Origin of the sequence: Streptomyces sp. NPDC021019 (assembly GCF_044333295.1) — a bacterium.
Taxonomy (GTDB): Bacteria; Actinomycetota; Actinomycetes; order Streptomycetales; family Streptomycetaceae; genus Streptomyces.
On record NZ_JBIRQR010000001.1, the window covers coordinates 1,294,430 to 1,409,017 of the forward strand.

The window sequence follows — 114,588 nt, forward strand, 5'->3', positions numbered from 1 at the left end:
GAGCCGACCATCCTCGACGGGGTGGAGGCCCCGATGGCCGTCTGCACCGAGGAGACCTTCGGACCGGTCGTCTCGATCTACCGCTTCAGCGACGAGGACGAGGTGATCGCGCTGGCCAACGCCACCCCGTACGGCCTCAACTCCAGCGTCTGGACCACCGACTCCCGCCGCGGTCACCAGGTCGCGGCCCGGCTGCGCACCGGCACCGTCAACATCAACGAGGGGTTCGCCCCCGCCTACGGCAGCGTCCAGGCCCCGATGGGCGGCATGAAGGATTCCGGCCTCGGCCGACGGCACGGCTCCGAGGGCATCCTCAAGTACACCGAGGCTCAGACCGTCGCCCAGCAGCGGCTGATGCCGCTCGCGCCCGCCTTCGGGATGGACGACGAGAAGTATGCCGCGCTCATGACCAGCAGCCTCAAGGCGATGAAGGCCTTCCGGCTGCGCTGACGCCCCGGGAGCCGTAGCGGCTTCCGCCCTTTTCGTACCGATTCCGTTCCGAGGAGTGCCATGTCCCAGGACAGCCCTGCCCAGAAACAGGCCATGAGCCCCGCGCCGACGGTCCCTGTTCAGGCGAGCCCTGTTCCGGCGAGCCCTGTGCCGGCCGAGGACGACGCCGCGTACGACTACGACGTCCTGGTCGTCGGATCGGGCTTCGGGGGCGCGGTGTCGGCGCTCCGGCTGACCGAGAAGGGGTACCGGGTCGGGATCCTGGAGGCGGGCCGCCGCTTCACTCCCGGCACCCTCCCCAAGACCTCCTGGGACCTGAGGAACTACCTCTGGGCCCCCGCGCTGGGTCTCTTCGGCATCCAGCGCGTCCACCTCCTCGGCAAGGTCATGGTGCTCGCCGGGGCCGGGGTCGGCGGCGGGTCCCTCAACTACGCCAACACCCTGTACGTCCCACCCGCCCCGTTCTTCGAGGACCGGCAGTGGGCCTCGATCACCGACTGGCAGGACGAGCTGAAGCCGTACTACGACCAGGCCCGTCGCATGCTCGGGGTCCGCCTCAACCCGACGACGACCCCCTCCGACGTCCATCTCAAGGCCGCCGCCGAGGCCATGGGCGTCGGAGACACCTTCCACCTGGCCCCGGTCGGCGTCTTCTTCGGCGACGGCAAGGACGCCGACGGCACCGCGAGGGCCAGGCCCGGCGCCACCGTCCCCGACCCGTACTTCGGCGGCGCGGGCCCCGCCCGCAAGGCCTGCACCGAGTGCGGCGAGTGCATGACGGGCTGCCGCCACGGCGCCAAGAACACCCTCAACGAGAACTACCTCCATCTCGCCGAGAAGGCCGGGGCGGTCATTCACCCGATGACCTCCGTCGTCGCGGTCACCGACGACCCCGAGGGCGGCTACCGGGTCCTCACCGTCCCCACCGACCGCCGCCGCAGGGCGAAGCCCACGAAGCTCCGCGCCCGCAAGGTCGTCGTCGCCGCGGGCACGTACGGCACCCAGACGCTGCTGCACACGATGAAGGACCGGGGTCTGCTGCCCCGGCTCTCCGCGCGGCTCGGCGAACTGACCCGCACCAACTCCGAGGCGCTGGTCGGCTCCCAGACCAGCGACCGCCGCTACCGCAAGAAGCACGGCATCGCGAAGGCCGACTTCTCGCAGGGCGTCGCGATCACCTCCTCGATCCACCCGGACGACAACACCCACATCGAGCCCGTCCGCTACGGCAAGGGCTCCAACGCCATGGGCGCGATGTCGATACTCCAGGTCCCCTACGGCGCCCACCGGGTGCGCGGCTGGCTTGCCCACATGGTCAAGCACCCCACTCTCGCGGCCCGTTCGCTCTCCAACCACCACTGGTCCGAGCGCACCATCATCGGCCTGGTCATGCAGTCGCTGGACAACTCCCTGACGACGTACCGCAAATCGGGCGGCATCGGCAAGGGCCTGCTCACCGCCCGCCAGGGCCACGGCGCGCCCAACCCGACCCAGATACCGGAGGCCACCCGCAGCGCCACCCTGCTCGCCGAGGAGATCAACGGCTTCGCCGGCTCCAACGTCGGCGAACTGATGGGGACCCCGCTCACCGCCCACTTCCTCGGCGGCTGCCCGATCGGCGCGAACGCCGACGAGGGCGTCATCGACCCGTACCACCGCCTCTACGGCCACCCCGGCATCAGCGTCGTCGACGGTTCCGCGGTCTCCGCCAACCTCGGCGTCAACCCCTCGCTGACCATCACCGCCCAGGCCGAGCGCGCGATGTCCTTCTGGCCCAACAAGGGCGAGGCGGACCCGCGCCCGGAACAGGGCGAGGCCTACGAGCGGCTCACCCCCGTCGAGCCGCACGCGCCGACGGTGCCGAAGGAGGCGTTCGGCGCGCTGCGGCTGCCGTTCCTGGGCATCCCGGCGGTGCCGCCGAAGGGGACGGTGGAGGCCGGGGCGGGCATCGAGGGCGTCGGGAACACCCCCGTACCCAATCCGTGATCATTTCCTGGGCAACCGTTCGCAGGGCTGCGCGGTCGAACCCGTACTGCCTCACAGCAGTCCCACAGCTCCTGCCGAGTCCCAGAGGTCCCCGATGACACGCATTTCCCCGAGAACCGTGCTGCACCGCGCAGCGGGTTCTCTCGCCGCCGCAGGCCTGCTGGCCTCGGCCGCGCTCGCCGGGGCGGCCGTTCCGGCACAGGCCGCCGATGCCCCGGTGTTCACCCTCGGCGGCCCCGCCGAGACGGGTCTGCACCCCTACCCGGAGAGTGGCGCACCGAAGGGGGCCACGGTCGGGATCACCGTCAACAACCCGTCCCAGGACGAGGAGAACGACGGCTACGGAGGTCACTTCACGCTCACCTTCGACCTCAGCGGTGTCGACGGTGTCGCCGACGTGGCGTTCGACGGCGAGTCCAACAGCGCGGACTGCGAGGTCACCGGTACGAAGGCGGTCTGCGAGGACTGGGGCATCTGGCCGGGCCTCCAGGGCGCCGCCGATCTCCTGGTCACCGCCGCCGAGGGCAGCAAGAACGGCGACACCGGCACGATCACGGTGACCGGCGAGGCGGAGGGCGTGACCTTCGCCCCGTTCACCACCCGGCTCACGGTCGGCGGCCCCGACCTGGTCATGGAGCGGCTCCCCTTCGACCAGGAGCTGAACCCGGGCGACCAGCAGCAGGCTCCGATCACCTTCACCAACCGGGGCAGCCGGGACGCCGACGGCGTGCTGCTCACCCTCATGTACTCCCGCGGTCTCGACATTCCCCAGCGCTACACCAACTGCGAGTACACCGTGGACGCCCCGGATGTCCCGGGCATCGGCTGGACCACGGCCCTCTGTTCCGTCGAGGGCTCCTTCGAGGCGGGTGCGACGTACACCCTGGCGACCCCGCTGACCATCGAGGCCACGACCCGCGCCTTCTACGACACCTTCGTCTACCGCATCCACGAGGACGGTGCCGCCCAGCGCACCGCCCAGCGTGCGGGCGCCCCCTTCGCGCGGGGCGCGGGCCCCGTGCTGAAGGCGGTCCCGGCGAAGGCCTCCCAGCAGGGCGCGACCGCCCGGGGCAGCGACCTCAACCCGGGGGACAACCAGCAGGAGGCCGACTTCCGTACGAAGAACACGGCCGACTTCGTGGCGTACGGCGACGAGGCGTCCGGGGCCGCCGGGACCACGGTGAAGGCCGACCTCGGCTTCCGTAACGAGGGCCCGGCGTGGATCGGCTACCTCCGCTCCGGCGAGGACGTCGCCACCGTCGACTTCACCGTCCCGCAGGGCGCGTCGGTCACCGCGAAGCCGGACCGCTGCCGTGCGGTGACCGCCGACGGGAAGTACCGCGAGGACCAGAAGAGCCCCGCGCCGCGCTACGTCTGCGACACCTCGATGACCGTGCGGGACGGCGAGGGCCTCGACCTGCCCTTCGAGCTGCGGATCGACGAGGCCCTGATCGGAGCGAGTGGTGAGGTGACCGTACGCAACACCTGGTTGCAGAACCCGGCCCTGCCGTTCGACCCGAAGCCGGCCAACAACACCGCGTTTCTGGTCCTGAACGGCGAGGGCGGCGGCTCGGACTCCGGCGGCACGACGGACGGCGGCTCCGGCGAACCGTCCACCCCGCCGACCTCGGCCCCGGACCCGGAGGAGAGCCCGTCCGGCACCCCCGGGCCCTCGGCGTCCACGACCTCCGACGGAGGGTCGGCGGGTACGACCGGCGGCTCCGGCGGCGGGGGCGGCCTGGCCTCGACGGGTTCGACCGCCCTGATCGCCTCGGGCACGGCGGCCGGGGCGCTGGCGGTGGGCCTGCTGCTGTTCATGGCGGCACGGCGACGGGCTGCCGCGCAGCACGTCTGACGCTGACCGGCGGCGGAGGAACGGCGGAGGAGGCGCGGAGGAGGAGAGCCGGCCTCCGCGGGGACACGTTCCGATACGGCCGACCCGGGCGTCCCCGGGTACGGCCGCATATGGGGTGACCGGGCTGCTGTCCCCTGCGGACCGGTCACTTACGCCGGGATGTGGTCCCACGACGCACCTGCGGTACGTCACACGTCCCGGCGGAGCCACGCGTGGTTTCCTACCGGTGCCGCCCCTGGTTGGCACGGACATCAGGCTCAACGAAGGCACCGCGCCCCCGGTCACGCGCCGTACGGGTGAGACGGGTCCCGAACGCAGATACGGCCCCTGCCCGGCATGCGGAGAACCGTTCCGTCCGGGCTCCGCCCGCCGGCCTCACACCCGGCCGCGGCACAGCTCCAGCAGCGTCATCGCCAGCGCGGTGCCCGGCTTGCCCAGCGCGTCCCTGTAATGGCCGAGCACGGCCGTCTCCCGGGAGAGGTTGACCCGTCGGCCGCCCGAGGCGATGCGGGCCTGCTGGATCACCGCGGAGACGGCCATCCGTTCCTGGACGAGGCCGATGATCCGGTCGTCGAGGGCGTCGATGCGCTCCCGGGCGCCGCCGATCAGGACGGCGGCCTCGTCGGTGCGGGCGCCGGTCAGCTCGGCGGGGGTGACGGCGGTGGTGCCGGCAGGGGGTGCGGTGGTGGTCCCGGTGGTGCTGCTCATGGTGGTGACTCCCGGTGGGGTGACGGCCCCCGGGGCGAGAAGGCCCGGACACGCGAGACGCCCCGGGCCTGCTGGCCCGGGGCGCCTGGAACGTTGCTTGTCAGTAGCTCAAGCAGCACGACCATGGCAGCCGGCAGGGCCGGATGCCATAGGTAAAGACGAAGGTCGTGTGCTGACGCATGGGGGACAGTATGGCCCCGGCCCGGCGGCCCCCACAAAACGTGGCCCGGATCCTGAGACGCGACGGGCACCGGCCCCCGTGCACCGGCCCCGTTCTGCGGCCCGGCGGAGGGTCCGCGGACGGCCGGTAGAATCGGAAGAACCGACCCCCTTCACCACCGCCGGAAGGCCGCCCCCGTGCCAGCAGCACCCCCCGCCGCCCCCGACGCCACGGCCGACGTGGTCCTCGTCGTCGACTTCGGCGCGCAGTACGCCCAGCTCATCGCCCGCCGTGTCCGTGAGGCCCGGGTCTACAGCGAGATCGTCCCGTCCACCATGCCGGTGGCCGAGATGCTGGCGAAGAACCCGCGCGCGATCATCCTCTCCGGCGGCCCCTCGTCGGTGTACGCGGAGGGCGCGCCGTCCCTGGACCGCGCGCTCTTCGAGGCCGGGGTGCCCGTCTTCGGCATGTGCTACGGCTTCCAGCTGATGGCCACCACGCTCGGCGGCACGGTCGACGACAACGGGGCCCGTGAGTACGGCCGTACCCCGCTGCACGTCTCCAAGGCGGGCTCGACGCTCTTCGAGGGCACGCCCACCGAGCAGCCGGTGTGGATGTCGCACGGCGACGCCTGCTCGGCGGCCCCCGAGGGCTTCACCGTCACCGCGTCCACCGACGTCGTACCGGTCGCCGCCTTCGAGAACGACGAGAAGAAGCTCTACGGCGTCCAGTACCACCCGGAGGTCATGCACTCGACCCACGGCCAGCAGGTCCTGGAGCACTTCCTCTACCGCGGCGCGGGCATCGAGCCGAACTGGACCACGACCAACGTGGTCGAGGAGCAGATCGCGCTCATCCGCGAGCAGGTCGGCGACAAGCGCGCCATCTGCGGCCTCTCCGGCGGCGTGGACTCCGCGGTCGCCGCGGCCCTCGTCCAGAAGGCCATCGGCTCCCAGCTCACCTGCGTGTACGTCGACCACGGCCTGATGCGCAAGGGCGAGACCGAGCAGGTCGAGAAGGACTTCGTGGCCGCGACCGGCGCGAAGCTCAAGGTGGTCGACGCGCAGAAGCGCTTCCTCGACGCGCTGGCCGGGGTCTCCGACCCCGAGCAGAAGCGGAAGATCATCGGCCGCGAGTTCATCCGCGTCTTCGAGCAGGCCCAGCTGGAGATCCTCCAGGAGGACGGCCCTGAGGTCGCCTTCCTCGTCCAGGGCACGCTCTACCCGGACGTCGTCGAGTCCGGCGGCGGCACCGGCACCGCCAACATCAAGTCCCACCACAACGTCGGGGGACTCCCCGACGACATCGAGTTCCAGCTCGTCGAGCCGCTGCGCCAGCTGTTCAAGGACGAGGTCCGCATGGTCGGCCAGGAGCTGGGCCTCCCCGAGGAGATCGTCCAGCGCCAGCCGTTCCCCGGCCCCGGCCTCGGCATCCGCATCGTCGGCGAGGTCACCAAGGAGCGCCTTGACCTGCTCCGCGACGCCGACGCCATCGCCCGCGAGGAACTGACGGCGGCGGGCCTGGACCGCGACATCTGGCAGTGCCCGGTGGTCCTCCTCGCCGACGTCCGCTCGGTCGGCGTCCAGGGCGACGGCCGCACCTACGGCCACCCGATCGTGCTGCGCCCGGTCTCCTCCGAGGACGCCATGACGGCCGACTGGTCGCGCCTGCCGTACGAGACGCTGGCGAAGATCTCCACCCGCATCACCAACGAGGTCGCCGACGTCAACCGCGTCGTCCTCGACGTGACGAGCAAGCCGCCGGGGACGATCGAGTGGGAGTGATCCCTCCCGCCTCCTGAGAGTCCTCAGGTCAACGTCGATGCCGTCGCTCATTCGCTTGGGCGGCGGCATTGTCGTACCGGGTGGGTACGCTGAGTGAAGAGACGAGCCTTCGGCGTAGGGGAGCAACCCTGGATGAACCTCGACGTCCCGTTCCCCATCGACGTCGACCTCACGGAGATCTACCGTCGAGGACGCCCCTGGAAACCACTGGCACGGGCCCACATCCCGTGCCAGGCTCCCTCCCCATGTCCGCCGAAGAAGTCCGCGCCATCGTGTCCGCCGCCGGTAACGACCGCCTCACCTGGAACACCCCGCTCTCCGAGGAACACGCGGCCCGGCTGATCGCCGCCTGCGACCCCGCTCCCGGATCACGGATCACCGACCTCGGCTCCGGCTGGGGCGAGTTGCTGATGCGGCTCGTCGAGGCCGCGCCCGGCTCCACCGGGGACGGCGTCGAAACCGATCCGGCCGCCGTGGCGCGAGGGCGGAGCCTCGCAGAGGCGCGAGGGCTCGCGGACCGGGTGCGGTTCCACGAGGTACCCGCCGCCGAGTGGACCGAGAAGGGGTACGACCTCGCCGTCTCCATCGGCTCCTCGCACGCCTGGCCCGGCACGACCCGCGAGGCCCTCACCGCCCTCGCCGCCACCGTGCGCCCCGGCGGACGGGTCCTGTTCGGTGAGGGGATCTGGCTGAGGGAACCGACCCCCGCCGCACTGGAAGGCATCGGAGCCGAGCCCGGCGACTTCGGGTCGCTGTTGGAGTTGATCCGGCTGGCGGAGTCCGTCGGGCTGCGCGCGCTCCAGGTCACCGTCGCCGACGAGCGCGAATGGGACCTCTTCGAGTCCGAGGGGCCGATCGGCCGCGGGCAGCGCTGGGCACTGGAACACCCGGACCATCCGCTGCACGCCGAGGTGACGGCCGAGATCGACGCCCGCCGCACCGGCTACTACGGCGGCTACCGCTCGTATCTCACGCTCGCCTATCTGGTGCTCAGCGCCTGACCTTGCGCGACGGCACCTGCGCCCGGTGCCTCCGACGATCGCTCCAGGTTTGGGACCTAGAGATGGTCTGCGAGGCGGTGCCGGGCGCTTTCGATGAAAGCAGTGCGCAGCGCGGTGTACTGAGCCCAGACACCTACCGGTTCGTCGTCGGCGATGTGCATGCCCCGGATGCATTCCACGAGAGCGCGGGCTTCCTCGACCGGGGGCGTGCCGTCGAGGTCGATCATGTTGAACTGGGCCTGCGTGTTCGTGTAGGCGGTGTCAGTGTGGGCGAGCGCATTCGCCTTGTCCGGGTACTCGCCGTGCCACCGGTGCCAGGCCACACGCGCCTCGGCATCCGTGGCTGTCAGGAAGGCCGCGTACGTTTGCCGATGCGCGAGGTAGATCCGCGTCCGATCCTGCATCATGGGCAACTCCACCCTGCCGAAAGCCAGAACCACCTGACGGTGGCTCAGTAAACGATGGCACGGGTGGGATTCAGGGTGAAGCCCTGCGCTGAGGATGGTGGCAGAGGCCGGTCGGAGCCGTGGAAGCGCGGAGGCTCCGGGATCGTGACGGGCCCGTCAGGAACTGCTCCGAGGCGAAGGTGGCGCCCCCTCGGCGGACCAGAACTCGGAGGTGATGTAGGGGAGGCCCTCTGCTGCTGGATCGTCAGGGTCCAAAGGCTCCAGGGGCGGGTCCGTGACTTCTGATTCCGTTACACAGGGAGACCAGGCTTCGATGAATGCCTGCCCCTTGTAGCCAATCTCCAGGCTCACCTTGAAGCCCTCAGGGGAATCGGCGAACATGGCCGGATTCTGCTTGTGGTCGCGCACGGATGTGATCGTGTATCCAGCAGCCTTCCAGTGTCGCTCCGTCATTCCCAGGAAGCTTCCGAGGCGCTCGGGCGAGATGATGGTCAGCACATAGCGTCGCTGCGTCACCTTTCCCCTGCCTGTCGAGTCGCCTGGGACGTCGGTGCATGAGGACCTGCTCGACGGACCGCGATCCCACTTTACGCTCGGCTTGATCGCATCGAGTGTCTCATCCAGAATCTTGTCAGCGTTGTCTGCTGCCTCTTGCATGTTCATAGAGGGGGCCTCGCTCTTCTCCGTCTTTTTCACGGAACTCTCGAATGCTCCGCAACCGGCCAGGACGACAATCGAGAGCATCACGGTCACGAGCGGTCGAAATTTCATCGGTGTTGCTCCGTGGTCAGGAGGTCGGAGCGGCCGGCGATCACGGCGGCGATATTCGCTGCCGACTTCGGGTCGCCGCCTTCCTCGACACTCTTGGGGTTGAAGTAGTTGGAATGAGCGGGTGTCGGGCCTTTTCCGTCGACGACGGGAAGCGGTCCGTCATCCACGACGAAACGTGTGGCTCCGAACGCCGCGCTGGCCGGGTCCTTGCCGAACCAGATGTCGTCGTCGCCCTGGTCAGCGATGTCCCCGGCCGCGTACGACCCGCCAATGACGACAGCTGCAGCGCCGGCGACGACTTCCGGCTTCGAGGGAAGTGTGGTGACGGGGTCGTTCTCCGCCGCTCCGACGTAGACATGGTCCTTGCCGACGCCCAATTCCTCGGCCCTGTCCACGCCGACCCCGGGGCTGCCCAGGAGAATGATGTCATCGGCTGCCGGGATGCCGCCTTCCGCCTGGGTAGCCGCACCCACCAGGCGTGAGCCGTAGGAGTGTCCGATCGCGGTGACGTGCGGATCCTCGTTCCCGTTGGTCGCGGAGAGGCCTGCCATGAAGCTGTTGAAGGCCGGTGCTCCCGCGTCGGCGCTGGCGGTCGACATGACGTCCAGATTTCCGAGGAGGGTTTCGGCGTCCGGGGCAATCTGCGGCGCATCGTAGCCGAGCCAGACAATAGACGAGCTCGAAGGGTGTAGCTTCTGGGCGTTGATGGCCGTGTCACGCGCGCGCTGGACGTCATTCGTCGCAAATTTCTCGTCGAGTGCGGTACCCAGGCCTGGGACATATGCGGAGACGTGCTTCGTGCTATCGGGGTTGCCGAAGGCGACGACTGCTCGACCTCTTCCCGTCGCCGACACCGAGGAGGAGCATCGGCGGCTCCTTTGGCCTCCGGCTTGATTGTTCTTCCGTATTCGCAGCCAGTTGGCCCTCGATCGATCTCAGGCCTGCCAGTTGACTCTTGGCCTTCTCGCTGTCGTCACCTTCCAGCTTTCCGATCAGAAGCGTCAGGTTGTCCCGGTTCGCCTCATCGCGCACCGCTGCCGGGATGCCGTCCAGGTTGCCCACCACATTCGGGTACACCGCCAGATACTCCTCGCGCTGCTCCTCAGTGAGGCTGTGCCACCAAGTGTTTCGTTCGACAGGCGAAGCATCTATCGGGACGTTGTCCTTGAGATACCCACCCGCCACCCCGCGCACCGCAGCGGCATCGCCGGCGGTATCTGTCCAAGCGGCTTTGTCGACCCTGAGTCCGGGCTTGGCCTTGAGCCTATTCAGTGCCTGACTGAACCGTCGGTCGATCTGCTGTGCCTCCAACACGGCATGGGCGATCGCGTCAGCGATCGCCTCCGCCTTGGCGTGGTTGGGGTTGGCGTTGAGGAGAGGGGAAGGTCCGCCGGCGGGCAGCCTTCCGTCGAGGGAAGGGCGGGCGGCGAGGGGTGAACTGCGTCCGGCAACCGTCCCACCCGGTGCCTTCGAGCCGTCGATCAGGCTCTCGCCCCCTGCCGGATAACTGACGGAGCCGTCGGCGCCCACGGCGAACTTCATGGCAGCCGCGTCCTCGAGCGCCTGCCCAAGCCGTCGTCGAGGGGAGCGGAGTTCAAAGGCAAGACTGTTCAAGGACGTCCGGACCAGGCCGCATTCAATGTACGCATAATCGAAGTTCTCGTTCAGGCGCCGTAGTCGCCTCACTGCCGCCTTGGCGCCCTCTCCCTCCTGAGACTTCTCGAGCGCGTTGGTCATTTCGGCGCTCACCCGATCGCGGGCGGCGTCGGCGGCGTTGCTCACCGCGCCCCACCCGTCGGCCGCGTCGTTCAGCCGGCCCCAGTCGAGATCCCGTAACTGCTGCCATGTCGGCATGACGTCACCCGCCCTTGGCGCTTTTGGGGAGCTTGACCGAGTCCACTGTCGACTTGACCTTGGAGTCGGTTCCGCTCAGTTCGTTCGCTGCCTGGCGCAGCTTCGGCCCGAGCGAAGCACATTCACCCCGTATGGCCTCCAGCCTCTCCTCCCAGGACGTCAGGACACCTTGCAGCGCGTCAAAGCTGTCGAAACCGTTGGTTCCCGTTGCCAGGCCGTAGTGCTCAAGCACGTGTTTGTTCGCGATGCCCTCGTGCGCGCCTGTCAGCTTTGCCTTGACCTGCTTCGTGCTCGTCTGCAGATCATCGGCGACGCCCGCGGCATCGCTCCACGGCTTGGCGCTGTGCTGGAGTCGGTCCGTGTCGGACGCCCCACCACTGCGGCCGCCGACAGCTTCGGGGGCCTGGTTCAGACGTGTACGTGGTGAATGCCGCGCAGCAACCTCACCCTTGAGTTGTTCCCACTCGTCCCATGCCATCCCCGGAGCCCTTTCATTACCGACTGTGACCACAACGGCAGCCGAGCATAGAAACGGGTGTGACTGCGACGCATGAGTACATGTACTCAAGGCATCTGTTTCGGACAACTGTGGACCCCCTGTGGCAGCGGATCGCTCGAACGTATCGACGACACGGCCCCCGGCCCGCCCCGATGCGCCACCCGGCCGCCCGGTACGGCACAATTCGCGGATATCGCAAGTGGGTTGGCAGTACCGGGGCGGGAAAGGGCGTAATCCTCCGTGGCGTTGGACGAATCCAGGACGAGCGGCACGCACAGCGGCGGCTGTACATGCGGCGACTGCCCGCACGGAGCCCGTCGTGGACACCGGCGCGCCGTCGCCGCGTTCCTGGCCAAACGGGACGAACTGGCGGCGGGCAAGGGGCTTCCCGCCGGGGTCGCCCAGTCACCGTCCGCGTCCCGGCAGTGGGTGTCCGACGAGCTGACCGGGTCCGCCCGCACGGTTGCCGAGCGGGCCCGGGAAGCCGGTGACGCCTGGCTCCACCAGGTGTGGCGGGGGACGTTGTTCGCCGTCTGGGGTGCGGCCGGGGCCCTCCTCGTCGGCGCGAGCCTCACCGCGATCGGCGCCGGCTGGTCCACCGCCCGAACCGCCGGGCTGATCGCCGCCGTCCTCACGGCCGGGCTGCTCACCGCCGCCGCCCGCTTCCACCGCGCCCGTGGCGGCCTCCTCGCCCCGCTGATCGGGGAGGACAACCGGCTCTCGACCTCCCGGACGGTCGCCGGGGTCTGGGTGCTGCTGGCCGTCTTCGCCGTTCTCGTCCTCGCGCTGCAACTGGCCGGGGCCTCCGACCCGGAGGAGCGGGACGCGCTGATCGAGGGGCTCGACCTCGTGCGCTCCGCCGGGGTGGTGGCCGTGCTGGCGCTCGTGTGCGCGGTCGCCGTCGTCGTGCGCCGCGTGGTGACCGTACGGGTGCTGGGCCAGCGGCTCCAGAAGCTGCGCGCCGACCGGCCGCGCGCCGCCGACCTGCTCACCGACGACTCGGGGCGCGGCTCCTTCACCGATGTGCAGTACGTGCTGGTCAGCGCCGTCGCCGTACTGTTCGCCGCGGTGCGACTGGCCCGCCGCCCCGAGCAGCTGCCCGACCTGCCCTGGGGGCTCGCGCTGTTGGTCGCGGTCTCGGCGGCGACCTACTTCGCCGGGAAGTACGCGGAGGGCGGCCGCCCCGTCGTGCTGTCCGTCGTGCGGGCCCGGGAGGCCGGGGACCTGGACGCCCCCATCCGGACCGGCGACGACATCGAGATCCGGGGCGCGGGCTTCGTACCGCCCGGCGCGGGCGGCCCCGACCGGCTGGCCCGGCTCGTCGTACGGATCGGCACCGTCTATGTCCACGTACCCCTGATCCCGGTCGCCGGAGGCTTCGCCAACCCGACCGACACCGTCCTGACCGTGCCCGTCCCGGTCGAGGTCGAGCCGGGGACCGTGGACGTCCAGGTCGTCACCGCCGCCGGGGTGGAGACCAACCGCTGCCCGATCGACGTCACGGACTGACCGTCACCCGCCCCCGGGCGTTTCCGCCACCGATCACGTCCCAGCCCTGGTGGGCAGCGCGCACAGGGCGTACGTATGGTCGAGGTGACGGGACTTCGGGAAGCAGGGCAGCGGTGATGAACGGTTACGGCGGCGGATCGTACGGTCTGGGCGAGCGCAGGACCCTGAGGGAGCAGGCGGGCACCTACGCCCTGCTGCCGCTGCGCGTCTTCCTCGGCGTCACCTTCGTGTACGCGGGCCTCGACAAACTCATGGACAGCGCGTTCCTGTCCGCGACCGGCACCGGCTCCATCGGCGAGATGATGCGCGGGGTCCGCGACTCCTCCGCGATCCCCGCCCTCGTCGACCTGGCGCTGAAGAGCCCCGAGGGCTTCGGTTACGCCATCGCGATCGGGGAACTCCTCGTCGGCCTCGGCACCCTCGTCGGGCTCTGGGCCCGGCTCGCGGCGCTGGGTGGCGCGCTGATCTCGCTGAGCCTCTGGCTGACCGTGAGCTGGCAGGCCACCCCCTACTACTACGGCAACGACCTGCCCTATCTGATGGCCTGGCTGCCGCTGGTGCTCGCGGGCGCCACCGTGTTCTCCGCCGACGCCTTCCTCGCCTCGCGCCGCCGCAGCATGTAGGCGGCCCACGTCACCGTCGCGGCCAGCCACAGCCCGCCGAGGAACAGCGGCAGGAAGAACGTCCACGGGACCTCCCAGGCCCCGGCGGCGTCGGCCGCGTATCCGCCGGCCAGGCCCAGCATCGCCAGGCCCGCCACCGCACGGCCGGGGCGGAATTCATGACGCAGCACGGGTGACCTCCACCTGTCCGATGCCGACTTCCAGCACCAGTTCGATCGTTCCGGCGGGCTTCGTGCCCGCGGGCGGCGGCAGCGTCCGCCGCTTCGCCTCGTCGCTGTTGATACGGACCTGGACCCGCTGCCCCTCCTCCAGCCGGATCTCCCCGAGACCCGCCTCGGCGCGCACCTTCACCGTCACGTCCGCCGGGACGACGACGGCTGCTCGCCCCGCCGCCACATCGAGCCCCGTGCGCACGGTCTCGCCCCTGGCCACCTTCAGTCCGGACAGGTCCAGCCGGGCGTCGCCCGTACGCAGCTCGTAGTGCGGCGCGACGGCGGACACCGAGGCCGGCCGCCACTCCTGGCGCGCCCACGAGGTGTCGATGTCCTTCGGGAGAACCGCCGCGCCCGCCAGCAGGCCCGCCGTGATCATCGCCATCAGGACCGTGCCGAAACCGGTCCGCCCCAGCAACGAGGCGATCAGCAGGCCGAGCCCGAAGACGGCGAGAGCGGCGACCAGGCCGATCTGGAGGGCGGTGCCCAGAGGCTGCTGCTCCCAGCTCAGCCCGGTGCCCAGGCCGCCCGCCACCAGCGCCGTCAGGAAGACCGGACCGCCGATGGAGCGCGGCCCACGCTCCACGGGCGACGGCTGCGGCTTCAGGAACGGCGCGTCCGGAGTGGGCCGCCCGGCGCTCGCCCCGGCGCGCGCCGTGCCGACGTCCGTGTCCGGCGGACCCCACAGATAGCCGGGGCCGGCCGGCCCCGTGGTGCCGTCCTTGACGATCGGGTCCCGCCACCACGACGGACTGCCCGGCGTCGGCGGGGCCTTCACCTCCGGCGGCGGCGTGCCGAGCCCGCCCGTGTGCACGGGGCCGGGCGGGGCCGCCGGCGCCCCGGGCGGGGCCGCCGGGTCCTCCGGGGCCCCCGCCGTCCGCCGGGACTGCGTCCACACGGAGAAGCCGACGACGGCCAGCGTCAGCAGCGCGGCGAACGCCAGCATGTCCCGGTTGTGCAGCATCGACAGGAACAGCCCGCAGCCGATCAGCGCCAGCAGCAGCGCCACCAGGGACGCCCCGTCGACCCGCCCCGACAGCAGTTTGCGCGCCCCGTTCTCGTCGTCGCCGTCTGCGGGGAGCAGCAGCCAGGCGAAGCCGTAGAAGATCAGACCGATGCCTCCGGTCGCCGACAGCACACCGAGCACGATCCGGAAGATCACCGGATCCACGTCGCAGTACCGGCCGAGGCCGCCGCACACCCCGGCGACGACCTTCTGTCGCGGGGTGCGCCGCAGCGTCGGCTTCGGCGCTTCGGGGGGCGCGACGCCGGGAGCGGCGTCCGAGGGAGCGGTCATGCCTCCATGGTGACGGTCCGGACCGCCCGCCGGGACCCGTGCCGACCCTGGCCGGTCCCTGATATTGCCCGCGTACGCCCCTGAGGGGCCGGGGCGCACGCGCCGGGCCGAGCGGGGGAGGGGAGCTGTCATCAGGCGTGCGCTGGGGACAGCATCAGGGTCACTTCGGGGGCCGACCCTGATGTTGACCCGCGTCCGCACGTGTGACGATCGGGGTATGCCAGCCGCCACCGCCCGAGCCGCCAGCTCCGTCACCGCCGACCCGGAGGAGCCCGCACCCCGCAAGCTCTACCGCAGCGCCGACGGTCGGCTGCTCGGCGGTGTCGCGCGCGGACTCGCCGGACACCTCGGGCTGCCCGTCGCCTGGGTGCGGTTCCTCTTCCTCGGGCTGTTCTTCACCGACGGCCTCGGCGCGGTGCTCTACGCGGTGTTCTGGATCGTCGTCCCGCTCGGCGTCGGCGGCGTCGACGCCCCGCGCTCGGTGTTCGAGACGTCGGCGGACGGCCGCCGCAAGCTCCGTAAACCGGACCGGGGCCAGGTCTTCGCGCTGGTCGCCCTGACCGTCGGAGCCATCGCGTTCGTCGTCAACGTCGACATGGGCAGCGAGGCCGGCCGCTACATCTGGCCCACCCTCCTGATCGGCGCGGGCTCCGTCCTGGTCTGGCGGCAGGCGGACAACGCCCGCCGCGCCCGCTGGATGGAGACCGGCCGCAACCGCAAGCTGCTGCACCTGGCCCGCGGCCTCGCCGGGGTGGCCCTCGTCGGCCTCGGCCTCGCCGTGTTCATGGTGGTGCGCGGCTCGGCCGCCCAGCTCGGCAACGTCCTCACCGCGGCCATCGCCGTACTCACCGGCATCGCCCTGCTCGCCGGCCCCTACCTGGTGCGGATGACACAGGACCTCTCCGAGGAGCGCCTGATGCGCATCCGCGCCCAGGAGCGGGCCGAGGTCGCCGCCCACGTCCACGACTCCGTGCTGCACACCCTCACCCTGATCCAGCGCAACGCCGACGACGGCGGCGAGGTCAGACGCCTCGCCCGCGCCCAGGAACGCGAGCTGCGCAACTGGCTCTACAACCCCGAGGGCACCGGCAAGGACGAGGACGACGAGCCGGAGACCCTGGCGGAGGCGGTCAAACGGGCCGCCGCCGAGGTCGAGGACAAGCACGGCGTCCCGCTGGAGGTCGTCGTGGTCGGCGACTGCCCCCTCGACGACCGGCTGGCCGCACAGATGCAGGCCGCGCGCGAGGCGATGGTCAACGCCGCCAAGTACGGTGGCGAGGGCGGCGCCGTCCAGGTCTTCGCGGAGGTCGAGGGCCGCACGGTCTTCGTCTCCGTACGGGACCGGGGCCCGGGATTCGACCTCGACGAGGTTCCCGGGGACAGGATGGGCGTACGAGAATCAATCATCGGCCGGATGCAGCGCAACGGCGGCAGCGCCCGACTGCGTTCGGTGCCCGGTGGGGGCACCGAGGTCGAGCTGGAGATGGAGAGGGCGAGCGAATGACCGAGAACACCGAAGCCACCGGGGGCCCGGAGCGACGGGTACGGGTCGTGCTCGTCGACGACCACCGGATGTTCCGCACCGGGGTGCAGGCCGAGATCGGCCGCACCGAGGAGACCGGCGTCGAGGTGGTCGGCGAGGCGGCCGACGTCGACCAGGCGGTCACCGTCATCACGGCGACCCGCCCCGAGGTCGTCCTCCTCGACGTCCACCTCCCGGGCGGCGGCGGTGTCGAGGTACTCCGCCGCTGCGCCCCCATGATGGGCACGGCCGAGAACCCGGTCCGCTTCCTCGCGCTGTCCGTCTCGGACGCCGCGGAGGACGTCATCGGCGTCATCCGGGGCGGTGCGCGCGGCTATGTCACCAAGACGATCACCGGCACCGACCTGGTGAACTCGGTCTTCCGGGTCCAGGAGGGCGACGCGGTCTTCTCGCCGCGTCTGGCCGGCTTCGTCCTGGACGCCTTCGCCTCCACGGACGCCCCGCCGGTCGACGAGGACCTGGACCGCCTCACCCAGCGCGAGCGCGAGGTGCTGCGGCTGATCGCCCGCGGCTACGCGTACAAGGAGATCGCCAAGCAGTTGTTCATCTCGGTGAAGACGGTCGAGTCGCACGTCTCGGCGGTCCTCAGGAAGCTCCAGCTCTCCAACCGGCACGAGCTGACCCGGTGGGCGACGGCTCGGCGGCTGGTCTGAGCCGGGGCAGCCCTCAGTGAGCCGGGGCAGCCCTCAGGCGGTCTCCGGCCCCGGCTTCGGCTCCAGCGAGATGTTGACCTTCTCGCCGATCCGGCGGTAGCCGATGCCTGCGTAGACCCGCTCGACGCCGGGGTCGCCCGGCTCCAGCCAGACCGCCCGGCAGCCCTGGTCGAAGGCCCGTTCCGTCAGCCACGTGGAGAGCGCGGCGCCCACGCCCCGGCGGCGGTGGCGAGCGGCGACGGCGAGGCCGGCCAGCTCGCTCAGGCCGTCGATCGCGGCCGAGCAGCCGCCGGCCCCGGCCGGCGCTCCGTCGAGGACGGCCAGTGCGGCGACCCCGTCGCCGGCGGCCGCCGCGCGCAGCCAGTCGGTCATTCCGGGCTCGGGCTCGCCCTCGCCGCCGAAGCCGTGGTGCTGGACGCGGGCGGCCTCGGTGAACTCCGCCTCGGTGACCGGTGTGCCGATGCGGAGACCGTCGACCGGCCTCGGCGGCCGGAGGTCCTCGCGGCCGCAGGCGAGCAGCGGGGCGCGGTTCTCCACGGTGAAACCGGCGGCCAGCAGGGCCGGTTCGACGGCCGGGGCCCAGGCGGGCAGGAACTCCAGGCGGGGCAGCCGTCGGTGTTTCCCGAACGCGTCGACCAGGGCCGCCACCTCGTCCGCCGTGGGTTCCGCGTCCCGGTCGGGGATGGCGTAGTTGGCGTACTTCAGTTCCCAGCCCGGGTTGTGTCGGACGGTGAACGGGCCCACCCGGTAGTGGTCCGGGGAGCGCAGCGCGAGCGCCCGGGCGTAGTCCTGGACGGCGTTCGCCATCGACGTCATACGGGAGTTCCTTTCGGCGGGAGATCGGGACCGGCGCGGCGGACTATGCCACCCGGGTCGCTCCGGCGAAAGGCATTTGATCGACGGGTGCGATGCGGACCGGCGCTCCGGGGCGCGGGGCGTGGATCATCTGGCCGCCGCCGATGTAGAGGCCGACATGGCTGATCCCGGAGTAGAAGAACACCAGGTCACCGGGGGCCAGTTCGGAGCGGGGGACCCGGGCTCCGGCGTTGATCTGGGTGTAGGTGGTGCGCGGCAGGCTCACGCCCGCCGCCTTCCAGGCCGCCTGGGTCAGGCCCGAGCAGTCGAAGGCGTTCGGGCCCGTCGCGCCCCAGACGTACGGCTTGCCGATCGCGCCGTACGCGAAATCGATGGCCTGGGCGGCGCGGGAGCCGGGGGCCGCGACCGGACCGCTGCGGACGGTCGAGCGGTCGGCGTGGGCCGGGCCGCCGGCGCCCCGGGCGTCGGCGGAGCGCTCGTGGGCGGCGCGCTCGTCGGCGGTCAGGGTGTCCAGCAGCCTGCGGGCGTCGGCCAGCTTGGCGCGGATCGCGGTGCGGTGTTCGCGCAACTCGGCACGGCGGGCGGCGAGGCGTTCGGTCTCCTGGTCGGCGCGGGCCTTGACGCGGGTGATCTGGGAGACCTGTCGCCGGATGCCGCGCAGGAGGCCGCTCTGCCGGTCGCCCGCCCGGTCGAGGTAGGAGGCGCGTTGCAGATAGGCGTCGGGGTCGGAGGAGAGCGCCAGTTGCAGGGCCGGGTCCAGGGTTCCACTACGGTACTGCGCGGTGGCCAGCGAACCGAGTGCGTGCCGGGCGGTGTTGAGGCGGGCGGTGCGACGGGCGGCCTCGTCGGCCAGGGCGTCGACGGCGCGGGTGGCGGTGGCCGCCTCCTCCTTCGCCCCGTTGTACTTCTCGGTGGCGACCTCGGCGTCGTGGTAGAGCCGGTCGACCTTCGCCTTGACCTGCGAGGCGGTGGGGGTCGGTTCGGCGGGGACCGCGCCCGCCCCGGTGACCGATCCCGCGGTGGCGGCCCCGGCGAGCGCCAGGGTGGCGGCGGTGCGGGCAGCAGAGCCGGTGAGCGGGCGCTGCTTGGGTTTTCGGTGAGCTGACCTGCGGTGCGCTGCCACGGGGGCGGCATCCTTCCTGTCGGCTGTCCGCCGGGGGATACCGGCGGGTCCGTGAAGGACGCTAATCCCGGTGCCGGGAAAAGAGTCGCCATGACTGCTATTGCCCTGATGTGACGTGTCATCGGTCACCGTTGATCACGGTGCACCCGTATATCGGGGCAATGTGTTCCCTCCCAGAGGAAGCGCACAAGGAAGGTGTGCCTCACTGAAAGGCACACTCCTGGCCCTGGCTAGGCTCCGGAGCCATGGACGTACTCATCAATGTCTTCGTCGCCCTGCACATCATCGGCATCGCCTCCCTGCTGGGCGGCTTCCTGACGCAGATGAAGGCCATGGGAGCGGGCACCGCCCGCTTCACTCCCGCCATGCTGCACGGCGCGCTGACCATGCTCGTCACCGGCGTCGCCCTGGTCGGGCTCAATCAGGCCGACGACCAGACCGTGAACAACGTCAAGATCGGCATCAAGCTCGCGCTGCTGGTCGTGATCCTCGCCCTCGTCTACGTCAAGCGGGACGACGAGACGGTGGACAAGGGCGCGTTCGCCGCGGTCGGCGGACTGACGGCCGCCAACATCTTCATCGCCACGGTCTGGACCTGAGTCCGCGGAAGCGTGCGCCCGCTCCGGGCCGGGCGCACGCCCCGCGCGGGGCGCCTGCCCTACGCGGGGCGCACGCTTCCGTAGATCGGCATGGAGTAGATCGATTCCTCGCGCACGTTCGCACCCGGCTTCGGGGCGTGGATCATCATTCCGTCGCCCTTGTAGATGCCGACGTGGCTGATGTCGTCGTAGAAGAAGACCAGGTCTCCGGGGAGCAGGTCGGACGTGGCGACCCGCGTCCCGAACTCCACCTGGTCCCAGGTCGTCCGGGGCAGGGTCACACCCGCCTCCCGCCAGGCCGCCTGCGTCAGCCCCGAGCAGTCGTAACTGGAGGGGCCCGACGCGCCCCACACGTACGGCTTCCCGATCTGGGCGCGGGCGAAGGCCAGGACCTTCTCCGCCTTGGCGGCGTAACCACTGTCCGTACCGGAGCCGGAGCCGGAGCCCGGATCCGTTCCCGGACCGGAACCGGATCCCGTACCCGAACCGCCGCCGGACTCCTTCGCCGCCTCTTCGCGGGCCTTCTCCTCGGCCTCGGCCTTCTCCTTCGCCTCGGCGGCCTGCCGGGCGGCCAGCTTCGCCGCCTTCTCCTTCGCCTCGGCCTCCTTCTCGCGCTCCAGCTCCGCAAGCCGCGCCTTCTCCTCGGCGGTCAGCCTCGACAGCAGGCCCCGGGCCTCGGTGAGCTTGGTCTGCACGTCCTTCTTGCTGGAGGCGAGCGTGGCCTGCGTCTCGGTGAGGGTCTCCAGGCTCTTCACCGCCTCCGCGCGCTTCTTCGCCGCCGAGGCCTGCTGCGTACGGACCTCGTCGACGGCCTTCTGCTGCCGTTCCGTCGCCCGGTCCATCAGCCGGCTCTGGTCGAAGTACCCCTGCGGGTTGTCCGCCAGGAAGAACGTCGCCGCGGGCGCGATGCCCCCGTTGCGGTACTGGGCCGCGGCGTAGGAGCCCAGCGCCCGGCGCGCCTCGTTGATCTTCTCGGCACGCTTCGCCACGTCGGAGAGCAGCGTGTCGACCTTCGTCTGCTGGGACGCGGAGGCGGCCTTGGCCCGGTTGTACTCCTGGGTCGCGGTGCCCGCCTGTCGGTACAGGGCGTCGACCTTCTTCCGCACTTCCTCGATGGCGGGCTTCGGCTCCGCCGGTGCGGCCGTGGCGCTCTGCGTGGAGAGCAGCGTCACGGAGGCGAGCGCGGCCGTCGTCAGCCCGACGGCGGGGGTGGTGGTGCGCACCTTCGTGCGCGGCTTGCGATGCGATGCCAAGACCGGCATCTCCTTCCGTGGACCGCCTACCGGGTTAGCTGTCGGGTTCGGACGGAACGGAAGGCTGTCCTACGGTCCGGACGCGAGGGCACGGACCGATTCACCCCGGTGCTGCGTGTGGGTCCCCGGTTCCGAACCACCGGCGCGGCAGGACGGATTCGGCAGAGGTGTCCGTCAGGCGTGGTTCGCCTCAGGGAGGTACGGATCACCTGATCGAGCACGCTAGCCAACCGGCACCGCCGCTGGGAAGGACGATGAGCGATATGCCCGATACATTTTCGTGACCTTTCCGGATCGGGCGTCCGGCACCCCCTCCGACCGGGCACTCCTTCACGGAACGTCGCCGTCCGGTCCCCGTGCGTACGGGTGGCGGTGTGGTGTGAGCGGCCCCTTCTCGCCTTCGGCGGAAGGTTGTCAGTCCGGCCGCCTAGACTCGGGAGGCGATGAGCAGCCTCTTTGACGACAGTTTCCTGACCGGCCTCCAGCCCGCGGAGGACGGCCCCCCGCCGCCCCCCGAGGACCACGCGCCCGAAGCGGTGCCGGAGGGTCTCTTCGGGGGCGTCTACGACGCGCCCCCGCCGCCCCGGGACGGGTACTACCGTGACGGTCACGCGCGCCCGGTGATCGACTCCGCCGCCCTGCTCGACGGGTTGAACACCGAGCAGCGCGCCGCCGTCGTGCACGCCGGGTCCCCGCTGCTCATCGTCGCCGGAGCCGGCTCCGGCAAGACCCGCGTCCTCACCCACCGCATCGCCCACCTGCTGGCCGAGCGCGGGACGCACCCCGGCCAGATCCTCGCGATCACCTTCACCAACAAGGCCGCGGGCGAGATGAAGGAGCGCGTCGAGCAGCTCGTCGGCCCCCGCGCCAACGCCATGTGGGTCATGACCTTCCACAGCGCGTGCGTCCGCATCCTGCGCCGCGAGTCGAAGAAGCTCGGCTTCACCTCGTCGTTCTCGATCTACGACGCCGCCGACTCCAAGCGCCTGATGGCCCTGGTCTGCCGCGACCTCGACCTGGACCCGAAGCAGTTTCCGCCGAAGTCCTTCACCGCCAAGGTCTCCAACCTCAAGAACGAGCTCATCGACGAGGAGACCTTCGCCGGGCAGGCCATGGACGGGTTCGAGAAGACCCTGGCCCAGGCGTACGCGCTCTACCAGGCCCGCCTGCGCGAGGCCAACGCTCTGGACTTCGACGACATCATCATGACGACGGTCCACCTCCTCCAGGCCTTCCCGGACGTCGCCGAGCACTACCGCCGCCGCTTCCGCCACGTCCTCGTCGACGAGTACCAGGACACCAACCACGCCCAGTACACGCTGGTACGCGAGCTGGTTGGCCCGGCCGGGGAGGCCGACGCACCCGCCGAGCTGTGCGTGGTGGGCGACGCGGACCAGTCGATCTACGCCTTCCGGGGCGCGACCATCCGCAACATCCTCCAGTTCGAGGAGGACTACCCGAGCGCGACGACGATCCTCCTGGAGCAGAACTACCGCTCCACGCAGACGATCCTCTCCGCCGCCAACGCCGTCATCGAGCGCAACGAGAGCCGCCGCCCCAAGAACCTCTGGACCAACGCCGGCAGCGGCGCCCGCATCACCGGCTACGTCGCCGACACCGAGCACGACGAGGCGCAGTTCGTCGCCGACGAGATCGACCGGCTCACCGACGCGGGCGACGCGAAGGCGGGCGACGTCGCCGTCTTCTACCGGACCAACGCCCAGTCCCGTGTCTTCGAAGAGATCTTCATCCGCGTGGGCCTGCCCTACAAGGTCGTCGGCGGTGTGCGCTTCTACGAGCGCAAGGAGGTCCGGGACGTCCTGGCCTACCTCCGGGTCCTCGCCAACCCCGAGGACACCGTCCCGCTGCGCCGCATCCTCAATGTTCCCAAGCGCGGCATCGGCGACCGCGCCGAAGCGATGATCGACGCCCTGTCGATGCGCGAGAAGATCTCCTTCCCGCAGGCACTGCGCCGTGTCGACGAGGCGTACGGCATGGCCGCCCGCTCGTCCAACGCCGTCAAGCGCTTCAACACGCTGATGGAGGAGCTGCGCACGATCGTCGAGTCCGGCGCCGGACCCGCCGTCGTCCTGGAAGCCGTCCTGGAGCGCACGGGCTACCTCGCCGAGCTCCAGGCCTCCACCGACCCGCAGGACGAGACCCGCATCGAGAACCTCCAGGAGCTCGCCGCCGTCGCCCTCGAATTCGAGCAGGAGCGCGCCGACGAGGAGGGCGCGGGCACGCTCGCGGAGTTCCTGGAGAAGGTCGCGCTCGTCGCCGACTCCGACCAGATCCCCGACGAGGACGAGGACGGCTCCGGCGTCATCACGCTGATGACCCTGCACACGGCGAAGGGGCTGGAGTTCCCGGTCGTCTTCCTCACCGGCATGGAGGACGGGGTCTTCCCGCACATGCGGGCCCTCGGCCAGACCAAGGAGCTGGAGGAGGAGCGCCGCCTCGCGTACGTCGGCATCACCCGCGCCCGCGAACGGCTCTACCTGACCCGGGCGGCGATGCGCAGCGCCTGGGGCCAGCCCTCGTACAACCCGCCCTCGCGGTTCCTGGAGGAGATTCCGGAAGCGCACCTGGACTGGCGGCGCAAGGGCCCGATGGCCGCACCCGCAGGGCCCACCTCCGGCATCACGTCCTCGCTGTCCTCCTCCCGCTCCCGCTCCGGACCCTCGGGTTTCGCGACCCGGCGCGGCGGCGCGGAGAAGCCGACGGTCACCCTGGTGGCCGGGGACCGGGTCACGCACGACCAGTTCGGGCTCGGCACGGTGACGGCCGTCGAGGGCTTCGGCGACCAGGCCAAGGCGACGGTCGACTTCGGAGACGAACGCCCGAAGAAGCTGCTGCTGCGGTACGCGCCGGTGGAGAAGCTGTAGACGGGCGGGACAGGGCTGGACAGACGGAAGCGGGAGCGAGGGCCTTGGCCCTCGCTCCCGCTTCCGTCTCTTCCCGTTCTCGTGCTGCTGTCTCAGCTGGGGTCGACGCCCTTGCTGCGCAGCCACGCCAGCGGGTCGATCGCCGAGCCGCCGCCGGGCCGGACCTCGAAGTGCAGGTGCGGACCGGTGGAGTTCCCCGAGTTCCCCGAGTACGCGATGACGTCGCCGGCCTTCACCGGGCCGGAGCGGATCTTGGTGCTGCTGAGGTGGCAGTACCAGGTCTCGGTGCCGTCGGCGGCGGTCACGATCGCCATGACCCCGTAGGCGCTGTTCAGCTGGGTGCGCACGGTGCCGTCGGTCGCGGCCATCACCGGAGTGCCGTACGAGACGGGGAAGTCGATGCCCGTGTGCACGGACATCCAGTTGACCCCCGCCTGGCCGTAGTAGGCGCTGAGCCCGTGCTGCTTGACCGGCAGGACGAACTTGGGTCGCAGCGCCTCGCGGCGTGCGGCCTCCTCCTCGCGCTTCTTCTTCTCCGCCGCCTGCCGTTCCCGCAGGTCGAGGCGCTCCTGGGTGCGGCTCGCGCGCTCGCGGAAGTCGTCGCTGCCTTCGGAGAGCTGCTCCAGCTGGCTGTCCAGCCGGTTGTTCGCGGCGACCGGCTTGACCGTGCTGGGGTCGGCCATCGCCAGCGAGGTGGTCGTCTCCTCCGGCTTCTCCTCGCCGCCGGGCATCCCGCCGACCGAGGCGGCGGCGATACCCGCGACGCTCATCACGCAGGCGGAGGGCACCGCGACGGTCAGCAGGGCGGAACGCTTGGCGGGAGTACGCCGACGGGCCCGGTTGCGGGGTGCGGGGGGACGGACGGCGGTGCGGTTCACGGAGTGCGCGACGGGGGAGCCGTCGCCGGCTTCCGGCTCCGGCACGGCGTCCGGTGCGAGGGCGGCGAACTCGGCGGTGGAGTGGTGGCCGGTCTCCGGCTCCTCGGCCGCACCGTCCGGTTCGGCCGCCGCCCCGGGCGTCGTCGCGTCGGCCGACTGCTGTTCGTACAGCGGGTGCGACGTCTGTTCGGGTTCGTACGCGGTGTCCCCGGGCGTGGCGCCGGAGTTCCACGCGGTCGCGTCGTAGGCGCCCGTGTCGTTCGTACCTGTGCCGTACGTACCCGTGCCGTACGCACCCGTGCCGTAGGAAACGGTGCCGTAAGCGCCGGTTTCGTGGGCACCGAAGTCGTACGAACCGGTGTCATGCGTACCCGTGTCATGCGTACCGGTGTCATGGGTGCCCGCGTCGAACGTGCCGGTGGTGAAGGTGGTGGTGGCGTACGTCCCGGTGTCGGCCGCGACGGCCGTCGTGCCGTACGCGGCGGTCGGGTACGACCCGGTCTCGTAGGCGTCGGCGCCGTGGACGCCGTCGGCTCCGTACGCGGTGCCGGCCGGATACGTACCGGTGTCGTAGGCGTCCGTCCCGTAGGCCCCGGTGCCGTACGCCCCCGTGGCGTACGCGGTCTCCGTGCCGTACGGGGCGGTGGGGAAGCCGGTGGTGGGGAAAGCGCCGGTGTCGGCCGTCGCCCACGGGCCGGTCGGGTTCTGATCGGTGACCTGTTGCCAGGCCCCGGAGGTGTCCCACTGCTGCGGGGCCTGCTCCTGGGCGGCGTAACCGTCGTAGGGGGGCGTCTGCTGTGCGCCGGTGTCGGTGTCCGTGTTCCACGCGGAGGAGTCGTACTGGCCGCTGTGGTCCGGCTGTCCGGTCGCGTACGGCGTGTCGTAGCCAACGCCGTAGGTGGTGTCGCCGTGTCCGGCGGCGGGGTGACCCGCGTCGTAGCCGGTGTCGTGGCTGCCCGAAAGGGAGCCGAAGAGCGGGTCGGTGGCGAAGCTGCCGGTCGATCGGTCGTCGTACCCGACATGCCCGGCGTGGGGGTGCTGGTCGTTCACCAACTTCTCTCTCGCCTCGGCAGCAGGACTGTTCTGGCTCCCGGTCAGGGGAGTCCCAGGGGGAAGCAGTGGCCGCGACTGTACCCGGCGGTATGTGAGGACGACAATCTTCGACAGGTTTTGCGTTCGCAGGAAACGGGCAATCGGCCGTCTTTCGGTGGACGGCAGACGCAGCCTTGGCCCTACGTTCGACTGATGTTCTATTTCAGGCCGCGGAGGTCGTCCCGGTGGAGGATCCGGCGGGGCCGGTGGTGTCCTCTCCGGTCTCCGGTGTCTCGAGAACCTCACGGATAGCGGCGGCCACCGTCGGGTGCACGGGCAGCGCGAGGTGCCCGATGCCGGTGACGCGTACGTTCACCGCGTCGAGATCGGGATGATCGACACACGCGGTTCTGACCGGAACCATCACCTGGTCCCAGTCGCTCCAGAAGCTCACGAACCGGGTCCGGCAGCCGGGAGCGGGGGCGCGCAGTTCCTCGATCACGGAGGAACCGCCGCGCATCTGACGCACGATGGGGTGAACGCCCGCCCCTGGGGCGACGGCGGTGCCCCCGTGCGGGGTTCCGAGCGTCACCAGAGTGCGCACCCGCCGGTCACCGCCGAGTCGCTGGACGTAATACCGGGCGATCAGGCCGCCGAGGCTGTGCCCGACGACATCGACCCGGCTGTGCCCGGTGCGCGCGCAGACTTCCTCCACATGGCGCCCGAGCAGTTCGGCGGCGGTCCGGATGTCGCGTGTCAGCGGCGAGTAGTTGAGGGCTTCCAGGTGGCGGTGGCCGTGCCGGGTCAGTGCGCGCCGCAGGACGACGAACACGGAACGGTTGTCGATGAAGCCGTGCAGCAGGACGACGGGCGGCGTGTCGTCGGCGGCGACCGGCAGGGCGGCGGTCTCCCGCGGGGTGGTCCCGCCGTGATCCGGGCCGTCGGCGCCGGTGCTCGGTGCTCGGGTCGGCGGGCGGGGGGACCGTCGGCGCTCCGGGGTGAGGCCGAAGGGGTAGGCGATCAGGTGCCCGGCCAGGACGGCCAGCTCCAGCGCGGTGGCGCCGAGGAGCGCGGACGACGGCCGGGGGCCCGGCAGGCGGGGCAGCGGGGAGAGGAGAGGGAGGAGCTTCACGGCCGGCCTCCTGCACTGGCGCACGGAGGCGGCTCCCGTCCCCGTATCAGGGAGGCGGCTTTCGCCCCCGTGTCGGGGAGGCGGCTCCCGTCCCCGTATGCCCTCATTGGGGTGTGTCTCTGTCTCCGCGACGGTCGCGGAGATGCGGGCCACGGGGCCGCACCACCGTGCCGTGCGGCTGGCGGCGCGGTGGTACGACGGCCTCGTGGCGGCTCCCCAGAGGCGTCCGACCGGTCACGTACGGGTCGATGGCGCCCGGCGAACAGGTCCCACATGTGATTTCCCCCTCCCCGCCTGCCGCGAAACAGCGCCTTGCGGGATGCTGTGGATAACGTTCGTTCACATCCCCGGCCCTTCAGGCGCGGGAGACCAGGTGGAGGCAGTGATGGGTGTGACCGGTCCGATCCGTGTGGTGGTGGCCAAGCCGGGACTCGACGGCCACGACCGCGGGGCCAAAGTCATCGCGCGGGCGTTGCGGGACGCCGGTATGGAGGTGATCTACACGGGGCTCCACCAGACGCCCGAGCAGATCGTCGACACGGCGATCCAGGAGGACGCCGACGCCATCGGCCTCTCGATCCTCTCCGGGGCGCACAACACGCTGTTCGCCAAGGTGATCGAGTTGCTGAAGGCCCGGGAGGCGGAGGACATCAAGGTGTTCGGCGGCGGGATCATCCCGGAGGACGACATCGCGCCGCTGAAGGAGCTGGGCGTCGCGGAGCTGTTCACCCCGGGTGCGACGACGACCGAGATCGTCACGTGGGTCAACGCCAACGTCCGCCAGGCCGCGCAGGCCTGAACGCCGACCCCGGAGCGGGCCCGCTGCGTACGGGGCCCGCGCGGGCGACGGCGGTTCCGTCCCCCTCCCGGGACGGCCCTGCCGCCCTCGCCCTCGCCCGCGTGTGTGATCGTGATCGCGGTCGCCGGCATGTGCGTGCTCGCGTTCTCGCGGTCGCCGTTGCCCGGATGCGTGATCGCGGTCGTCCGCGTGCGTGCCCGGTCTTCGTCGTCGTTTCACGGCGGTGGGCGGGTCGGCTCCGTTCCCTTGCGGCGGTGTGCAGATCCGCGCCGCTCCTCTCGCGGCATCAGGACATCAGTTCCGCCTCCATCGCGGCGCGCAGCCGCAGGGTGGAGACCAGGCGCCGGAAGGCTTCCGACCAGTAGCCGCCCGCCCCCGGCGATGCCCCCTCCTGCTCGTCCTGCGCGGCCGTCAGGACCTCCAGCCGGTCGGCCTCGGCCGGATCCAGACAGCGTTCCGCGAGGCCCATCACTCCGCTGAAACTCCAGGGATAGCTCCCGCCGTCCCGCGCGATGTCGAGTGCGTCGACCACCGCACGCCCGAGCGGCCCGGCCCAGGGAACCGTGCACACCCCGAGCAGCTGGAACGCCTCCGAGAGGCCGTGCGCGGCGATGAACTCGGCCACCCAGAAGGCGCGTTCGGACTGCTCCAGGACCGCGAGGAGCTTCGAGCGCTCGGCGATCGAGGCCGCCCCGGGGCCGCCGGCCGGGGGTGCCGAGGGGCTCCCGAGCAGGGCCCGGGCCCACTGCGGATTCCGCTGCCGCACGGCCGCCCGGCACCAGGCGGCGTGCAGCTCGTCGGCCCAGTCGTCGGCGACGGGCAGGGCCACGACCTCCTCGGCGGGACGTCCGCCGAACCGCTCCTCCCAGATGCCCAGCGGGGTGGCCTCCACCAACTGGCCGAGCCACCAGGACCGTTCGCCCCGGCCGGTCGGCGGGACCGCGGCGACGCCGTCGCGCTGCATCGCCGCGTCGCACTCGTGCGGCGCCTCCACGGCTATGGAGGCGGTGTCCCCGGTACGGTCCGGGTTGACGCAGGACATCGCGCGGGCCGCCATCCGTCCGGCGAGCGCCGACTCGGGCAGGGCGGACAGCAGTTCGGCGGCGGTGGCGCGGACATTGCGGCTGCGGTCGGAGAGGGCCTGCTCCAGGAACGGCTCGTCGTCGTCCCCGAGGCCGGACCGCAAGGAGTCCAGGAACATCAGCCGGTCCTCGGCCCGTTCGGTCGGCCAGGTGGTGGCGAGCAGGGCGAGCGCGGCGGGAGGATCCTGCGCCCGTACGGCGTCGAGCAGCGCGACCCGCTCCGCGAACAGCCCCTCCTCCCACAGCCGGTCCACCGCTTCCGGGTCCGTGATGTCGGAGTGGAGCACGCCGCTCGCCGCGCCCCGCAGGGCGAACTTCCAGTCGGGATTCAGCCCGGCCAGCCACAGACCGCGCGGCCCGGCGAACGCGAGCGCCTGCGGGCGCAGGTCCGTACGGGCGCGGGCGGCGTCCAGCAGCGGCGGCAACAGGGCGGCCGGGGCGCGGAAACCCTTCCGGTTGGCGGTGGCCAGCCACTGCGGTATCAGCTCGGTGAGATCGGGGGCGGCCCCGCGGCGCCCGCTGCCCGAAGGCGCGGCTCGGTCGGTCAGCAGGTGGGCGAGCCGGTGCCGGGCGGCCTCGGGGAGCGCCGGGCGGGGATCCGGTGCGGCGAGCTCGGGCCGGTTCTCCGCCACGGCCGGCAGCAGCCCGGCCCGCTGTCGCACGGTCTGCAGCGCGGCGGCGTCCAGCAGGGCCGCGGGCGCGTCGGCCGGTACGGGGCCGCCGTGTGGCGTCGGGGGGCGGCGGTCGGTGCCCAGGAGCGCCGAGGTGACGAGCTCCTCCCACGGGAGGGAGTCGACGGAGGCGCGAGCGGCGGCGGTACCGGCGGCATTGGTGGCAGGGGCAGGGGCGGGGGCGGCGGTGGTGGACGGGCTGGTCGAGCGAGGCATCTTCCCCTCCAGCGGCAGAAATGTGCGGATGTCGGACTGGGACGGCGGACAGGCGGCGTGGGAAGGGCGGCGAGCCGGGACGACGGGACGGAGTTCGCGGGCGGTGGGCGGGTGGGCCCGGGTGATCGGGTGCGGTGGGCAGGTGGGGCGGGTCGTCGGGGTGCGCTGTCCGGGAGGGGCGAAGTCGTCGGGTCGGAGGCAGATGGGTCAGGTCGTCGGGGTGTGCCGGGTGGGTGGGGTGTCGTCTGGGTGCGCCGGGCCGGGGCGGCCGTTCGCGCGGGTCAGACCAGTTGGACGATCGAGCCGCCCGTGGTGCGCTCGCCCTCCTTCGCCTCGCTCGGGTCCCAGGCCGCGAACGGGTCGAAGCCGCGGTGGCCGATCTCGCCGAACACGGTGACCGGGCCACCGCCGGACAGGGCGACGAGCTTCCACAGCCCCGGCCGGGACAGCGCCGCCGGGGCGATCGGCAGCGCGGAGTCGGCGTACGCGTCCGCCACCTGCCAGCCGTTCTTGGCCGGCACGGGTACGACGTCGCGCAGGGTGACCGGCCAGGCGTCCAGCCAGGGGTCCTCCCGCAGGGCGTTCCCGTAGGCGGCCGGCGCGGCCGCCGCGGCGATCCCCGGCGGGGGCCCGGCCGGGGCCACGGCCCCGAACTGCTCGCCCAGCTCCGCACGGAGCTGCCCGCCGCCCGGATAGGGCGTCAGCTCGGCGTCGATCGTCGCGCCCACCGGCAGCGCCTGATCCGGGGCCCGGCCCGCCGGGCCGAACGAGAGCAGCAGAGCCGTACGGCCCGACTCCCGCCCGTACAGCCAGATCCGCCGGGCGACGATCTTGCCGTCCGGGGTGTCGTACCGCGCGAGGACCAGCCAGTGGTCACGGACCGGGGCGCCCTCGGCGGACATGGGCAGTCCCACTCGCGTCCGCACGGTCGCGGCCAGCGGGTCGGGCAGCCGCTCCCGGCCGATCCAGGCCCTGTCCAGCAGATGGAGCAGGGCGCACTCCTCCAGCAGGCGGACCGGCCAGCCCGGACCGGACCCGGTGATCGCGCCCAGCTCTCTCACCCGGGCCGCGAGCCCTGGGGCCTGGGCGTCGACCATGCGGGCCGCGGTCTCCTCCCACAGGCCGTACCCCGAGCGGTCGGTCGCGGCGAGTCCGCCGCGGAGCAGGTCGGCCAAGCGCTGTTCCAGCTCCTGGGCCCCGGCCGTCACGCGCTCGGCACGGCGCTCCGCCCGCTTCCTGGCGGCGGCGGGGTCGGCGGGGCCGCGTGCGGTGTCACCGTCCGCCGCCGGCCCGCCCTTCTCCGCCGCGCGTCCACGCCGGGCCTCGACCCACGCCGCGGCCCAGTCCGCCGGCTCACCAGGCCGGAACGCGGCGTCGTCGGACGCCTGGAGCAGCAACAGCCCCAGGGCGTGCTTGCACGGGAACTTCCGGCTCGGGCAACTGCATGAGTAGGCCGGGCCGGTGGTGTCGACCACCGTGCGGTACGGCGTGCTCCCGCTCCCCTTGCACAGGCCCCATACCGCGCCCGCCGCGTCGCGGCCCGTGCCCGTCCACGGGCCGGCCGAGCCGAGCCGCGTGCTCGCCTTGCGTGACGTCTCGTCAGGCGCCAGTGCCAGCACCTGTTCCACCGACCAGCGCACCGCCGGTCCACCGGTGGGCGAGGGTTCTCCGCCATGAGATAGCAGCATGCCTCCGACGGTAGGGGGCACCACTGACAAACCCCTCCGACCTGCGAAGCAGCCGCTCCGAGCGAAATTTGACTTTGTCTGACCCCTGCGCTTCTCTGCGATCTCCGCGTACGGAAAAGATCCGTGCCCGGTCCGATCCAGGGGGGATCCCAAGATGAACCGCACCATCGGCACCGTCCGCACCGCACGTACCGCCAGAACCTCCCGCCCCGTAGCCGCCGCGGCCCACGCCCTCGCGATCGCCGGTCTCGTGCTCGGCCTCGGCGCCTGCTCGGCCGAGTCGGTGGACGAGGCGGTCGGCAAGGCGGTCGACACGACCGTGGACGAGAAGTACGAGGTCACGTACGAGGTCACCGGCAAGAGCGTCGACGAGATCACCTACCACGGGGGCGGCGGGGAAGCCATGGAGCCCAAGCTGGAGACGGTCACCTCGCCGACCCTGCCGTGGAAGAAGACCGTCGAGCTGCGCGGCATCATGCCGCCCGCCGTCATGCCGATGGCCCTGGACGCGGGCGGCGCCGACGTCACCTGCACCATCACGTACAAGGGCAAGGTCATCAAGGAGGCGAAGGGGGAGGGCATGCTCACGGCGGGCGGCTGCGTGGCCGTGTCCCCGATCGTGGGCTGACCGGCTGACCGGCTGACCGGCCGAGCGCCTGACTGGCTGGCCGAGCGCCGGCCCGGCGGGGGCGGCCGAGCTGGTCCCGCGCATCTCCCAACGGGTCCTGACCTGCGGTCAGGGCCCGTTGTCAGTGGCATGGTGCACGGTGGGAACCACATCAGGTCGAACGATCTGGAGGGGGATCCATGACCGTGTCCGAAACCACCGCGGCCGTCGAGCCGGAGGCGGGCGCCGAGGCGCTCCGCCCGCACGCCGAGGACGCGTTCGCCGACGAGCTGAAGGCGCTCGAAGCCGCCGACGACCGCCCGAGGCCCGCCCGTTGGCGGCTGTCGCCCTGGGCCGTCGCCACCTATCTGCAGGGCGGGACCCTGCCGGACGGCACGGTGATCACGCCGAAGTACGTGGGCCCGCGCCGCCTGGTCGAGGTGGCCGTGACCACGCTCGCCACCGACCGGGCGCTGCTCCTGCTCGGCGTCCCCGGTACGGCCAAGACCTGGGTGTCCGAACATCTCGCCGCCGCCGTCAGCGGTGACTCGACGCTGCTCGTGCAAGGTACGGCGGGGACACCCGAGGAAGCCGTCCGCTACGGGTGGAACTACGCCCAGCTGCTCGCCCACGGTCCCAGCCGCGACGCCCTGGTGCCCAGTCCGCTGATGCGGGCGATGTCCGAGGGCATGACCGCCCGGGTCGAGGAGCTGACCCGCATCCCCGCCGACGTGCAGGACTCGCTCATCACGATCCTGTCCGAGAAGACGCTCCCCGTCCCCGAGCTGGGGCAGGAGGTCCAGGCCGTCCGGGGGTTCAATCTCATCGCCACGGCCAACGACCGGGACCGCGGCGTCAACGAGCTGTCCAGCGCGCTGCGCCGCCGGTTCAACACCGTCGTGCTGCCCCTGCCCGCGACTCAGGACGCCGAGGTCGACATCGTCTCCCGGCGCGTCGACCAGATCGGCCGCTCGCTCGACCTGCCCGCGGCGCCGGAGGGCCTGACCGAGATCCGGCGCGTGGTGACGGTCTTCCGCGAACTGCGCGAGGGGGTGACCACTGACGGGCGCACCAAACTCAAGTCCCCTTCCGGCACCCTCTCCACGGCGGAGGCGATCTCGGTCGTCACCAACGGTCTCGCACTCGCCGCCCACTTCGGCGACGGCGTCCTGCGCCCCGGCGACGTCGCGGCCGGCATCCTCGGCGCGGTCGTCCGGGACCCGGCGGCGGACCGGGTGGTCTGGCAGGAGTATCTGGAGACCGTGGTCCGCGAGCGGGACGGCTGGAAGGACTTCTACCGCGCCTGCCGCGAGGTATCCGCATGACGAGCCCCGCCGGGACGGCGGCGGCGACGACCGGGGCGCCGACCACGACTGGTGCCCCCGCGACGACCGGGGCGCCGACCACGACCGGAGTGCCCCCCACGACCGGGGCGCCGACGACCGGGGTGTCCGCCACCACCGGCAGGGGCGGGCCGGGGTGCCGCGTGGCCGCCGGGCCCTGGCTCCTGGGGGTGCGGCACCACGGCCCCGGGTCGGCCCGCGCGGTCCTCGCCGCGCTCGCGGCGGCCCGTCCGGCTGCCGTCCTCATCGAGGGGCCGCCCGAGGGCGACGCGCTGCTGCCCCTCGCCGCCGACCCGCGGATGCGTCCTCCCGTCGCGCTGCTCGCGCACGCGGTGGACGAGCCGGGGCGGGCCTCCTTCTGGCCGATGGCCGCGTTCTCGCCCGAATGGGTGGCCATCCGCTGGGCTCTCGACCACGGCGTCCCGGTCCGCTTCATCGACCTCCCCGCCACCCACTCCCTCGCGCTCAAGGAACCCGCGCCGGGCATCGGGCGCGAGGAGTCGACGGCGGAGGAACGGGCCGGGGACGAAGCCACGCCGGTCGTCGATCCGATCCGGGTGCTGGCCGAGACCGCCGGATACGACGATCCCGAACGCTGGTGGGAGGACGTCGTCGAGCACCGCTCACCCACCGGAGCGACGCCCAGCCGGGCGACGCCCACCGGCGGCCCGCCCGAAGCCACGATGGGCGAAAGCGACGGGTACGACGTGAGCGACGCGCTCGCGCCGTTCGTCGCGCTGGCGGAGGCCATGAGCGCTCTCCGCGAGGCGTACGGCGACGGCGGGCAGCCCCGGGACGCGGTGCGCGAGGCGTACATGCGGATCCAGTTGCGTACCGCGCGCAAGGAGTTCGGGGACGACGTCGCCGTCGTCTGCGGCGCCTGGCACGTTCCCGCCCTCGCCGCGCGGACCACCCTCGCCGCCGACCGCGCCCTGCTCAAGGGCCTCCCGAAGGTCAAGGCCGACCTCACCTGGGTGCCCTGGACGTACCGCAGGCTCGCCCGGCACAGCGGATACGGGGCGGGGATCGACTCGCCCGGCTGGTACGGGCACCTCTTCGACGTCGCCGACCGGCCGATCGAGCGATGGATGACCAAGGTCGCCGGACTGCTGCGCGAGGAGGACCGGTTCGTCTCCACCGCCCATGTCATCGAGGCCGTCCGGCTCGCCGAGACCCTCGCAGCCTTCCGGGGCCGCCCGCTGGCCGGCCTCGGCGAGACGACCGACGCGGTGCGGGCCGTCATGTGCGAGGGGTCCGACGTCCCGCTGGCCCTCGTCCGGGACCGGCTGATCGTCGGCGAGACCCTCGGTGAGGTGCCGGACGCCGCCCCTGCCGTCCCGCTGCAACGGGACCTGACCCGCAGCCAGCGCACGCTCCGGCTCAAGCCGGAGGCGTCGGAACGCGAGCTGGACCTCGACCTGCGCAAGGAGACCGACGCCGCCCGCAGCCGTCTGCTGCACCGGCTGTGCCTCCTCGACGTCGGCTGGGGCGACCCGGTCGAGGGCCGGGGCAGCACCGGCACCTTCCGGGAGAGCTGGCGGCTGAGCTGGGAACCGGAACTGCACGTCCGGGTCGCGGAGGCGGGCGTGTGGGGTACCACCGTGCTCACCGCCGCCACCGCGAAGGCCGAGTCGGGGGCCGTGGCGGCGACCGCGCTGGCAGACGTCACCGCACTCGCCGAGCGCTGCCTCCTGGCCGGACTGCCCGACGCGCTGCCCGCCGTGATGAGGGCCCTCGCCGACCGGGCCGCGCTCGACGCGGACGTCGGCCACCTCGCGGACGCGCTGCCCGCCCTGGCCCGCTCCCTGCGGTACGGGGACGTGCGCTCCACGGACACGGCGGCGCTCGCGGAGGTCGCCGCCGGCCTCGCCGAGCGGATCTGCGTCGGCCTGCCGCCCGCCTGCACCGGCCTCGACGCCGACGGGGCCGAGGCGCTGCGCCGTCAGGTGGAGGCCGTGCACGGTGCGATCGGGCTCCTGCTCGCCGGAACGGCCCCCGCCGAAGGACTGCGGGAGCGCTGGGACGGCGTCCTGCACAAGCTGGCGGCGCGGGACACGGTCGCCGGGATCATCCGGGGCCGGGCCACCCGGCTGCTCCTGGACGAGGGACGGCTGGCCGAGGACGAGGCGGCCCGGCTGATGGGTCTGGCGCTCTCGCCCGGAACGCCGCCCGCCGACGCCGCCGCCTGGATCGAGGGGTTCGTCGGCGGAGCGTCGGGCGGCGGCATGCTGCTGGTCCACGACGAGCGTCTGCTCGGCCTCGTCGACGCCTGGCTGACCGGTGTCCCCGCCGAGATGTTCACCGATGTGCTGCCGCTGCTGCGCCGCACGTTCTCCGCGTACGACCCGGGCGTACGGCGCACCCTGGGCGAGCTGGTCCGGCGCGGGCCCGTCCCCGAAGGCGCCCGCCGGGACGACGCCGCCCGGGTTGCCGGGGGCTTCGGACCCGGTCTCGACCGGGTCAGGGCCGACGCGGTGGAGCCGGCGCTGCGCCTGTTGATCGGCCGCCGACCGGACCTCGGGGAGGCAGCCGGATGACGACGACCGCGACGGACCCGGGCACGACGGACCACGGCGCGACCGACCACGGCGCGACGGACCCGGGCACGAGGGGCCACGGCACGACGGACCCGACGGGGGAGACGATGGAACGGACGACGGCCCAGGCCTCCGGGACGGCGCGGGGCACCGCCCCGCACGTGCCCGACGCCGAACGGCTGCGGCGCTGGCGGATGGTGCTCGGCGCGGACAGTACCGACAGCACCGCGCGCGCCCTCACCGGCCAGGACGCCGCGATGGACGGTGCGTTGGACGCGCTGTACGGCGGGGGCGTGGGGAAGAAGCCGGGCGGCCGGGGCTCCGGTGGCCGTTCGGCGGGCCTCGGCGCGTCGGCGCCCTCCGTCGCCCGCTGGCTCGGCGACATCCGGACCTATTTCCCCAGCTCCGTGGTCCAGGTCATGCAGCGCGACGCGATCGACCGGCTCGGCCTGGCGGACCTGCTCCTCGAACCGGAGATGCTGGAGGCGGTCGAGGCGGACGTCCACCTCGTCGGCACCCTGATCTCCCTCAACAAAGCGATGCCCGAGACGACGAAGGAGACCGCGCGCATTGTCGTCCGCAAGGTCGTCGAGGACCTGGAGAGGCGTCTGGAGAGCCGCACCAGGGCCACCCTGACCGGCGCCCTGGACCGCTCGGCGCGCGTCAGCCGGCCCCGCCACCGGGACATCGACTGGAACCGCACCATCCGGGCCAACCTCAAGAACTACCTTCCCGTTCCGGGGGCCGACGGCGTGCCGCCGACGGGCACGATCGTTCCCGAGCGCCTCATCGGCCACGGGCGCGCCTCCCGGTCCGCCAAGAAGGACATCGTCCTGTGCATCGACCAGTCGGGCTCGATGGCCGCGTCGGTCGTCCACGCCTCGGTCTTCGGGGCGGTGCTCGCCTCCATGCGCACCCTCTCGACCCGACTCGTCGTCTTCGACACGGCGGTCGTCGACCTCACGGACCAGCTCGACGACCCGGTCGACGTCCTCTTCGGTACCCAACTCGGCGGCGGCACCGACATCAACCGGGCGCTCGCCTACTGCCAGTCGAAGATCAGCCGCCCCGCGGACACCGTCGTCGTCCTCGTCAGCGACCTCTACGAGGGCGGCATACGCGACGAGATGCTCAAGCGGGTCATCGCGATGAAGGCTTCCGGCGTGCAGTTCGTGACGCTGCTCGCGCTCTCCGACGAGGGCGCACCCGCCTACGACCACGCGCACGCGGCGGCGCTCGGGGCCCTGGGCGTACCGGCGTTCGCCTGTACGCCGGATCTCTTCCCGGACGTCATGGCGGCGGCGATCGAGAAGAGGCCACTGCCCATACCGGACAAGGAGCCCGAACAGTAACCGGGGACTTGCGCGACCCCCACGGGCTCGTGCAAGCAGCGACCCGCCATGCGCGGAGGGGCGCATCCCGCCACCCGTGCATCAGAGAGGAACCACCGAGGTGACCGCAACCGCCGCTGCTCGCGCGGCCGTCGATCCGCGCCCGGCGCGGGGTACGGCGGGGCGTCGCGCGGGTACGGGCGGGGCTGTTCCTCGGCGGGCTGCTGGCTCTGGTTCTCCTCGCGGGTGGACACGGGGAAGCGCGGGAGCGTGCGGACCCGGGACCGCTCACCGCCTCCGTGGCGCACGCAGCGCCGCAGGGCGCAGTTTCTGACGCCGCCGTCCGTACGGCAGTCGAGCCGGCGGCCCGGCCGGTGGTCGGGACAGTGATCAAGACGGTCGAGGGGGCCCCGCAGGTCCCGGGGCTCGGCGACGTACAGCAGGCGCCCGGGGCCGTGCGGCATCCCGCTGCGCCGGCGGACGAGGTCGACTACCTGTTCGGGCCGATCGAGGAGATCCCCGGCTACGCGCGGAACCAGCCGCCGGCCGCCGTCCAGGAGGCGCCGGCCGAGGCAGGGCCCGTGGTCGGGCAGACGTCCGACTCGGTTTTGCCGCCGCTCGCCGCGGGTGCGGTCGGCGTCGCGGTCCCGGTCGCCGGGCAGGCGGTCGGCGACGTCGGCACGCTCGCCCGGGAAGTCGTCGGCGAGGTCGTGCCGTTCGCCCAGGGCGTCGTCGGCGACGCCGCCGCACCCTTCGCGCGAGGTGTCACGACCGAGGTCCAGCCGCTGGCGGCCGGCGTCGCGGGTGCGGCCCTGCCGTTCGCCGGGGGTGTCGCCTCCGAGGTGGCACCGCTTGGCGAGGGGCTGACCGGTGACGCGGTCGCGCCGTTCGCGCAGGGGGTCACCACCTGGGTGCAGCCGCTGGCCGAGAGCGTCGGGGCGCAGGTCCGGCCGTTCGCGGGCGGTCTGGCGGACAGGGCCGGCGAGGACGCCCGCCCCGCCGTCGGGCACGTGGGCGCCGGCGTCCGGGGCGTCACCTCCGCCGCCCCGTCCTTCGCGACGCACGCGCTGCCCGCGCTCTGAGAAGGCCTTCCGAGGAGCCCTTCCGAAAAGCCCGCTCCGAGAAGCCCGCTCCGAGAAGTCGGCTCTCGGAAGGCCCCCCCCGGAGAGTCGGCTAGGAGAAGTCGGCTCCGAGATGTCCGACAAGGGCGAACGGCACGGGCTGAGAGACCGCGCCGTCTCACCACATCGGAGTACCCGGCACAGGGGACCCGGGCCGGGTACTCCGGCTCCGACCAACCCCTTCCGGCTCCCTTCCGGCTCCGCCCGGGAGCCGGAAGGGCCACCCCCTGTGACCGTTATCACCGCTCAGGTGTGATCTGCGATTTAGGGTCACACGGAGCGCGGGGATAACCTGCCGGATGGACATGCCGCGTACTCGGACACCGTGTACGCCTTCCTTGTGACCGCGCAGTCACGTTGCCCATCGCGGCACGCCCACGCAGAAGAACGAACCGCGAGACCACTAAAAGGGACGGACGCGCGTGGACCTGTTCGAGTACCAGGCGAGGGACCTCTTCGCCAAGCACGGTGTACCGGTGCTGGCCGGTGAAGTCATCGACACGCCTGAGGCAGCCCGCGAGGCGACCGAGAAGCTGGGCGGCAAGTCTGTCGTCAAGGCGCAGGTGAAGGTCGGTGGCCGAGGCAAGGCCGGCGGCGTCAAGCTGGCGGCCGACCCCGACGAGGCGGTCGCCCGGGCGACCGACATTCTCGGCATGGACATCAAGGGCCACACGGTCCACAAGGTGATGATCGCCGAGCTGTCCCCGGAGATCGAGGCGGAGTACTACGTCTCGTACCTCCTCGACCGCACCAACCGCACCTTCCTGGCCATGGCCTCGGTGCAGGGTGGCATGGACATCGAGGAGGTCGCGGAGAAGACCCCCGAGGCCCTCGCGAAGGTCCCCGTCAACGCCGTCGACGGGGTCGACATCGTCAAGGCCCGCGAGATCGTGGCCCAGGCGAAGTTCCCGGCCGACGTGGCCGAGGGTGTCGCCGAGGCCCTGGTGACCCTGTGGGACACCTTCGTCGCCGAGGACGCGCTCCTCGTCGAGGTCAACCCGCTGGTGAAGACCAAGGACGGCCGGATCCTGGCCCTGGACGGCAAGGTGTCTCTCGACGAGAACGCCGACTTCCGTCAGCCGGGTCACGAGGCGCTCGAGGACAAGGCCGCAGCCAACCCGCTCGAGGCTGCCGCCAAGGCCAAGAACCTCAACTACGTCAAGCTCGACGGCGAGGTCGGCATCATCGGTAACGGTGCCGGTCTGGTCATGTCGACCCTGGACGTCGTCGCGTACGCCGGTGAGAACCACGGCAACGTGAAGCCCGCCAACTTCCTCGACATCGGTGGCGGCGCCTCCGCAGAGGTCATGGCGAACGGCCTGGAGATCATCCTCGGCGACCCGGACGTCAAGTCCGTCTTCGTCAACGTCTTCGGTGGCATCACCGCCTGTGACGAGGTCGCCAACGGCATCGTGCAGGCGCTCGCGCTGCTCGAGTCCAAGGGCGAGAAGGTCGAGAAGCCGCTGGTCGTGCGTCTCGACGGCAACAACGCGGAGCTGGGTCGCAAGATCCTTTCCGACGCCAACCACCCGCTCGTGCAGCGCGTGGACACCATGGACGGTGCGGCCGACAAGGCCGCCGAGCTCGCCGCGGCTGCGAAGTAAGGAAGAGGGACTCAGACCACCATGGCTATCTTCCTCACCAAGGACAGCAAGGTCATCGTCCAGGGGATGACCGGCGCGACGGGCATGAAGCACACCAAGCTCATGCTCGCCGACGGCACCAACATCGTCGGCGGCGTGAACCCGCGCAAGGCCGGCACCTCCGTCGACTTCGACGGCACCGAGGTACCGGTCTTCGGCTCCGTCGCCGAGGCGATGGAGAAGACCGGCGCGAACGTGTCCGTCCTCTTCGTGCCGCCGGCCTTCTCCAAGGCCGCCGTCATCGAGGCGATCGACGCCGAGATCCCGCTCGCCGTCGTGATCACCGAGGGCATCGCCGTCCACGACTCGGCCGCCTTCTGGGCGTACGCCGGCGCGAAGGGCAACAAGACCCGGATCATCGGCCCGAACTGCCCGGGTCTCATCACCCCCGGCCAGTCCAACGCCGGCATCATCCCGGGCGACATCACCAAGCCCGGCCGCATCGGTCTCGTGTCGAAGTCCGGCACGCTGACCTACCAGATGATGTACGAGCTCCGTGACATCGGCTTCTCGTCCGCCGTCGGCATCGGGGGCGACCCGGTCATCGGCACCACGCACATCGACGCCCTCGCGGCGTTCGAGGCGGACCCGGAGACCGACCTCATCGTGATGATCGGCGAGATCGGCGGCGACGCCGAGGAGCGTGCCGCCGACTTCATCGCGAAGAACGTCACCAAGCCGGTCGTCGGGTACGTCGCGGGCTTCACCGCTCCGGAGGGCAAGACCATGGGCCACGCCGGCGCCATCGTCTCCGGCTCCTCGGGCACCGCCCAGGCGAAGAAGGAGGCCCTCGAGGCCGCCGGCGTCAAGGTCGGCAAGACGCCGACCGAGACCGCCAAGCTGGCGCGCGAGATCCTCGGCGCCTGACGCAGTCGGTCAGGCGGCGGAGACACGCTGCGAACGGCGCGGGCCCGCACTCCCTGTCATACAGGGGTGCGGGCCCGCGCCGTTGGCGTAGGCGCCTGCCGTTCGCGTGCGCGCCTGCCGTCCTGGCGACGGCTCAGTCCGCGCGACGGCTCACCGGAGCTGCGGAATCAGCCGCTCCGGGCCGTGGGACAGCTGCTCTCGCAGCGACTTCTGGAGCTTCAGGTCCTGAGCGGTGAGCTTCTGCGGACCACCGCGGGGCGGTACGCCCCCAACCCGCTCGGCGGGCGCGATCGGCGGCTCGTAGTGGGTGGGCGCGGTGTGCAGGGTCAGTCCGGTCACGGCGATGAGCAGCGCGACTCCCGCGATGGCGGCCCGGGTCCACAGCCTGGCCCTGTCCTCGCTGCCGGTGCGCACGGCACGGGCCGGCCGCGGTACGGGGACGTGCTCGGCGCCCGCGAGCCCGCCGAGCCGGTCGTGCAGCAGGGCCGACTGCTCGGCGGGTGACCCGGTGGCCGCGAGTTCGGGGAGCCGCTCGGCGACGGCGGCGCGGGCGGTCATCAGCCGGCCGGCCGCAGCCGGGGTGCTGGCCTCCGTCTCGGCCGCGGTCTCCGGGAGGTCGAGGCCCACCCCGTCGTACAGGAGGAGCGTGCGCCGGTAGGCCGGGGGCAGGTCGAGCAGCGCGTCGAACAGCGCCTGCTTCTCCGGTTCCGTGGGCGGGGCGTCGGGATGCCGGTGCGCGCGGCGCAGCCGGTGCCAGGGGGACATCGCGTACTCGTACGCCGCCGCGCGCACCCAGCCGGCCGGGTCGCGGTCGACGGCCACCTCCGGCCAGCGGTGCCAGGCCAGTTGGAAGGCACGCTCGACGGACTCGGCGGCCAGGGCGCGGCGGCCGGTCAGCAGATAGGCCTGCCGGACGAGGCCGGGGGCGGCCCGGGCGTACAGCGCGTCGAACGCCTCGGCGGGGGAGAGGCGCCGCTCGCCGCCCACCTCCGTGGCCCCCTCCCTCTCTCCGGCTCTCCCCCTCTCCGCCCCCGTGCCCGTCACCACCGGCACCTGTACCTGTACCTCCGGAGCGGCTGGGGGAGGAGCTTCGGCCGTAGGCTCCTGAGTTGCCGCAATCACAGACGCAGCCGCTGGTGGCGTGGGTGCCACCGGTTCGGGGGCAGGTGCCACCGCTTCGAGGATGGGCGCCTCCGGTTCGGGGGCGATGAGCTTCGCGTACAGCACGCGCTTGCGTCCGCGCGGGCTCGTGCGCCCCGTCTCCCAGGAGCGCACGGTGGCGCGCGTGACGCCGACCGCCGCCGCTACCTGCTCCTCGCTCAGCGATTTCGCCTCGCGCAGTCTGCGGCGCTCCTTGGGGGAGGGCAGCTGCGGTGCGGCGGCCTCGTCGGTCGTGCTCCGGGTCATGGACAACCCCCGGCAGCGCCGCACGGAGTGAAAAAGTACATAAACGTATATTGAGCGACACAACGGCTGTTCGCGCGTTACGCGAAATAAGCGCGTGTCGTTGGCAGCATGGGCCGCGTGACCCAAATGACGCAACGCAGCCCGAAGGCGCCGGCCGAGCGGAACCGCACCCTGGCCCTGGCCTCCGCCCTGGTGCGGGGAGCTGTCGCCGCCGGGCTCGGCCTCGGGTCGCTGACGGTACTGGTCATGGTGTTGTGGATCAGCTCCCCGTACTCCGACGCCGGGCCGGGCGGTGCGCTGCGCGCGGCGGCCGGGGTCTGGCTGCTCGCGCACGGCGCGGGACTCGTGCGGCCCGACACCCTGGGCGGCGTTCCCGCTCCCGTCTCCATGGTGCCGCTGCTGCTCGTGGTGGGCCCGGTCTGGCTGGCGCACCGCGCGGCGCGTGATGCGGCGGAGCCGGAGGAGGGGCGGCCCAGGCCTTCGCAGGCGGGCGCGTTCTGCGCCGTGACCGCGGGGTACCTGCTGGTCGTGGCGGGGGCGGCGGCCGGTGCGCGGGGCGGTTCGCTGCGCCCGGACCCGGACACGCTGGTGTTCCCGGTGGCGCTGGTGGTGGCCGGTGCCGCGGCGGCCGGTGTGTGGACGGCGGCCGGGCGGCCACTCGGGCCCCTGCCGTCCTGGTCTCCCCTGGTGCTTCAGGAGGCGATCGCGCGGACGCTCTTCCGGGACCGGGCCGAGGCGGCGTGCCGGTCGGCGGCGGTGGGCGTGACGGTACTGCTCGGGGGTGGTGCGCTGCTGGTCGCTGTGGCGCTCGGCCGGAACGCGGGGGCGGCGCAGGAGGCGTTGCTGGGGCTCGCGGGCGACTGGCCGGGACGGTTCGCCGTGCTCCTGCTGGCCGTCTCGCTCGTGCCGAACGCCGCACTGTGGGGCGCTGCGTACGGGCTCGGGCCCGGCTTCTCGCTCGGTACGGGAGCCACCGCCACCCCGCTGGGCCTCGACGGGAGTCCGGCGGCGCCCCACTTCCCCCTGGTGGCGGCCGTGCCGGACCAGGGGCCGGGCTCCCTGCTGAGCGGGGCGGCCCTGGCGGTGCCGGTGGCGGCCGCGCTGGCGGTCGCCTGGTTCACCGCCCGCAGGGCCGCGCCCGCCGACGCGCCCCGTGCCCAGGCGTGGAGCCGGCGCGAGACGGTGCTGGTGACGCTGCTCGCCGCGCTGGCGTGCGGTGCCGTGACAGGGTTGCTCATGGCAGTGGCCGGCGGGCCGCTCGGCACCGGGGCGCTGAGGGAGTTCGGCCCGGTGTGGTGGCTGGCCGGTCCGGCGGCACTGGCGTGGACCGCGGCCATCGGCGTACCCGCGGTCCTGTTGCTGCGCCTGTGGCGCCTGCGCACCCCGGGCTGGGCCTGGCGCAGGGACGTACCGGACGCGGCCGAGCCCCCGGCGACACCGCCGGCGAGAGCGGCGGCGCCCGACGAGAAGGCGGGGGCGGAGGCGCAGGCTGCCCTCGGGCGTCCGCGCCGCTGGTGGGCGCCGTGGCGCGGGCGGGCAAGGGCGCTGGTCGCGTCCGGTGATGCTGCGCAGGACCGTTCCGCCGCGTCCGCCGTCCCGGCCCGCCCCGGGGCGGGCCCCGAAACGGCCTCCGGTGCTCTGCTCGGCGGGGCCGGGCCGGGGGTGGGGAGAGGTGACGCGGGGTTCGAGCCGTACGACTTCCTGCCGACCGACCCGTGGCACGAGAAGGACCGGCACGAGAGAGACCGGCACGAGAGAGACCGGCACGAGAAGGACTGGCACGAGAAGGACCGGCACGAGAAGGACCGGCACGAGAGAGACCGGCACGAGAAGGACTGGCACGAGAAGGACTTCAGGGAGGCCCGTTGGGCCTCCCTGAAGCGGGGGTCCGGCGGCCTGATGGCCGACTTCCCCGCCGACCCCGCTGGTCAGGCCGGCCCCGCTGATTCTGCTGATGCCGCCGGTATCGCCGCGGGCCGTTCCGCGCCGGAAGCGGACCGCCCGGGGCCTACTCCTTGACGCCGAAGAACGGCTCCAGCGGCTTCGGCAACTGGTCGTTGCAGGACAGCGCGCCCGTCTTGGTCAGGGCGTCGTTCACGCAGGTGTAGTAGTCGCGGTAGACGAGCTGCACGGTGAACGTGGTCGCCACGATGAGCAGCGCCAGCAGGGCGGTCACCAGTCCGCTCACCGCCGCCGTGGTCTGTTGCCTGCTGCTGACGTTCGGCGGCGCGGCGGGCGTGGGCACGGTGGGCGAGGCTCCGGAGACGTCGCCCGCCGTGGCCCCCGTCCCGGGCCCGGTCCCCGGAGCGGTCCCGGCCGCTCCGGTGCGGTCCGTCGCGGAGGCGCTCTTCATCGGGGTGCGGAGCGCGCTGATCGCCCAGTACGTCGAGAGCGCGCCCAGGAGGAGGGCGAGCTCCGAGAGGTCGAAGAGGGCGAAGAAGAAGGCCCACATACCGCCGAGCACCGCGTAGCGGGCGCGCCGCTGTGCGGGGTCCGTGGGGTCCCAGCGCAGTCTGCCCGGACCGCCGCGTTCGGATCCGCCCTTGCCTCCCTGGCCGTCGGAGCCGTTCCCGCCGGGGCGGCCGCCGAAGCCGCCGTTGCCCCGGCCGGGCTGTTTGCTGCTCCACTGGCTGCCCCACGACGGGCGGTCCCCGGCGGAGCCGTCCCCGTCGGGCCCACCGGTCCCGTCCGAACCGTTCGACCCCTCCGGCCCGTCGGACCCGGCGGGGCGGCGCGGCTGCCACGGCTGGTCCGGACGGTCCACGGGCGGCGCGGCGAACGGGTTGTCCTCCTTGTCCTCCTGGGGCTTCGCGGCGGAACCGGAGGCCGACGCGGACCCCGAGGAGGAATCCGGCGAGGAGGGCCCCGTGGACGAGGGGCCCGGGGACGAGGAGTCCGGCGAAGAGGGCAGGCGTTCCCGCATCAGGGGAGCGGACCGCTCGGGCAGGGAGAGCAGGGGGAGGCGGAAGGCGGTGCGACGGCGTCGGTCCGGCATGTGGTGAACGTCTTCCCCATCTCGTCATGTCCGTCCGTAGGACGGTTCGACCGCCCGGTGGACGGCTCGCTGTCCCCTGACGCTACCTCCCGGTCACGCCCCCGTCCCGTGGGGGCCGTCGGGTGTGCCGGTATCGTTGCTGACGGTCGGCCTGTTCGTAGGGTTCCCCGTATCGGGCGAAGCGATGCTTTCGTACGACCCTACAAAGAGCATGCCGCACCTGCGTCACCCTGCGGTCATCACGTGAGAAAGGGCCCCGACGTGGCCTCCCCGCCCCCCTCCGCCCCTCCTGCCCGGCTGGTCGTGCTGGTCTCCGGATCCGGTACGAATCTCCAGGCGCTGCTCGACGCCATCGGCGACGACCCGGCGGCGTACGGGGCACAGATCGTCGCCGTCGGCGCGGACCGCGACGGGACCGGTGGCGTGGAGCGCGCGGAGCGGGCCGGGATCCCCACGTTCGTGTGCAGGCTCAAGGAGCACGCGACCCGCGCCGAGTGGGACGAGGCGCTCGCCGCACAGGTCGCCGCGCACCGCCCGGACCTCGTCGTCTCCGCCGGTTTCATGAAGATCGTCGGTCCGGCGTTCCTCGCCGCGTTCGGCGGCCGGACCGTCAACACCCACCCCGCCCTGCTGCCCGGTTTCCCCGGCGCCCACGGAGTGCGTGACGCACTCGCGTACGGCGTCAAGGTCACGGGCTGCACCGTCCACTTCGTCGACGACGGCGTCGACACCGGTCCGATCATCGCGCAGGGCGTGGTCGAGGTGACCGAGGAGGACACCCCGGAGGGCGAAGCCGCCCTTCACGAACGCATCAAGGAAGTCGAGCGCTCGCTGCTCGTCGAGGCCGTGGGGCGGATCGCCCGTGACGGCTATCGCATTGAGGGACGAAAGGTTCATCTCGGTCATGTCGGTGAATAAGCCCATCCGCCGCGCCCTGGTCAGTGTCTACGACAAGACGGGGCTCGAAGACCTCGCCCGCGGTCTGCACGAGGCGGGCGTCGAACTCGTCTCCACCGGCTCAACCGCCGGGAGGATCGCCGCCGCCGGAGTGCCGGTCACCAAGGTCGAGGAGCTCACCGGGTTCCCCGAGTGCCTGGACGGCCGCGTCAAGACGCTGCACCCCCGCGTCCACGCCGGCATCCTCGCCGACCTCCGTCTCGACTCCCACCGCGAGCAGCTCGCCGAGCTCGGCGTCGAGCCGTTCGACCTGGTCGTGGTGAACCTCTACCCGTTCAAGGAGACCGTCGCCTCGGGCGCCTCCGACGACGAGTGCGTCGAGCAGATCGACATCGGCGGCCCCTCGATGGTCCGCGCCGCCGCCAAGAACCACCCCTCGGTCGCCGTCGTCACCAGCCCCGAGCGGTACGCCGACGTCCTCGCCGCCGTCAAGGCCGGTGGCTTCGACCTCACCGCCCGCGCGCGCCTCGCCGGCGAGGCCTTCCAGCACACCGCCGCCTACGATGTGGCCGTCGCCTCCTGGTTCGCGGACGGCTACGCGGCCGCCGACGACTCGGGCCTCCCCGCCTTCCTCGGGGACACCTACACGCGCAAGAACGTCCTGCGCTACGGCGAGAACCCGCACCAGCCCGCCGCGCTCTACACCTCCGGCGACGGCGGTCTCGCCGAGGCCGAGCAGCTGCACGGCAAGGAGATGTCCTACAACAACTACACGGACACCGACGCCGCCCGGCGCGCCGCCTACGACCACGCCGAGCCGTGCGTCGCGATCATCAAGCACGCCAACCCGTGCGGCATCGCCATCGCCGACGACGTCGCCACCGCGCACCGCAACGCGCACGCCTGCGACCCGCTCTCCGCGTTCGGCGGCGTCATCGCAGTCAACCGCCCGGTGACCGTCGAGATGGCCGAGCAGGTCGCGGAGATCTTCACCGAGGTCATCGTCGCCCCGGCCTACGAGGACGGCGCCGTCGAGGTGCTGGCCCGCAAGAAGAACATCCGCGTGCTGCGCGCTCCCGATGAGCCGACCGCCGCGTTCGAGGTGAAGCCGATCGACGGCGGCGCGCTGCTCCAGGTCGCCGACCGCCTCCAGGCCGACGGCGACGACCCGGCCAACTGGACGCTCGCCACCGGTGACGCGCTCTCCGAGGCCGAGCTGAAGGAGCTGGCCTTCGCCTGGAAGGCCAGCCGCGCGGTCAAGTCCAACGCCATTCTCCTCGCCAAGGGCGGCGCCTCGGTCGGCGTCGGCATGGGCCAGGTCAACCGGGTCGACTCCGCGAAGCTCGCCGTCGAGCGGGCGGGCGCGGAGCGGGCAGCCGGTTCGTACGCCGCGTCCGACGCGTTCTTCCCGTTCCCCGACGGTCTGGAGATCCTCACGGCCGCCGGGGTCAAGGCCGTCGCCCAGCCCGGCGGGTCCGTCCGCGACGAGCTGGTGATCGAGGCGGCGAAGAAGGCCGGCGTGACCATGTACTTCACGGGCACGCGCCACTTCTTCCACTGACCGGGTCCACTGACCGGGTCCACTGGCCGGGACCACTGATCCGGACAACTGACGGGGACAACTGACCGGGGCCACTGATCCGGACGACTGACCGGGGCCACTGACCCGGACCTCTTCCACCGGTTCACCGACCCGGTTCACCGACCCGGCTCGACCCGGCCCGGCCCGACCCGATTCGACCCGAGGCCGCACCCCGACACGGTGCGGCCTCGGCCGTGTCCGTCGTGCCGAATCGGCTCGCCGCTCTGTTCTAATGAACGGCCGTGGAAATCCCTAGCGGGGGCAGTCACCGTGCTTGAGCTGAACAAGAGTGGAACGGACCGGTCCGGACCGGGACGCCTGCCCGCCCAGGGCCCGGGGCCGGACGCCCGTCCGGTCGGCGACGCGCCGCGTGAGGGCGCCGCCGCCGAACGCGTACCCCTGCGGCCGTACCTCGTCGCCGGCGCGATCCTGTGCGCGCTCTACTTCCTCTACGCGTACCTCCAGTACAACCGCTTCGGCTCGCCCTCCTGGGACCTGGGGATCTTCGAGCAGGAGGTCCGGGCGTACGCCGGGTTCGACGCCCCGGTCGTCGACATCAAGGGCCCCGGCTATCTGATCCTCGGCGACCACTTCTCCCCGATCGTGGCGCTGCTGGCCCCGCTGTACTGGCTCTGGCCGTCGGCCGAGTCCCTGCTGTTCGCGCAGGCAGCGCTGTTCGCCCTGGGAGCGGTCATCGTCGGCCGCACCACCCAGCAGCTCCTCGGCGGGCGCTCGGGGCTCTGCGTCACCGTCGCGTACGGGCTCTCCTGGGGCATCCAGGAAGCGGTGAAGGCCGACTTCCACGAGATCGCGTTCGCCGTACCGCTGCTGGCCCTCGTCTGCCGGGCCCTGCTCCTGAAGCGGTACACGACCGCGCTCCTGTGGTCGCTCCCCCTGGTCCTCGTCAAGGAGGACCTGGGCGCCACCGTGGCGGTCGTCGGCTTCCTGCTCTTCGTGTACGGCCGCCGCCTCCAGGGCGCGCTGCTCGCCGCCTTCGGGGTCGCCGCCTTCGTCGTCACGCTCATGGTCCTCATCCCGGCGGCCAGCAGCGCGGGCACCTACGACTACTGGCAGAAGATCGACAAGAACGGTGAGCAGGACGTCTCGATGCTGGACTCCGTCCTCGGCGTCCTCAACTCCTCCGTCAAGATCGAGATGCTGGTCTTCCTGATCGGCATCACCGCGTTCATGGCGCTGCGTTCACCGCTGACCCTGCTGATCGTTCCCACGCTCGGCTGGCGGCTGCTCTCGCAGGACAGCAACCACTGGGGCATGGTCTGGCACTACAGCGCGATCCTCATGCCGGTGCTCTTCCTCGCGCTGGCCGACGGCGTCCGCCGCAGCCGCGACTCGCGCCGGCCCTGGCTCGCCTCGTACGCGAAGGTCGCCGTGCCCGTCGCCGCCGCGATCGCCGTCGCGATGACCCAGCACCTTCCGCTGCGCGACCTGCTGCGCCCGGAGACCTACCGCACCGACGACGCCCGCAGCCGGGCGGCCCGGGCGGCGCTCGACGCCATCCCGGCCGGGGCGCGGGTCGAGACGGACATCACGCTGATGGCCCACCTCACCTCCGACCGCACCGTGTACTGGGTCGGCGGCGCCCCGGGCACCGCACCCGACTTCGTCGCCATCAACCTGGACTTCGGCTGGTCCCGTCCGATCCAGGACCCGGTGGCGTACGCCCAGCAGCTGCACCCCGAGGCGTCCTACCGGCTCAAGCACCGGGGCGGCAGCTTCGTGGTGATGGAGCGCACGTCACCGGAGCCGGCGGAGATCCCGGGCGTCCGGGGCGACTGACCGGGCTCCCGGGCCCGTACCTACGAAGGCCGCACCCGTTCACCGGGTGCGGCCTTCGTAGGTACGGGGTGCTGCGGTGGATCAGTTGGACTTGACGACCACCGACGAGCAGACCTTGTCCGCGAACGTCTGCTTCTTCGCGTCCCACAGCGGCCACAGCCAGCCGATGTAGCAGGCGACGCTGTCCAGGAAGTGGGCCAGGCGGCGCACGAAGGCCATGCCGAAGCCCAGCGGACGACCGTCGGCCTCGCGCAGCAGGCGGATGCCCACGGCCTTCTTGCCGATCGTCTGGCCGGTGGTGCCCTCCTGGTACAGCTGCCAGATGGCCACGGCGAGGAGACCGATGAAGCCGATGACACCGAGGATCGCGCCGAACGAGTCGCCGACCCCACCGCCGATGATGACCAGGATGTACGGGACCATCATGACGAGCCCGTCGACGATCAGCCCGCCGAAGCGCAGACCCCAGTGGGCCAGCTCCGGCATGCCGCCCTGGCCCGGCTGCTGCGGGTAGCCGCCGTAGGGCTGACCGGGCTGCTGGGGGTACCCCGGCTGCTGCTGCGGGTAGCCGTAGCCCTGCGGCGGGACACCCTGCGGAGCCTGCTGCGGGTAGCCGTAACCGGGCTGACCCTGCGGCGGGCCCTGGGGCGGCTGGCCGGGCTGCTGCCCGTACGGGTTGTTCGGGTCGCCGAAGCTCATAAGGGGTGTTCCTTCAACAGACGTGTGGGGACGAGACGGCCACACGGAGGAAGGACATCGATCAGCGGCCCGCCCCCCGTACAACCGCGGCCTTCATCGTTATGAGCGGGACCCTCGTTTGTCCAGTCCGGGGCACCGGACGTTGTGCAAGTGCAATGTCCGGTACGGGGGCGGCACCGGCAATTGGTATGCGGGCGGGGTCATCCGCGAGGATGGGCGCATGACTGCCCAGATTCTCGATGGCAAGGCCACCGCTGCCGCGATCAAAACCGATCTGACCGTCCGTGTGGCGGCCCTCAAGGCCCAGGGGATCACTCCCGGCCTCGGAACCCTGCTCGTCGGGGACGACCCGGGCAGCCGGTGGTACGTCAACGGCAAGCACCGTGACTGCGCCCAGGTCGGCATCGGCTCCATCCAGCGCGAACTTCCCGACACCGCCACGCAGGAGGAGATCGAGGACGTCGTCCGGGAGCTCAACGCCAACCCCGAGTGCACCGGTTACATCGTCCAGCTGCCGCTGCCCAAGGGCATCGACACCAACCGGATCCTGGAGCTGATGGACCCGGAGAAGGACGCCGACGGGCTGCACCCGATGAGTCTCGGCCGTCTCGTCCTCAACGAGACCGGCCCGCTGCCCTGCACCCCGCAGGGCGTCGTCCAGCTGCTGCGTGCGCACGGCGTGGAGATCGACGGGGCGCACGTCGTGGTCGTCGGACGCGGTGTCACCATCGGCCGGTCGATCCCGCTGCTGCTGACCCGCAAGTCGGAGAACGCCACGGTGACCCAGTGCCACACCGGCACCCGGGACCTCTCCTCCCACCTGCGGCAGGCCGACATCATCGTCGCCGCCGCCGGGGTGCAGCACCTGATCAAGCCGGAGGACGTGAAGCCGGGCGCGGCCGTGCTCGACGTCGGCGTCAGCCGCGACGCGGACGGCAAGATCGTCGGCGATGTGCACCCGGGGGTCCGTGAGGTGGCCGCCTGGGTCGCCCCGAACCCCGGGGGCGTCGGCCCGATGACCCGTGCGCAGCTGCTGGTCAACGTGGTCGAGGCCGCCGAGCGGGCCGCCGCCGAGGCCGCCGACGCCGCGGCAGCGGGCTGACGGCCGGATCCGGAGGGAACCCCATGGGTGCTGGTACGAGTCCGGCCGACCCCGCCCCGGCCGACCGGGCTGCGGACGAGCCGCGCGAACCGGGCGAGCGGGAAGAGCGGGAAGAGCGGGGCGGGCCCACCAGGTCCACCGGACCTGACCCGGCCCCGGTCCCGGACCCGATCGCGGACGTCACAAACGCGACGGCCCAAGGCACGGACACGGCCCCGTCACTGTCCACGGACGAGACCCCGTCCCCGTCCACGTCCCCGTCCACGTCCACGGACGGGGGCGAGGTCCCGTCCACGTCCACGGACAGGGGCGAGGCCGCGGGCAGCGGCGCGGAGGGGGCCGACGGGCGGCCTCGCCGGTCGCGGCGGTTCCCGCGGTTCACCCGGGACACGGCCCGGCCCGAGGGCGGCGGCAGGGCCGCGTCCGGCGACGCGCCCGCCCCGGCCCGGCAGTGGCCGCTGCTCACCGTGCTCTGCGCGGCGGGCCTCGGGCTGCTGATCGTGGTGCTCGACCCGTTCGACCAGGCGTTCCGCATCGGCACGATCCTGATCGGCGGCGCGCTGATCGCCGGTGCCGTGCTGCGCTGGGTGGTGCCCTCGGTCGGGATGCTGGCGGTACGTTCCCGCTTCACCGATCTGGTCACGTACGGGTTGATGGGCTCGCTGATCGTGCTGCTCGCGCTGGTCGCACAGCCCGCGCCGTGGCTCGACGTCCCGATCCTGGAGGACGCGGTCCGCTTCACGATCCGCTAGCGGGCGTCCGTCCCGGTTCCACCGACGGGCGTCTGTCCCGATCAGGTCCGTGGTGCCCGTCCCCACCCCCGAGGGGGGACGGACACCACGACAGAACGGGACAACCGGGCAAAAAGCCTGGTATGCGGCGAGATGGGCGGCCTTGCCCCGTCCCGACTCCAGCGTCATGGCCAGGGAAGACCGGAACAAGCGCTCACTGTGGCCTGTGGCACGGAAGTGACCATTCCGGCACGGTGTGATCGCCGTGCAACGATGGCAGACTGGCACGGCGCACAGAGCGGCACGGAGCAGGCGGAGCAGTGGCCGACGCGGACTTCGGGGCGCGTGAGAACACACGCACCCCGTCCCGGACGCTTCCGTGCGCCTCCTCGTCAGGAACTGACACCCTGGCTCCGCGCATCCTCGTGGGTAGTCCAGCTGACGGTTCGGTCCGGACCGGACGGCGGCGGACGGACCGGGGATGCGCGGACCGGGGGACCGGCCGTAGCGGGGCACAGCAATGACGTCCGGGGGACAAGAGGGGGAATCGCGATGCCTCGTTGGAAGGCACTGCCCGAAGAGCTCGACCCGCAGATCAGGGAGTTCGCCGGCCAGCTGCGCAGGCTCGTCGACCACAGCGGGCTGAACATCAACGCCGTGGCCGACCGCACGGGCTACAGCAAGACGTCCTGGGAGCGGTATCTCAACGGGCGGCTGCTCGCCCCGCGCGGAGCCGTCGTGGCCCTCGCCGAGGTGACGGGCACCCCGCAGCACCACCTCACGACCATGTGGGAGCTGGCTGAGCGGGCCTGGAGCCGGGCCGAGATGCGCCACGACATGACGATGGAGGCCATCCGGATCACGCAGGCCCGTGCCGCGCTCGGCGAGCTCGGCACGACGGCTCCCGACGCTCCGGCGGGCGGCCGGTCCGGCCGGCCCTCCGCCGGCGGCCGGCACGGCGCGTCCGGCGCCGGCGCACGGATCCCCGCCGCCGCGGCCCCGGCCCGCACGGACGCGCCGCCCCGCGACGCCTACGGCAAGGACCCGTACGGCGGCGGGGCCCACGAGCCCGGCGACGACGACACGCGCCGGCTCCTCGTCCCCATCCAGCGCGGCACCGCACCGCACCCCGCCCACCACCAGGACCGACCGTACGACGGCGGGCCGAACCGGGGCGGGCAGCGGCCGGAGCCGAACACGGCGGAGAGCACCGGCCGCGGCTCCGGCTCCGGCCGGGACACGCGCGGCACCCGGCCGGGCAGGGCCCCCGGCGGCCGCGGGAAGGGCCCCATGCTCGCCGTCGGGGCCGTCGGCGCCCTGATCGTCGTGGTCGGCGCGGTGCTGCTCGCACCGGGCGACGACGCGGCCAAGGCCACCCCCACGCCGTCGGTGGCTCCCACCGAGGCCGCCCCGGAGCTGCCCGTGGGCGTCGAGTGCAGCGGCGCGGAGTGCGCCGGGAAGGACCCCGAGGCGATGGGCTGCGGCGGCGAGTTCGCCCGTACGGTGGCCGGCGCCGTGGTCGGCGGCAGCAAGATCGAGGTCCGCTACAGCGAGGTCTGCTCCGCCTCCTGGGCCCGGCTCACCGAGGCGGCCATCGGCGACACCGTGCGGATCACCGCCGGCGAGGGAGCGCAGAACAGCGAGGTCATGGGGGACACCGACGCGTACACCCCGATGGTCGCGGTGAAGAACGCGGCCGACGCGAAGGCCTGCGCGACGCTCACCTCCGGCACGAAGGGGTGCACCGACCCGGGCGAGTGACGGCGGGCCCGGGGCGGCGGAAGCCAGGGGCCGGTGGCCCGTGGGTGCGGTGCGTGACCGGTTGTGTGCGGTGCCACAGGGGGGCGGGCGGCCCGGCCGCGCCGGGTCCGATAGCCTGACCGCTGGATATCTCTTCACGTCAAGATTCGTCGGGGCGGGGAGGGTGTCCAGCACCAGGGTCCGGCACCAGGGGCCGGGACCCCCACCGCCAGCTGTCTAAACGGAGACCGCCATGACCCGCACTCCCGTGAATGTCACCGTGACCGGCGCAGCCGGCCAGATCGGCTACGCGCTGCTCTTCCGCATCGCCTCCGGCCACCTGCTCGGCCCGGACGTGCCGGTCAACCTGCGCCTCCTGGAGATCCCGCAGGGCCTCAAGGCCGCCGAGGGCACCGCGATGGAGCTCGACGACTGCGCCTTCCCGCTGCTGCGCGGCATCGAGATCACCGACGACCCCAACGTCGGCTTCGCGGGTGCGAACGTCGCCCTGCTCGTCGGCGCCCGCCCGCGCACCAAGGGCATGGAGCGCGGTGACCTGCTCGCCGCCAACGGCGGCATCTTCAAGCCGCAGGGCAAGGCCATCAACGACAACGCCGCGGACGACATCAAGGTCCTCGTCGTCGGCAACCCGGCCAACACCAACGCGCTCATCGCGCAGGCCGCCGCCCCGGACGTACCGGCGGAGCGCTTCACCGCGATGACCCGTCTGGACCACAACCGCGCGATCTCGCAGCTGGCCGCCAAGACCGGCGCCGCCGTCTCCGACATCAAGAAGCTGACGATCTGGGGCAACCACTCGGCCACCCAGTACCCGGACATCTTCCACGCGGAGATCGCCGGCAAGAACGCCGCGGAGACCGTCAACGACGAGGTGTGGCTGGCCGACACCTTCATCCCGACCGTCGCCAAGCGCGGCGCCGCGATCATCGAGGCCCGTGGCGCGTCCTCGGCCGCCTCGGCCGCCAACGCCGCCATCGACCACGTGCACACCTGGGTCAACGGCACCGCCGCCGGCGACTGGACCTCGATGGGCATCCCGTCGGACGGCTCCTACGGCGTCCCCGAGGGCATCATCTCCTCCTTCCCGGTCACCACGAAGGACGGAAAGTACGAGATCGTCCAGGGCCTGGACATCAACGAGTTCTCCCGTACGCGCATCGACGCGTCGGTCAAGGAGCTCACCGAGGAGCGCGACGCGGTCCGCGAGCTCGGCCTCATCTGAGACCCGCTCCCGCGACACGTCGAGCGCCCCCGGCGGCATCAGCCGCCGGGGGCGCTTCCGCGTTCCCGCGCCCGGAGCGGGCGGTCAGCTCTTGAAGTCGCCGGGCGTGTAGTGGCCGGGGGCCAGACGGCCGGTGACGCCGAAGCGGTTCCAGGCGTTGATCACGGTGATGGCCGCGATCAGCTGGGCCAGTTCGGTCTCCTCGAAGTGCTCGGCGGCCTCCGCGTACACCTCGTCCGGGACGAAGCCGTCGGTCAGGACGGTGACCGCCTCGGTCAGGGCGAGCGCCGCCAGCTCCTTCGGGGTGTAGAAGTGCTGCGACTCCTTCCAGGCGCTGAGCTGGACGATCCGCTCGACGGACTCGCCCGCCGCGAGCGCGTCCTTGCTGTGCATGTCGAGGCAGAACGCGCACTGGTTGAGCTGCGAGGCCCGGATCTTCACCAGCTCGACCAGGACGGGGTCCAGGCCCTTCCTGGCGGCGATGTCGAGTCGGACCATCGCCTTGTACACGTCGGGAAGGAGCTGGGAGACGGAGATCCGGGGCGGGTGCTCGGGGGCGAGGTCGGCCGGGGCGTGGTGGTGCTCGTGCGTCGAGGTCATGAGGACGACGTTACGACCCCGGGTGGCACCCCGGTATGGTCCATTTGCATGACGGATTCCTGGGCCACTTTCGGCGCGGACCTGCATCTGGAGCCGGTCGGCCAGGGGCTCCGCAGCGGGCTGATGGAGGCGCTGCGGGAGGCGGTGCGCTCCGGCCGCCTGACCCCCGGCACCCGGCTGCCGTCCTCCCGGGTCCTCGCCGCCGACCTGGGCGTCGCCCGCAACACGGTCGCCGACGCCTACGCCGAACTGGTCGCCGAGGGCTGGCTCACCGCCCGGCAGGGCTCGGGGACCCGGGTCGCCCAGCGGTCGGCGCCGCGCCGGACGGGCCCCGCCGCGGCCCCCTCCCGGCCGGTGCGGTCCGGGGCCGGGTACAACCTGAAGCCCGGCTCGCCCGACCTGTCCGCCTTTCCGCGCACCGCCTGGCTCAAGGCCGCCCGCAAGGCGCTCACCGCTGCGCCCGACGAGGCCTTCGGCTACGGCGATCCGCACGGCCGCGTCGAACTGCGCACCGTGCTGGCCGAGTACCTGGCGCGGGCGCGCGGGGTGCACGCCGACCCGGAGCGCATCGTGATCTGTTCCGGCTTCGCGCACGGGCTGAGCCTGCTGGGCCGGGTGCTGCGCCGGCGCGGGGTCCGGGACGTCGCCGTCGAGTCGTACGGCCTCGACGTCCACAGAGACCTCCTCACCGACGCCGGGCTGCGCACCCCGTGCCTGCCCCTGGACGAGCACGGGTCCCGGACCGGCGAGCCTGCCGCGCTGCGCGGCGCGGGCGCGGTCCTGCTGACCCCGGCGCACCAGTTCCCCACCGGCGTACCGCTGCACCCGGACCGGCGCGCCGCCGCCGTCGACTGGGCCAGGTCCACCGGCGGGCTGATCCTGGAGGACGACTACGACGGGGAGTTCCGGTACGACCGGCAGCCGGTGGGGGCGCTCCAGGGCCTCGACCCGGAGCGGGTCGTCCATCTCGGCACCGCCAGCAAGTCGCTGGCCCCGGGGCTGCGCCTCGGCTGGATGGTGCTGCCCCGGCACCTGGTGGGGGCGGTGGCGGCGGAGAAGGGCGTGTCCGGCTGGGTGTCCGGCTCGCCCGACCAGCTGACGCTCGCGGAGTTCATCGCCTCGGGGGCGTACGACCGGCATGTGCGTTCCATGCGGCTGCGCTACCGCCGCCGCCGCGACCAGCTCGTCGCGGCGCTCGCCGAGCACGCGCCGGGCATCGAGGTCAGCGGGATCGCGGCCGGGCTGCACGCGGTCCTCGAACTCCCGCCGGGCGCCGAGCGTTCGGTGATCCAGGCGGCGGCGTTCCAGGGCCTCGCACTGGACGGCCTCGCGCGCTACCGCCACCCGGACGCCCCGGCCGCCCGCGATGCCCTGGTGATCGGCTACGGCTCGCCGTCGGAGAGCGCCTGGGCGGGCGCGCTCGACGCCCTGTGCCGGGTGCTCCCGTGAGGGCCAGGTTCCGAACAGCGCCCCCCTCCCACTAATCTGACAAGAGGTCCGGTGGCGGAAAAGGGACGCCGGATTCGATCGCGTACCACGGGGGAGAACCGAACATGTCCACACGAAGGCTGAGGTCGAGCACGGTCGTGCTCGGCGGTATGGGGCTGCTCGCCCTGACGATCACGTCCTGCGGCTCGGAGCCGGACAAGCGCTGCGCCGACCGCACGACGCAGAAGACCCTGCCGAGTTCCGAGTGCCGCGGCGGCGGCAACGGTTCGTACTACTACGGCGGCAAGAGCGACAGCGGCACGGTGAAGGGCGGCAGCTTCGACAAGTCGGCGGTCGACCGCGGCGGCTTCGGCTGCTCCGGCTCCGGCGGCGGCTGACCGCCGTGGAACGCCGCACGATCGAGCCGCGCCCCGGCTGGCAGGAGACCGTCGAGGCGCAGGGCGTCGTCTACCCGCTCACCCGCTACCCGGACGACTCGCTGCGCCCGTACTGGGACGAGAGCGCCTACTACGTCTTCTCGCTGCCCGAGGTCGAGGCGCTGGAGGAGACCGTCGAGGAACTGCACACGATGTGCCTGGCCGCCGCCGCGCACATCGTCGAAGGGGACCGCTTCGCCGATCTCGGCATCACCGACCCCCGCCTCGCCGCGCTGGTCGCCGAGTCGTGGCGTCGCCGCGCCGAACTGCCTTCCGTGTACGGGCGGTTCGACCTGCGCTACGACGGGGACGGCCCGGCGAAGATGCTGGAGTACAACGCCGACACCCCGACCTCGCTGGTGGAGGCCGCGAGCGCGCAGTGGTTCTGGATGGAGGACCGGTTCCCCGGGGCCGACCAGTGGAACTCCCTGCACGAGCGGCTGGTCGACGCCTGGAAACGGCAGGCGCCCCTGCTGCCGCCCGGGCCGCTGCACTTCGTCCACTCCGACGGCGACGAGCTGGGAGAGGACCTGATGACGGTCGCGTATCTGCGCGAGACCGCCCAGCAGGCCGGGCTCGCCACCGAGGCGCTGTCCGTCGAGGAGATCGGCTGGGACCGGCTGTCGGGCCGGTTCGTCGACGACCGGCTTCGGTTCATCCGCAGCTGCTTCAAGCTCTACCCCTGGGAGTGGCTGGCCACCGACCGCTTCGGCCCGCAGGTGCTGGACACCCTCGACAACGGCGGCGGCTCCGGCACCACGTGCTGGATCGAGCCCGCCTGGAAGATGCTCCTCTCCAACAAGGCGCTGCTCGCGGTCCTCTGGGAGCTGTACCCCGGCCACCCCAATCTGCTGCCCGCCTACCTCGACGGCCCGCGCGAGCTGGCCGGGCCCGGCGGGGCCGGATACGTGTCCAAGCCGTTGCTCGGCCGCGAGGGCGCCGGCGTCGAGCTGCACGGCCCCGGCTCGCCGCCCGTGGCGCGCGACGAGCCGTGCTGCTACCAGGAGGCAGCCCCGCTGCCCGACTTCGACGGCAACCGGGTGGTGCTCGGCGCGTGGGTCGTCGAGGACGAGGCGGCGGGGCTCGGCATCCGGGAGTCGGCGGGGCCGGTCACGGACGAGTACGCCCGCTTCCTGCCCCACGTCATCCTCTGAGAGCCGGGGGCCGGGCAGGGGCCGTGCGGGCCCGCTGCCCGGCCCACCGCCCTCTCAGGCGCTCAGTGCCGTCCGCAACCGGTCCAGGCCCCAGTCCAGGTCCTCCTTGCTGATCACCAGCGGCGGGGCGATCCGGATCGTGGAGCCGTGGGTGTCCTTCACCAGTACCCCCTGCCCCATCAGCCTCTCGGAGATCTCCCGGCCGGTGCCCAGCGCCGGAGCGATGTCGACGCCCGCCCAGAGCCCCCGGCCGCGCACCGCCTCCACCGCGCCACCGCCCGTCAACAGGCCCAGCTCCCGGTGCAGGTGGTCGCCCAGCTCGGCCGCCCGCTGCTGGTACTCGCCGGTCCGCAGCATCGCGATCACCTCCAGCGCGACCGCGCAGGCCAGCGGGTTCCCGCCGAACGTGGAGCCGTGCTCGCCGGGCCGGAACACGCCGAGGACGTCCGCCGAGGAGACGACCGCCGACACCGGGACCACCCCGCCGCCGAGCGCCTTCCCCAGCAGGTACACATCCGGCACCACGTCCTCGTGCTCCAGCGCGAACGTCTTCCCGGTACGCCCCAGCCCCGACTGGATCTCGTCCGCGATGAACAGCACGTTCCGCTCACGGGTCAGCTCCCGTACGCCGGGGAGATAGCCGGCCGGCGGCACCAGCACCCCGGCCTCGCCCTGGATCGGCTCGATCAGCACCGCCACGGTGTTCTCGGTCATCGCTTCCCGCATCGCGGTGAGGTCCCCGTACGGGACGATCTCGAAGCCGGGGGTGTACGGGCCGAAGTCGGCCCGCGCCTCCTGGTCGGTGGAGAAGCTGACGATCGTGGTCGTGCGGCCGTGGAAGTTGTCCGAGGCCACGATGATCTTCGCCATGCCGTCCGGCACGCCCTTGACCCGGTAGCCCCACTTGCGGGCGGTCTTCACCGCGGTCTCCACGGCCTCCGCGCCGGTGTTCATCGGCAGCACCGTCTCCATGCCGCACAACGCCGCCAACTCCGTACAGAAGTCGGCGAACCGGTCGTGGTGGAAGGCCCGGGACGTCAGCGTCACCCGATCCAGCTGGGCCTTGGCCGCGTCGATGAGCCGACGGTTGCCATGGCCGAAATTGAGTGCCGAGTATCCGGCGAGCAGATCGAGGTACCGGCGGCCCTCGACATCCGTCATCCAGGCGCCCTCCGCCGAGGCCACGACGACCGGCAACGGGTGGTAGTTGTGCGCGCTGTGCGCCTCGGCGGAGGCAATGGCAGTTTCCGTGATCGACACGGGATCTCCGTTCGTCGTGCGGCGTGGGCGGGGTGGTGCCCACTTTGTATCGTCGGTCGGAACCCGCGCCGGGAAACCTCCGTCGTCCGGCGCGCCCGCCGTCGCACGCCGGGCAGTCGAAATGTGCGGTTGATCTCAGGCGTGCGCTCCCGTGCTCCGAGCTCCTGCCGGTACGCACCCTCTCCGCCCCGCACCGGCTGCCGGAGATCGTCCCCGTACCTGAGACAATGGGGCCATGGCCTCTGACCTCCCCACCGACCAGCCGCAGACGGGCCGCACCGGTGCGGCCGCCCGTCCGCGCGTGCTCTCCGGGATCCAGCCCACCGCGGGCTCGTTCCACCTCGGCAACTACCTGGGCGCGGTGCGCCAGTGGGTGGCGCTGCAGGAGAGCCACGACGCGTTCTACATGGTCGTGGACCTGCACGCGATCACGATCCCGCAGGACCCCGCCGCGCTGCGGGCCAACACCCGGCTCGCCGTGGCGCAGCTGCTGGCGGCCGGTGTGGACCCCGAGCGCTGCACGCTCTTCGTCCAGAGCCATGTGCCCGAGCACGCCCAGCTCGGCTGGGTGATGAACTGCCTCACCGGTTTCGGCGAGGCCTCCCGGATGACGCAGTTCAAGGACAAGTCCGCCAAGCAGGGCGCCGACCGGGCCACCGTCGGCCTCTTCACCTACCCGGTGCTCCAGGTCGCGGACATCCTGCTCTACCAGGCGAACCAGGTTCCGGTGGGCGAGGACCAGCGCCAGCACATCGAGCTGACCCGTGACCTCGCCGAGCGGTTCAACGGCCGGTACGGACAGACGTTCACGGTCCCCGCGCCGTACATCCTCAAGGAGACGGCGAAGATCTTCGACCTCCAGGACCCGGCGGTCAAGATGAGCAAGTCGGCCTCCACGCCGAAGGGCCTCATCAACCTGCTCGACGACCCGAAGGCCACCGCGAAGAAGGTGAAGAGCGCGGTCACCGACACCGACACGGTGATCCGCTTCGACGCCGAGAAGAAGCCGGGCGTCAGCAACCTGCTCACGATCCTCTCCACCCTCTCCGGCAGCCCCGTCGAGGATCTGGAGCGGAGTTACGCGGGCAAGGGCTACGGTGCGCTGAAGACCGATCTGGCCGAGGCCATGGTGGAATTCGTCACTCCCTTCCGGACCCGCACCCAGCAGTATCTGGACGACCCGGAGACGCTGGATGCCATCCTGGCCAAGGGAGCGGAGAAGGCCAGGGCCGTCGCCGCGGAGACCCTGGCACAGACGTACGACCGGATGGGCTTCCTGCCCGCGAAGCACTGAGTCCAAGGGCCCTGGCGAGATCATGGCCGCAGGGGTCACACTTGCGGCGACGGAACGCGTGGGCCGGAAACCCGGCCCACGCGGCATGACCGAAAATCGACCATCGACGGTGGAGGAGAACGACGTGGGGACCGTAACGCTCGGCGTTTCGATCGCGGTCCCGGAGCCCTACGGCAGCCTGCTCCAGGACCGCCGCGCGAGCTTCGGGGACCCTGCCGCCTTCGGCATTCCCACCCACGTCACCCTCATGCCGCCGACCGAGGCGCAGTCGGCCGACCTCCCGGCGATCGAGGAGCACCTCGACCGGATCGCCACCGCCGGCCGGCCGTTCCCGATGCGGCTGTCCGGCACCGGCACCTTCCGCCCGCTGTCGCCGGTCGTCTTCGTCCAGGTCGTCGAGGGCGCCTCGGCCTGCGCCTGGCTCCAGAAGCGGGTCCGGGACGCCTCGGGCCCGCTGGTGCGCGAGCTCCAGTTCCCCTACCACCCGCACGTCACCGTGGCCCACGGCATCGCCGAGGAGGCCATGGACCGGGCCTACGAGGAGCTCGCGGAGTACGAGGCCGCCTGGACCTGCGGATCCTTCGCGCTGTACGAGCAGGGCCCGGACGCCGTCTGGCGCAAGCTCCGGGACTTCCCGTTCGGAGCGGGCGGCGGCACGCCCGCCGTCCCGGCCCAGGGCGGCTACACCATCGACGCGCCGTCGGCCCCGTCGCTGCGGTCCTGAGCGCCCCGACCGGCGAGTCCCGGGGCTGTCGTCCAACCGCCGTGGCCGCCCGGGGGGCGGCCCTGCCGGGCAGGCGGCAGCCCGACAGCAGGACCTAGACCGGCAGCCGATGGCAGGATCTAGACGGGCAGCCCGACGGCAGGACCTAGACCGGCAGGACCTAGACCGGCAGGACCTAGACCGGCAGCCGACGGAACAGCGGGCGTGGGACGTGCCGCAGCGCGGCCATCACCACGCGGAGCGAACCGGGCACCCACACGCTCTCCGAGCGCCGCCGCAGCCCCGTGACGATCGCCTCGGCGACCTCCTCCGGGCCGGTCGCGAACGGCTGCTCCGGCCGCCCCGCCGTGGCCCGGGTCCGGACGAAGCCGGGGCGGACGACCATCACCTGCACCCCGGTTCCCTGGAGCGCGTCGCCGAGCCCCTGCGCGAACACGTCGAGCCCCGCCTTGCTGGAGCCGTAGATGAAGTCCGCGCGCCGCGCACGCTCCCCGGCCACCGACGACAGGACCACCAGCGAACCGTGCCCCTGCGCCTGCAATGCGCCGGCGCACACCAGCCCGGCGGAGACCGCCCCCGTGTAGTTGGTCTGGGCCACCCGGACCGCGGCCATCGGCTCCTCCTCGTCCCGCGCCTGGTCGCCCAGGACCCCGAACGCCATCAGCACCACGTCGATGTCGCCCTCCGCGAAGACCTTGCCGAGGACGACCTCGTGGGAGGCGGAGTCCAGTGCGTCGAAGTCGACGGTCCGCACGTCCGCCCCCCGGCCGCGCAGCTCGGCGGCGGCCGACTCCAGGGCCGGGGAGGGGCGCCCGGCCAGCCAGACCCGGCGGGTGCGCAGGGCGATCAGCCGGCGCGCGGTGGCCAGGGCGATCTCGGAGGTGCCGCCGAGGACGAGCAGGGACTGCGGGGCGCCGAAGGCATCCTTCACGGAAGGCTCCTGATCAGAGGGGGTGGGGGAGAGACACAGGCAGCGCCGGGGCCCTACAGCCCGAGCCGGCGCGACAGGTCGGAGCGGAACGCCTCCGTCGGGTCCAGCCGTGCCCGCAGCTCCCGGAAGTCCGCGAGGCCCGGGTACATCGCGGCCGCCGTCTCCGGCCGCATCCGGGAGTCCTTGGCCAGGCAGACCCGGCCCCCGGCGGCGGCCACCTCCTCGTCGACGCCGTCGAGGAAGCGGGCCAGGCCGGGCAGGGCCGCGGGCAGATCCAGGGCCAGGGACCAGCCGGGCGCGGCGAACGACAGCCCGCCGGGGTCCGCCGCCCCGAACCGCTGGAGCACGGCCCGCACGGCGGGGCTCCGGCGCGCCGCGATCCGCCGTACGACCCGGTGCAGTGTCTCCTCCCGGCCGTACCCGACGGCGAACCGGTAGCGCACCAGGCCGCTCCGTCCGTACAGCAGGTTCGCGTCCGGGAAGGCGTCGGCGGCGTGGAAGAAGGCGGGGACCGGCCGGAGCTCGCCGGCCCGCACGCGGCGTGCGCCGCGGTAGCGGACCTCGTTGTACAGGGCGGCCGAGGCCGGGCCCAGCAGCCCGCCCGGCACCGGCGGGAAGCCGGGGAGCCGGAACCGTCCCCGGGCTGCGGAACGTGAGGCGAGCGAAGTGCGCCCCGCGTGCGCCGGGCGCATATCAGCGGTCATGTGCTCCCCCCTGGTGAGGATCCCGCGTCCGGTCGCCCGGCCCCGGGCCATGAGGTCGATCCAGGCGGAGGCGTACGGCAGCCGGTCGCCGCCCGCGGTGAAGCGGTCCAGCAGATCGTCCAGGTCCCCGGCGCGCTCGGTGGAGACGGACATCAGCCCGGTCGTCACGCGCCGGAGGCGCAGGGTGGCGCCCAGGATCACCCCGGTCAGCCCCAGCCCCCCGGCGGTCGCGTCGAAGAGGGCGGTGCCCGGCAGCACCGTACGCACCTCGCCATCGGCGGTGAGCAGCTCCAGGGCGCTCACATGCCGCGCGAACGAGCCCGAGCGGCGGTGGTCGAGGCCGGGCAGATCGGAGGCGATCGCCCCGCCGACCGTCACCCTGCCGGTCCCCGGCACGACCGGCGGGAGCCAGCCGAGCGGCAGCAGCACCCGCAGCAGCCGCTCCAGGCTCACCCCCGCCTCGCAGCGCACCACGCAGGCGGCGGCGTCGACACCGTCGACCCGGGCCAGGCCCGTCAGATCGAGCACCGAGCCGCCCGCGTTCTGCGCCGCGTCCCCGGGCGACCGCCCCAGCCCGCGCGCGATGACGCCCCGGGGCCCGCGCCCCCGGACGACGGCGGCCGCCTCCTCGTGGGTGCGGGGGCGGAACCGCACGGCGGTCGTCGGGGCGGTGCGGCCCCAGCCGGTCAAGGACACCGTGTCGACGGACATGAGGGTGACCGTATCGTCCGGGAAATCCCCTTCGCGGCATTGGTGAATTCGCTCACCGGAACGGGTGACGGAGTGAGTGTCGACGGAGCGTGGCGGAGTTCCGCCGGACGTGTCCGGGAGAGTCCGGGGCGGGCCGCCGATGTTCCGGGCTCAGGAGGGTACGCGTGACGTCATGGACTGGCTGAAGAAACTCCCGGTGATCGGGCCCCTGGCCGCCCGGCTGATGGAGACGCACGCGTGGCGTTCCTACGAGCGGCTGGACCGGGTCCACTGGGCCAGGCTCGCGGCGGCGATCACCTTCATCAGCTTCCTGGCACTCTTCCCGCTGATCGCGGTCGGCGCGGCCGTCGCCGCCGCCCTGCTGAGCGACCAGCAGGTCGACACCGTCAAGGAGAAGCTCGCCGACCAGGTGCCGGGCATCTCCGACCAGTTGGGCATCGACGGGCTGATCGCCAACGCGGGCACGGTCGGCCTCGTGGCCGGCGCGCTGCTGCTGTTCACCGGTGTCGGCTGGGTCGGCTCCATGCGGGAGTGCCTGCGCGCGGTCTGGGAGCTGGACGAGGTCCAGGAGGCCAACCCCGTCGTCGCCAAGGTGAAGGACGCCGTGCTGCTGGTCGGCCTCGGCGGCGCGGCGCTCGCCACCCTGGCGGTCTCCACCATCGGCTCGACGGCGGTCGGCTGGACCGCCGACCTGATCGGCATCCCCGAGGACGGGGCCGGCGGCATCCTGCTGCGGGTGGCCGCCCTGGCGGTCGCGGTCGTCGCGGGCTTCCTGCTGCTGCTCTACCTGCTGACGCTGCTGCCCGGGGTGGAGCCGCCCCGGCGGCGGCTGGTGGTCGCGGCCCTGCTCGGGGCGGTCGGCTTCGAACTGCTCAAGCTGCTGCTCGGCAGCTATATGCGGGAGGTCGCGGGCAAGAGCATGTACGGCGCGTTCGGCGTGCCGATCGCGCTGCTCCTGTGGATCAACTTCACCGCGAAGCTGCTGCTGTTCTGCGCCGCCTGGACGGCGACCGGCAGCAAGGACGAGGAGGTCCGCGCGGAGACCGAACAGGCCCCCGGCGCGGACGGACCGGGCGCGGTCGAAGCCGGCGCGGGCGGTCCGTCCGCGGGCGGGCCGGGACCGGGTGGAGCCGCCACGGGGCCCGGCGGCTCCACCCGCGTCTAGGACTTCTCGGTCGGAGCGCCCGGGGCGGCCGGGGAGCCTGCGGCGGCAGAGGCGGTCGGCTCGGCCTGATCGGTCCGTTCCGCCGGGTCGGCCGTGTGCGGGGTGCGGCGGGCCAGGCCGGTCAGCGGCCAGCGGCGGTTGACGAGGAACACCCCGCCGGCCAGGAACACCAGCAGACCGCCGATGATCGCCAGGGCGATCCCGACCCCGCTGGAACCGTCCGAGGCCGCCGACGCGTGCGCCGCCTCCGCCTGCCCCCCCGAGCCCTGGTCGGCTCCGGCGGCGGGTGCCGCGCCCTTGCCACCGGTCGTGGCGCCGGTGCCGGTGTCCACGGACTTCGGCGGCACCAGCTCGCCGACCGGGGTCACCTTGCCGCTCGCGGCGAAGCCCCAGTCGAGCAGGTGGGCGGCCTCCTTGTAGACGGCGTGGCTCTCTTCCGCCGACGGGTTCATGACCGTGACCAGCAGGACCTTGCCGTCGCGCTCGGCGACGCCGGTGAAGGTGTTGCCCGCGTGGGTGGTGTAGCCGTTCTTGACGCCCGCGATGCCCTGGTACGGGTCCACGCCGATGTCCCCGGTGATCAGCCGGTTGGTGTTCTGGATCTCGAAGGAGTCGCGCTTCTTCCCCTTCTTCTCCTCGCCGGGGAAGTCGGCCGACGCGGTCGCCGCGTACTCACGGAAGTCCTTCTTCTGGAGTCCGCTGCGGGCGATCAGGGTCAGGTCGTAGGCGCTGGAGACCTGGCCCGGCGCGTCGTACCCGTCCGGCGAGACCACCCGGGTGTCCAGGGCCTGGAGCTCCTCGGCGTGCTTCTGCATCGCCGACACCGTCTGCGGGACGCCGCCGTACATCTCCGACAGGACGTGCACCGCGTCGTTGCCCGACCGCAGGAACACCCCGAGCCACAGGTCGTGGACCGTGTAGGTGTGGTCCTCCTTGATCCCGACCAGGCTGCTGCCCTCGCCGACGCCGGACAGCTCGCTCTCCGTCACCTTGTGGGTCAGGGAGGTGGGCTGGAGCGCGGGCAGGACGGTGTCCGCGAAGAGCATCTTCATCGTGGAGGCGGGCGGCAGCCGCCAGTGCGAGTTGTGCGCCGCCAGGACGTCGCCGTTCTCCGCGTCCGCGACGATCCAGGACCGGCCGGTCAGCTTCTTGGGCAGCACCGGTGCCCCCGGGCCCAGATTGACCTGGGTGCCGGCCTTGCCGAGCCGCTCCCCGCCGAGGCTGGACATCGTGCTCGGCGGCTTGGGCTGTTTGGCGTCGCTCTTGTCCTTGTCGGCCGCCGCGGCGGGACTCAGGACGAAACCGGACAACAAGGCGGCGGAGGTGACTGTGAGGGCGATCTTTTTCAGAGCAGGCACGGTCGGAAACGTACAGGGCGCAGGTGTGGATGCGGACCCGGACCGGCTGACCCGCCGCAGGGAACGCCGGGACGGCCCCGTTCGGACGCCACCCCGGGGGAGGGGGCCGGGAGTCGGCGGCGATACTGGACCCATGAAGCTCAGCCGCCGCGTGTCCTGGTTCCTGCTCGCGTTCGGGGTGTGGAGCTGGTTCATCTGGATCACTTTCGTCAAGAACCTGTGGCAGGACGGCAGCGGGCTCGCCTTCGACGACGCGGGCGGACCGACCGGGTACTTCTGGGTGCACCTGCTGCTCGCCATCACGTCCTTTCTTCTGGGGACGGCGGTCGGCGTGATCGGGTTGCGCGGAGTGAGGGCTTTGCGCGACGACCGCGCATGACGACGGGAACATGGGGAAGCTCGGATGGCAGCAGTGGTCTTCGCTCTGGTGGGGCTCGTGGTGCTGGCGCTGCTCGGCGCCGTGCACCGGTATCTGTGGCGCCGCTTCGTCGGTGACACGACGGCACCGGGCACCCCGCTGCGCCGCGCGGGCACCGTCGCGGCCTTCGTCCTGCCCCTGCTGAGCGTCGGCGCCATGACGTCCGGCCGGGTGGGAGCCCCCTTCTGGCTCCAGCAGGTGCTGGCCTGGCCGGGCTTCCTCTGGCTCGCCTGCCTGCTCTACCTGACGCTGGCGCTGCTCGTGGGCGAGGTCGTACGACCTCTCCTCCTGCGGGCCCTCGCCCGGCGCGACGCGAGGACGGGTGCGGCGGAAAGCGGAACGGCTTCCGGAACCCCCGCCGGCCTTTCGGACGTGACCCGTCCGCGCGCCGAAGAACTGGTGCCGTCCCGTTCGGGCGGTGCTCCCACCGACTCGGAAGCCGTGGCACGTACGGCCCCGGAGCCCGTCGCGGAGCCGGAAGCGGAACCCGCCGCGGAGGACCCGCCCACCTCCGCTGCCCCTACCCCCGCCCTTGCCCCCGCTCCCGGCCCCTCCCGGCGGCTCTTCGTCTCCCGGGTGGTCGGCGGCGCGGCGGCCGCCGCCGGACTCGCCACCGTCGGGTACGGCACGTACGGCGTGCTGCGCGGGCCCAGCGTCCGGCGGATCACCGTCCCGCTGGCCAAACTGCCCCGCTCCGCCCACGGCTTCCGGATCGCCGTGGTCAGCGACATCCACATCGGGCCGATCCTCGGCCGTGCCCACACCCGCCGGATCGTCGACACGATCAACGCGACCTCGCCCGACCTGGTCGCCGTCGTCGGCGACCTCGTCGACGGGTCCGTCGCGGACCTGGGCTCCGCCGCCGAACCGCTGGCCGCCCTGCGCGCCCGGCACGGCAGCTTCTTCGTCACCGGCAACCACGAGTACTTCTCCGGCGCCGAGCAGTGGGTCGACCACGTCCGCGAACTGGGCCTGATCCCGCTGGAGAACGCCCGGGTCGAGATCGAGGGCTTCGACCTCGCCGGAGTCAACGACATCGCGGGCGAGACCGAGGGGCGGGGGCCCGACTTCGGCCGCGCGCTGGGCGACCGGGACCGCGGCCGGGCCGCCGTCCTCCTCGCCCACCAGCCCGTCGTCATCCACGACGCCGTCGAGCACGGCGTCGACCTCCAGCTCTCCGGCCACACCCACGGCGGACAGCTCTGGCCCGGCAACCTCCTCGCCGAACTGGCCAACCCCACCGTCGCCGGGCTCGAACGCTACGGCGACACCCAGCTCTTCGTCTCGCGCGGTGCGGGCGCCTGGGGTCCGCCGGTCCGGGTGGGCGCCCCCTCCGACATCACCGTCGTGGAGCTGGCCTCCCGTCAGGCGTAGGTCCGTTGCGGGTGCGACGGCCCGGGAGACCTGGATGCCTCGTCGTGAAATCCACACCGAAGAGTCACCGTCAGCTACGGAAATCCGCAGGTGGGAGGCGCGAAACAGCCTTTTCGGACAGAGGTTCGGGTGCGTGTCCAATAAAAGGCTGTGAGCGCCCCATTTACTCTTCCAGATGTGAAAATCGTGTGATTGGGTAAGCGCGAACATGCGGCGATGTGCGCGTCACAAACGCGACCGCCGAGGTGGGGCTGGTAAGGGAGAGCACGGCAATGCGGTCGGTCCGGGTACGGATTCTCGCGATTCTCGCGGTATTGGTGATAGCGGGCGTCGGTGCCTGGCAACTGCTCCCGTCGGGGGAGGCGAAGACCGACGCGATCACCGTCGGGACGTCGGACGTCGTCACCTCCCTCGACCCGGCCGGTGCGTACGACGCGGGTTCCTGGGCGATCTACAGCAACATCTACCAGTCGCTGATGACCTTCAAGCCCGGTGCGGTCACGCCGGAACCGGACGCCGCCGAGAGCTGCGGATTCGTCGGGCAGAAGCTCCAGACGTACCAGTGCAGGCTCCGCGACGACCTGACCTTCTCCAACGGCCGCAAGATCACCGCCGAGGACGTCAAGCACTCCTTCGACCGGATCTTCACGATCAAGTCGGACGTCGGCCCCGCGGGTCTCTTCCCCACGCTCGACACGGTGACGACCGAGGGCCGCACGATCACGTTCAACCTGTCCGGGAAGGACGCGACCTTCCCGCAGAAGATCGCCACCGGCGCCGCCGCGATCGTCGACCCGACCACGTACCCGAAGGGCAAGCTGCGCAAGGGCAACCAGGTCGACGGTTCCGGACCGTACGTCCTGAAGTCGTACGAGTCGGGGAAGAGCGCCGAGCTGGTGCCGAACCTGAAGTACAAGGGCGCGCTCAAGAAGACCGGCGAGGCGGTGAACATCCGCTACTTCAAGACCTCCGAGGAACTGCAGACGTCCTGGGACAGCGGCGATGTGGACATCGCCCACCGTCAGCTGCCGTCCGAGACGCTCGCCGAACTCAACGTGAACGACCCGGACGTGCGGGTCACCGAGGCCGCCAGCGCCGAGATCCGCAACATCATCTTCAACGTCCGCGAGGACTCGCCGTTCGCGGACAAGAAGGTCCGCCAGGCCGTCGCCGCGCTCCTCGACCGGGGCCCCCTGGTCCGGAAGGTCTACCAGGGCACGGTCGACCCGCTGTACTCGCTGATCCCCACCGGCTACATCGGCCACAGCACCCCCTTCTTCGACGCCTACCCCTCCTCGGACCCCAAGCGCGCGGCGCGACTGCTGGAGCAGGCCGGGGTGGAGACGCCGGTCCCCGTCCACTTCGCCTACCGCGAGGGCGACATGTACACCAAGGAGACCGCCGAGCTGCGCCGTCAGATGGAGAAGGACGGGCTGTTCGATGTCACGGTCGAGGCCGTGGAGTGGACGAAGTACCAGAAGGGGTACGCGGCCGGCAAGTACGAGATGTACACCGTCGGCTGGTTCCCCGACTTCCCGGACCCCGACACCTTCAGCCAGCCGCTCGTCGGCACCGGGAACGTCCTGCACAGCGGCTACTCCAGCAAGAAGATGGACCAGCTGATCGCCGCCACGCAGCAGTTCAGCGACCGCAGCCGGACCTCGGGCGACTTCAAGGAGATGCAGTCGCTGGTCGGCGAGGACGTCCCCCTGCTGCCGCTGTGGCAGAAGAAGGACTACGTCGTCGCCAACTCCGAGGTCGCCGGCTCCCAGTACCTCTCCGACGGCACCGGCACCTGGCGCCTGTGGGAACTCAGCTGGATCTGATCCGCACGGGTCAGCCGGCCGGCCGGGCCCCGGGGGCGTCTCGCCCCTGGGACCCGGCCGTCTCCGTGCCCGGCAGGAACTCCACCAGCAGACCGTGGATCTGCCGTACGAGCGGTCGCAGCACGCGGAACCGGGAGAGCGAGATGGCCCGGGCGGCGATCGGCGCGGTGCGCTCGACCAGCCGCCGGCTGCGCTCGGCGCCCTCGCTGCGGTCGTACACCCAGAACAGCACCAGCCCCATCTGCATCAGCCACATCAGCTGCGGCAGCAGCGGTGCCAGTTCCGGGTCGCTCTTGACGTCCGCCCCGGCGATGCAGCGCTCGTGGATGGAGATCGCCGCGTCGCGGGCGGCCGCCGAGTCCTCGGAGAACGGGGAGAGCGGGCTGTCCGGATCGGCGGCGTTCTTGAAGAACTGGGCGGCGAAGCGGTGGTACGGCTCCGCCACGTCCAGCCAGCCGAGCAGTACGCCCCTGACGCGTACGGTCAGATCCCGGTCGCCCTCCAGCACGGGCCGGACCGCCGCCGCGTGTTCGCCGGCGATCCGGTCGTAGAAGCCCTGGACCAGGTGCTCCTTGGAGGAGAAGTAGTAATAGGCGTTCCCGACCGAGACGCCCGCCTCCTGCGCGATGGCCCGCATGGTCGTCCGGTCGTAGCCGCGCTCCGCGAAGAGCCGGAGCGCCGTTTCGAGAATCAGCGTGCGGGTCTGCTCGCTCTTCGCGGCCTTGGCCGGTTTCTTCTCCTGCACGTTCTTCTCTTCCTTCACCACGGGCCCAAGGTTATCGGGGCCCCCACGGTCCTCCGGGCGGGGCGGCGCACTCACGGACCCCGGGGGCACAGGGCGGGAGGGCCAGGGAGCGGTAGCGGGCGGCGGCCAGGACGGCGCCCCGGGCGAAGGGCCGCCCCGCCGGGGTGGTCAGCCAGTGGGCCCGGGAGCGGTACTCGGCCAGCGCCCACAGGCAGACGATCCAGGCGGAGGCCTCCCGGTAGACCTGCCCCAGGTCGCCGACGACGGTGATCTCGGCCAGTGTCGCCGCGTGGTCCAGCTCCGGGAACCGCCGCCGCGCCTCGGCCGATCCGGCCGGTACGAGGTCCAGCGGGACGAGCTGCCGCTGCCGCTGGAGCCAGTGCCGCAGGTGGACGCAGAGCGGGCAGCGCGCGTCGTAGAGCACGGTGAGCCGGCGTACGGGCGCCGGCCGGGCGGGGGCGTACGAGGCGGGTGCCGCCGGCGCCGCGGGCGCGGCCTCGGTCACCGTGCTCACCGCCCCGGTGCGGGAGCGGCCCACGGCCCCCGGTCGGCCGGGGGCGTCCAGGCCCCCGGCGGTACGGGCGGGGTCTGCTCGCGCTCCAGGGCGCTGCGGCGGCGGATGCGGCTGAGCACCCACACATTGGCCAGGTGCATGACGCCGAGCACCAGCAGCACCACGCCCACCTTCACCGAGAGGGCCTCGAACAGCTCACGGGCGTTGGCCACCTCGCCTGCGTATCTCAGGTAGAGCGTGACGAACCCGAGGTTGACCAGATAGAAGCCGACCACCAGCAGGTGGTTGACGGCGTCGGCGAGCTTCTCGTTCCCGTGCAGCACGTCGGCGAGGAAGATCCGTCCGTTGCGGCTGAGCGTGCGCGCGACCCAGACGGTGAGCGCCACGGTGATCAGCAGATAGATGACGTACGCGACAACAGTGAGGTCCATGCCCCACCCTCCTTTGAACGCGTTCAAAAGTGCTTGTGGGCATGACTGTAGACCTCTTCTTGAACATGTTCAAGAAGAGGTCTCAGGGGCAGGCCAGGGAGGAACGGGTGGGATCAGAGAGGCTGGGGTTCGGCCGGCTCGGGCGGCTCCGTCAGCGCCCCGGCGATCTCCGTGCGCAACGCCTCGCCGTACAGCGGCGTCAGCTCCGCGAGCGCCGTGTTCCACGCGTCGGCCGCACGGTCCACCGCCTCGCGGAAGCTTCGCGTCACCGTGCCCCGGGCGAAGGACAGCGCCACCGCGGCGACCGGCCGCAGCAGCCATCGCCCGCGGGCGACCAGCACCACGGACACCTGCCAGGAACCGTCCTCGGCCGGGCGCGGGGTGATGGTCAGCCGGGCCTTGCCCAGCCGGTGCACCGCCCTGCCGGACACCGGGTGCCGGGCGGCCGGGGGCGCGGAGGAGGGCCGGTCCACCGCCGCCCACCACGCGGCCGGATCGGCCTTGCCGCGTGCGGAGAAGCGGTACAGCGAACCGCCCTGGGGATTGTGCCCGGACAGGGAGAGCTCCAGGGCTCCGGGCGTCAGCGGCTCGCGCAGCCGTATCCGCGTCCGGACGGAGAAGGAGGCCTCCTCCAGGACGTGCTCGATCTCGATGGAACGCGAGGGCCGCCACGCGCGCAGGACGGTCGCCTCCGACACCGGGTCGGCCTCCGGGGCTTCGGCGTCCGCCCCGACGGGCTCCGGCCCGCTCCCGTACCGGGCCCCCGGCCGCAGATGATGCCCCTTCAACAGCAGGAGGCCGTCCACGGCCCGCCCGTCGGCCAGCAGAACGGCCCCGCCCTCACCTTCCCGGGAGGTGCCGAGGAGATCCAGCAGCGTTCCGGCGGCCTCCTCGAACCAGCCGCGGTCCAGGGCGGCGACGGCGACCGTGTGCTCGAAGCGCGCCATGGGCGGTCCCCGTGACTCAGGCGCTCATGGAGCGGGCCTGGTTGAGCTGGCCCATGACCGCGGGGAAGGTGTACGGGCCCATGGCGGGGATCATCGTCGAGTGGTGCCGGCCGCCACTGGTCACCGTCACCTGGATGAAGCCGGTGGTCCGCTTCTCCTTCATCAGCAGGAACAGCAGACCGATCAGGCAGAAGAGGGCGAAGACGATCGCCAGCACGACCGCGTGCGTCGGGATCTTCTCCTCCGTGCGCGACATGTCCGTGGCCGTCCAGACCGCCCCCTTGAGCGGCATCGCCCCGGACGGGGTGACGATCGCGTCGCTCATCACGGTGATGTCGCCGATCGACAGCATCGGGACACCGCCCTGGCCGGGCGCTCCCTGGGGCACCGGGAGGTACTGGCCGGGCATCGTCGGCTGCGCCGCGTTGGGGTACCCGTAACCGGGGCCTGGCTGGGTCGCGGACTCCGGCAGCGGCTGCGGGTAGCCGTACGCGGGCGGGGCGCCCGGTGCCGGGTGGCCGTACCCCTGGCCGTCGGCCACCGTCGGCTGGTGGCCCGGCTGCTGGGGCGGTCCCCACTTGTACGCGTCGTCCGCGTACGGATTCGGCTCGCTCACGACGATCCCCGTTCTCTTTCGGTCTTCAGCTCCGCTGAACCGTACCGCCCGCGCGGCCCCCGGCGCAGCAACGGACCCCGCCCCCGGCAGCGGTGAGGCTGCGGGGACGGGGCCTGTCGACGTAACGGGTGCTACGAGCGGGTCAGAAGCGACGCGTGATGAGCGCGCGCTTCACCTCCTGGATCGCCTTGGTGACCTCGATGCCACGGGGGCAGGCGTCCGTGCAGTTGAACGTGGTGCGGCAACGCCACACGCCGTCACGGTCGTTGAGGATCTCCAGCCGCTGCTCCCCCGCCTCGTCGCGCGAGTCGAAGATGAAGCGGTGCGCGGCGACGATCGCCGCCGGGCCGAAGTACTGGCCGTCGTTCCAGAACACCGGGCACGAGGACGTGCACGCGGCGCACAGGATGCACTTGGTGGTGTCGTCGAACCGCTCGCGGTCCTCGGCGGACTGCAGACGCTCGCGGGTCGGCTCGTTCCCCTTGGTGACGAGGAAGGGCATGACGTCGCGGAACGCCTGGAAGAACGGGTCCATGTCGACCACGAGGTCCTTGAGGACCGTGAGGCCCTTGATGGCCTCGACCGTGATCGGCTTGTCCGGGTTGATGTCCTTGATCAGCGTCTTGCAGGCGAGCCTGTTCTTGCCGTTGATCCGCATCGCGTCGGAGCCACAGATGCCGTGCGCGCAGGAACGGCGGAACGTCAGGGTTCCGTCGAGCTCCCACTTGATCTTGTGAAGGGCGTCGAGGACACGCTCCTTCGGGTCGATCTCGATCTGGAAGTCCTGCCACTGGACCTCGTCGGAGACCTCGGGGTTGAAGCGGCGGATCCGGAACGTGGCGGTGATGAACGGGGAGTCGGCGAAGCCGGCCTCGGGCTTCGCGGTCCCGTCGGTCTTGTCCAGGGTCGGGGTAGCCATCAGTACTTACGCTCCATCGGCTGGTAGCGGGTCGTCACGACCGGCTTGTAGTCGAGCCGGATCGACTCGGCGCCGTCGGCGGCCACCTCGCGGTACGCCATGGTGTGGCGCATGAAGTTGACGTCGTCGCGGTTCGGGAAGTCCTCGCGGTAGTGACCGCCGCGGGACTCCTTGCGGGCGAGCGCGGAGACCGCCATGACCTCGGCCAGGTCGAGCAGGTTGCCCAGCTCGATGGCTTCCAGCAGGTCGGTGTTGAACCGCTTGCCCTTGTCCTGGATGGACACGTTGAGGTACCGCTCGCGCAGCTCGGCGATCTTGTCGACCGCCGTCTTGATCGTCTGCTCGGTGCGGAACACCATCACATTGGCGTCCATGCACTCCTGGAGCTCCAGGCGCAGGGTCGCGACGCGCTCGGTACCGGTGGAGTTGCGCAGCCGCTCGACCTGGTCGGCGACCAGCTGGGCGGGGTTCTCGGGCAGCTCGACGAAGTCGGTCTTCGCCGCGTACTCGGCGGCGGCGATGCCCGAGCGCTTGCCGAAGACGTTGATGTCGAGCAGCGAGTTGGTGCCCAGGCGGTTGGCGCCGTGCACCGAGACACAGGCGACCTCGCCGGCGGCGTACAGGCCCGGGACGACGGTGGTGTTGTCGGCCAGCACCTCGCCCTCGACGTTGGTCGGGATGCCGCCCATGGCGTAGTGCGCGGTCGGCTGGATCGGGATCGGGTCCGTGTAGGGCTCGATGCCGAGGTACGTCCGCGCGAACTCGGTGATGTCCGGGAGCTTGGCGTCCAGCTGCTCCGGCGGCAGGTGCGTCAGGTCCAGGTACACGTGGTCGCCGGCCGGACCGCAGCCGCGGCCCTCCCGGATCTCCGTGTAGATGGAGCGCGAGACGACGTCACGGGACGCGAGGTCCTTCATGACCGGCGCGTACTTCTCCATGAAGCGCTCGCCGTCCTTGTTGCGGAGGATGCCGCCCTCACCGCGGGCGCCCTCCGTCAGCAGGATGCCCATGCGCCAGATGCCCGTCGGGTGGAACTGGAAGAACTCCATGTCCTCCAGCGGCAGGCCGCGCCGGTAGCAGGCGGCCTGGCCGTCACCGGTCAGGGTGTGCGCGTTCGACGTCACCTTGAAGAACTTGCCGGTGCCGCCGGAGGCGTAGATGACCGACTTCGCCTGGAAGACGTGGATCTCGCCGGTCGCCAGCTCGTACGCGACGACGCCGGAGGACGTCTTGACCCCGTCGACCTCGGTGATCAGCTGGTCCAGGACGTAGAACTCGTTGAAGAACTCCACGCCCTCCTTGACGCAGTTCTGGTACAGCGTCTGGAGGATCATGTGACCCGTGCGGTCCGCGGCGTAGCAGGACCGGCGGACCGGGGCCTCACCGTGGCTGCGGGTGTGACCGCCGAAGCGGCGCTGGTCGATGCGGCCCTCGGGCGTCCGGTTGAACGGCAGGCCCATCTTCTCCAGGTCGAGGACGGCGTCGATGGCCTCCTTCGCCAGGATCTCGGCGGCGTCCTGGTCGACCAGGTAGTCACCGCCCTTGACCGTGTCGAAGGTGTGCCACTCCCAGTTGTCCTCCTCCACGTTGGCGAGCGCGGCGGCCATGCCGCCCTGCGCCGCGCCCGTGTGGGAGCGGGTGGGGTAGAGCTTCGTCAGCACGGCGGTACGGCTGCGCTTGGTCGACTCGATGGCCGCGCGCATGCCGGCGCCGCCGGCGCCGACGATGACGGTGTCGTACTTGTGGATCTGCATGGTTTCCCTCTGGTCCCTCTGTCCCGGCGCCTAGCGGATGTTCGGGTCGAAGGTGAAGATCACCAGCGTGCCCAGCAGGACGGTGAAGACCGTGGCGGTGTACAGGAGCATCTTCAGCCAGAAGCGGGTGTTGTCCCGTTCGGCGTAGTCGTTGATGACCGTACGGAGGCCGTTGCCGCCGTGGAGCATGGCGAGCCACAGCATGATGAGGTCCCAGGCCTGCCAGAACGGCGAGGCCCAGCGGCCCGCCACGAAGGCGAAGCCGATCTTGGAGACGCCGCCGTCCAGCACCAGCTGGATCAGCAGGTGGCCGATGACGAGGACGGTCAGGAGGATGCCCGACAGGCGCATGAAGAGCCAGGCGTACATCTCGAAGTTGGTGCGCGATCCCTTGGGCGTCTTGCCCGTGCGCTTGCGCGGGGGCTCGATCACCGGGGCCGGGTGGTCGACGTCGAACAGGCTCACGCCTTCGACGTCGCCGATCGCGGCTGCGGAAGAAGTCTCGCTGGACATGGGCCTCAGCTCCCGAAGACGTCGCGTACGGCGTGACCGAGGACGGGGTACAGGGCCCCGACCATCAGCACGATCCAGATGCCCATCACGGTCCAGAGCATCTGCTTCTGGAGTCGCGGGCCCTTGGCCCAGAAGTCCACGGCGATGATCCGGAGACCGTTCAGCGCGTGGAAGAGAATCGCGGCCACGAGGCCGTATTCGAGGAGCGCGACGATCGGCGTCTTGTACGTGGCCACGACTTCGTCGTAGGCCTCGGGGGAGACGCGGACGAGAGCGGTGTCCAGGACATGTACGAACAGGAAGAAGAAAATGAGGACACCGGTGACTCGATGAGCCACCCAGGACCACATGCCTTCCCGGCCGCGGTACAGCGTTCCAGCCGGCACGGAAGAACCCTCCGGGAGCGGGGATGAGGGTCGGCCGGCTTGACTGTCGGTCTGACCCGGCCGGGTACGGTCCACCGGCCCTGGCCATCGTAGCGACGCATTGTCGGTTCGTTCGCGCCGGGGCCTCCCGTGTGATCAAAGTGGCAACCAAACAGGCACGTACGGGCTAGAGCGCCCCTGCCCGCCGCGCGTCCGGCGTCCCCTACCGCCGCGGGTCCGCGGCCAGCAGTGCGACGATCCGGCTCCGGGCGAGTCGCCGCAGCTCCTCGGCGGTCACGGACCGCTCCTCGTCCGGGTCGTGCGCCAGCCGGACCCGGATCCCGGCCAGCACCTGGTCGACGTGCTGGGAGGGCTGGTAGGCGTCCAGGCAGATCACGAAGGCGTGGCCGAACCGGCTCTCGTACGCGGCGTGCGCGGCCCGCAGTGCCAGGTGGGCGGCGCGGGGGGCGTCGTCGTGCAGGCAGGGGGCCGGCTCCGAGGTCAGGGCCTCCGCGATGTCCCGGGGCGCGAGGTCGTAGCCCGCCTCGTCGGACGCCGCCAGTAGAGCGCCGAGATCCGGGTAGGGGCGGTGGGCGGCCATCCGGTGGGCCCAGCGGAGACTGCCGCAGCACTCCAGGAAGGCCGCCTCGGCGGCGGCGAAGGGCAGGTTGTTGAAATGGGCCAGGTCGGCTGCGTGATCAACCGGCGGTGCGACGGCGGGGAGCCCTCCCAGGCCTCCCGGGCCGTCGGCCGGAAGCGGGTGGCGCGGCTGCGCGGGCACGGCCGGACGGCCGGCCGGGGGCGCGGATCGCTTCGGCAGGTCGGCGGGGGGCTCGCTGGACCTGGACAGCGTGGACTCCTCGTATCAACGACAGCTATGACTTCGTGGCCCCGAAAAGGAACCTTCTGCCCTGGGAAGACAGATCAGGACGTACCGAGGTTGCCCGGCGCGGGAGTGAGTTCCGCGAGGGCGGGAGTGAAGGGAGAGACGAATGTGCCGCAACGCTAGCGAGAGGGGGCGGCGGCCGTCCGGAGGACCGCGCAAGAATCACCCGAACGGGAGAGTTTCGGAACGCGTGACGGGTGCCTGACCTGCGTCGACCGGGTTTCTGTTCGATCCCCCGGAGCCCTCGATGGGCGAGGCCCCGGCAGAAATGCCAACCTTGCACCCTATTCACTCGTTTCCTCGTCTCTTCACTCGTTTCACCCGCTCCTGCCCCCTCAACGGAGGAATCTGCCCGATGTCGCCCACGCGTGGTGCCCTCGTCACCGGCGCGGCTGTCACGGCCGCGGCCGCCGTCGCCCTCACCGTCGTCGTCTGGCCGGAGGGGTCCGGCAGCGGATCGTCCGGCGACACCGCGTCGCCCTCCGGCACCTCCGCCGAGGCCGTCGCCCCGTCGCCCTCCCGCAGTTACCCGATGTCCAGCACACCGAGCACGATCCCCGCGGTGCGCGAGCACACGCCGGCCCGCGGCCCCGGCTGGCAGCCGGGCAAGGACAGCACCGTCGTCATCGCCAAGGGCAGCCAGGTGCTCGCCGACGAGGCGGAGCTGCTCGCCAAGGAGCTGAAGATCCGCTACCGGGGCGCCGAGCCGGCGCGGACGGGAGACGTCGAGCTGGCGCTCGGCGACAAGGACGCGGGCCCCACCGAGTCGTACACGCTCACCGTGCGCGACCGGAAGGTGCGGATCACCGGACCCGACGAGTCGGGCGTCTTCTACGGGACCCGCACCCTGAAGCAGTCGGTCAAGGCGGACGGCACGCTCCCCGAGGGCGTCGTCAACGACCGGCCGGACCGGCCGCAGCGCGGACTCAACCTCGACATCGCGCGCAAGCACTACAGCGCGGAGTGGATAGAGGACCGCATACGGGAGATGGGCGACCTCAAGCTCAACCAGCTCGGCCTGCACTTCTCCGACGACCAGGCCTTCCGGATCGAGTCGAAGTCGCACCCCGAGGTGGTCTCCGACGAGGCCCTCACCCAGGACGAGGTCCGCCGCATCGTCGCCCTCGCCAACAGCCGGCACATCGAGGTCGTCCCCGAGATCGACTCGCCCGGACACCTCGGCGCCGTGCTGGCCGCCCACCCCGACCTCCAGCTGCGCAACACCGCCGGCGTCGCGTCGAAGGGCTCCATCGACATCTCCGAACCGGGCGCGGCCAAGCTGATCGACGAGCTCCTCGACGAGTACACCGAGCTGTTCCCGGGGCGCTTCTGGCACCTGGGCGCGGACGAGTACCAGGCGCTGACCGTCCAGAACCCGGCCGCCTCCTATCCGCAGCTCCAGCGGGCGGCGGAGGAGAAGCACGGCGCCGGAGCCTCGATCGAGGACCTGGCCACCGGCTGGCTGAACGACCGCGCGGCCGTCGTCGTCCCGAAGGGCCGGACCGCCAAGGCCTGGAACGACGGGCTCTTCCGGGACACCAAGGTCAAGACCGACGAGAACATCGAGATCGAGTACTGGACCGGCAAGGAGATCGGCGCCCGCCCGCCGCTGGAGTACCTCGCCGCGGGCTACAAGATGCTGAACCTCAACGACGAGTTCCTCTACTACGTGCTCGGCGAGCCCAACGAGTTCGTCTACCCGACCGGCGAGCGGATCTACGAGCAGTGGACCCCGCTGGTCATGCGCGGCACCGAGCCCGTGGCCGAGCGCTACTCGCAGCAGATCCTCGGCGGCCGGTTCGCCGTCTGGGGCGACCTGCCGAACGCGCAGACCACCCAGCAGGTGGCGGACGGCATCAGGATGCCGTTGGTGGCGACCGCGCAGAAGCTGTGGGACCCGCGGAAACCGGCGCTGAGCTGGGCGCGGTTCCAGGAACTGGCGGAGCGGACCGGCAGCGCGGGGTGAGGCCGGGGACGTACCCCGGCGACGGACGGTAGCCCGTGGACAGCGACGCTGTCCACGGGCTACCGTCCGCCGACCGCGCGCTCCTGGGGAGGGACGTGAGGCCACACGCCGCCGGCCCGTCCCTGGGGGGACTTCTTCATGTCCATGCTCTGCACCCGTTGCCGTATCAGAACGGCCGTGACCGACGACGGGCTGTGCACCTTCTGCTCGGGCACCCGGCCCCCGCCGCCCGGCGGTGCGAAGGTCCCGGCCCCCGGTGCCGCACCCCTTTCCGGACCCGTGCCCGGCCCGGTCCCCGGAGGCCGGGGCACCGGCGCCTGGCCGCGTTCGCCGGTCGGCCTGTCGCGGGCGGTGGTCGCCCTGCTGGGCTGCGTCATCGCGAGCGACCTGTTCGTCATCGGCGCCGGTCTGCACCTGCGCGGCCTGTGGGAGGGGGTTGCGGCGGACGAGTCGCTCGACGTCTACACCGACCCCGGCCTGCGGGCGCAGGAGCTGTACGACCTCGCCGGTACGGTCCAGACGGCGGCGTTCCTGGCCACCGGCGTCCTCTTCGTCATCTGGTTCCACCGGACCCGCCGGAACGCCGAGGTCTTCGAGTCCGGCGTGCAGCGGATGGGACCGGGCTGGGCGGTGGGCGGCTGGTTCGTCCCGGTCGCCAACCTCTGGTTCCCCTACCGCGTCGCGAGCGGCATCTGGGAGGCGAGCGTCCCGCCGCACCCCGATGGCGGGTGGCGCACGGCTCCCAGAACGGTGCTGAACCTGTGGTGGGGCGGCTGGATCGTCTCCGTCCTCGCCTCCCGGATCGCCGTGAGCCAGTGGAACCGGGCCCGGGAGCCGGAGCAGATCGCCGATGCGGCGGCCCTCGTCGCGGCCGCCGACGCGCTGGACCTCGTGGCCGCGGTGCTCGCCGTCCTCTTCGTGCGCGCGGTGACCGGGATGCAGGGGGAGCGGGCCGCCATCCGGCAGGCCGCGACCGCCCCGGGACGGGCGGCCATGGAGTCCGCCGCCCCATAGTGACGATTTTCGGCCATTCGGCGCAGTATCCGGTAGACCGAGGGAGACGTCGATGAGTCTGCTGGAACTGATCGAACGAGCCGACGAGCGCGCCCTGGCCGCCGGGGCGCTGGCCTGCCTGGACCGGTGCCTGCCGCTGCTCGCGGGGCCCGGGGCGGAGCCGCTGCGCCCGCTCTGGGCGAGCTGCGAGAACGGACAGGATTGGGCCATCCGGCTCGCGGCGGTACGGACGGGGATGGAACACGAGTCCGTCACGGACGGCCCGGCCGCGCTCGTGCGGACCATGCTCGGCGCCGCCCCCAGCGACTTCGACGCCGTACCGCTGCGGGGATGGGCGGACGCCTGTTCGCTGGTCGCCCTGCGGATCCACGGGCGGCTCGACGTCCCGGACGGGGAGACGCCGCCGGACGAGGAGCGGCTGCTCAAGGCGGCCCGCAGCGGTGAACCGGCCGCCGTGGGGCCGCTGGTCGCCGGGGAGCTGGAACGGCAGGTCCGCATCCTGGAGATCCTGGCGGAGACCACCGGCACGGCCGGCAGCGGCGCCGGACTCCGCAAGGCGCTGGACCTGTCCACGGAGGGCCGCCGGGTCGTGCGCGCGGTGATGTCACGACGGGCCCGCGGCCGGGGCTGACGAACGGGCCCCGGAGCGGTCGCGCCACGGCCCGGCTGTTCCTCATGCGCGGGGCGTTCGTTACGGCCCGCCGGGCAGGCGCCAGGCCGGCACGGCGTACGGATCGGCGCGGCGTTCCCGCGCCTCGGCGGTGGTCCGGTGCGGGGCCGCCGGGCCCTCCGGGGAGAGCCACGCACGCCGACCACGGTTCTCCGCCGCACGGTCCGGCCCCCTGCCCCGTCCTGTTCCGGAATTCCCTTGAGGGGGGCCGGGGGAGGCGAGCGTCAGCGACGCGCATGAACCGGGCGGCCCCCGTCGCCGTCGCGTAAGACGGGAGGACTTCCCGCGCCGGGACGGTCAGGGCTTCGACGTCGCGCGGCCGGACGCCGGTCGTCGCGGTGTGCGAGGGCACGGCACGCCTGCTGATCCGGTGCGCGACACAGGACGACCTCCGGCGGCCCGACATCGGCGCCTGCGGGCTGCCCCGACAGTGCTTGGGCCCCGTGGGCGTACGGCCGCGTGCGCACGGCCCGGTCGGCCGCGTCAGATCGGCGTCAAGGGTTTCCCGGTATTCGTATGGACCCCGTCAAGGCGGCTTATCACCCTGATGAATTCGAGGTTTGCTCGTGTCGGCCAAACGGCCGATTTTCTTCCTCACGTCAATCAGGAGCTCGCGATGGCCGATCTGGCCTTCGTCGCCACCACGATCGCGGTATTCGCGCTGGTGGCTCTCGTCGCCCGGGGGGTGACCAAGCTGTGACCGCCGAAAACGTCGTCGGCCTCGTCGTGGCCGTGTCCCTGCTCGGATATCTCATCCTCGCTCTCCTTTACCCGGAGAGGTTCTGAGTCAAGGAAATGACTGCCCAGGTCGCTGGTCTGCTCCAGCTCACAGCCCTGATCGCCGCCCTCTCCCTCGCCTACCGCCCGCTGGGCGATTACATGGCCAGGGTCTACTCCTCCGAGAAGAACCACCGACCGGAGAAGTGGATATACAAGGCCATCGGCGCCGATCCGACCGCCGAGATGCGCTGGCCCGCCTATCTGCGCGGAGTGCTCGCCTTCTCGGCGGTGAGCGTTCTCTTCCTGTACCTGATGCAAAGGGCGCAGGGCTCGCTGCCCGGTTCGCTCGGCTTCTCCTCGATCGACCCGGACCAGGCGTTCAACACCGCCGCGTCCTTCGTCGCCAACACCAACTGGCAGTCGTACGCAGGCGAACAGGCCATGGGCCACGTCGTGCAGACCGGCGGGCTCGCGGTGCAGAACTTCCTGTCCGCGGCCGTCGGCATGGCCGTGGCGGTGGCACTCGTACGCGGCTTCGCCCGGTCGCGCACGGGCGACCTCGGCAACTTCTGGGCCGACCTGGTGCGCGGGACCGTCCGCATCCTGGTCCCGATCTCGGTGATCGGCGCGATCGTCCTGGTCGCCGCCGGGGCGATCCAGAACTTCTCCGGCATCCACCAGGTCGGACAGTTCACGGGCGGTACGCAGGAGTGGAACGGCGGCGCGGTCGCCTCCCAGGAGGCCATCAAGGAGTTGGGCACCAACGGCGGCGGCTACTTCAACGCCAACTCCGCCCACCCCTTCGAGAACCCCGACCCCCTGTCGAACCTGTTCGAGATCTTCCTCATCCTGCTGATTCCGTCCGCGCTGACCCGGACCTTCGGCCGGATGGTCGGATCGCTGAGGCAGGGGTACGCGATCCTCGGCGCGATGGCCGTCATCTGGGTCGGCTTCACGGCGCTGATGATGTGGACCGAGTTCGCCCACCGCGGACCCGCGTTCGAGATCGCGGGCGGGGCCATGGAGGGCAAGGAGACCCGCTTCGGGATCGCCGGCTCGTCGATGTTCGCGGTCGCCACGACCCTGACCTCGACCGGCGCGGTGAACTCCTTCCACTCCTCGTACACCGGTTTCGGCGGCGGCATCACCATGCTCGGCATGCAGCTCGGCGAGATCGCTCCCGGCGGTGTCGGCTCCGGCCTCTACGGCATGCTGATCATGGCGATCATCGCGGTGTTCATCGCCGGGCTGATGGTCGGACGCACCCCGGAGTACCTCGGCAAGAAGATCGGCACCCGCCAGATCAAGCTCGCGGCCTGCTACATCCTCGTCACCCCGGCCCTCGTGCTCGGCTTCACCGCCGTCGCCATGGCCCTGCCGACCCCCGCCGACTCGATGACCAACTCGGGTGCGCACGGCTTCTCCGAGATTCTGTACGCCTACACCTCAGGCGCCAACAACAACGGCTCCGCCTTCGCCGGGCTCAACGCCGACACCCAGTGGTTCAACACGACCATCGGCATCGCGATGCTGCTCGGCCGGTTCCTGCCGATGGTGTTCGTCCTGGCCCTGGCCGGCTCGCTCGCCGGGCAGCAGCCGGTGCCCGGGACCGCGGGCACGCTGCGCACCGACAAGCCCCTCTACTCGGGGCTGCTCGTCGGCACGATCCTCATCATCGCCGGACTCACCTACTTCCCGGCCCTGGCGCTGGGTCCGCTCGCCGAAGGGCTCGCCTCATGAGCACCGTCACGCCCACCCCCACGCGCGCGCCGCACGGAGACATACCGCCGGCAGACGGCCACGGGGCCGCCAACCGGGTCGGCGGCGGGCTGTTCGACCCCCAGCAGCTGCTGAAGTCGTTCCCGGACGCCCTGCGCAAGCTCGATCCGCGCGTGATGGTCAAGTCGCCGGTGATGTTCGTCGTGCTGGTCGGCTCCGTGGTCACCACCGTGCTGGCGCTCACCGACCCGACCGACTGGTTCGGCTGGGCGATCACCGCCTGGCTCTGGCTGACCACCGTCTTCGCCAACCTCGCCGAAGCGGTCGCCGAAGGACGGGGCAAGGCCCAGGCCGACACCCTGCGCAAGGCCAGGACCGGCACCATCGCCCGCCGGGTCATCGGCCCCGACGAGGAGCGGGTCGCGGCGACGGACCTGCGCATCGGGGACCTGGTGGTCTGCGAGGCCGGCGACACCATCCCCGGTGACGGCGATGTCGTGGAAGGCGTCGCCTCCGTCGACGAGTCCGCGATCACCGGCGAGTCCGCCCCGGTCATCCGCGAGTCCGGCGGCGACCGCTCGGCCGTCACCGGCGGTACGAAGGTGCTGTCCGACCGCGTCGTCATCAGGATCACGACGAAGCCCGGCGAGACCTTCATCGACCGCGTGATCAACCTGGTGGAGGGCGCCTCCCGGCAGAAGACGCCCAACGAGATCGCCCTGAACATCCTGCTGGCGTCCCTCACGATCGTCTTCCTGCTGGCCGTCGTCACCCTGAAGCCCTTCGCGATCCACGCGGGCGCCGACGACCAGACGTCGCTGATCGTGCTCGCCGCCCTGCTGGTGTGCCTGATCCCCACCACGATCGGGGCCCTGCTGTCCGCGATCGGCATCGCGGGCATGGACCGCCTGGTGCAGCGCAACGTCCTGGCCATGTCGGGGCGCGCGGTCGAGGCCGCGGGCGATGTGTCGACGCTGCTCCTCGACAAGACCGGAACCATCACCCTGGGCAACCGCCAGGCGGCCGGGTTCCTCGCGGTCGAGGGCGTCACCGAGGGCGCGCTCGCGGACGCGGCGCAGCTCTCCTCGCTCGCCGACGAGACCCCGGAGGGCCGGTCGATCGTCGTGCTCGCCAAGGAGAAGTACGGGCTGCGGGAGCGGAACCGGGGGGAGCTGACCGGAGCCGCGTGGGTGGAGTTCACCGCGCAGACCCGGATGTCGGGCGTCGACCTGGACGGGCGCAAGGTCCGCAAGGGCGCGACCGGCTCGGTCATCGCCTGGGTGAAGGAGCGCGACGGCAGCGTCTCCCCGGACGCGCAGGCGCTCACCGACCGCATCTCCCAGGCCGGCGGTACGCCGCTGCTGGTGGCGGTGGAGGACGCGGACGGCGCTCGGGTCCTCGGGGTCGTCCACCTCAAGGACGTGGTCAAGGAGGGGATGCGGGAGCGGTTCGACGAGCTGCGCCGCATGGGCATCCGTACGGTCATGATCACGGGTGACAACCCGCTGACCGCGAAGGCGATCGCCGAGGAGGCCGGGGTCGACGACTTCCTGGCCGAGGCGACGCCCGAGGACAAGATGGCCCTCATCAAGCGGGAACAGGCCGGCGGCAAGCTCGTCGCGATGACCGGCGACGGCACCAACGACGCACCCGCCCTGGCCCAGGCCGACGTCGGCGTGGCGATGAACACCGGAACCTCGGCCGCCAAGGAGGCCGGGAACATGGTGGACCTCGACTCCAACCCCACCAAACTCATCGAGATCGTCGAGATCGGCAAACAACTCCTCATCACCCGAGGGGCGTTGACCACCTTCTCCATCGCCAACGACGTCGCGAAGTACTTCGCGATCATCCCCGCCATGTTCGCCGTGGCGTACCCGTCGCTGGACCGGCTCAACGTCATGGGGCTCACCTCGCCCGAGTCCGCGATCCTGTCCGCGGTCATCTTCAACGCCCTGGTGATCGTCGCGCTGGTGCCCCTCGCCCTCAAGGGCGTGCGCTACCGGCCCGCGAGCGCGGACCGGATGCTGCGGCGCAACCTTGGCGTCTACGGACTCGGCGGCATCGTCGCCCCCTTCGTCGGCATCAAGATCATCGACCTGCTCCTCTCCCTCCTTCCCGGAATCGGCTGATCCGCCATGACCAACAACTCCGTCAGCGGCATCGCGCGCGTGCTCGGGGCCGGCCTGCGAGCCCTTCTCGTCCTCACCCTGGTGTGCGGGGTGATCTACCCGCTCGCCGTCACGGGCGTCGCCCAGGCCCTGTTCAAAGACCAGGCCAATGGTTCCGAGATCAAGGACAGGAGCGGGCAGGTCGTCGGCTCCTCCCTCATCGGCCAGCGGTACGACCTCCCGACCGAGGACGGCGAGGAGTCACCCGCCCCGGACCTGAGGTGGTTCCAGCCGCGCCCCTCCAACGGCCTCGGCAGCAACAGCGTCAACACGCGGTACTCCCTGATCCTCTCCGGGGCCACCAACCGCTCCGGCGACAACGAGGAACTGGTCCGGTGGGTGACCGAAGCCAAGGCCGCCGTGATCAAGGACAACTCCACCCCCACGTACCAGGTGAAGCCCGCGGACGTGCCGGCCGACGCCGTCACCTCCTCCGGCTCCGGTCTGGACCCCGACATCTCACCCGCGTACGCCGCACTCCAGGTGCACCGGGTCGCCGAGAGGAACAACCTCGACGTCAAGGAGGTGGAGGATCTCGTCGCCGATCACACCTCCGGCCGGCTGCTCGGCTTCATGGGCGAGCCCCGGGTGAACGTCCTGGAGCTGAACACCGCGCTCAGGGACCTGAGCCGCTAGGCGCTGTCGTCCAACTTCCGTCGTCGCCCGGAGGGCGGCCCTGCGGGGTCGGATGCGTGCATGGCACCGCGGGGCAGACGGGAGTTCGACGAGAGGCCCCGGGGACCCGGAGCCGGGCGGCCGTGTGCCGGAGGCGGGTCGCGACGCGGTGTTCACCCGGGCAGTCCAGGGAGGGTCGACCGGCCCGGCGGAATCCGTGCGGTGCCGGTCGCCCCGCGTCGGTCGCTCGGAGGTCCGCGCGCCGGGCAGCCCCGGGTCGGGGCGTTGGACGAAGAGGAGCGACGACCGGGGCCGCCACCCCCCACAGGAGAGGCCCCGGCCGTCTTCCACGGGGTCGCAGCACGACCCCGTACTCATCTCTGCGCCATGACTGCGTTTTCTGTCACACCGTGAGTCGGCCGACGAATTGTTGCGGGTTGTACAAGTCGTGGACGTGGCCCCCACCGAGCACGTAGCGTGCTGGTTCGCGCAGGGTTGCGCAGCAGTTGACCAGCTGCGATCGAGGACGGCAGAGCGGGTTGAGGGAGTGCTGGGGGACGACGCGGAGCTGACCGCCGCGGTGCTCGCGGCACAGGACGGGGACGAGGACGCCTTCCGTGCTGTGTACCGCGCGGTGCAGCCACGGTTGTTGGGCTACATACGGACGCTGGTCGGGGAGCCGGACGCCGAGGACGTGGCGTCCGAGGCGTGGCTGCAGATAGCGCGCGACCTCGGCCGGTTCAGCGGTGACGCCGACCGGTTCCGGGGCTGGGCCGCCCGGATCGCGCGCAACCGCTCGCTGGACCATCTGCGGATGCGCAGCCGCCGCCCCGCGATCGGCGGCGACGAGACCGAGTTGACCGCGCGGGCCGCCGAGTCCGACACCGCGGGCGACGCCATCGAGGCCCTGGACACGGACCGCACCATGTCCCTCATCGCCCAGCTGCCGCAGGACCAGGCCGAGGCCGTCGTGCTCCGGGTGGTCGTCGGGCTCGACGCGAAGAGCGCGGCGCGGACCCTCGGCAAGCGGCCCGGCGCCGTACGCACCGCCGCCCACCGGGGCCTCAAACGCCTGGCCGAGCTCCTCAGCGCGGAGCATCCCGGGGCGAACCGGGCGGACGGCGACCCCGTGGACGACTCCCCGGGCCCGGCGCGGGGCGGCGACGACGGCGCGGGCCGGGGGGCGGCAGGTGGCGCAGGCCTCGGTGCCGTACCCGCGCAGCGACCCGCGCGGAGCGGTCCGGTGGCGCCCGCCGGGGTCACTCCCGGTGTGACGCATTCGCGACCGTGGACGCAGAAGGACATGTGATGGCCGACGAGCACTACGACTGGCTTGACAAGGACGCGGCGGAGAGATTGCTCCGTGGCGAACCGGTCGTCCCCGTCGGCGACGAGGCACGCACCGACGCTTTCCGGCTCGCCGAAGCACTCGGCGCGGCCCGCGGCGGGTCCCGGCTTCCGGCAGACGAACTCCCCGGCGAGGAAGCGGTCCTCGCCGCGTTCCGGCAGGCCGGTCACGGCAGCGGCGTGGACCGGCTCGCCGGCCCCTCCACCGCCGTCCCCGGCCGGCCCGGTCTGCTGCGCGCCGTCCACATCGGCTCCGCCCCCGCCGCCCCGGCCCGCCGCCCGCGCTGGAGCCGGCCGGTCCGTTTCGGCCTGGTCGCCTCGCTCGCGGGCTGTGCGCTCGGCGGGGTGGCGGTGGCCGCCGGCACCGGTGTGTTCACCGGAGCGTTCGGCGGACAGGACTCGCCCGCGCCGGCCACCTCCGTGTCGGCCGCCGTGACCCCGGGCCCGTTGATCTCCGGCGGGCACGCGGACGAGCCGTCGTCCCCGGCGCACCCGCCCCCGCCCGACGCGTCGGGGGAGCCCTCCTCGCCCTCGACCCGGAAGTCCGACGGGCCCGAGCGCCCCGACGGCGCGCGAACCGGCGACACCGGCCGGGAGCCCGGCGAGGATCACCCGGGCAGCCCGGACAAGCCGGGCGGCGACGGCCGCGAGAAGACGGCCGGCGGCGGCGCGGGCCAGGAGGAGAAGCCCGGCGGCCCCGGCGACGACACGACGTCCGGGAACTGGTACGAGCAGTCCGTCAAGGCCTGCAAGGCCTTCCGCGACGGCAGCCTGGACGACCGGAGCCGACGGCAGCTGATCCGGTTCGCGAAGGGCGAGAAGAACCTGGAGCACTTCTGCGACCGCCTCCTCGGCGGCAGCGGCGGCGGCAGCAGCGGGAATGGTGGAAACGGCGGGAATGGTGGAAACGGCGGAAACGGTGGGAGTGGCGGGAACGGCGGGAACGGCGGTTCCGGTGACGGTGACGACGACGGTCAGAACGGGCCGGGCGACGGTGACGACGGCTCGCTGCCGCCCGTCTCCTTCCATCCCGTACCCCGCTCCGGCGTGGACCCGGAGGCCGGCGCCGGGACGGACGCCGAGGCTACGCCGCTCCCGAAGAGCTCCGGCGTGGCCTCCGCGCACGCCCGTTGACGACCTGAACCGCCGCCCCCGCTGATTGACTGAACCGCCCGTTGCTGATCCGGACCGGTCGCCGCTGGCCCCGAACCACCCGCTGACCTGCGATTCCCGGCGTCTCGCGAGCGGGCAGTGCGGCCGGGTGTGACGTTTTTCGGAGGCCGGGCGCAGTACAGAGTGAGCCGACTGGTCATCGGCCGCGCAACGAGCCGGGGTTCCCCCCGTACCCTCGGCTCAGCGCATCGGCGCGGGCGGGACACGTTCCCCCGGTCCCGCCCGCGCCCTCTTCCCTCTCATGCCGGCCGTACGCCGGATCACCTGTGGGCCCGGACCGCCTCGTACCGGATCACCAGGAGACGACGACCTTGTCGCCGTTCTTCACCTGGTCGAACAGTGCCGCGACCTTCTTCTCGTCCCGCACGTTGACGCAGCCGTGCGAGGCTCCGCCGTAGCCGTTGGCCGCGAAGTCGGCGGAGTAGTGGACCGCCTGGCCGCCGCTGAAGAACAGGGCGTACGGCATCGGGGTGTCGTAGAGCGTCGACACGTGGTCGCGGGACTTCCAGAACACCTCGAACACGCCCTCCCGGGTGGGCGTGTACTCCGAGCCGAAGCGCACGTCCATCGCGGAGACGACCCTGCCGTCGTTCATCCACGCCAGGGTCCGGCTCTTCTTGCTGATGCACAGGACCCGGCCCTTCAGGCACCGTTCGTCCGGCGCGGCCACCGGCCGCTCGGTCGGCGGGTCCAGCTCCGCGGCCGTCGGCGCCCGGGTCATGGCCAGCAGCCGCTGCCAGGTGACCGCGTCGGTGCCTCCGGTGACCGGCAGCTGCCGTTTGGCCTGAAAGGACCGGACGGAGTCGGCGGTGACGGAGCCGTAGTAGCCGGTGGGGTTGCGCCCGAAGTGGCCGATCTGGCGGAGCCGGGCCTGGAGTTCCCGCACCTGGTCGCCCTCGGACCCCGTGCGCATCAGGACGCGCGGCCGCGGTGCGGAGCTCGGCTCCGGGACCGGCCTGGCCTTCGGCGGGGCCGGGTCGGCGGTGGACGCCGACGGACCGGGCGGCGGCGCGGTGCGCGGCTTCGCGTCCTCGGTCGCGGGGGCGGGGGCCGTGAGGAAGGGACTCGGGGTCGGCTCGGCCGCCCGCGTGGCACGCACCGGCGGCGGCACATCCTGCGCCCCTTCGGCGGTCCCGGGTTCGCATCCCGTCGCGAGGGCGGCCAGCGCGACGAGGGAAGCGGCGGCGACGCGACGCCCCCGGATCCGCCCGTCCGCACACCGCTCGGCGGCCATGTGCGGCCCCGGCCCCGGCCCGGGCCCCGGCCCCGGGATCGCCTCCGACGACCGCGTCCCGTCCGGGCCGCTCGCTCCCCGGCCGTCCCACCCGCTGTTCGTCTCCGCCATGCTCGGTCCCCCTGGCTCACCGCCTGCCCGGCGCCTCCTGTACGGAACTCCCGCCCGGCCCGGTCACCGAATCCTCCGTCGGACCCCGGCCGCGCGTCCAGCCCCCGAGGGGTCGTCGGGCCGATCATGGCCGCGTCCGCCCGCACGGCGCGCTTCTCTCCCGGGTGCCGTCGGACCACCGGAACCGCCTGGTGAAACCCCCTGGACGACACCCCGTACGGGCGTGCGAGACTCCGTCCATGCTGGGTGTCACCGATCTTCCGACCTATCTCGCCGGTCTGGCGCTGATCGTTCTTCTGCCGGGGCCGAACTCGCTGTACGTGCTCTCCGTCGCCGCCCGTCGCGGCGTGCGCACCGGCTATTCGGCCGCCGCGGGGGTCTGGACCGGGGACGCGATCCTGATGACGCTCTCCGCGCTCGGCGCCGCCTCCCTGCTCCAGACCACGCCGTTGCTCTTCGCGATCGTCAAGTACGCGGGCGCGGCCTATCTGACCTGGATGGCCATCGGGATGCTGCGGGCGGCCGTGTCGCTGTGGCGCGAGCGGCACCGGCGTACCGCCGAACTGGCGGAGACGGTGGACGCCGCCGGGGCGGCAGGCGCGGCCGGGACTCCGGGGGCGACGGCCCCCGTGGAGAGGCCCTACCGCCGGGCCCTGGTGGTCAGCCTGATCAACCCGAAGGCGATCCTTTTCCTGATCTCCTTCTTCGTCCAGTTCGTCGATCCGAGCTATGCCTACCCGGCGCTGTCGTTCCTGGTGCTCGGCACACTGCTCCAGCTCGCCAGCTTCGCGTACCTCTCCGTGCTGATCTTCGGCGGCACCCGCCTGGCCGCCGCCTTCCGCCGCCGTAAGCGCCTGTCGGCGGGGGCCACCTCCGCGGCGGGCGTCCTGTTCCTCGGGTTCGCGGCCAAGCTCTCGTTCAGCAGCGTGTAGCTCCGGCCCTCAGCGGTGCCGGGCCTTTAGCCGACGTTGAGCGCGGGCCCGGTCACTCCGCCGACGCGCAGAGTTCACCCGCTGTCGTGGCGGGCGTCACCCGATCCTCCCGCCGTCTCACTAGGTTGTCGGGACCATGATCGAAGGCGAGGGCACGCGTGCCGAAACTGTCCGTTGTCGTACCGCTCCACAATGTCGCGGCCTACGCACCGACCACGCTGGGCAGTCTGGCCCGCAACGCGGACCCGGACATCGAGTTCCTGCTGGTCGATGACGCGTCCACCGACGGCACGCAGGACATCGTCGACCACTGGGCCGAGCGGCTGCCGCGCACCCGGGTGATCCGACACGGTACGAACGTCGGCATCGCGGCCGCCCGCAACAGCGGCATCGACGCAGCCGAGGGCGACTACCTCACCTTCCTCGACGGCGACGACTGGTACGCCCCCGGCCATCTGGACCGGCTGGTGCGCGCCGCCCAGGGCCTCGACTGCGACTTCGCCCGCACCGACCACGTCCAGTCCACCGGCACCACCCGCGTCGTGCGGCGCGCCCCCGCGCCCCTCCGGGACACCCTGCTCGACCCCCGCGACGGGATCGGGGCGCCCGAGCGAGAGACCATGGTCGACTACCCGTTCGTCTGGGCCGGGATCTACCACCGGCGGCTCTTCGCCGAGGGCGCCCAGCGCTTCGCCACCGAACTGCGCACCGCCGAGGACCGGCTGTGGATCTGGCAGCTCCATCTGCGCGCCCGCACCTACGCGTCGCTCGGTCTGTACGGCGTCTTCTACCGGCGCGGGGTCACCACCTCCCTGACCCAGATCAAGGACTCCCGCCAGCTCGACTTCTTCCCCGCCTACGACACGCTGCTCGACCAGCTGCGCACGGACCGGGACGCGAAGACCCTGCTGCCCAAGGCCGTCCGCACCTACTGCGCGATGATCGCCTTCCACAACGAGAAGGCCGACGACTACGAGCCCGCCACCGCCCGGCGGCTGCGCTCCGAGTCGTCCGCCGCACTGCACCGGATGCCGCAGGACGTGCTCGACCGCACCCTGACGATGATCGACGACAAGCGCGGCACGCTCCTCAGCCGTCTGCGCACCAAGCAGAAGGCCGCCTGACCGATGCCCGTACCCACACCCGTACCCACGTCCGTACGTACGCTCCCGCGCACCCAGATCTTCCAGGTGTCCACCCTGTACGGGGCGGCCACCCTCGCCGCCGCGCTCGACGCCGGACAGTTCGGCCGGGCCACCGACAGCCACCGCGTCCTGCTGGTCTCCAACAACGCGGCCGTGCCCGAAACGGCCCTGCGCCTGGAGGAGATGCGCGGCTACGGCTCCCTCGCCGCCCGCTTCGACGCCGTCGTCGACTGGAACGAGGCGATCAGCCCGCACCACCCCAGCGGCTGGGGCCCCCGCTCCGAGGAGACCGTCCTGTGGCAGCGGGCCTTCCGCCTGGCCTGGGACATCGCCCCCGACGCCCCCGTCGACCTGGCCGTCGAGTCCATCCAGGTCAACCCGGCCCGCGCACTGGCCGCGATCTTCTCCGAGAGCGCCGTCCACGTCTACGCCGACGGTCTGATGAGCTACGGCCCCACCCGCAACCGGCTGCCGCAGTCCATCGCCTGCCGCATCCGGCGCGTCCTCCACCTCGACCTGGTCACCGGGCTGCGCCCGCTCCTCCTCGCCGAGGCCGGCGTCGAACCGGAACTCGTCCCCGACGACGCCTTCCGCGCCGTCCTCTCCGAGATCGCCGCCGCCGCCGACGGGGACAAGCAGCTCGCCGCCGCCGCAGCCGCCGCCCCCACCGCGATGCTGCTCGGCCAGTACCTCGCCGCCCTCAACATCCTCACCCCCGAGGAGGAAGAGGACCTGCACGTGCGGATGTTGCGGGGAGCCGCCCGCGCCGGGCACACCTCCATCCTCTTCAAGCCGCACCCCACCGCGCCGGCCGGCTACTCCCGCGCCCTGGACGAGGCCGCCGCCGAGGCCGGCGTACGGCTCACCACCCTGGACGGCCCGCTGCTCGCGGAGACGCTGTACGAGCGGTGCGCGCCCACTCTGGTCGTCGGCTGCTTCTCCACCGCGATGTTCACCGCCGCCGCCTACTACGGCATCCCCGTCGCCCGGGTCGGCACCCGCCTGGTCCTCGACCGCATCACCCCGTACGAGAACAGCAACCGCGTCCCGCTGACGATCACCGACCACCTCGTGCCCGACCTGGACGCGCACGGCGCCGGGGCCGTCCCCCTGCTGCCGCGCACCGCCCCGGACACTCTCGCCCCGCTGGTGAGGACCGTCGGCTACTGCATGCAGGCCAAGCTCAACCCCGGGCTGCGCCCCGACGCCGAGACCTGGCTGCGGGAGCGGCTCGACCCCACGACCCAGTACTACTTCAAACGCCGCCGCCTCCAGAGCCTCACCCTGCCCGGCGGCGGCCCCCGGGGAGCGGCGGTCCGGCTGCGCCGCACCGTACGGCGCACCCGCAGCACTCTGGGCCTCTGACCCGGGGCCGGGGCGCGGACCCGGGCCGGTGTCCGACCCACAGCCCGACTCACAGAACGGCGGAACGAGCATGGGCCAGACCCTCACCGGGCTGCTCACGTCAGTACGTGCCCTGGCGGGGCGGCCGGGAACACCGGCTCCGGGACGCCCCGGCGGCGGACCGGACCCGGCGCTCCTGGCCGCCCTGCGGCTCTGCGGCGACCACCTCGCCGCCCTCGCCGCCGCCGGCCCCCTCACCGACGCCCGCCGCACCCGGCTCATCGCGTCGATCGGCGCCCTGACCACCGCGTGCTCCACGCCGGGCGCCGACGCCTTCGACGCGCTGCTGCGGACCGGGCAGCAGGCCCTGGACAGCGGGGGCGAGGCCGAGGCCCGCCTCGCCCTGGCCCTCGCCGACGAGGCGACCGCCCTGCGCGCCCGCTCCAAGGGCGCCTGGCGGCTGCGCGGCGACGCCCTGGACGCGCTCGGTCGGGGCGAGGAGGCGATCACCGCGTACGAACGCCACCTCGCGCTCCAGCAGAACACCGCCGCCTCCCGCGACGTCGAACGCAGGATCGCCACCCTCCGCGCCGCGGGGGACCGCATCGACGAGGCGCTGGCACTGTTCCGGGCGGGGGCCCCCGACACGGAGGCGTCGGGCGCGGACAGGGAGGCTTCCCGTGCCGCCGTTCGCCTGTCGCGCCACCTGCCCGCCGCCGAGGCCCGCGCCGCCTTCACCGACCTCGTCCGGCTCCGTACCGCCGAACACGGGGCCGGGGACCCGGCGGTGCGCCGGCTCGCCGCGCTCTACGCCGAGCACCGCCGGCTCTCCGACCGCGACCCGATGGCCGACCCCCTGCTGGGCGGGGCCGAGCCCATCGGCGTACCCGGTCTGCGCCGGCTCGTCGCGGGCCGCACGGTGTGCCTGGTCGCCGACACCCCGCGCACCGCCGAGCAGGAGCGGCGGCCCGGCAGCCCACTGGCCGCCCTGATCCTGGGCTACGACCTCGTCGTGCGCTGCGACGAGGCACGCCACACCGCCCCGGCCGCCCGCACCGACCTGCACGCCTGCACCCTGCGCGGCGACACCCCGTGGAAGGGCCCCCGCTGGGACCGGCGGGCGGGCGCCCGGCTGGTCTTCGGCGACCCGCTCCCGCACTGGCGGCTCGCCCTGCGCAGTCGGCTCGTCCCCGGCGCCCAGGACCGCGTCGGCGACGCCACACTGCGCCGCCCGCTGCACGACCCGGCGCTGCTCGGCGAGGAGCCCGGCGGCGCGGGACCCGCGAGCACCGCGTACACCGTGCTGCGGCTCCTCGACTTCCTGGGCACCCCGGCCCGGGTGGACCTCATCGGGTTCGAAGGACCGGCTGCCCTGTCCCCGCGCGAACGGGAATGGGTCGGGACACGGACCGCGAACACGGACGACACCGCGGTGAGGATCACCCTGAGATGACGACGAACGACTCCACGCCCGGTTCCGCGACCGGCCCCGTGGCCACGGCGACCGCCGCCGCCGACGACCGCCGCGCCGTCACCGGGAAGCGCCGGATCGCCTTCGCCGTGTACGTCGCCGACGCGGACGAACTGCCCGGGCTCCACGCCCTCCTGCGCAGCCTCGCGCTGAGCGACCCGGCCCTCTGCGAGGACGTCGTCGTCCTGCACCCCGGTCTGCCGGACGCCGCCTTCGGCACCGCGCGCCGACTGCACCCCCGGCTGATCCCGCGCCCGGCCGGCGGACGCGACGACGTGTTCCGCCTCGACGGCTACGACACGGTGGTCGCCCTCACCCCCGCCATGGTCGTCCTCGGCCGGCTGGACGCCCTGCTGCGACTCCGTACGGGCGTGGCCGCCGTGCCGCGCCCCGGACCCGACGGTGCCCCGGACCCGTGCGGAGGCGTCCCCGACGACGGGCTGCTGGTGATCCAGCGCCAGGACCTCGGCCCGGTGCCGCCCGCGGCGAAGGACATCCCGGCAGCACTCCTCGTACCCCTGGACTCCCGCGACGACTTCCGGGCGCGGCGGCTCCACGACGACCTGCCGGTCCCCGAGGACGTCGTCGTCCTGAACTTCGCGGGCGTTCCCGCGACCCGTACCGGCTTCGCCCCCGCCCAGGCGGCCAGGGCGCGCTTCGACCTGGACGACGAGGCGTTCCGGGCCGCCTACCTCGCCCTGCCCGGCCCCAAGCACCCCGATCTGCTGCCGCACCTCGCGCTCCCCCTCCCCTCCGTGCCCCGGCCGCCGATCGACCTGGTCCGGCAGCTCGCCGAGATCCACCGGGGACGCGGCCGGCACGACGAGGCCGTCGCCCTGCTGGGCGAGGCCGTCGCGGGCCGCCCCGACCTGCCGCGCTGCCACGAGACGCTCGGCGTCTGCCTGATGGCGCTGTCCCGGTACGAGGAGGCCGAGACGCACCTGCTGCTGGCGACCGCCTCGCCGGACTTCGCACCCCGAGCCTTCGGGCAACTGGCCCGGCTGGCCTGGCTGCTGGGCCGCACCGAGGACGCCCGCGGCTATGCGCTCGCGGGCCTCGGAACCGACCCGACCGACGCCAACTGCCGTGCCTGGTACGCCCGTACGGCCCAACTGGCCGCGACCGAGCGCCAGCCCGTCAGCACCCGGCCCGCCGAACAGCTCGCCCACGTAGCCCTGTTCGCGGACGGCGACGAGAACGCGGGCGACAAGGTGCTGCCCGAGGCGGTCCGCAGCTGCTTCACCGCCGACACCGGCCCGGAACGCTGGCACCAGCAGCACGCGCACCTGCTGGTCGACGAGGCCTCCCTCGAACGCCTCAACGCCCGGCGGGCGGTGATCGTGGGCGGCGGCGGGCTCTTCCTCCCCGACACCGCGCCCAACGGCAACAGCGGCTGGCAGTGGAACATCCCCGACGACGTCCTCGCCCGGATCACCGCCCCGCTGGCGGTCTTCGCCGTCGGCTACAACGTCTTCGACGGCCAGCGCTACCGCCGCGAGCGGTTCGCGGCCTCCCTGCGGGCCCTGGTCGAGCGGTCCGCGTTCTTCGGGCTGCGCAACCACGGCTCCGTCGCCCGGGTCAGGGAACTGCTGCCCGAGCCGCTGCGCGAGAAGGTGCGCTACCAGCCCTGCCCCACCACGGTCGCCCGCCACCTCGACCCCCGCCTCGCCGAACCGGTGGAGCGCGAGGACACCGTGCTCGTCAACTGCGCCTACGACCGGGCCGGGCTCCGCTTCGGCCACGACTACGGGCACTTCCTCGCGGAGATGGCCGCCGCGATCCGGGCCGTGTCCGCGTCGGCCGAGGTCCGTTACGCCGCGCACATGCCCGCCGACGAACGCTTCGTCGACGACCTGCGCCGGGAGCACGGCCTCGCACTCCCCGTGGAGCCCCTGTACCTGCTCTCCAACGACGCCGTTCGGGACCTCTACCGGCGCACCCGGCTGGTGATCGGGATGCGCGGGCACGCCGGAATGATCCCCTTCGGCTGCGGCACCCCGATCATCAGCCTGGTCTCGCACCCCAAACTGGCCTACTTCCTGGCCGACATCGACCGGCGCGACTGGGGCGTCTCCGTCCACGAGCGCGCCCTCGGAACCAGGCTCGCGGAACGGGCCCGCGCGGTCCTGGCCGACCATCCGGCGGCGGTGGCCGACGTCCACGACCGGCAGGAGCTGCTCTGGTCGGTGACCCGGGACAACCTCGTCCGGCTGCGTGAACTCACCGGACTTCCCGACCCGTTCGGCGACCCGGGCGCGAGCCGCACGGTTCCCGTGCCCAGGCCCGCCGCCGACCGGGACCCCGCCGCACGCCCCGGGGGCCGGGCGTGACGCCCGGCCCCGGCCCGTCCGTGTCCCCGCTGTGCGCCCCGTCCACCCCCTGAGGACCATGTCGACCACACCCCCCGCCCCCGTCCCGGCGCCGACGGTCCCGGAGACGCCGCGCCCCGTCCGCGAGCACCGCTACGACATCGACCTGATCCGGCTGCTCTGCTCGGTCGGCGTGATCGGCCTGCACGCCGGATCGGCCTTCGTGAACATCGTGGACCGGACGGCCTCGCAGGGGCCCGACACCTACTGGGCCGGTCTGACCGCCGACTCCGTCGGCCGCTTCGCCGTGCCTCTCTTCTTCGCCATCGCCGGCTGGGTGGTCCTGGTCGGGGCCCCGCCGAAGGACGGCGCGCGGCTGCGGCGGCGCATCGTGCGGATCGTGGTGCCCCTCGCCGTCTGGACAGCGCTCTACCTCGCCTGGGGCAGGCTGCGCGGAACCAACGACGACCCGGTGGGCGAGCTGGCGCTGGACTCCGTGTTCGCCTCGGTCCGTCCCGCCTACCACCTCTGGTACCTCTACGCCTACCTCCCCGTGATCATGGTCCTGGGCCTGGTCGTGCTGGTCAGGTCGGGCAAGCGGCCGTGGGGCCTCGGCGCGGCCCTGCTGGTCCTGGCGTCCGCCCCCTCGCTCTTCGGCGACCTGGCCGAGGCCACCGGCCGCGAACTGCCGCGCTTCGGCTGGGCGTTCGGGCCGTACCAGCTGATCTACGCGGTGCTGGGGGCGCTGCTGCTCGCCGCTCCGGCCGGGACGTTCGGCCGGAGGCGGCTCCCGTGGCTGCTGCTCGCGGCGGCCGGACTGGCCGGGGTGATCGCGTACCAGCACGAGGTGCACTACGCGATCCCGTACGCCCACGTCCTGGTGGCCCTGTTCAGCTGCGGCGTCCTGGTCTCCCTGCACGGACTTCGCGTCCCGGAGCGGCTGCGCCCCACCCTGACCCGGCTGGCCGACGCGTCGTTCGGGGCCTACCTGGTGCACGTACTCCTGCTCGGCGTCCTCACCGACGCGTTCGTCCGGGCGGACCTGGGCGGCCCGGCCGCCGCGGCGCTCGTGGTCGGGATCACGGTGGGCACGACGGCCCTGTCGTTCGGCGCGGCCATGCTGTGGGGCCGGGCGGGCGCGAGCAAGGTGCTGGGCTGACCCTCCCGCGCACCGGGACGGGCGGGGCGCGCGACCCGCGCGCTCCTGCCCGCCCGCAAGCTTCTCAGCCGCGGCCGTTCCGCAACGCCCTGGCCCGCCGGGCCACCCGGCGCAGGGCCGGACTGCTCCGCAGGAACGCCAGCCGGGCCGGGACCACTCCGGGCAGCGCGAGCGAGGCCAGGCGGCGGCGCTTGAAGTAGCGCCAGGTGCGGTCGTCCAGATGCGTGGACAGGTAGCGCTCGGCCGCCGGACGCAGATCGGGGCGGACCCTCGGCCGCATCGCGAAGCCGACGGCCGCGAGCAGACCGTCCAACTCCGCACCGCCGTACGGCAGCTCCGCACCGCCGTACGGCGGCTGCGCGGCGACCGCCTCCGCGTCACCGAGCCCCGGCAGCAGGGCGTCGGCGAGCGTCGCCGGTATCCGCTCGGCGTTCTCGTACGGGGTGAGCCGCTCCAGGAGCAGCCCGGTGCCGACGGCCGCCACCGGGAGGCCGTGGAACCGGGCCGCCCCGAACAGGGCGGCCGAGGTGCAGCCGACGACCAGCGCGGGCCGCAGCCGGTGCAGCAGCACATCGGCCACGACGGGCCGTGCGGTGTCCAGCACGGTCAGCTCGACGCCCAGCCGGTCCGCCTCGGCGCGCAGGGCCGCCGGATCCTCCCACGGCGCGTACGGGTCCGGCGCGAACACCAGCCGGCGGTGGCCGAGGGCCGCGGCCCCGCGCACCATCTCCAGCCGGAGCTCCGCCTCCTCGGCCGCCGGGATCAGCCCGGACCCGGCGAGATCCTGCCCGAGCAGCAGCGCGGGCGCCTCGACGGAGGGCAACTCCGCCTCGGCGTCCGCCAGTTCACCGACGACCTTGATGATCGCCTCGGCCGGCACGCTCCGCTGCTCCACCCCGTGCTCGCCCAGCAGCAACAGGCGCGCCCCGGGAACCAGGTCCGGATGGAGCAGCCGCCGCACCCGGACCCCGGTCAGCGGGGGGATCTTCTCCCCGGTCGGGCCGTAGCCGCCGGGCCCCTCCGCGTACACATCGACCGGGACACCGGCGAAGATCTGGGTGAGGGCGCGGGCGGGACCGGCGTGCGGGGAGTCCACGACCAGCTCCAGCTCCTCGTCGCCGAGACCCCAGGCGCGCCGGAAGTGGCGCTCCCACAGCGGGGCGTCGTCGGCCCGGGGGTTCCAGCCGTCCGGGTGGAAGGGGGAGATCGCGTCGTTCCAGGAGAGGACCTTGTCGAACCGGGCGCGCAGCCGCTCGAAACCGGCGGTCTCCGAGACGTCGGCGACGGCCTCCGGGGCCGGCCCCGTCCGGGACAGCAGCAGGATCCGGCGGTCGGGCTCGGTGAAGCAGCCCGCGTCGATCGCCGCGGCGAGCAGCACCGTCGCGGCGGGCGAGGAGGCGTGGAAGATCCGGATGGTCATGCGGTCGAGGCCCCCTTCGCGGCGACCGGGCGGCGGCGCAGCCTGCGCAGCCGGGTCGCCCGTGTCACGTCCATGGCGTCGAGAGCCTCGTCCAGCAGCGGCTGCGGCAGGCGTCCCAGGGCCGCCGTTCCGCGCGACTTCAGTTCGCGGGCGACGGCGGGTTCGAATTTCTCGAGGGATCCCAGATGGTGGGCGATGACCGCGCAGTACGTGCGTACGGCCTTCGGCAGCAGAGCGTCCGCGTCACGGTCGGCGGCCGTCTCGGCGATCACCTGGTCGAAAGCGCGCAGGAAGTCGAGTTGGCGCACGTCGCCGATCTGGGTCAGCGACGTGGCCACCCCGCGCCGGTAGAAATGGCTGAGCAGGCCCAGGGCGGCGAAGGATTCCGCTTCCCGGTGCAGCCGCCAGATCCACGGCCGGTCCTCGGCCGTGCGCAGCCCGTCGGCGAAGTGCAGCAGCCCCCGGTCCAGCAACCGCCGGTGGTAGAGGCCCGCCCAGGCGAACGCGTAATCCACCGACGTGGTGCGGTGCGCGGGCAGGATCGCGGCCCGGGGGTCGCTCACCACCCCGTGCGGCCCGTGCGGCACCCGACGAACGGTCCGCGACCTGCCGTTTACCTGGACGTGGTCGGTGCGCACGAAGTCGCAGCCCAGCGCCTCGGTCCGGGCCACCAGCCGCTCGTAGTGCCCGGGGGCCAGCCAGTCGTCGCCGTCCAGGAAGGCGATGTACTCGCCGCGGGCGGCCTCCAGACCGGTGTTGCGCGCGGTCGCCAGACCGCCGTTCACCTCGTGCCGCAGCACCACGGCCCCCGGGATCTCGTCGGCGGCCCGGCGCAGCAGCCGGGGGGTCTCGTCGGTCGAACAGTCGTCGACGAGAAGGAACTCGAAGTCCTCGCGGGCGTTGGCCCGCAGACTTCTGAGGGTGTCGGGCGCGTAGGCCTGCACGTTGAAGAACGGCACGATGACGGAGAGCTTAACCACGCGCATCACGTTAGGTGCGGCGTCGGCTCATTCCTTTTCCGTCATGCGCCCAGCAGGTGAACAACGCCTGTCTCTCAGGTGAATCGCCTTTACCAGGACCGGAATTGAGGTCCTTTTCGGGGCCGCCCCCAAGCGTCGGCTCGCTGTTAACCATCTGTTGCCATCACGTTGGGCCGCGCATCGAAATGCCTTCCTAACTTCTAGGACGTGCCCCCACGTACCAGCAATGAGGCCGAACCGGCCGAAACCCCCGCCGCGCGCCGACCGGCGCTGCGGGTCGCCGTCCTCGCCGACTCCGACACCCGGTGGAAATGGGGCGCGCTCACCGCGCGCCGCCTGACCGCCGACGCGGACGGCCCGGACGCGCGGCCCGTCGAGGTCAGCGGGTTGCTGCTGCGCGGCCGGGCCACCCCGACGCCCCGCCAGCTCGCGGAGGTCGGTGAGGTCGGAATCGACGCCGGGCGGGTCCGCGAGGTCACCGCCGTCGAGTTCCTGCACACCGTGCGCGACGAGGGGTACGACCTCGTCGTCCTCGCCCTCGTCGGCGGCGGCGTCCAGGCCATGCTGCACGGCCTCGCCGCCCTGGGACTGCCGCGCCGGCCCGTCGTCGTCACCGGATACGTGGGCGTCGTCTACGAGAAGCTCGCCGACGGGCTCCTGCTCCGCCACGGCGCGGACGTCGTCCTCGCCAACTCGGCCCACGACGCGGAACGCTTCCGCGCGGTGTACGAGGGCGTGGGCGCCGACGCCTCGGCCGTCACGGAGGCCGCCCTGCCCTTCCTGGGCGGAGCCCCGTACAGCCCCGAAGAGGGCCGCGACACCGTGGTGTTCGCCGCCCAGCCCTCCGTGCCGGTCTCCCGCGCCGACCGCACGTACCTGCTGCGCCGGCTCGTCGAGCACGCCCGGCTGCACCCGCGCCGCGAGGTGCTGCTCAAGCTGCGCTCCAAGCCCGGTGAGCACACCACGCACATCGAGGAGCTGCCCTACCAGAAGCTCGCGCAGAGGCTGCCCGGCGGGTTGCCGCCCAACTTCCGCCTGGTGTACGGGCACATGGGCGAGGTCCTGGACCGCACCGACCTCCTCGTCACGGTCTCCTCGACGGCCGCGCTGGAGTCCCTGCACCGGCGCATCCCGACCGCGATCCTCACCGACCTCGGCGTCCGCGAGACGCTCGGCAACCACCACTTCGTCGGCTCCGGGCTCCTCACCTCCTGGGACCGGCTCGACGGCGGGATCCGGCCCCGGCCCGACGGGGCGTGGCTGGCCGGTCAGGGCGTCGCCGCCGACGGCTCGTACACCACCGCCTACGACACGGCCCGCGCCAAGGTCACCGCCCTCCTCGACGACGGCCGCCTCCCGCCACTGGCCCCGTACTACACACCCGCCACCGCCCCCGGCTACCTCCCCGGCATCCTCGGCCGCCACCACCTGGCCCCCGACGGCACGCCCCTTCCCGGCGCGGCCGCACCGCAGGAGCCCGGCCGGGTCCGGGGCGCGGTGCGCGAAACCGTCCGCAACGCGGCCCGGGGCGCCTACCGCCAGGGCGTCCAGCGCGTCGCCCCCGTGATCCGCCGGATGGGCGAGCTGTGACCACCACTCCAGGAGCAGCCACCATGACCCCAGGGACAACGATGCAACCGCCCCCGACCGTCCTCGCCGTGATCCCCGCCCGCGGCGGATCCAAGGGCGTCCCCGCCAAGAACCTCGCCGAGGTCGGCGGCATCCCCCTGGTCGCCCGCGCCGTCCGCGCCGCGCTCGCCGCCCCCGAGGTCACCGACGTCGTCGTCACCACCGACGACGGGGCGATCGCCGAGGCCGCCCGCACCGCCGCCGTCGACCTGCGGGCCGCCCACCGGCTGCACGTCGTCGAGCGCCCCGCCGCCATCGCGGGCGACACGGCCACCAGCGAAGCGGCCGTGCTGCACGCGATGGACGTCTACGAGGCCGAGCGCGCCCGGAGCGTCGACGTCGTCCTCCTCGTCCAGTGCACCAGCCCGTTCGTCTCCCGCGAGGACATCGACGGCGTCGCCAGGGCGGTGGCCCACCAGGGCGCGGACACGGCCGTCACGGTCGCCCCGTTCCACGGCTTCGTCTGGCGCGACGGGCACGCCGTCGAGGAGGGAACGTACGGCGTCAACCACGACAAGTCCGTACGCCCCCGCCGCCAGGACCGCCCCCAGGACCACCTGGAGACAGGCGCCGCCTACGCGATGGACGCGGCGGGCTTCCGCACCCACCGCCACCGCTTCTTCGGCCACACCGCCCTCGTGCCCACCGACCCGGCGCGGGTGCTGGAGATCGACGACCCGCACGACCTGGCCCGCGCCCGCGCGCTCGCCCCGCTCCTGGACCCTTCCCCGCTGCCCTCCCTCGCGGACGTGGACGCGGTCGTCCTGGACTTCGACGGCACCCAGACCGACGACCGGGTCATGATCGACTCCGACGGCCGCGAGATGGTCGCCGTGCACCGGGGCGACGGCCTGGGCATCGCCGCGCTGCGCAAGGCCGGGGTGCCCCTGCTGATCCTCTCCACCGAGCAGAACCCGGTCGTCGCGGCCAGGGCCCGCAAGCTCAAGATCCCCGTCCTGCACGGCATCGACCGCAAGGACGAGGCGCTGAAGCGGTGGTGCGACGAGCAGTCCATCGCCCCCGAGCGGGTCCTCTACGTCGGCAACGACGTCAACGACCTGCCCTGCTTCTCGCTCGCCGGCTGGCCCGTCGCCGTCGCTAGCGCCCACGACTCGGTACGCGCCGCGGCGCGCGCCGTCACGACCACCCCCGGGGGCCACGGCGCCATCCGCGAGATCGCGGCCTGGCTGCTGGGCCCCACCCTCACCACCACTCCCTCTGTCCCCACAGTCCCCACCGAGTAAGGAAGCACCACCATGAGCACCTCCCGCCTGCGCACCTTCGGCACCCGCACCGCCGGCCCCGGCAACCCCGTCTACATCACGGGCGAGATCGGCATCAACCACAACGGCGACCTCGACAACGCCATCGCGCTGATCGACGCGGCCGCCGAAGCCGGCTGCGACGCCGTCAAGTTCCAGAAGCGCACCCCTGAGATCTGCACCCCGCGCGACCAGTGGGACATCGAGCGCGACACCCCCTGGGGCCGGATGACGTACATCGACTACCGCCACCGCGTCGAGTTCGGCGAGGCCGAGTACACCGCCATCGCCGAGCACTGCGCCAAGCGCGGCATCGACTGGTTCGCCTCCCCGTGGGACACCGAGGCCGTCGCCTTCCTGGAGAAGTTCGACGTCCCCGCCCACAAGGTGGCCTCCGCCTCCCTCACCGACGACGAGCTGCTGCGCGCCCTGCGCGCCACCGGCCGCACGGTCATCCTCTCCACCGGCATGTCGACCCCGAAGCAGATCCGCCACGCGGTCGAGGTCCTCGGCAGCGACAACATCCTGCTCTGCCACGCCACTTCCACGTACCCGGCGAAGGCCGAGGAGCTGAACCTGCGGGTCATCAACACCCTCCAGCAGGAGTTCCCGAACGTCCCGATCGGCTACTCCGGCCACGAGACCGGCCTCCAGACCACTCTCGCGGCCGTCGCGCTCGGCGCCACGTTCGTCGAGCGCCACATCACCCTGGACCGCGCCATGTGGGGCTCCGACCAGGCCGCCTCCGTCGAGCCGCAGGGCCTGACCCGCCTGGTCCGCGACATCCGCACCATCGAGCAGTCGCTCGGCGACGGCGTCAAGAAGGTGTACGAGTCCGAGCTCGGCCCGATGAAGAAGCTCCGCCGGGTCGCGGGCGTCGTCGCCGAGACCGAGAACGCGCCGGCCCCCGAGCCGGTCGCGGTCTGAGCGCCGACCGGTGAACCTCGCCTTCGTCGAGAGCCCGGTCCAGCTCCTGAACGTCCTGGAGTGGGTGCACACCCAGGGGGGAGACGATCCGGCCGCCACCACGGTCGTCGTCCTCCCCCCGGTCGACCCGATGTCGCGCGGTCAGCTGCGCCGGATGGCGGAGCTGGCCCGCGACGAGGGCATCGCGGTCCGTTGGCAGGAGGCGCGCGGCGAGTCCGGCGCGCCCCTGAAGGCCCTGCGCGCCCTGGCCGGCCTGGTCCGGCGCGCGGACCACATAGTGATCGGCGACCCGTTCTCCCGCTATGTGCAGCTCCTGCTGACCCTCGTCCGCGCCGACCGCCTCACGGTGGTCGACGACGGCACGGCCACCATGGAGTTCGTCGCCCAGCTGGCCCGGGGCGAGCGCCTCACCCGCTGGCACCGACGGGGCCGCACAGGACCGCGCGAACTGGTCCTGGCCCCGGTCACGGCGACGGCCCGCCGCCGCTTCACCCCGACGGCGGACCACACGGTCGAGGTGTTCACCGCGATGCCGGTCGAGGCTCCGCCCGGCATCGTGGTCACCCCGAACACCTTCGCCTGGACCCGCGCCCGCTTCGGTCCGCCCAGCATCGGCAGGGGCGCTGACCTGGTCGGCACCTCCCTGGTCGAGACGGGCGTCGTCGACCCCGTCCCGTACCAGGAGGCGGTCACGGCCCTGGCCCGCACCCACGGAGCCACCCGCTACTTCGCCCACCGCCGCGAGTCCGCCGAGAAGCTCCACGCCCTGGAAGCCGCCACCGGCCTGGAGATCGTCCGCCCGGACCTCCCGCTCGAACTCATCGCCCGCCGCGGCCCCATCGGCCGCACGATCGTCAGCTTCCCCTCCACGGTCGTCCACACCCTCCCGCTGGCCCTGGCCGGCACGGGCGTGAACGTCGCGGTCTGCGACATCGCCCCGGAATGGCTCCGCACCACCGCCTCGCCCCGCGCCCAGGGTTTCCTGAGCGGGGTCACGGAGACGGCGCGGGGGGTGCAGCGGCTGTCTTCGGTGGCCCATGCGTAGGGCCCCCGCCGTGGCGGGGGCCCTGGGGGAGTCAGGCGTTCCTCGGGGGAACGCCCGGCCGGTCCGGGGGAGTCACCCGATCGCCCGCCCCTGCCCGAAGCCGAAGCCGCCGTCCGCCGCCACGCGGCCCGGCCACAGCGTCAGGGTGCCGTCCTGCGTGCGGCCGTGCAGATCGGCGACACCGTCGCCGTCGAGGTCGCCGACCGTGTCCAGCGCCGGACGGGCGGCCACGGTGAAACCGGTGCCGATCAGCACACGGTTGGCGGGGTCGCCCCAGCCGGCGGGGTCCGCTCCGCCGTCCGTGCCGCTGCCGCCGCGCACGCTGTAGAGGTCGCCGGTGGCGTTCGAGCGCAGCCACAGGTCGGCAGAGCCGTCACCGTCGAGGTCGCCGGGCGCGAGGACGGTGAAGTCGTCCCAGTCCGAGCCGCCGACCGCCACCGGCACGTCCAGCCGCATCCCGTACATGCCGTGGTAGATCCACAGCCGCCCGCCTTCCCGGACGAGGAGATCACTCCTGCCGTCACCGTTCAGATCGCCGGGCGCGATCACCTGCTCCGCGTCGCCCCAGTGGTCGTCACCGGTCCAGCCGGGCTCGCCCACACAGCCGTAGTCCTCGTCCGGGACCGGGCAGTCGACCGTCAGAAGCTGTCGGCCCCGGGTGCCGTCGATCCTTCCCAGGCCGCTGTTGGAATGGACCCAGAGCTGTTTCTGCCGCGCGTTGGGGTTGTACTCCAGCGTCACCAGGTCGACGTATCCGTCGTCGTCCCAGTCGGTCCGGTAGGTGGTGCCGGCCCCGGGCGCGGTCAGCCCCGCGCCGGCCGCGGGGGCGAAGGTTCCGTCGCCCCGGCCCGCGTAGGTGAGCAGCTCGCCCCGGTCGTCCAGGCTCCAGATGTCCTTGGCGCCGTCCCCGTTGAGGTCGCCGGGGGCGTCGGGGGCGGTGATGCCCCGGGCGTAGAAGCGGTACGTGGTCGTGTCCGAGCGGTTGCCGGAGCGGTCGAGGCTGTGGACGTACATCATGTGCGGGCCGCCGGTCAGCGGAGTGGCCGTCACCTCGGCCGTCCCACCGGGGGAGGCGGAGACCTTCCGCCGCTGCGCGTCGAAGGTGCTGTACCAGACGTACTCGACGACGTCGTCCACGCCGTTGGCGCCGAAGGTGAAGGTGCCGGGGGTGCGGGCGGCCCCGGTCTCCGCGGGCCATCCGGCGTCCCCGTCGGGGAACTCCTCCGAGGAAACGGTCGGTGGCTGGTCCGGCCGCACGCGGTCGACGGAGAAGACGCAGTAACCGGTCCAGGCGGAGGCGGCTCCCGCCGGGTCCGTCGCACGGACCCGCCAGCGGTAGTCGCCGGAAGGCAGGTCGATCGAGGAGGCCGCGGCGATGCCGCCCGCCGTGGCGGTCACCGAACGCTCGGCCACCGGGCCCGTGCCGTCGGCGTCGAAGACCTGGAACTGTGCGGTGAGCGAGGGCGATTCGGCGTCCTCCACCCGGGCCATGAGGGTCGTCGAGGTGTTGCCGATGAATCCGCCCGCGCACTCGGTCGGGGGGCTCGTGGCCAGGCGGTCCGGTATCCCGGGGGGCGTGTTCGCCAGGCTCGCGCGGTCGACGGACGCGGCGGTACGGGAGATGCCCGGCGCGGCCGCGGCGGCGGGCGGGGCCAGGGCGGCGACCGTACCGAGGGACGCGGCGACGGCCACCAGGAGCGTGCCGTGACGCAGCCGTCTCTTCACTCTGTTCGGGGCGGAGTCGGACCGTCTGTTCATAGAGCTCCTCACGGGATGTTCACGAGTTCTTCGCGATCCTATGAGGCCCCCGCCGTGGTGTCCTGTGCCTTTTCCACAAGGGTGCGGACCCCGGCCCGCAAGACGAACCGGTATACCCGCAACCACCCTGCGTCACACGTCCTCACACGGAATTCGTTCGCCTGAGCGGCTGAAGTTTTGTTGATCTGTGGCCAGTTGAGGGGGCAAGGGGCCTACGCTTCCTAGGGTGAACCAGTTGAAGTCCCGCGCCTCCCGCCCCCACGACCCGGCCGGCCAGTCCGGGGGAGGTGCGCTGCCCGGCAGGCTCTCCGACGAACTGCGTGCCGAGCTGATCGCCTTCCGCCGGGATCTGCACATGCATCCCGAGCTGGGCAACCAGGAATTCCGCACCACCGCGGCCATCAAGGACCGGCTGGAGAAGGCCGGGCTGAAGCCGAAGGTCCTCGCCGTCGGGACCGGGCTCATGTGCGACGTGGGGGAGTGGGACGGGGTGACGCCCATGCTGGCGTTGCGGGCGGACATCGACGCGCTGCCGATCCCGGACACCAAGGCGGGCGTGCCCTACCGGTCCACCGTGCCCGACCGGGCGCACGCCTGCGGGCACGACGTGCACACCACCACCGTGCTCGGGGCGGGGCTCGTGCTCGCCGGTCTCCACCGGGAGGGGCTGCTGCCCCACGCCGTACGGCTGGTCTTCCAGCCCGCCGAGGAGGTCCTGCCCGGGGGCGCGGTCGACGCGATCGAGTCCGGGGTGCTGGAGGGCGTCGGGCGGATCATCGGCGTGCACTGCGACCCGAAGGTGGACGTCGGGCGGATCGGGCTGCGGATCGGGGCCATCACCTCGGCCTGCGACCGGCTGGAGGTCACCCTCGACGGGCCCGGCGGGCACACCGCACGGCCGCACCTGACCACCGACCTGGTAACCGCAGCCGCCCGGATCGCCGTCGACGTGCCCGCGCTGCTCGCCCGCCGGGTCGACGCCCGCTCCGGGCTCGCGCTGACCTGGGGGCGGCTGGAGACCGGGCACGCCCCCAACGTCATCCCGCAACACGCCGAGCTCTCCGGCACCGTCCGCTGCCTGGACCTGGACGCCTGGCGCGCGGCCCCCGACCTGGTGCACTCCGCCATCGACGAGGTGGCCGGAATGCACCGGGCCAAGACCGTCATCAACTACGTGCGCGGGGTGCCGCCCGTGGTGAACGACGCCGAGTCCATCGGCCTGCTGGACGCCGCGATGACCGAGCGCCGCGGATCGTACGCGATCGAGGACACCGAGCAGAGCCTGGGCGGCGAGGACTTCTCCTGGTACCTGGAGCGGGTGCCCGGCGCGATGGCCCGCCTCGGCGTCCGGACCCCGGGCGACACGCGCGGGCTCGACCTGCACCGCGGCAACTTCGACGTGGACGAGGAAGCCATCACCGTGGGGGTCGAGCTGTTCACCGCCGCGGCCCTGTTCGACGGGAACCGTTAGCGGAGCGTTGACGCGGTCTTCGTGGGCCGTTCGTGGACCCGCGGGAGACCTTCTGTTCACGACGATCCGGTAACGGCTTCCGTACGTGCTCTTATCTGACATCTACGCGCGTTACGATCGCCGCGAAACCAGCGCCGGAAGAGGCGCTTCGGTCAGGTTTGAAGGAGCCTTCCCTTGCGCCGGATCACCAGGATCACCACCGTGGGCATTGCGTCCGCGGCGCTTGCTCTCAGTGTCACCGCCTGTGGCGGAAAATCGTCGTCGGACGCGGGTTCCGACTCGGGCGGCGAAAAGGCCGCCATCGCCTACGACATCGGCGGCCGTGGCGACCAGTCGTTCAACGACGCCGCCTACGCCGGACTCGACAAGGCGCAGAAGGAACTCGACGTCAAGGGCAGCGAGGCCGAGCCCTCCGACGGTGAGGGCGACGCGGACAAGGTCCAGCGCCTCACCGAGCTGGCCCGCTCCGGCAACAACCCGGTGATCGGCGTCGGCTTCGCCTACGCCCCCGCCATCAAGAAGGTCGCGCCGAAGTTCCCGAAGACCACCTTCGGCATCATCGACGACGCCTCGGTGACCGGCGACAACATCGCCAACATCGTCTTCAACGAGGAGCAGGGCTCCTACCTCGCCGGCGTCGCCGCCGCCAAGGTCACCAAGACGAAGACGATCGGCTTCATCGGCGGTGTCGAGACCCCCCTGATCAAGAAGTTCGAGGCGGGCTTCATCCAGGGCGCCAAGGACACCGACCCCGCGGTCAAGGTCCTCCCGCAGTACCTGACGCAGCCGCCGAACTTCGACGGCTTCTCCAAGCCCGACCTCGGCAAGGCCGCCGCCCAGGGCCAGCTCGACAAGAAGGCCGACGTGATCTACTCGGCAGCCGGTCTGGCCGGCTCCGGTGCCATCGAGGCCGCCTCCAAGGCCGGCAAGTGGAACATCGGCGTCGACTCCGACCAGTACCAGCAGAAGGGCCTCGCGGCCTACAAGGAGTCCATCCTGACCTCGGTCACCAAGGACGTCGAGGACTCGGTGTTCAACCTGATCAAGTCGGTCCAGGACGGCAAGCCGACCACCGGTGAGATCCGCTACGGCCTGGACAAGGACGGCGTCGGCCTGTCGATGTCCAACCCGGCGTTCGCCAAGATGACCGACGTCATCGCGGCGGTCGACAAGGCCAAGCAGGAGATCATCGACGGCAAGATCACCGTCAAGACCGCTCCGTAAGCAGCTCGGAGGCCCCTGCCGTACAGCTGGTTTCCTCAAGGCCCTGTCCGTCCCCGCGCCGCACTCCGGCCCGTGGACGGGCGGGGCCGCGGAACCGTCCCGGCCGTACGGGCAGGCTCCCCGCCGCGGAACGCGTAGATCCCGCGGCACCTCCCGAGCTCTCGCACCCGAAGAAGATCCGCCTCTCGCAGTGCTCTCCCACCCGGTCCGGACCGCGCGTCCGGACCGTGACGTGCACCTGTGTTTCACGATTCGGCAGCGCTACGCGTGTAGACAGCCCTCCGGCGCGATAACTTCACCCCCGCCCCTCAGAGCCCCCCAGCCCCTCCGCCCCCGCTCCTGTCCGGCCAAGGAGAGTGCGTCATCAACGCGTCCAGCAGTCCCCCTGCCGTAGAACTGCACGGCATCACCAAGCGCTTCCCCGGCGTCGTCGCCAACCACGACATCGACATCACGATCGGCAAGGGCACGGTCCATGCCCTCGTCGGTGAGAACGGCGCCGGCAAGTCCACCCTGATGAAGATCCTCTACGGCATGCAGAAGCCGGACGAGGGCACCATCGCGATCAACGGCGAGCAGGTCTCGTTCTCCAACCCGGGCGACGCCATCGAGCGGGGCATCGGCATGGTGCACCAGCACTTCATGCTCGCCGACAACTTCACCGTCCTGGAGAACGTCGTCCTGGGCGGCGAGAAGCTGTACGGCATCGGCACCGGCGCCCGGAAGAAGATCAAGGAGATCTCCGACGCGTACGGCCTGGGCATCCGGCCCGACGCGCTCGTGGAGGACCTCGGGGTCGCCGACCGGCAGCGCGTGGAGATCCTCAAGGTCCTCTACCGGGGCGCCCGCATCCTGATCCTGGACGAGCCGACGGCGGTCCTCGTGCCGCAGGAGGTCGACGCGCTCTTCGCCAACCTGCGCGAGCTCAAGGCCGAGGGTCTGACCGTCATCTTCATCTCGCACAAGCTGGGCGAGGTGCTCTCCGTCGCCGACGACATCACGGTGATCCGCCGCGGCACGACCGTGGGCACCGCCGACCCGGCGTCCACCACCACCAAGCAGCTCGCCGAGCTGATGGTCGGCAGCGAACTGCCCTCGCCGGAGACCCGCGAGTCCACCGTCACCGACGTGCCGATGCTGCGCGTGCAGGACCTGGCGCTCACGGTCACCGACCCCGACGGCACGGTCCGCGACGTGCTCGCCGGCATCGACCTCACCATCCACCAGGGCGAGGTCCTCGGCATCGCCGGGGTCGAGGGCAACGGGCAGACCGAGCTGATCGAGGCCCTGATCGGCATGCGCGACCCGGACGGCGGGGTGATCACCCTCGACCAGGACGACATCTCACACGTCCCCACCCGCAAGCGGCGCGAGGCCGGCATCGGGTACATCCCCGAGGACCGCCACCGCCACGGCGTCCTGCTGGACGCCCCGCTGTGGGAGAACCGCATCCTCGGCCACGTCACCGAGAAGCCCAACAGCCGCGGCTGGCTGCTGGACAACAAGGCGGCCCGCGCCGACACCGAACGGATCGTGCGCGAGTACGACGTGCGCACCCCCGGCATCGAGGTCACCGCGGCCTCCCTCTCCGGCGGCAACCAGCAGAAGCTGATCGTCGGCCGCGAGATGAGCCACGCGCCCAAGCTCCTGATCGCCGCCCACCCCACCCGTGGCGTGGACGTCGGCGCGCAGGCGCAGATCTGGGACCAGATCCGCGAGGCCCGCCGGGAAGGTCTTGCCGTCCTGCTGATCTCGGCCGACCTGGACGAGCTGATCGGGCTCTCCGACACCCTGCGCGTCATGTACCGCGGCCGACTGGTCGCCGACGCCGACCCGGCCACCATCACCCCGGAGGAACTGGGCTCGGCCATGACCGGCGCCGCCACCGGGCACCTCGAAAGCCCGGAGGACGAGGCCCGATGAAGAAATTCGACAAGGACCGGCTGATCCTGGGCTTCGCCGGCCCGGTGCTCGCCCTGGTCGTCGCCCTCGCGCTGACGACCGTGGTGCTGCTCGCCTCCGGCCGGAACCCCTTCGAGCCGTACCGGATCATGTTCGAGTCGGCCGGCTACGTCGACGTACAGGTTCTGATCGTCAACCAGGCCGGTACGTACTACCTCGCCGCACTCGCCGTGGCCGTCGGCTTCCGGATGAACCTCTTCAACATCGGCGTCGACGGGCAGTACCGCCTCGCCGCCATGATGGCCGCGCTGGTCGGCGCGAGCGTCAGCCTGCCGGGACCGCTGCACATCGCGCTGATCGTGGTCGTCGCGATGCTGGTCGGCGCGTTCTGGGCGGGCATCGCGGGCTTCCTCAAGACGACCCGCGGGGTGAGCGAGGTCGTCTCGACGATCATGCTCAACTCGATCGCCACCGCCCTCGTCGCCTGGCTGATCCTGCCGAAGAACTTCGGCGAGCAGCCGGCCGGCTCCAACAACCTGACCACCGGTGAGATCCCGGAGTCCGGCTGGTTCCCGGGGCTGCCGATGGGCGACCAGGCCGGGGAGATCTACGGCTTCACGTTCGTCGCCGCGGGCTGCGGGCTCCTGTACTGGTTCGTGCTGAACCGCACCCGGTTCGGCTTCGACCTGCGCGCCACCGGCGCCAGCGAGAGCGCCGCCCAGGCGTCCGGCGTGGACGCCAAGAAGATGATCCTCACCTCGATGCTCATCTCCGGTGCGGTCGCGGGCCTGGCCGGTATGCCGACCCTGCTCGGCGACACCCACACCTACAGCCTCGACTTCCCCACCGGTATCGGCTTCACCGGCATCACCATCGCGCTCCTGGGCCGCAACAACCCGCTCGGCATCGCCTTCAGCGCCCTGCTGATCGCCTTCCTGGACAAGTCGTCGGCCTCGCTCGACCAGTACGGGTACGAGAAGGAGATCGCCACGATCATGCAGGGCCTGATCGTGATCTCGGTCGTCGTCTCCTACGAGCTGGTCCGCCGGTACGGCATCCGCCGCCAGCAGCAGAAGGTCGGCGAGGAGCTCGCCGCCGGCCATGCCATCAAGACCGAGAAGGAGGCGGCCCTGTGAGCACGAGCAAAGCCACCGCCGCACGCGTCGCCCCCACCAAGGGCGGCGGCCGCCGCAAGCTCTCCCTGCCCGTCGTCCTCCTGATCATCGCGGGCGCGCTCGCCCTGGTCTCCCTGGTACGCCTCATCAGCGGCGCCAACGACGTCACCTCGGTCGGCCAGGTCGCCGGCGCCCTGGAACTGGCCGTCCCGATCGGCCTCGCCGGGCTCGGCGGCCTGTGGGCCGAGCGCGCGGGCGTCGTCAACATCGGCCTCGAAGGCATGATGGTCCTGGGCACCTGGTTCGGCGCCTGGGCCGGGTTCCAGTGGGGCCCGTGGGTGGGCGTCCTCTTCGGCATCCTCGGCGGCTGCCTCGGCGGCCTGCTGCACGCGGTCATCACCGTCACCTTCGGCGTGAACCACATCGTCTCCGGTGTGGCCATCAACATCCTCGCCGTCGGCGTCACCCGCTACCTGTCCAACTTCGCCTTCGACGGCATCCAGGGCGGCTCCTCCAAGCAGTCCCCGCGCATCGATCCGATCGACAAGATCAC

The 114,588-nt window shown here is 72.2% G+C and carries 98 protein-coding genes and 1 riboswitch (2 of these 99 only partly in view); of the genes, 61 read left to right on the plus strand and 37 right to left on the minus strand.

Features of this window, described 5'->3' with window-relative positions; translation table 11 throughout:
• From ACH4RG_RS06095 to ACH4RG_RS06105, 3 genes are all read left to right on the plus strand, one after another.
• Window positions 1-450: the final stretch of a succinic semialdehyde dehydrogenase gene (locus tag ACH4RG_RS06095; RefSeq protein ID WP_397920020.1), read on the plus strand. Its footprint begins 1,167 nt before the window's first position; only the last 450 of its 1,617 coding nucleotides appear in the window; its start codon lies beyond the left edge, outside the window; its stop codon occupies window positions 448-450.
• A gap of 60 nt (window positions 451-510) precedes the next feature.
• Window positions 511-2,436: a GMC family oxidoreductase N-terminal domain-containing protein gene (locus ACH4RG_RS06100; protein WP_398539169.1), complete on the plus strand. Its 1,926-nt coding sequence runs from the start codon at window positions 511-513 to the stop codon at window positions 2,434-2,436.
• 94 nt (window positions 2,437-2,530) lie between these two features.
• Entirely contained in the window at window positions 2,531-4,291 is a 1,761-nt protein-coding gene (locus ACH4RG_RS06105) for a peptidase (RefSeq protein WP_397927795.1), read from the plus strand.
• Between the two features lie 375 nt (window positions 4,292-4,666).
• Here the strand turns inward: ACH4RG_RS06105 and ACH4RG_RS06110 are convergent, their stop codons facing one another.
• Complete coding sequence (locus ACH4RG_RS06110; RefSeq protein ID WP_398161463.1) at window positions 4,667-4,999, minus strand: chorismate mutase; 333 nt, start codon at window positions 4,997-4,999, stop codon at window positions 4,667-4,669.
• 357 nt (window positions 5,000-5,356) lie between these two features.
• Between ACH4RG_RS06110 and guaA the strand changes: the two genes are divergently transcribed.
• Complete coding sequence (guaA, locus tag ACH4RG_RS06115) at window positions 5,357-6,943, plus strand: glutamine-hydrolyzing GMP synthase (protein WP_274343943.1); 1,587 nt, start codon at window positions 5,357-5,359, stop codon at window positions 6,941-6,943.
• Between the two features lie 245 nt (window positions 6,944-7,188).
• Window positions 7,189-7,944 (plus strand): SAM-dependent methyltransferase, encoded by a 756-nt coding sequence (locus tag ACH4RG_RS06120; protein WP_397920028.1) that lies wholly within the window; start codon window positions 7,189-7,191, stop codon window positions 7,942-7,944.
• Window positions 7,945-8,000: 56 nt separating this feature from the next.
• Here the strand turns inward: ACH4RG_RS06120 and ACH4RG_RS06125 are convergent, their stop codons facing one another.
• The 5 genes from ACH4RG_RS06125 to ACH4RG_RS06145 form a co-directional block, all read right to left on the minus strand.
• The gene (locus tag ACH4RG_RS06125; RefSeq protein WP_397920030.1) at window positions 8,001-8,351 is read right to left on the minus strand and encodes a hypothetical protein; all 351 of its coding nucleotides are present in this window, start codon (window positions 8,349-8,351) and stop codon (window positions 8,001-8,003) included.
• Window positions 8,352-8,507: 156 nt separating this feature from the next.
• Window positions 8,508-9,122, minus strand: coding sequence for a hypothetical protein (locus ACH4RG_RS06130; RefSeq protein WP_397920032.1), 615 nt, complete (start codon window positions 9,120-9,122; stop codon window positions 8,508-8,510).
• Window positions 9,119-9,976 carry an alpha/beta hydrolase gene (locus ACH4RG_RS06135; RefSeq protein WP_398539170.1) on the minus strand — a complete coding sequence of 286 codons (858 nt, stop codon included), beginning with the start codon at window positions 9,974-9,976 and terminating at the stop codon, window positions 9,119-9,121. The genes ACH4RG_RS06130 and ACH4RG_RS06135 overlap by 4 nt, the downstream gene beginning before the upstream one ends.
• A complete protein-coding gene (locus ACH4RG_RS06140) occupies window positions 9,924-10,976 on the minus strand; it encodes a hypothetical protein (RefSeq protein WP_397920036.1) in 1,053 nt (350 codons plus the stop codon). The genes ACH4RG_RS06135 and ACH4RG_RS06140 overlap by 53 nt, the downstream gene beginning before the upstream one ends.
• Window positions 10,977-10,980: 4 nt before the next feature.
• A complete protein-coding gene (locus ACH4RG_RS06145) occupies window positions 10,981-11,454 on the minus strand; it encodes an amino acid ABC transporter permease (protein ID WP_398539171.1) in 474 nt (157 codons plus the stop codon).
• A gap of 261 nt (window positions 11,455-11,715) precedes the next feature.
• Between ACH4RG_RS06145 and ACH4RG_RS06150 the strand changes: the two genes are divergently transcribed.
• A complete protein-coding gene (locus ACH4RG_RS06150; RefSeq protein WP_398539172.1) occupies window positions 11,716-12,984 on the plus strand; it encodes a hypothetical protein in 1,269 nt (422 codons plus the stop codon).
• A gap of 116 nt (window positions 12,985-13,100) precedes the next feature.
• A complete protein-coding gene (locus ACH4RG_RS06155; protein ID WP_398539173.1) occupies window positions 13,101-13,607 on the plus strand; it encodes a DoxX family protein in 507 nt (168 codons plus the stop codon).
• Here ACH4RG_RS06155 and ACH4RG_RS06160 read toward each other — a convergent pair.
• Together ACH4RG_RS06160 and ACH4RG_RS06165 are read right to left on the minus strand one after the other, a co-directional pair.
• Complete coding sequence (locus tag ACH4RG_RS06160; RefSeq protein ID WP_397920044.1) at window positions 13,517-13,777, minus strand: hypothetical protein; 261 nt, start codon at window positions 13,775-13,777, stop codon at window positions 13,517-13,519. The two genes, ACH4RG_RS06155 and ACH4RG_RS06160, sit on opposite strands and share 91 nt — an antisense overlap.
• Window positions 13,764-15,116, minus strand: coding sequence for a PspC domain-containing protein (locus tag ACH4RG_RS06165; RefSeq protein WP_398539174.1), 1,353 nt, complete (start codon window positions 15,114-15,116; stop codon window positions 13,764-13,766). The genes ACH4RG_RS06160 and ACH4RG_RS06165 overlap by 14 nt, the downstream gene beginning before the upstream one ends.
• 217 nt (window positions 15,117-15,333) lie before the next feature.
• Here ACH4RG_RS06165 and ACH4RG_RS06170 point away from each other — a divergent pair, with 217 nt between their 5' ends.
• Both ACH4RG_RS06170 and ACH4RG_RS06175 read left to right on the plus strand, forming a co-directional pair.
• Window positions 15,334-16,620: a PspC domain-containing protein gene (locus ACH4RG_RS06170; RefSeq protein WP_397920048.1), complete on the plus strand. Its 1,287-nt coding sequence runs from the start codon at window positions 15,334-15,336 to the stop codon at window positions 16,618-16,620.
• Window positions 16,617-17,312, plus strand: coding sequence for a response regulator transcription factor (locus ACH4RG_RS06175; protein WP_007450924.1), 696 nt, complete (start codon window positions 16,617-16,619; stop codon window positions 17,310-17,312). The genes ACH4RG_RS06170 and ACH4RG_RS06175 overlap by 4 nt, the downstream gene beginning before the upstream one ends.
• A gap of 33 nt (window positions 17,313-17,345) precedes the next feature.
• Here the strand turns inward: ACH4RG_RS06175 and ACH4RG_RS06180 are convergent, their stop codons facing one another.
• Both ACH4RG_RS06180 and ACH4RG_RS06185 read right to left on the minus strand, forming a co-directional pair.
• Window positions 17,346-18,128, minus strand: a complete 783-nt coding sequence (locus ACH4RG_RS06180) for a GNAT family N-acetyltransferase (protein WP_398161455.1) — start codon at window positions 18,126-18,128, stop codon at window positions 17,346-17,348.
• Between the two features lie 43 nt (window positions 18,129-18,171).
• Window positions 18,172-19,251 (minus strand): NlpC/P60 family protein, encoded by a 1,080-nt coding sequence (locus ACH4RG_RS06185; RefSeq protein WP_398161453.1) that lies wholly within the window; start codon window positions 19,249-19,251, stop codon window positions 18,172-18,174.
• 245 nt (window positions 19,252-19,496) lie between these two features.
• On the opposite strand from ACH4RG_RS06185, the gene ACH4RG_RS06190 reads away from it, so the two are divergent.
• Window positions 19,497-19,850, plus strand: a complete 354-nt coding sequence (locus ACH4RG_RS06190) for a hypothetical protein (protein WP_397920054.1) — start codon at window positions 19,497-19,499, stop codon at window positions 19,848-19,850.
• 59 nt (window positions 19,851-19,909) lie between these two features.
• Here the strand turns inward: ACH4RG_RS06190 and ACH4RG_RS06195 are convergent, their stop codons facing one another.
• Window positions 19,910-21,112: an NlpC/P60 family protein gene (locus ACH4RG_RS06195; RefSeq protein WP_397920056.1), complete on the minus strand. Its 1,203-nt coding sequence runs from the start codon at window positions 21,110-21,112 to the stop codon at window positions 19,910-19,912.
• Window positions 21,111-21,277: riboswitch (cyclic di-AMP (ydaO/yuaA leader) on the minus strand. (Overlaps the previous gene by 2 nt.)
• A gap of 269 nt (window positions 21,278-21,546) precedes the next feature.
• Between ACH4RG_RS06195 and pcrA the strand changes: the two genes are divergently transcribed.
• Window positions 21,547-23,988, plus strand: a complete 2,442-nt coding sequence (gene pcrA, locus ACH4RG_RS06200) for a DNA helicase PcrA (protein ID WP_397920058.1) — start codon at window positions 21,547-21,549, stop codon at window positions 23,986-23,988.
• Between the two features lie 92 nt (window positions 23,989-24,080).
• Here the strand turns inward: pcrA and ACH4RG_RS06205 are convergent, their stop codons facing one another.
• Window positions 24,081-25,916: a peptidoglycan DD-metalloendopeptidase family protein gene (locus tag ACH4RG_RS06205; RefSeq protein WP_397929680.1), complete on the minus strand. Its 1,836-nt coding sequence runs from the start codon at window positions 25,914-25,916 to the stop codon at window positions 24,081-24,083.
• A 205-nt stretch (window positions 25,917-26,121) separates the two neighbouring features.
• The gene (locus tag ACH4RG_RS06210) at window positions 26,122-27,030 is read right to left on the minus strand and encodes an esterase/lipase family protein (protein ID WP_398539175.1); all 909 of its coding nucleotides are present in this window, start codon (window positions 27,028-27,030) and stop codon (window positions 26,122-26,124) included.
• A 385-nt stretch (window positions 27,031-27,415) separates the two neighbouring features.
• Between ACH4RG_RS06210 and ACH4RG_RS06215 the strand changes: the two genes are divergently transcribed.
• Window positions 27,416-27,829: a cobalamin B12-binding domain-containing protein gene (locus ACH4RG_RS06215; protein WP_003966859.1), complete on the plus strand. Its 414-nt coding sequence runs from the start codon at window positions 27,416-27,418 to the stop codon at window positions 27,827-27,829.
• 286 nt (window positions 27,830-28,115) lie between these two features.
• Here the strand turns inward: ACH4RG_RS06215 and ACH4RG_RS06220 are convergent, their stop codons facing one another.
• Both ACH4RG_RS06220 and ACH4RG_RS06225 read right to left on the minus strand, forming a co-directional pair.
• Window positions 28,116-29,798, minus strand: a complete 1,683-nt coding sequence (locus tag ACH4RG_RS06220) for a DUF5691 domain-containing protein (protein ID WP_398539176.1) — start codon at window positions 29,796-29,798, stop codon at window positions 28,116-28,118.
• A gap of 281 nt (window positions 29,799-30,079) precedes the next feature.
• Entirely contained in the window at window positions 30,080-31,486 is a 1,407-nt protein-coding gene (locus ACH4RG_RS06225) for an SWIM zinc finger family protein (protein ID WP_397920065.1), read from the minus strand.
• Between the two features lie 154 nt (window positions 31,487-31,640).
• Here ACH4RG_RS06225 and ACH4RG_RS06230 point away from each other — a divergent pair, with 154 nt between their 5' ends.
• The 7 genes from ACH4RG_RS06230 to sucD all read left to right on the plus strand — a co-directional run bounded on the left by ACH4RG_RS06230 (window position 31,641) and on the right by sucD (window position 40,935).
• The gene (locus ACH4RG_RS06230) at window positions 31,641-32,114 is read left to right on the plus strand and encodes a hypothetical protein (RefSeq protein ID WP_397920067.1); all 474 of its coding nucleotides are present in this window, start codon (window positions 31,641-31,643) and stop codon (window positions 32,112-32,114) included.
• Between the two features lie 179 nt (window positions 32,115-32,293).
• Complete coding sequence (locus tag ACH4RG_RS06235; RefSeq protein WP_398539177.1) at window positions 32,294-33,418, plus strand: AAA family ATPase; 1,125 nt, start codon at window positions 32,294-32,296, stop codon at window positions 33,416-33,418.
• Window positions 33,415-35,973, plus strand: a complete 2,559-nt coding sequence (locus ACH4RG_RS06240) for a DUF5682 family protein (RefSeq protein WP_398539178.1) — start codon at window positions 33,415-33,417, stop codon at window positions 35,971-35,973. Before ACH4RG_RS06235 ends, ACH4RG_RS06240 begins: the two co-directional genes overlap by 4 nt.
• Window positions 35,970-37,325, plus strand: a complete 1,356-nt coding sequence (locus ACH4RG_RS06245) for a VWA domain-containing protein (RefSeq protein WP_397920073.1) — start codon at window positions 35,970-35,972, stop codon at window positions 37,323-37,325. The genes ACH4RG_RS06240 and ACH4RG_RS06245 overlap by 4 nt, the downstream gene beginning before the upstream one ends.
• Window positions 37,326-37,690: 365 nt before the next feature.
• Window positions 37,691-38,386 (plus strand): hypothetical protein, encoded by a 696-nt coding sequence (locus ACH4RG_RS06250; protein ID WP_398539179.1) that lies wholly within the window; start codon window positions 37,691-37,693, stop codon window positions 38,384-38,386.
• 461 nt (window positions 38,387-38,847) lie between these two features.
• Window positions 38,848-40,029: an ADP-forming succinate--CoA ligase subunit beta gene (gene sucC / locus ACH4RG_RS06255; RefSeq protein ID WP_007450903.1), complete on the plus strand. Its 1,182-nt coding sequence runs from the start codon at window positions 38,848-38,850 to the stop codon at window positions 40,027-40,029.
• Window positions 40,030-40,050: 21 nt separating this feature from the next.
• Window positions 40,051-40,935, plus strand: a complete 885-nt coding sequence (gene sucD / locus ACH4RG_RS06260) for a succinate--CoA ligase subunit alpha (protein WP_265599790.1) — start codon at window positions 40,051-40,053, stop codon at window positions 40,933-40,935.
• 150 nt (window positions 40,936-41,085) lie between these two features.
• On the opposite strand, the gene ACH4RG_RS06265 is transcribed toward sucD, so the two are convergent.
• Window positions 41,086-42,342 carry a helix-turn-helix domain-containing protein gene (locus ACH4RG_RS06265; RefSeq protein ID WP_398539180.1) on the minus strand — a complete coding sequence of 419 codons (1,257 nt, stop codon included), beginning with the start codon at window positions 42,340-42,342 and terminating at the stop codon, window positions 41,086-41,088.
• A gap of 126 nt (window positions 42,343-42,468) precedes the next feature.
• On the opposite strand from ACH4RG_RS06265, the gene ACH4RG_RS06270 reads away from it, so the two are divergent.
• Window positions 42,469-44,361, plus strand: a complete 1,893-nt coding sequence (locus tag ACH4RG_RS06270) for a DUF6350 family protein (RefSeq protein ID WP_398539397.1) — start codon at window positions 42,469-42,471, stop codon at window positions 44,359-44,361.
• Here ACH4RG_RS06270 and ACH4RG_RS06275 read toward each other — a convergent pair.
• Entirely contained in the window at window positions 44,351-45,337 is a 987-nt protein-coding gene (locus ACH4RG_RS06275) for a hypothetical protein (RefSeq protein ID WP_398539181.1), read from the minus strand. The genes ACH4RG_RS06270 and ACH4RG_RS06275 overlap by 11 nt on opposite strands.
• 261 nt (window positions 45,338-45,598) lie before the next feature.
• On the opposite strand from ACH4RG_RS06275, the gene purN reads away from it, so the two are divergent.
• The 3 genes from purN to ACH4RG_RS06290 all read left to right on the plus strand — a co-directional run bounded on the left by purN (window position 45,599) and on the right by ACH4RG_RS06290 (window position 49,613).
• Window positions 45,599-46,255 (plus strand): phosphoribosylglycinamide formyltransferase, encoded by a 657-nt coding sequence (gene purN, locus ACH4RG_RS06280; RefSeq protein ID WP_397920081.1) that lies wholly within the window; start codon window positions 45,599-45,601, stop codon window positions 46,253-46,255.
• A complete protein-coding gene (gene purH / locus ACH4RG_RS06285) occupies window positions 46,242-47,795 on the plus strand; it encodes a bifunctional phosphoribosylaminoimidazolecarboxamide formyltransferase/IMP cyclohydrolase (protein WP_398539182.1) in 1,554 nt (517 codons plus the stop codon). Before purN ends, purH begins: the two co-directional genes overlap by 14 nt.
• Before the next feature lie 291 nt (window positions 47,796-48,086).
• Window positions 48,087-49,613 carry a DUF2079 domain-containing protein gene (locus ACH4RG_RS06290; RefSeq protein ID WP_398539183.1) on the plus strand — a complete coding sequence of 509 codons (1,527 nt, stop codon included), beginning with the start codon at window positions 48,087-48,089 and terminating at the stop codon, window positions 49,611-49,613.
• Window positions 49,614-49,694: 81 nt separating this feature from the next.
• Here ACH4RG_RS06290 and ACH4RG_RS06295 read toward each other — a convergent pair whose 3' ends face one another.
• Entirely contained in the window at window positions 49,695-50,312 is a 618-nt protein-coding gene (locus ACH4RG_RS06295; protein WP_397920087.1) for an RDD family protein, read from the minus strand.
• 220 nt (window positions 50,313-50,532) lie between these two features.
• On the opposite strand from ACH4RG_RS06295, the gene ACH4RG_RS06300 reads away from it, so the two are divergent.
• The 4 genes from ACH4RG_RS06300 (at window position 50,533) to ACH4RG_RS06315 (ending at window position 55,128) form a co-directional block, all read left to right on the plus strand.
• Window positions 50,533-51,414: a bifunctional methylenetetrahydrofolate dehydrogenase/methenyltetrahydrofolate cyclohydrolase gene (locus ACH4RG_RS06300; RefSeq protein ID WP_397929700.1), complete on the plus strand. Its 882-nt coding sequence runs from the start codon at window positions 50,533-50,535 to the stop codon at window positions 51,412-51,414.
• A gap of 23 nt (window positions 51,415-51,437) precedes the next feature.
• Window positions 51,438-52,166, plus strand: coding sequence for a DUF3017 domain-containing protein (locus tag ACH4RG_RS06305; RefSeq protein ID WP_397929703.1), 729 nt, complete (start codon window positions 51,438-51,440; stop codon window positions 52,164-52,166).
• Between the two features lie 531 nt (window positions 52,167-52,697).
• Window positions 52,698-53,906, plus strand: coding sequence for a helix-turn-helix domain-containing protein (locus tag ACH4RG_RS06310; protein ID WP_397920093.1), 1,209 nt, complete (start codon window positions 52,698-52,700; stop codon window positions 53,904-53,906).
• 232 nt (window positions 53,907-54,138) lie between these two features.
• Window positions 54,139-55,128, plus strand: a complete 990-nt coding sequence (locus ACH4RG_RS06315; RefSeq protein ID WP_397920095.1) for a malate dehydrogenase — start codon at window positions 54,139-54,141, stop codon at window positions 55,126-55,128.
• Window positions 55,129-55,212: 84 nt separating this feature from the next.
• On the opposite strand, the gene ACH4RG_RS06320 is transcribed toward ACH4RG_RS06315, so the two are convergent.
• A complete protein-coding gene (locus ACH4RG_RS06320; protein WP_397920097.1) occupies window positions 55,213-55,728 on the minus strand; it encodes a carboxymuconolactone decarboxylase family protein in 516 nt (171 codons plus the stop codon).
• A 48-nt stretch (window positions 55,729-55,776) separates the two neighbouring features.
• Between ACH4RG_RS06320 and ACH4RG_RS06325 the strand changes: the two genes are divergently transcribed.
• The 3 genes from ACH4RG_RS06325 to ACH4RG_RS06335 all read left to right on the plus strand — a co-directional run bounded on the left by ACH4RG_RS06325 (window position 55,777) and on the right by ACH4RG_RS06335 (window position 58,747).
• On the plus strand, window positions 55,777-57,177 hold the full coding sequence (locus ACH4RG_RS06325) for a PLP-dependent aminotransferase family protein (protein ID WP_398539184.1): 1,401 nt from the start codon (window positions 55,777-55,779) through the stop codon (window positions 57,175-57,177).
• 104 nt (window positions 57,178-57,281) lie between these two features.
• Window positions 57,282-57,554, plus strand: coding sequence for a hypothetical protein (locus tag ACH4RG_RS06330; RefSeq protein WP_397920099.1), 273 nt, complete (start codon window positions 57,282-57,284; stop codon window positions 57,552-57,554).
• Between the two features lie 5 nt (window positions 57,555-57,559).
• On the plus strand, window positions 57,560-58,747 hold the full coding sequence (locus ACH4RG_RS06335; protein WP_398539185.1) for a glutathionylspermidine synthase family protein: 1,188 nt from the start codon (window positions 57,560-57,562) through the stop codon (window positions 58,745-58,747).
• Between the two features lie 54 nt (window positions 58,748-58,801).
• On the opposite strand, the gene rocD is transcribed toward ACH4RG_RS06335, so the two are convergent.
• On the minus strand, window positions 58,802-60,007 hold the full coding sequence (gene rocD / locus ACH4RG_RS06340) for an ornithine--oxo-acid transaminase (protein ID WP_398161422.1): 1,206 nt from the start codon (window positions 60,005-60,007) through the stop codon (window positions 58,802-58,804).
• 301 nt (window positions 60,008-60,308) lie between these two features.
• On the opposite strand from rocD, the gene trpS reads away from it, so the two are divergent.
• Together trpS and ACH4RG_RS06350 are read left to right on the plus strand one after the other, a co-directional pair.
• On the plus strand, window positions 60,309-61,301 hold the full coding sequence (gene trpS / locus ACH4RG_RS06345; protein ID WP_397920570.1) for a tryptophan--tRNA ligase: 993 nt from the start codon (window positions 60,309-60,311) through the stop codon (window positions 61,299-61,301).
• A gap of 124 nt (window positions 61,302-61,425) precedes the next feature.
• Entirely contained in the window at window positions 61,426-62,025 is a 600-nt protein-coding gene (locus ACH4RG_RS06350) for a 2'-5' RNA ligase family protein (RefSeq protein WP_397920105.1), read from the plus strand.
• A 175-nt stretch (window positions 62,026-62,200) separates the two neighbouring features.
• Here the strand turns inward: ACH4RG_RS06350 and ACH4RG_RS06355 are convergent, their stop codons facing one another.
• Together ACH4RG_RS06355 and ACH4RG_RS06360 are read right to left on the minus strand one after the other, a co-directional pair.
• Complete coding sequence (locus ACH4RG_RS06355; RefSeq protein WP_274343921.1) at window positions 62,201-62,956, minus strand: decaprenylphospho-beta-D-erythro-pentofuranosid-2-ulose 2-reductase; 756 nt, start codon at window positions 62,954-62,956, stop codon at window positions 62,201-62,203.
• Between the two features lie 53 nt (window positions 62,957-63,009).
• On the minus strand, window positions 63,010-64,371 hold the full coding sequence (locus ACH4RG_RS06360) for an FAD-binding protein (RefSeq protein ID WP_398539186.1): 1,362 nt from the start codon (window positions 64,369-64,371) through the stop codon (window positions 63,010-63,012).
• A 172-nt stretch (window positions 64,372-64,543) separates the two neighbouring features.
• On the opposite strand from ACH4RG_RS06360, the gene ACH4RG_RS06365 reads away from it, so the two are divergent.
• A complete protein-coding gene (locus tag ACH4RG_RS06365) occupies window positions 64,544-65,536 on the plus strand; it encodes a YihY/virulence factor BrkB family protein (RefSeq protein WP_397920109.1) in 993 nt (330 codons plus the stop codon).
• Here ACH4RG_RS06365 and ACH4RG_RS06370 read toward each other — a convergent pair.
• Window positions 65,533-66,894 (minus strand): D-alanyl-D-alanine carboxypeptidase family protein, encoded by a 1,362-nt coding sequence (locus tag ACH4RG_RS06370; protein WP_397929716.1) that lies wholly within the window; start codon window positions 66,892-66,894, stop codon window positions 65,533-65,535. The genes ACH4RG_RS06365 and ACH4RG_RS06370 overlap by 4 nt on opposite strands.
• A gap of 133 nt (window positions 66,895-67,027) precedes the next feature.
• Here ACH4RG_RS06370 and ACH4RG_RS06375 point away from each other — a divergent pair, with 133 nt between their 5' ends.
• The 3 genes from ACH4RG_RS06375 (at window position 67,028) to ACH4RG_RS06385 (ending at window position 70,512) form a co-directional block, all read left to right on the plus strand.
• On the plus strand, window positions 67,028-67,273 hold the full coding sequence (locus tag ACH4RG_RS06375; RefSeq protein WP_397920113.1) for an SCO4848 family membrane protein: 246 nt from the start codon (window positions 67,028-67,030) through the stop codon (window positions 67,271-67,273).
• 33 nt (window positions 67,274-67,306) lie between these two features.
• Complete coding sequence (locus tag ACH4RG_RS06380) at window positions 67,307-68,686, plus strand: metallophosphoesterase (protein ID WP_398539398.1); 1,380 nt, start codon at window positions 67,307-67,309, stop codon at window positions 68,684-68,686.
• Window positions 68,687-68,958: 272 nt separating this feature from the next.
• Complete coding sequence (locus ACH4RG_RS06385; RefSeq protein ID WP_397920574.1) at window positions 68,959-70,512, plus strand: ABC transporter substrate-binding protein; 1,554 nt, start codon at window positions 68,959-68,961, stop codon at window positions 70,510-70,512.
• A 10-nt stretch (window positions 70,513-70,522) separates the two neighbouring features.
• On the opposite strand, the gene ACH4RG_RS06390 is transcribed toward ACH4RG_RS06385, so the two are convergent.
• The 10 genes from ACH4RG_RS06390 to ACH4RG_RS06435 all read right to left on the minus strand — a co-directional run bounded on the left by ACH4RG_RS06390 (window position 70,523) and on the right by ACH4RG_RS06435 (window position 78,097).
• Complete coding sequence (locus tag ACH4RG_RS06390; RefSeq protein WP_397929718.1) at window positions 70,523-71,278, minus strand: TetR family transcriptional regulator; 756 nt, start codon at window positions 71,276-71,278, stop codon at window positions 70,523-70,525.
• A gap of 10 nt (window positions 71,279-71,288) precedes the next feature.
• Entirely contained in the window at window positions 71,289-71,762 is a 474-nt protein-coding gene (locus ACH4RG_RS06395; RefSeq protein ID WP_397929961.1) for a thiol-disulfide oxidoreductase DCC family protein, read from the minus strand.
• 5 nt (window positions 71,763-71,767) lie between these two features.
• A complete protein-coding gene (locus ACH4RG_RS06400; RefSeq protein ID WP_397920119.1) occupies window positions 71,768-72,202 on the minus strand; it encodes a hypothetical protein in 435 nt (144 codons plus the stop codon).
• Window positions 72,203-72,315: 113 nt separating this feature from the next.
• Complete coding sequence (locus tag ACH4RG_RS06405; RefSeq protein WP_398539187.1) at window positions 72,316-73,149, minus strand: hypothetical protein; 834 nt, start codon at window positions 73,147-73,149, stop codon at window positions 72,316-72,318.
• Window positions 73,150-73,165: 16 nt separating this feature from the next.
• Window positions 73,166-73,765, minus strand: coding sequence for a hypothetical protein (locus ACH4RG_RS06410; RefSeq protein WP_397920123.1), 600 nt, complete (start codon window positions 73,763-73,765; stop codon window positions 73,166-73,168).
• Window positions 73,766-73,907: 142 nt separating this feature from the next.
• Window positions 73,908-74,684, minus strand: coding sequence for a succinate dehydrogenase iron-sulfur subunit (locus ACH4RG_RS06415; protein WP_215110459.1), 777 nt, complete (start codon window positions 74,682-74,684; stop codon window positions 73,908-73,910).
• Entirely contained in the window at window positions 74,684-76,438 is a 1,755-nt protein-coding gene (sdhA, locus tag ACH4RG_RS06420; RefSeq protein WP_397920125.1) for a succinate dehydrogenase flavoprotein subunit, read from the minus strand. Before sdhA ends, ACH4RG_RS06415 begins: the two co-directional genes overlap by 1 nt.
• A gap of 30 nt (window positions 76,439-76,468) precedes the next feature.
• Window positions 76,469-76,951: a succinate dehydrogenase hydrophobic membrane anchor subunit gene (locus ACH4RG_RS06425; protein ID WP_018955974.1), complete on the minus strand. Its 483-nt coding sequence runs from the start codon at window positions 76,949-76,951 to the stop codon at window positions 76,469-76,471.
• A gap of 5 nt (window positions 76,952-76,956) precedes the next feature.
• Window positions 76,957-77,337 carry a succinate dehydrogenase, cytochrome b556 subunit gene (sdhC, locus tag ACH4RG_RS06430; RefSeq protein ID WP_078625614.1) on the minus strand — a complete coding sequence of 127 codons (381 nt, stop codon included), beginning with the start codon at window positions 77,335-77,337 and terminating at the stop codon, window positions 76,957-76,959.
• Between the two features lie 202 nt (window positions 77,338-77,539).
• Window positions 77,540-78,097, minus strand: a complete 558-nt coding sequence (locus ACH4RG_RS06435; RefSeq protein ID WP_397920127.1) for a 2-oxo-4-hydroxy-4-carboxy-5-ureidoimidazoline decarboxylase — start codon at window positions 78,095-78,097, stop codon at window positions 77,540-77,542.
• Between the two features lie 460 nt (window positions 78,098-78,557).
• Here ACH4RG_RS06435 and ACH4RG_RS06440 point away from each other — a divergent pair, with 460 nt between their 5' ends.
• From ACH4RG_RS06440 to ACH4RG_RS06485, 10 genes are all read left to right on the plus strand, one after another.
• Window positions 78,558-80,168, plus strand: coding sequence for a family 20 glycosylhydrolase (locus tag ACH4RG_RS06440; RefSeq protein WP_398539188.1), 1,611 nt, complete (start codon window positions 78,558-78,560; stop codon window positions 80,166-80,168).
• Between the two features lie 144 nt (window positions 80,169-80,312).
• Complete coding sequence (locus tag ACH4RG_RS06445) at window positions 80,313-81,182, plus strand: DUF4328 domain-containing protein (RefSeq protein ID WP_398539399.1); 870 nt, start codon at window positions 80,313-80,315, stop codon at window positions 81,180-81,182.
• A 52-nt stretch (window positions 81,183-81,234) separates the two neighbouring features.
• On the plus strand, window positions 81,235-81,813 hold the full coding sequence (locus ACH4RG_RS06450) for a hypothetical protein (RefSeq protein ID WP_397920131.1): 579 nt from the start codon (window positions 81,235-81,237) through the stop codon (window positions 81,811-81,813).
• A gap of 586 nt (window positions 81,814-82,399) precedes the next feature.
• Window positions 82,400-82,552 (plus strand): hypothetical protein, encoded by a 153-nt coding sequence (locus ACH4RG_RS06455; protein WP_397920133.1) that lies wholly within the window; start codon window positions 82,400-82,402, stop codon window positions 82,550-82,552.
• Entirely contained in the window at window positions 82,549-82,638 is a 90-nt protein-coding gene (gene kdpF, locus ACH4RG_RS06460; RefSeq protein ID WP_397920134.1) for a K(+)-transporting ATPase subunit F, read from the plus strand. Before ACH4RG_RS06455 ends, kdpF begins: the two co-directional genes overlap by 4 nt.
• A 9-nt stretch (window positions 82,639-82,647) precedes the next feature.
• Window positions 82,648-84,312, plus strand: coding sequence for a potassium-transporting ATPase subunit KdpA (gene kdpA, locus ACH4RG_RS06465; protein WP_397920136.1), 1,665 nt, complete (start codon window positions 82,648-82,650; stop codon window positions 84,310-84,312).
• Window positions 84,309-86,423 carry a potassium-transporting ATPase subunit KdpB gene (gene kdpB, locus ACH4RG_RS06470; protein ID WP_398539189.1) on the plus strand — a complete coding sequence of 705 codons (2,115 nt, stop codon included), beginning with the start codon at window positions 84,309-84,311 and terminating at the stop codon, window positions 86,421-86,423. Before kdpA ends, kdpB begins: the two co-directional genes overlap by 4 nt.
• Before the next feature lie 6 nt (window positions 86,424-86,429).
• Window positions 86,430-87,098 carry a potassium-transporting ATPase subunit C gene (locus ACH4RG_RS06475; RefSeq protein ID WP_398539190.1) on the plus strand — a complete coding sequence of 223 codons (669 nt, stop codon included), beginning with the start codon at window positions 86,430-86,432 and terminating at the stop codon, window positions 87,096-87,098.
• A 526-nt stretch (window positions 87,099-87,624) separates the two neighbouring features.
• Entirely contained in the window at window positions 87,625-88,386 is a 762-nt protein-coding gene (locus tag ACH4RG_RS06480) for an RNA polymerase sigma factor (RefSeq protein ID WP_397920142.1), read from the plus strand.
• Window positions 88,386-89,558, plus strand: a complete 1,173-nt coding sequence (locus tag ACH4RG_RS06485) for a hypothetical protein (RefSeq protein WP_398539191.1) — start codon at window positions 88,386-88,388, stop codon at window positions 89,556-89,558. Before ACH4RG_RS06480 ends, ACH4RG_RS06485 begins: the two co-directional genes overlap by 1 nt.
• Window positions 89,559-89,889: 331 nt before the next feature.
• On the opposite strand, the gene ACH4RG_RS06490 is transcribed toward ACH4RG_RS06485, so the two are convergent.
• The gene (locus tag ACH4RG_RS06490; protein ID WP_398539192.1) at window positions 89,890-90,942 is read right to left on the minus strand and encodes a L,D-transpeptidase family protein; all 1,053 of its coding nucleotides are present in this window, start codon (window positions 90,940-90,942) and stop codon (window positions 89,890-89,892) included.
• Window positions 90,943-91,181: 239 nt separating this feature from the next.
• Here ACH4RG_RS06490 and leuE point away from each other — a divergent pair, with 239 nt between their 5' ends.
• The 6 genes from leuE (at window position 91,182) to ACH4RG_RS06520 (ending at window position 99,302) form a co-directional block, all read left to right on the plus strand.
• The gene (gene leuE, locus ACH4RG_RS06495; protein ID WP_397920148.1) at window positions 91,182-91,874 is read left to right on the plus strand and encodes a leucine efflux protein LeuE; all 693 of its coding nucleotides are present in this window, start codon (window positions 91,182-91,184) and stop codon (window positions 91,872-91,874) included.
• A 158-nt stretch (window positions 91,875-92,032) separates the two neighbouring features.
• Entirely contained in the window at window positions 92,033-92,998 is a 966-nt protein-coding gene (locus ACH4RG_RS06500) for a glycosyltransferase family 2 protein (protein WP_398539193.1), read from the plus strand.
• A gap of 3 nt (window positions 92,999-93,001) precedes the next feature.
• Window positions 93,002-94,384: a polysialyltransferase family glycosyltransferase gene (locus tag ACH4RG_RS06505; RefSeq protein ID WP_398539194.1), complete on the plus strand. Its 1,383-nt coding sequence runs from the start codon at window positions 93,002-93,004 to the stop codon at window positions 94,382-94,384.
• A gap of 70 nt (window positions 94,385-94,454) precedes the next feature.
• The gene (locus ACH4RG_RS06510; protein WP_397920154.1) at window positions 94,455-95,816 is read left to right on the plus strand and encodes a hypothetical protein; all 1,362 of its coding nucleotides are present in this window, start codon (window positions 94,455-94,457) and stop codon (window positions 95,814-95,816) included.
• Window positions 95,813-98,164 (plus strand): polysaccharide pyruvyl transferase family protein, encoded by a 2,352-nt coding sequence (locus ACH4RG_RS06515; protein WP_398539195.1) that lies wholly within the window; start codon window positions 95,813-95,815, stop codon window positions 98,162-98,164. The genes ACH4RG_RS06510 and ACH4RG_RS06515 overlap by 4 nt, the downstream gene beginning before the upstream one ends.
• Before the next feature lie 58 nt (window positions 98,165-98,222).
• Complete coding sequence (locus tag ACH4RG_RS06520; protein ID WP_398539196.1) at window positions 98,223-99,302, plus strand: acyltransferase; 1,080 nt, start codon at window positions 98,223-98,225, stop codon at window positions 99,300-99,302.
• A gap of 64 nt (window positions 99,303-99,366) precedes the next feature.
• Here ACH4RG_RS06520 and ACH4RG_RS06525 read toward each other — a convergent pair whose 3' ends face one another.
• Window positions 99,367-100,722 (minus strand): polysialyltransferase family glycosyltransferase, encoded by a 1,356-nt coding sequence (locus ACH4RG_RS06525; protein ID WP_398539197.1) that lies wholly within the window; start codon window positions 100,720-100,722, stop codon window positions 99,367-99,369.
• On the minus strand, window positions 100,719-101,702 hold the full coding sequence (locus ACH4RG_RS06530) for a glycosyltransferase family 2 protein (RefSeq protein ID WP_397929739.1): 984 nt from the start codon (window positions 101,700-101,702) through the stop codon (window positions 100,719-100,721). The genes ACH4RG_RS06525 and ACH4RG_RS06530 overlap by 4 nt, the downstream gene beginning before the upstream one ends.
• A gap of 207 nt (window positions 101,703-101,909) precedes the next feature.
• Here ACH4RG_RS06530 and ACH4RG_RS06535 point away from each other — a divergent pair, with 207 nt between their 5' ends.
• Genes ACH4RG_RS06535 through ACH4RG_RS06550 form a run of 4 tightly spaced genes read left to right on the plus strand, consistent with a single transcriptional unit; the run spans window position 101,910 to window position 106,565 of the window.
• Entirely contained in the window at window positions 101,910-103,292 is a 1,383-nt protein-coding gene (locus ACH4RG_RS06535; protein WP_398539198.1) for a DUF6716 putative glycosyltransferase, read from the plus strand.
• Between the two features lie 41 nt (window positions 103,293-103,333).
• Window positions 103,334-104,575, plus strand: coding sequence for a cytidylyltransferase domain-containing protein (locus ACH4RG_RS06540; protein ID WP_398539400.1), 1,242 nt, complete (start codon window positions 103,334-103,336; stop codon window positions 104,573-104,575).
• 12 nt (window positions 104,576-104,587) lie between these two features.
• Window positions 104,588-105,520 carry an N-acetylneuraminate synthase family protein gene (locus ACH4RG_RS06545; RefSeq protein WP_329356084.1) on the plus strand — a complete coding sequence of 311 codons (933 nt, stop codon included), beginning with the start codon at window positions 104,588-104,590 and terminating at the stop codon, window positions 105,518-105,520.
• Between the two features lie 10 nt (window positions 105,521-105,530).
• Window positions 105,531-106,565: a hypothetical protein gene (locus ACH4RG_RS06550; RefSeq protein ID WP_398539199.1), complete on the plus strand. Its 1,035-nt coding sequence runs from the start codon at window positions 105,531-105,533 to the stop codon at window positions 106,563-106,565.
• A 72-nt stretch (window positions 106,566-106,637) separates the two neighbouring features.
• Here ACH4RG_RS06550 and ACH4RG_RS06555 read toward each other — a convergent pair whose 3' ends face one another.
• The gene (locus ACH4RG_RS06555) at window positions 106,638-108,323 is read right to left on the minus strand and encodes an FG-GAP repeat domain-containing protein (RefSeq protein WP_398539200.1); all 1,686 of its coding nucleotides are present in this window, start codon (window positions 108,321-108,323) and stop codon (window positions 106,638-106,640) included.
• A gap of 235 nt (window positions 108,324-108,558) precedes the next feature.
• Between ACH4RG_RS06555 and ACH4RG_RS06560 the strand changes: the two genes are divergently transcribed.
• The 5 genes from ACH4RG_RS06560 to ACH4RG_RS06580 form a co-directional block, all read left to right on the plus strand.
• Window positions 108,559-109,794, plus strand: coding sequence for an amidohydrolase (locus tag ACH4RG_RS06560; RefSeq protein WP_397920580.1), 1,236 nt, complete (start codon window positions 108,559-108,561; stop codon window positions 109,792-109,794).
• A 174-nt stretch (window positions 109,795-109,968) separates the two neighbouring features.
• Complete coding sequence (locus tag ACH4RG_RS06565; protein WP_397929748.1) at window positions 109,969-111,018, plus strand: BMP family protein; 1,050 nt, start codon at window positions 109,969-109,971, stop codon at window positions 111,016-111,018.
• Between the two features lie 339 nt (window positions 111,019-111,357).
• A complete protein-coding gene (locus ACH4RG_RS06570) occupies window positions 111,358-112,941 on the plus strand; it encodes an ABC transporter ATP-binding protein (protein ID WP_397920582.1) in 1,584 nt (527 codons plus the stop codon).
• On the plus strand, window positions 112,938-114,056 hold the full coding sequence (locus ACH4RG_RS06575) for an ABC transporter permease (protein WP_397920172.1): 1,119 nt from the start codon (window positions 112,938-112,940) through the stop codon (window positions 114,054-114,056). The genes ACH4RG_RS06570 and ACH4RG_RS06575 overlap by 4 nt, the downstream gene beginning before the upstream one ends.
• A protein-coding gene (locus ACH4RG_RS06580; RefSeq protein WP_397920174.1) for an ABC transporter permease crosses the window boundary here: on the plus strand, window positions 114,053-114,588 show its start. The gene runs 730 nt beyond the window's last position; only the first 536 of its 1,266 coding nucleotides appear in the window; it begins with the start codon at window positions 114,053-114,055; its stop codon lies beyond the right edge, outside the window. Before ACH4RG_RS06575 ends, ACH4RG_RS06580 begins: the two co-directional genes overlap by 4 nt.

Excerpts from the sequence above, each read along its gene's own strand:
- ACH4RG_RS06440 (WP_398539188.1), top strand. The coding sequence starts at position 78,558 with ATGTCGCCCACGCGTGGTGCCCTCGTCACCGGCGCGGCTGTCACGGCC.
- ACH4RG_RS06295 (WP_397920087.1), bottom strand. The coding sequence starts at position 50,312 with ATGAGCTTCGGCGACCCGAACAACCCGTACGGGCAGCAGCCCGGCCAG.
- kdpB (WP_398539189.1), top strand. The coding sequence starts at position 84,309 with ATGAGCACCGTCACGCCCACCCCCACGCGCGCGCCGCACGGAGACATA.
- ACH4RG_RS06175 (WP_007450924.1), top strand. The coding sequence starts at position 16,617 with ATGACCGAGAACACCGAAGCCACCGGGGGCCCGGAGCGACGGGTACGG.
- ACH4RG_RS06400 (WP_397920119.1), bottom strand. The coding sequence starts at position 72,202 with ATGGACCTCACTGTTGTCGCGTACGTCATCTATCTGCTGATCACCGTG.
- ACH4RG_RS06310 (WP_397920093.1), top strand. The coding sequence starts at position 52,698 with ATGCCTCGTTGGAAGGCACTGCCCGAAGAGCTCGACCCGCAGATCAGG.
- ACH4RG_RS06300 (WP_397929700.1), top strand. The coding sequence starts at position 50,533 with ATGACTGCCCAGATTCTCGATGGCAAGGCCACCGCTGCCGCGATCAAA.
- ACH4RG_RS06505 (WP_398539194.1), top strand. The coding sequence starts at position 93,002 with ATGCCCGTACCCACACCCGTACCCACGTCCGTACGTACGCTCCCGCGC.
- kdpA (WP_397920136.1), top strand. The coding sequence starts at position 82,648 with ATGACTGCCCAGGTCGCTGGTCTGCTCCAGCTCACAGCCCTGATCGCC.
- ACH4RG_RS06545 (WP_329356084.1), top strand. The coding sequence starts at position 104,588 with ATGAGCACCTCCCGCCTGCGCACCTTCGGCACCCGCACCGCCGGCCCC.
- ACH4RG_RS06520 (WP_398539196.1), top strand. The coding sequence starts at position 98,223 with ATGTCGACCACACCCCCCGCCCCCGTCCCGGCGCCGACGGTCCCGGAG.
- ACH4RG_RS06555 (WP_398539200.1), bottom strand. The coding sequence starts at position 108,323 with ATGAACAGACGGTCCGACTCCGCCCCGAACAGAGTGAAGAGACGGCTG.
- ACH4RG_RS06360 (WP_398539186.1), bottom strand. The coding sequence starts at position 64,371 with ATGTCCGTCGACACGGTGTCCTTGACCGGCTGGGGCCGCACCGCCCCG.
- ACH4RG_RS06230 (WP_397920067.1), top strand. The coding sequence starts at position 31,641 with ATGAACCGCACCATCGGCACCGTCCGCACCGCACGTACCGCCAGAACC.
- ACH4RG_RS06100 (WP_398539169.1), top strand. The coding sequence starts at position 511 with ATGTCCCAGGACAGCCCTGCCCAGAAACAGGCCATGAGCCCCGCGCCG.
- ACH4RG_RS06375 (WP_397920113.1), top strand. The coding sequence starts at position 67,028 with ATGAAGCTCAGCCGCCGCGTGTCCTGGTTCCTGCTCGCGTTCGGGGTG.
- purH (WP_398539182.1), top strand. The coding sequence starts at position 46,242 with ATGTCGGTGAATAAGCCCATCCGCCGCGCCCTGGTCAGTGTCTACGAC.
- ACH4RG_RS06575 (WP_397920172.1), top strand. The coding sequence starts at position 112,938 with ATGAAGAAATTCGACAAGGACCGGCTGATCCTGGGCTTCGCCGGCCCG.
- ACH4RG_RS06180 (WP_398161455.1), bottom strand. The coding sequence starts at position 18,128 with ATGACGTCGATGGCGAACGCCGTCCAGGACTACGCCCGGGCGCTCGCG.
- ACH4RG_RS06415 (WP_215110459.1), bottom strand. The coding sequence starts at position 74,684 with ATGGCTACCCCGACCCTGGACAAGACCGACGGGACCGCGAAGCCCGAG.
- ACH4RG_RS06510 (WP_397920154.1), top strand. The coding sequence starts at position 94,455 with ATGGGCCAGACCCTCACCGGGCTGCTCACGTCAGTACGTGCCCTGGCG.
- ACH4RG_RS06525 (WP_398539197.1), bottom strand. The coding sequence starts at position 100,722 with ATGACCATCCGGATCTTCCACGCCTCCTCGCCCGCCGCGACGGTGCTG.
- ACH4RG_RS06270 (WP_398539397.1), top strand. The coding sequence starts at position 42,469 with ATGACGCAACGCAGCCCGAAGGCGCCGGCCGAGCGGAACCGCACCCTG.
- ACH4RG_RS06245 (WP_397920073.1), top strand. The coding sequence starts at position 35,970 with ATGACGACGACCGCGACGGACCCGGGCACGACGGACCACGGCGCGACC.
- ACH4RG_RS06485 (WP_398539191.1), top strand. The coding sequence starts at position 88,386 with ATGGCCGACGAGCACTACGACTGGCTTGACAAGGACGCGGCGGAGAGA.
- ACH4RG_RS06540 (WP_398539400.1), top strand. The coding sequence starts at position 103,334 with ATGCAACCGCCCCCGACCGTCCTCGCCGTGATCCCCGCCCGCGGCGGA.
- ACH4RG_RS06490 (WP_398539192.1), bottom strand. The coding sequence starts at position 90,942 with ATGGCGGAGACGAACAGCGGGTGGGACGGCCGGGGAGCGAGCGGCCCG.
- ACH4RG_RS06105 (WP_397927795.1), top strand. The coding sequence starts at position 2,531 with ATGACACGCATTTCCCCGAGAACCGTGCTGCACCGCGCAGCGGGTTCT.
- ACH4RG_RS06405 (WP_398539187.1), bottom strand. The coding sequence starts at position 73,149 with ATGGCGCGCTTCGAGCACACGGTCGCCGTCGCCGCCCTGGACCGCGGC.
- ACH4RG_RS06120 (WP_397920028.1), top strand. The coding sequence starts at position 7,189 with ATGTCCGCCGAAGAAGTCCGCGCCATCGTGTCCGCCGCCGGTAACGAC.
- ACH4RG_RS06450 (WP_397920131.1), top strand. The coding sequence starts at position 81,235 with ATGAGTCTGCTGGAACTGATCGAACGAGCCGACGAGCGCGCCCTGGCC.
- ACH4RG_RS06225 (WP_397920065.1), bottom strand. The coding sequence starts at position 31,486 with ATGCTGCTATCTCATGGCGGAGAACCCTCGCCCACCGGTGGACCGGCG.
- ACH4RG_RS06110 (WP_398161463.1), bottom strand. The coding sequence starts at position 4,999 with ATGAGCAGCACCACCGGGACCACCACCGCACCCCCTGCCGGCACCACC.
- ACH4RG_RS06130 (WP_397920032.1), bottom strand. The coding sequence starts at position 9,122 with ATGAAATTTCGACCGCTCGTGACCGTGATGCTCTCGATTGTCGTCCTG.
- ACH4RG_RS06320 (WP_397920097.1), bottom strand. The coding sequence starts at position 55,728 with ATGACCTCGACGCACGAGCACCACCACGCCCCGGCCGACCTCGCCCCC.
- ACH4RG_RS06140 (WP_397920036.1), bottom strand. The coding sequence starts at position 10,976 with ATGCCGACATGGCAGCAGTTACGGGATCTCGACTGGGGCCGGCTGAAC.
- ACH4RG_RS06305 (WP_397929703.1), top strand. The coding sequence starts at position 51,438 with ATGGGTGCTGGTACGAGTCCGGCCGACCCCGCCCCGGCCGACCGGGCT.
- ACH4RG_RS06330 (WP_397920099.1), top strand. The coding sequence starts at position 57,282 with ATGTCCACACGAAGGCTGAGGTCGAGCACGGTCGTGCTCGGCGGTATG.
- ACH4RG_RS06240 (WP_398539178.1), top strand. The coding sequence starts at position 33,415 with ATGACGAGCCCCGCCGGGACGGCGGCGGCGACGACCGGGGCGCCGACC.
- ACH4RG_RS06315 (WP_397920095.1), top strand. The coding sequence starts at position 54,139 with ATGACCCGCACTCCCGTGAATGTCACCGTGACCGGCGCAGCCGGCCAG.
- ACH4RG_RS06145 (WP_398539171.1), bottom strand. The coding sequence starts at position 11,454 with ATGGCATGGGACGAGTGGGAACAACTCAAGGGTGAGGTTGCTGCGCGG.
- pcrA (WP_397920058.1), top strand. The coding sequence starts at position 21,547 with ATGAGCAGCCTCTTTGACGACAGTTTCCTGACCGGCCTCCAGCCCGCG.
- ACH4RG_RS06425 (WP_018955974.1), bottom strand. The coding sequence starts at position 76,951 with ATGTCCAGCGAGACTTCTTCCGCAGCCGCGATCGGCGACGTCGAAGGC.
- ACH4RG_RS06475 (WP_398539190.1), top strand. The coding sequence starts at position 86,430 with ATGACCAACAACTCCGTCAGCGGCATCGCGCGCGTGCTCGGGGCCGGC.
- leuE (WP_397920148.1), top strand. The coding sequence starts at position 91,182 with ATGCTGGGTGTCACCGATCTTCCGACCTATCTCGCCGGTCTGGCGCTG.
- ACH4RG_RS06265 (WP_398539180.1), bottom strand. The coding sequence starts at position 42,342 with ATGACCCGGAGCACGACCGACGAGGCCGCCGCACCGCAGCTGCCCTCC.
- ACH4RG_RS06445 (WP_398539399.1), top strand. The coding sequence starts at position 80,313 with ATGCTCTGCACCCGTTGCCGTATCAGAACGGCCGTGACCGACGACGGG.
- ACH4RG_RS06170 (WP_397920048.1), top strand. The coding sequence starts at position 15,334 with ATGCCAGCCGCCACCGCCCGAGCCGCCAGCTCCGTCACCGCCGACCCG.
- ACH4RG_RS06385 (WP_397920574.1), top strand. The coding sequence starts at position 68,959 with ATGCGGTCGGTCCGGGTACGGATTCTCGCGATTCTCGCGGTATTGGTG.
- ACH4RG_RS06215 (WP_003966859.1), top strand. The coding sequence starts at position 27,416 with ATGGGTGTGACCGGTCCGATCCGTGTGGTGGTGGCCAAGCCGGGACTC.
- ACH4RG_RS06365 (WP_397920109.1), top strand. The coding sequence starts at position 64,544 with ATGGACTGGCTGAAGAAACTCCCGGTGATCGGGCCCCTGGCCGCCCGG.
- ACH4RG_RS06455 (WP_397920133.1), top strand. The coding sequence starts at position 82,400 with ATGAATTCGAGGTTTGCTCGTGTCGGCCAAACGGCCGATTTTCTTCCT.
- ACH4RG_RS06125 (WP_397920030.1), bottom strand. The coding sequence starts at position 8,351 with ATGATGCAGGATCGGACGCGGATCTACCTCGCGCATCGGCAAACGTAC.
- sdhA (WP_397920125.1), bottom strand. The coding sequence starts at position 76,438 with ATGCAGATCCACAAGTACGACACCGTCATCGTCGGCGCCGGCGGCGCC.
- ACH4RG_RS06275 (WP_398539181.1), bottom strand. The coding sequence starts at position 45,337 with ATGCCGGACCGACGCCGTCGCACCGCCTTCCGCCTCCCCCTGCTCTCC.
- sucD (WP_265599790.1), top strand. The coding sequence starts at position 40,051 with ATGGCTATCTTCCTCACCAAGGACAGCAAGGTCATCGTCCAGGGGATG.
- ACH4RG_RS06325 (WP_398539184.1), top strand. The coding sequence starts at position 55,777 with ATGACGGATTCCTGGGCCACTTTCGGCGCGGACCTGCATCTGGAGCCG.
- ACH4RG_RS06235 (WP_398539177.1), top strand. The coding sequence starts at position 32,294 with ATGACCGTGTCCGAAACCACCGCGGCCGTCGAGCCGGAGGCGGGCGCC.
- ACH4RG_RS06515 (WP_398539195.1), top strand. The coding sequence starts at position 95,813 with ATGACGACGAACGACTCCACGCCCGGTTCCGCGACCGGCCCCGTGGCC.
- ACH4RG_RS06195 (WP_397920056.1), bottom strand. The coding sequence starts at position 21,112 with ATGCCGGTCTTGGCATCGCATCGCAAGCCGCGCACGAAGGTGCGCACC.
- ACH4RG_RS06220 (WP_398539176.1), bottom strand. The coding sequence starts at position 29,798 with ATGCCTCGCTCGACCAGCCCGTCCACCACCGCCGCCCCCGCCCCTGCC.
- ACH4RG_RS06190 (WP_397920054.1), top strand. The coding sequence starts at position 19,497 with ATGGACGTACTCATCAATGTCTTCGTCGCCCTGCACATCATCGGCATC.
- ACH4RG_RS06155 (WP_398539173.1), top strand. The coding sequence starts at position 13,101 with ATGAACGGTTACGGCGGCGGATCGTACGGTCTGGGCGAGCGCAGGACC.
- ACH4RG_RS06165 (WP_398539174.1), bottom strand. The coding sequence starts at position 15,116 with ATGACCGCTCCCTCGGACGCCGCTCCCGGCGTCGCGCCCCCCGAAGCG.